The sequence below is a fragment of the Acinetobacter sp. IK31 genome, assembly GCF_035615195.1.
Taxonomy (GTDB): Bacteria; Pseudomonadota; Gammaproteobacteria; order Pseudomonadales; family Moraxellaceae; genus Acinetobacter; species Acinetobacter calcoaceticus_C.
Window position 1 is genome coordinate 345,870 of sequence record NZ_JANBOB010000030.1, and the last position, 114,984, is coordinate 460,853.

89 protein-coding genes, 4 tRNA genes and 2 pseudogenes (1 of these 95 cut by a window edge) are annotated in these 114,984 nt (G+C 38.2%); 37 read left to right on the forward strand and 58 right to left on the reverse strand.

What is annotated here, in order from left to right; translation table 11 throughout:
- The 4 genes from MSG66_RS15120 to cxpE all read right to left on the reverse strand — a co-directional run.
- A protein-coding gene (locus MSG66_RS15120) for a CSLREA domain-containing protein (RefSeq protein WP_324654501.1) crosses the window boundary here: on the reverse strand, positions 1 to 1,636 show its 5' portion. The gene continues 794 nt to the left of window position 1, outside the view; only the first 1,636 of its 2,430 coding nucleotides appear in the window; its start codon is at positions 1,634 to 1,636; the stop codon falls past the left edge of the window.
- A gap of 17 nt (positions 1,637 to 1,653) precedes the next feature.
- Positions 1,654 to 3,513, reverse strand: coding sequence for a rhombotarget A (gene rbtA, locus MSG66_RS15125; protein ID WP_324654502.1), 1,860 nt, complete (start codon positions 3,511 to 3,513; stop codon positions 1,654 to 1,656).
- Positions 3,514 to 3,843: 330 nt separating this feature from the next.
- Positions 3,844 to 4,542, reverse strand: coding sequence for a DnaA regulatory inactivator Hda (gene hda / locus MSG66_RS15130; protein WP_042898540.1), 699 nt, complete (start codon positions 4,540 to 4,542; stop codon positions 3,844 to 3,846).
- Between the two features lie 20 nt (positions 4,543 to 4,562).
- Positions 4,563 to 5,756, reverse strand: a complete 1,194-nt coding sequence (gene cxpE / locus MSG66_RS15135; RefSeq protein WP_324654503.1) for a chloramphenicol efflux transporter CxpE — start codon at positions 5,754 to 5,756, stop codon at positions 4,563 to 4,565.
- A 135-nt stretch (positions 5,757 to 5,891) separates the two neighbouring features.
- Between cxpE and purM the strand changes: the two genes are divergently transcribed.
- Together purM and purN are read left to right on the forward strand one after the other, a co-directional pair.
- Positions 5,892 to 6,962: a phosphoribosylformylglycinamidine cyclo-ligase gene (gene purM / locus MSG66_RS15140; RefSeq protein WP_133972203.1), complete on the forward strand. Its 1,071-nt coding sequence runs from the start codon at positions 5,892 to 5,894 to the stop codon at positions 6,960 to 6,962.
- Positions 6,959 to 7,588 (forward strand): phosphoribosylglycinamide formyltransferase, encoded by a 630-nt coding sequence (gene purN, locus MSG66_RS15145; RefSeq protein ID WP_324654504.1) that lies wholly within the window; start codon positions 6,959 to 6,961, stop codon positions 7,586 to 7,588. Before purM ends, purN begins: the two co-directional genes overlap by 4 nt.
- 66 nt (positions 7,589 to 7,654) lie before the next feature.
- Here purN and MSG66_RS15150 read toward each other — a convergent pair whose 3' ends face one another.
- Both MSG66_RS15150 and sppA read right to left on the reverse strand, forming a co-directional pair.
- Positions 7,655 to 8,464, reverse strand: coding sequence for an alpha/beta hydrolase (locus MSG66_RS15150; RefSeq protein ID WP_324654505.1), 810 nt, complete (start codon positions 8,462 to 8,464; stop codon positions 7,655 to 7,657).
- A 21-nt stretch (positions 8,465 to 8,485) separates the two neighbouring features.
- Entirely contained in the window at positions 8,486 to 9,502 is a 1,017-nt protein-coding gene (sppA, locus tag MSG66_RS15155; protein ID WP_133972200.1) for a signal peptide peptidase SppA, read from the reverse strand.
- 132 nt (positions 9,503 to 9,634) lie between these two features.
- Between sppA and MSG66_RS15160 the strand changes: the two genes are divergently transcribed.
- Positions 9,635 to 10,618: a lysophospholipid acyltransferase family protein gene (locus tag MSG66_RS15160; protein WP_128814565.1), complete on the forward strand. Its 984-nt coding sequence runs from the start codon at positions 9,635 to 9,637 to the stop codon at positions 10,616 to 10,618.
- Here the strand turns inward: MSG66_RS15160 and MSG66_RS15165 are convergent.
- From MSG66_RS15165 to MSG66_RS15175, 3 genes are all read right to left on the reverse strand, one after another.
- Positions 10,571 to 13,003: a DNA internalization-related competence protein ComEC/Rec2 gene (locus MSG66_RS15165; protein WP_324654506.1), complete on the reverse strand. Its 2,433-nt coding sequence runs from the start codon at positions 13,001 to 13,003 to the stop codon at positions 10,571 to 10,573. The genes MSG66_RS15160 and MSG66_RS15165 overlap by 48 nt on opposite strands.
- Positions 13,004 to 13,086: 83 nt before the next feature.
- A complete protein-coding gene (locus MSG66_RS15170) occupies positions 13,087 to 13,773 on the reverse strand; it encodes an ABC transporter ATP-binding protein (protein ID WP_004643715.1) in 687 nt (228 codons plus the stop codon).
- Positions 13,766 to 15,001, reverse strand: coding sequence for a lipoprotein-releasing ABC transporter permease subunit (locus MSG66_RS15175; RefSeq protein WP_045429455.1), 1,236 nt, complete (start codon positions 14,999 to 15,001; stop codon positions 13,766 to 13,768). Before MSG66_RS15175 ends, MSG66_RS15170 begins: the two co-directional genes overlap by 8 nt.
- Before the next feature lie 147 nt (positions 15,002 to 15,148).
- Here MSG66_RS15175 and MSG66_RS15180 point away from each other — a divergent pair.
- Positions 15,149 to 15,229: pseudogene (locus tag MSG66_RS15180) on the forward strand (PilZ domain-containing protein); the annotation flags it as partial.
- Between the two features lie 29 nt (positions 15,230 to 15,258).
- Here the strand turns inward: MSG66_RS15180 and MSG66_RS15185 are convergent.
- On the reverse strand, positions 15,259 to 16,167 hold the full coding sequence (locus tag MSG66_RS15185; RefSeq protein ID WP_042898533.1) for a DMT family transporter: 909 nt from the start codon (positions 16,165 to 16,167) through the stop codon (positions 15,259 to 15,261).
- 7 nt (positions 16,168 to 16,174) lie between these two features.
- The gene (locus MSG66_RS15190; RefSeq protein WP_128814564.1) at positions 16,175 to 16,663 is read right to left on the reverse strand and encodes a YaiI/YqxD family protein; all 489 of its coding nucleotides are present in this window, start codon (positions 16,661 to 16,663) and stop codon (positions 16,175 to 16,177) included.
- 245 nt (positions 16,664 to 16,908) lie between these two features.
- Here MSG66_RS15190 and MSG66_RS15195 point away from each other — a divergent pair, with 245 nt between their 5' ends.
- Positions 16,909 to 17,850, forward strand: a complete 942-nt coding sequence (locus tag MSG66_RS15195; RefSeq protein WP_324654507.1) for a hypothetical protein — start codon at positions 16,909 to 16,911, stop codon at positions 17,848 to 17,850.
- Between the two features lie 239 nt (positions 17,851 to 18,089).
- On the opposite strand, the gene serC is transcribed toward MSG66_RS15195, so the two are convergent.
- A complete protein-coding gene (gene serC / locus MSG66_RS15200) occupies positions 18,090 to 19,169 on the reverse strand; it encodes a 3-phosphoserine/phosphohydroxythreonine transaminase (protein ID WP_324654508.1) in 1,080 nt (359 codons plus the stop codon).
- Positions 19,170 to 19,555: 386 nt separating this feature from the next.
- Here serC and MSG66_RS15205 point away from each other — a divergent pair, with 386 nt between their 5' ends.
- Genes MSG66_RS15205 through MSG66_RS15220 form a run of 4 tightly spaced genes read left to right on the forward strand, consistent with a single transcriptional unit; the run spans position 19,556 to position 24,405 of the window.
- Positions 19,556 to 21,043 (forward strand): TolC family protein, encoded by a 1,488-nt coding sequence (locus MSG66_RS15205; protein ID WP_324654509.1) that lies wholly within the window; start codon positions 19,556 to 19,558, stop codon positions 21,041 to 21,043.
- 12 nt (positions 21,044 to 21,055) lie between these two features.
- Complete coding sequence (locus MSG66_RS15210; protein ID WP_202743058.1) at positions 21,056 to 22,177, forward strand: HlyD family secretion protein; 1,122 nt, start codon at positions 21,056 to 21,058, stop codon at positions 22,175 to 22,177.
- A 3-nt stretch (positions 22,178 to 22,180) separates the two neighbouring features.
- The gene (locus MSG66_RS15215; protein ID WP_324654510.1) at positions 22,181 to 23,311 is read left to right on the forward strand and encodes an ABC transporter permease; all 1,131 of its coding nucleotides are present in this window, start codon (positions 22,181 to 22,183) and stop codon (positions 23,309 to 23,311) included.
- The gene (locus MSG66_RS15220) at positions 23,308 to 24,405 is read left to right on the forward strand and encodes an ABC transporter permease (RefSeq protein ID WP_324654511.1); all 1,098 of its coding nucleotides are present in this window, start codon (positions 23,308 to 23,310) and stop codon (positions 24,403 to 24,405) included. The genes MSG66_RS15215 and MSG66_RS15220 overlap by 4 nt, the downstream gene beginning before the upstream one ends.
- Before the next feature lie 44 nt (positions 24,406 to 24,449).
- Here MSG66_RS15220 and gyrA read toward each other — a convergent pair whose 3' ends face one another.
- The 4 genes from gyrA to xerA form a co-directional block, all read right to left on the reverse strand.
- The gene (gyrA, locus tag MSG66_RS15225; protein ID WP_262472551.1) at positions 24,450 to 27,167 is read right to left on the reverse strand and encodes a DNA gyrase subunit A; all 2,718 of its coding nucleotides are present in this window, start codon (positions 27,165 to 27,167) and stop codon (positions 24,450 to 24,452) included.
- A 366-nt stretch (positions 27,168 to 27,533) separates the two neighbouring features.
- The gene (locus tag MSG66_RS15230) at positions 27,534 to 28,466 is read right to left on the reverse strand and encodes an electron transfer flavoprotein subunit alpha/FixB family protein (protein WP_016137313.1); all 933 of its coding nucleotides are present in this window, start codon (positions 28,464 to 28,466) and stop codon (positions 27,534 to 27,536) included.
- Between the two features lie 17 nt (positions 28,467 to 28,483).
- Positions 28,484 to 29,233, reverse strand: a complete 750-nt coding sequence (locus MSG66_RS15235) for an electron transfer flavoprotein subunit beta/FixA family protein (protein WP_003650176.1) — start codon at positions 29,231 to 29,233, stop codon at positions 28,484 to 28,486.
- 461 nt (positions 29,234 to 29,694) lie between these two features.
- Entirely contained in the window at positions 29,695 to 30,585 is an 891-nt protein-coding gene (gene xerA / locus MSG66_RS15240; protein ID WP_133976193.1) for a site-specific tyrosine recombinase/integron integrase, read from the reverse strand.
- 172 nt (positions 30,586 to 30,757) lie between these two features.
- On the opposite strand from xerA, the gene MSG66_RS15245 reads away from it, so the two are divergent.
- Positions 30,758 to 31,381, forward strand: a complete 624-nt coding sequence (locus tag MSG66_RS15245) for a LysE family translocator (protein WP_324654512.1) — start codon at positions 30,758 to 30,760, stop codon at positions 31,379 to 31,381.
- Positions 31,382 to 31,429: 48 nt separating this feature from the next.
- On the opposite strand, the gene MSG66_RS15250 is transcribed toward MSG66_RS15245, so the two are convergent.
- From MSG66_RS15250 to MSG66_RS15275, 6 genes are all read right to left on the reverse strand, one after another.
- Positions 31,430 to 32,035: an alpha/beta hydrolase gene (locus MSG66_RS15250; protein ID WP_324654513.1), complete on the reverse strand. Its 606-nt coding sequence runs from the start codon at positions 32,033 to 32,035 to the stop codon at positions 31,430 to 31,432.
- A 102-nt stretch (positions 32,036 to 32,137) separates the two neighbouring features.
- On the reverse strand, positions 32,138 to 32,983 hold the full coding sequence (gene dapF, locus MSG66_RS15255) for a diaminopimelate epimerase (protein WP_042898521.1): 846 nt from the start codon (positions 32,981 to 32,983) through the stop codon (positions 32,138 to 32,140).
- A 5-nt stretch (positions 32,984 to 32,988) separates the two neighbouring features.
- Positions 32,989 to 34,239, reverse strand: coding sequence for a diaminopimelate decarboxylase (lysA, locus tag MSG66_RS15260; RefSeq protein WP_324654514.1), 1,251 nt, complete (start codon positions 34,237 to 34,239; stop codon positions 32,989 to 32,991).
- 22 nt (positions 34,240 to 34,261) lie between these two features.
- Positions 34,262 to 34,486, reverse strand: coding sequence for an LPS translocon maturation chaperone LptM (gene lptM, locus MSG66_RS15265; protein ID WP_262472542.1), 225 nt, complete (start codon positions 34,484 to 34,486; stop codon positions 34,262 to 34,264).
- Positions 34,487 to 34,625: 139 nt separating this feature from the next.
- Positions 34,626 to 36,032 carry an amino acid permease gene (locus MSG66_RS15270; protein ID WP_133972171.1) on the reverse strand — a complete coding sequence of 469 codons (1,407 nt, stop codon included), beginning with the start codon at positions 36,030 to 36,032 and terminating at the stop codon, positions 34,626 to 34,628.
- Between the two features lie 316 nt (positions 36,033 to 36,348).
- Entirely contained in the window at positions 36,349 to 37,842 is a 1,494-nt protein-coding gene (locus tag MSG66_RS15275; protein ID WP_005045747.1) for an alanine/glycine:cation symporter family protein, read from the reverse strand.
- Positions 37,843 to 38,185: 343 nt separating this feature from the next.
- Here MSG66_RS15275 and radA point away from each other — a divergent pair, with 343 nt between their 5' ends.
- Both radA and MSG66_RS15285 read left to right on the forward strand, forming a co-directional pair.
- Positions 38,186 to 39,574 carry a DNA repair protein RadA gene (gene radA / locus MSG66_RS15280; RefSeq protein ID WP_003650164.1) on the forward strand — a complete coding sequence of 463 codons (1,389 nt, stop codon included), beginning with the start codon at positions 38,186 to 38,188 and terminating at the stop codon, positions 39,572 to 39,574.
- A gap of 81 nt (positions 39,575 to 39,655) precedes the next feature.
- Positions 39,656 to 40,627, forward strand: coding sequence for a Tim44 domain-containing protein (locus MSG66_RS15285; RefSeq protein ID WP_202743068.1), 972 nt, complete (start codon positions 39,656 to 39,658; stop codon positions 40,625 to 40,627).
- A gap of 58 nt (positions 40,628 to 40,685) precedes the next feature.
- Here the strand turns inward: MSG66_RS15285 and epmA are convergent, their stop codons facing one another.
- The 5 genes from epmA to MSG66_RS15310 all read right to left on the reverse strand — a co-directional run bounded on the left by epmA (position 40,686) and on the right by MSG66_RS15310 (position 46,649).
- Positions 40,686 to 41,660 carry an EF-P lysine aminoacylase EpmA gene (gene epmA, locus MSG66_RS15290; RefSeq protein ID WP_324654515.1) on the reverse strand — a complete coding sequence of 325 codons (975 nt, stop codon included), beginning with the start codon at positions 41,658 to 41,660 and terminating at the stop codon, positions 40,686 to 40,688.
- The gene (locus tag MSG66_RS15295) at positions 41,657 to 42,724 is read right to left on the reverse strand and encodes a 4-phosphoerythronate dehydrogenase (protein ID WP_324654516.1); all 1,068 of its coding nucleotides are present in this window, start codon (positions 42,722 to 42,724) and stop codon (positions 41,657 to 41,659) included. Before MSG66_RS15295 ends, epmA begins: the two co-directional genes overlap by 4 nt.
- 105 nt (positions 42,725 to 42,829) lie before the next feature.
- Positions 42,830 to 43,222 (reverse strand): YkvA family protein, encoded by a 393-nt coding sequence (locus MSG66_RS15300; protein WP_042898514.1) that lies wholly within the window; start codon positions 43,220 to 43,222, stop codon positions 42,830 to 42,832.
- Positions 43,223 to 43,365: 143 nt separating this feature from the next.
- Complete coding sequence (gene fdhD / locus MSG66_RS15305; RefSeq protein ID WP_324654517.1) at positions 43,366 to 44,157, reverse strand: formate dehydrogenase accessory sulfurtransferase FdhD; 792 nt, start codon at positions 44,155 to 44,157, stop codon at positions 43,366 to 43,368.
- An 83-nt stretch (positions 44,158 to 44,240) separates the two neighbouring features.
- Positions 44,241 to 46,649, reverse strand: a complete 2,409-nt coding sequence (locus tag MSG66_RS15310; protein ID WP_324654518.1) for an FdhF/YdeP family oxidoreductase — start codon at positions 46,647 to 46,649, stop codon at positions 44,241 to 44,243.
- A gap of 399 nt (positions 46,650 to 47,048) precedes the next feature.
- Between MSG66_RS15310 and MSG66_RS15315 the strand changes: the two genes are divergently transcribed.
- Positions 47,049 to 48,191, forward strand: a complete 1,143-nt coding sequence (locus tag MSG66_RS15315; protein ID WP_324654519.1) for a glycerate kinase — start codon at positions 47,049 to 47,051, stop codon at positions 48,189 to 48,191.
- 51 nt (positions 48,192 to 48,242) lie between these two features.
- On the forward strand, positions 48,243 to 48,848 hold the full coding sequence (locus MSG66_RS15320; RefSeq protein ID WP_133972155.1) for a nitroreductase family protein: 606 nt from the start codon (positions 48,243 to 48,245) through the stop codon (positions 48,846 to 48,848).
- Between the two features lie 182 nt (positions 48,849 to 49,030).
- Here MSG66_RS15320 and MSG66_RS15325 read toward each other — a convergent pair whose 3' ends face one another.
- Complete coding sequence (locus MSG66_RS15325) at positions 49,031 to 49,480, reverse strand: hypothetical protein (protein WP_324654520.1); 450 nt, start codon at positions 49,478 to 49,480, stop codon at positions 49,031 to 49,033.
- A gap of 355 nt (positions 49,481 to 49,835) precedes the next feature.
- Positions 49,836 to 50,399 (reverse strand): helix-turn-helix domain-containing protein, encoded by a 564-nt coding sequence (locus tag MSG66_RS15330; protein WP_324654522.1) that lies wholly within the window; start codon positions 50,397 to 50,399, stop codon positions 49,836 to 49,838.
- A gap of 56 nt (positions 50,400 to 50,455) precedes the next feature.
- Here MSG66_RS15330 and MSG66_RS15335 point away from each other — a divergent pair, with 56 nt between their 5' ends.
- The 3 genes from MSG66_RS15335 (at position 50,456) to MSG66_RS15345 (ending at position 52,000) form a co-directional block, all read left to right on the forward strand.
- Positions 50,456 to 50,698: a hypothetical protein gene (locus MSG66_RS15335; RefSeq protein WP_324654523.1), complete on the forward strand. Its 243-nt coding sequence runs from the start codon at positions 50,456 to 50,458 to the stop codon at positions 50,696 to 50,698.
- A 398-nt stretch (positions 50,699 to 51,096) separates the two neighbouring features.
- The gene (locus MSG66_RS15340) at positions 51,097 to 51,417 is read left to right on the forward strand and encodes a hypothetical protein (protein ID WP_324654524.1); all 321 of its coding nucleotides are present in this window, start codon (positions 51,097 to 51,099) and stop codon (positions 51,415 to 51,417) included.
- Positions 51,418 to 51,514: 97 nt separating this feature from the next.
- Positions 51,515 to 52,000, forward strand: coding sequence for a hypothetical protein (locus MSG66_RS15345; protein ID WP_324654525.1), 486 nt, complete (start codon positions 51,515 to 51,517; stop codon positions 51,998 to 52,000).
- A gap of 214 nt (positions 52,001 to 52,214) precedes the next feature.
- On the opposite strand, the gene MSG66_RS15350 is transcribed toward MSG66_RS15345, so the two are convergent.
- The 4 genes from MSG66_RS15350 to greB all read right to left on the reverse strand — a co-directional run bounded on the left by MSG66_RS15350 (position 52,215) and on the right by greB (position 54,841).
- Positions 52,215 to 52,640, reverse strand: coding sequence for a GNAT family N-acetyltransferase (locus tag MSG66_RS15350; RefSeq protein WP_324654526.1), 426 nt, complete (start codon positions 52,638 to 52,640; stop codon positions 52,215 to 52,217).
- 200 nt (positions 52,641 to 52,840) lie between these two features.
- Positions 52,841 to 53,719 (reverse strand): MetQ/NlpA family ABC transporter substrate-binding protein, encoded by an 879-nt coding sequence (locus MSG66_RS15355; protein ID WP_133972133.1) that lies wholly within the window; start codon positions 53,717 to 53,719, stop codon positions 52,841 to 52,843.
- A gap of 448 nt (positions 53,720 to 54,167) precedes the next feature.
- Positions 54,168 to 54,257: transfer RNA gene (locus MSG66_RS15360), tRNA-Ser, on the reverse strand.
- An 89-nt stretch (positions 54,258 to 54,346) separates the two neighbouring features.
- The gene (gene greB / locus MSG66_RS15365; protein WP_133972131.1) at positions 54,347 to 54,841 is read right to left on the reverse strand and encodes a transcription elongation factor GreB; all 495 of its coding nucleotides are present in this window, start codon (positions 54,839 to 54,841) and stop codon (positions 54,347 to 54,349) included.
- A gap of 372 nt (positions 54,842 to 55,213) precedes the next feature.
- On the opposite strand from greB, the gene MSG66_RS15370 reads away from it, so the two are divergent.
- Positions 55,214 to 56,326 (forward strand): transglycosylase SLT domain-containing protein, encoded by a 1,113-nt coding sequence (locus MSG66_RS15370; RefSeq protein ID WP_324654527.1) that lies wholly within the window; start codon positions 55,214 to 55,216, stop codon positions 56,324 to 56,326.
- Positions 56,327 to 56,417: 91 nt separating this feature from the next.
- On the opposite strand, the gene MSG66_RS15375 is transcribed toward MSG66_RS15370, so the two are convergent.
- Complete coding sequence (locus MSG66_RS15375) at positions 56,418 to 56,801, reverse strand: SCP2 sterol-binding domain-containing protein (RefSeq protein ID WP_002118641.1); 384 nt, start codon at positions 56,799 to 56,801, stop codon at positions 56,418 to 56,420.
- A 204-nt stretch (positions 56,802 to 57,005) separates the two neighbouring features.
- On the reverse strand, positions 57,006 to 57,911 hold the full coding sequence (gene ttcA / locus MSG66_RS15380) for a tRNA 2-thiocytidine(32) synthetase TtcA (RefSeq protein WP_003650120.1): 906 nt from the start codon (positions 57,909 to 57,911) through the stop codon (positions 57,006 to 57,008).
- A 504-nt stretch (positions 57,912 to 58,415) separates the two neighbouring features.
- On the opposite strand from ttcA, the gene MSG66_RS15385 reads away from it, so the two are divergent.
- Complete coding sequence (locus MSG66_RS15385) at positions 58,416 to 59,276, forward strand: lytic transglycosylase domain-containing protein (RefSeq protein WP_324654528.1); 861 nt, start codon at positions 58,416 to 58,418, stop codon at positions 59,274 to 59,276.
- 247 nt (positions 59,277 to 59,523) lie between these two features.
- Entirely contained in the window at positions 59,524 to 60,429 is a 906-nt protein-coding gene (gene htpX, locus MSG66_RS15390; RefSeq protein ID WP_133972127.1) for a protease HtpX, read from the forward strand.
- A 48-nt stretch (positions 60,430 to 60,477) separates the two neighbouring features.
- Here the strand turns inward: htpX and MSG66_RS15395 are convergent, their stop codons facing one another.
- Together MSG66_RS15395 and MSG66_RS15400 are read right to left on the reverse strand one after the other, a co-directional pair.
- Positions 60,478 to 61,056 carry a DUF4112 domain-containing protein gene (locus MSG66_RS15395; RefSeq protein ID WP_324654529.1) on the reverse strand — a complete coding sequence of 193 codons (579 nt, stop codon included), beginning with the start codon at positions 61,054 to 61,056 and terminating at the stop codon, positions 60,478 to 60,480.
- A 72-nt stretch (positions 61,057 to 61,128) separates the two neighbouring features.
- Positions 61,129 to 64,224 carry a multidrug efflux RND transporter permease subunit gene (locus MSG66_RS15400; protein ID WP_324654530.1) on the reverse strand — a complete coding sequence of 1,032 codons (3,096 nt, stop codon included), beginning with the start codon at positions 64,222 to 64,224 and terminating at the stop codon, positions 61,129 to 61,131.
- 263 nt (positions 64,225 to 64,487) lie between these two features.
- On the opposite strand from MSG66_RS15400, the gene MSG66_RS15405 reads away from it, so the two are divergent.
- Positions 64,488 to 65,630, forward strand: a complete 1,143-nt coding sequence (locus MSG66_RS15405; RefSeq protein WP_324654531.1) for a glycerophosphodiester phosphodiesterase — start codon at positions 64,488 to 64,490, stop codon at positions 65,628 to 65,630.
- A gap of 44 nt (positions 65,631 to 65,674) precedes the next feature.
- Here MSG66_RS15405 and MSG66_RS15410 read toward each other — a convergent pair whose 3' ends face one another.
- Positions 65,675 to 66,637: an MBL fold metallo-hydrolase gene (locus MSG66_RS15410; RefSeq protein ID WP_324654532.1), complete on the reverse strand. Its 963-nt coding sequence runs from the start codon at positions 66,635 to 66,637 to the stop codon at positions 65,675 to 65,677.
- A 106-nt stretch (positions 66,638 to 66,743) separates the two neighbouring features.
- On the opposite strand from MSG66_RS15410, the gene MSG66_RS15415 reads away from it, so the two are divergent.
- Positions 66,744 to 67,118 (forward strand): diacylglycerol kinase, encoded by a 375-nt coding sequence (locus MSG66_RS15415; RefSeq protein ID WP_202743090.1) that lies wholly within the window; start codon positions 66,744 to 66,746, stop codon positions 67,116 to 67,118.
- Between the two features lie 175 nt (positions 67,119 to 67,293).
- Here MSG66_RS15415 and groL read toward each other — a convergent pair whose 3' ends face one another.
- The 5 genes from groL to MSG66_RS15440 form a co-directional block, all read right to left on the reverse strand.
- Complete coding sequence (groL, locus tag MSG66_RS15420; RefSeq protein WP_042898487.1) at positions 67,294 to 68,928, reverse strand: chaperonin GroEL; 1,635 nt, start codon at positions 68,926 to 68,928, stop codon at positions 67,294 to 67,296.
- A 58-nt stretch (positions 68,929 to 68,986) separates the two neighbouring features.
- On the reverse strand, positions 68,987 to 69,277 hold the full coding sequence (locus MSG66_RS15425; protein ID WP_002120604.1) for a co-chaperone GroES: 291 nt from the start codon (positions 69,275 to 69,277) through the stop codon (positions 68,987 to 68,989).
- Between the two features lie 240 nt (positions 69,278 to 69,517).
- The gene (gene blp1, locus MSG66_RS15430) at positions 69,518 to 79,057 is read right to left on the reverse strand and encodes a biofilm-associated Ig-like repeat protein Blp1 (protein ID WP_324654533.1); all 9,540 of its coding nucleotides are present in this window, start codon (positions 79,055 to 79,057) and stop codon (positions 69,518 to 69,520) included.
- Positions 79,058 to 79,361: 304 nt separating this feature from the next.
- Complete coding sequence (locus tag MSG66_RS15435) at positions 79,362 to 80,120, reverse strand: metallophosphoesterase family protein (protein ID WP_324654534.1); 759 nt, start codon at positions 80,118 to 80,120, stop codon at positions 79,362 to 79,364.
- A complete protein-coding gene (locus MSG66_RS15440) occupies positions 80,101 to 81,039 on the reverse strand; it encodes a diacylglycerol/lipid kinase family protein (RefSeq protein ID WP_202743092.1) in 939 nt (312 codons plus the stop codon). The genes MSG66_RS15435 and MSG66_RS15440 overlap by 20 nt, the downstream gene beginning before the upstream one ends.
- 392 nt (positions 81,040 to 81,431) lie before the next feature.
- Between MSG66_RS15440 and MSG66_RS15445 the strand changes: the two genes are divergently transcribed.
- Positions 81,432 to 83,264, forward strand: coding sequence for a phosphoenolpyruvate carboxykinase (GTP) (locus MSG66_RS15445; protein WP_042898484.1), 1,833 nt, complete (start codon positions 81,432 to 81,434; stop codon positions 83,262 to 83,264).
- Positions 83,265 to 83,305: 41 nt separating this feature from the next.
- Here MSG66_RS15445 and glpD read toward each other — a convergent pair whose 3' ends face one another.
- Complete coding sequence (gene glpD / locus MSG66_RS15450; RefSeq protein WP_262472508.1) at positions 83,306 to 84,823, reverse strand: glycerol-3-phosphate dehydrogenase; 1,518 nt, start codon at positions 84,821 to 84,823, stop codon at positions 83,306 to 83,308.
- 150 nt (positions 84,824 to 84,973) lie between these two features.
- A complete protein-coding gene (gene glpK / locus MSG66_RS15455; RefSeq protein WP_133972105.1) occupies positions 84,974 to 86,482 on the reverse strand; it encodes a glycerol kinase GlpK in 1,509 nt (502 codons plus the stop codon).
- A 375-nt stretch (positions 86,483 to 86,857) separates the two neighbouring features.
- Here glpK and MSG66_RS15460 point away from each other — a divergent pair, with 375 nt between their 5' ends.
- Positions 86,858 to 88,189: an MFS transporter gene (locus tag MSG66_RS15460; protein WP_324654535.1), complete on the forward strand. Its 1,332-nt coding sequence runs from the start codon at positions 86,858 to 86,860 to the stop codon at positions 88,187 to 88,189.
- 117 nt (positions 88,190 to 88,306) lie between these two features.
- Entirely contained in the window at positions 88,307 to 88,729 is a 423-nt protein-coding gene (locus MSG66_RS15465) for a hypothetical protein (protein WP_042898480.1), read from the forward strand.
- Positions 88,730 to 88,750: 21 nt separating this feature from the next.
- Here MSG66_RS15465 and MSG66_RS15470 read toward each other — a convergent pair whose 3' ends face one another.
- Together MSG66_RS15470 and folD are read right to left on the reverse strand one after the other, a co-directional pair.
- Complete coding sequence (locus tag MSG66_RS15470) at positions 88,751 to 89,419, reverse strand: class I SAM-dependent methyltransferase (RefSeq protein WP_324654550.1); 669 nt, start codon at positions 89,417 to 89,419, stop codon at positions 88,751 to 88,753.
- A 269-nt stretch (positions 89,420 to 89,688) separates the two neighbouring features.
- The gene (folD, locus tag MSG66_RS15475) at positions 89,689 to 90,537 is read right to left on the reverse strand and encodes a bifunctional methylenetetrahydrofolate dehydrogenase/methenyltetrahydrofolate cyclohydrolase FolD (RefSeq protein ID WP_133972101.1); all 849 of its coding nucleotides are present in this window, start codon (positions 90,535 to 90,537) and stop codon (positions 89,689 to 89,691) included.
- Positions 90,538 to 90,689: 152 nt separating this feature from the next.
- Between folD and MSG66_RS15480 the strand changes: the two genes are divergently transcribed.
- Both MSG66_RS15480 and MSG66_RS15485 read left to right on the forward strand, forming a co-directional pair.
- Positions 90,690 to 90,763: transfer RNA gene (locus tag MSG66_RS15480), tRNA-Cys, on the forward strand.
- 11 nt (positions 90,764 to 90,774) lie between these two features.
- Positions 90,775 to 90,860: transfer RNA gene (locus tag MSG66_RS15485), tRNA-Leu, on the forward strand.
- Positions 90,861 to 90,959: 99 nt separating this feature from the next.
- On the opposite strand, the gene MSG66_RS15490 is transcribed toward MSG66_RS15485, so the two are convergent.
- Complete coding sequence (locus tag MSG66_RS15490; RefSeq protein ID WP_324654536.1) at positions 90,960 to 92,723, reverse strand: alkaline phosphatase D family protein; 1,764 nt, start codon at positions 92,721 to 92,723, stop codon at positions 90,960 to 90,962.
- Between the two features lie 195 nt (positions 92,724 to 92,918).
- Here MSG66_RS15490 and MSG66_RS15495 point away from each other — a divergent pair.
- Both MSG66_RS15495 and MSG66_RS15500 read left to right on the forward strand, forming a co-directional pair.
- A tRNA-Leu gene (locus MSG66_RS15495) sits at positions 92,919 to 93,004 on the forward strand.
- A 67-nt stretch (positions 93,005 to 93,071) separates the two neighbouring features.
- Positions 93,072 to 93,422 (forward strand): hypothetical protein, encoded by a 351-nt coding sequence (locus tag MSG66_RS15500; RefSeq protein WP_420714263.1) that lies wholly within the window; start codon positions 93,072 to 93,074, stop codon positions 93,420 to 93,422.
- Here the strand turns inward: MSG66_RS15500 and MSG66_RS15505 are convergent, their stop codons facing one another.
- From MSG66_RS15505 to rlmE, 4 genes are all read right to left on the reverse strand, one after another.
- Positions 93,423 to 93,737: a DUF5713 family protein gene (locus tag MSG66_RS15505; protein ID WP_003650079.1), complete on the reverse strand. Its 315-nt coding sequence runs from the start codon at positions 93,735 to 93,737 to the stop codon at positions 93,423 to 93,425.
- A gap of 132 nt (positions 93,738 to 93,869) precedes the next feature.
- Positions 93,870 to 94,721: a dihydropteroate synthase gene (gene folP, locus MSG66_RS15510; RefSeq protein ID WP_324654537.1), complete on the reverse strand. Its 852-nt coding sequence runs from the start codon at positions 94,719 to 94,721 to the stop codon at positions 93,870 to 93,872.
- A gap of 134 nt (positions 94,722 to 94,855) precedes the next feature.
- On the reverse strand, positions 94,856 to 96,751 hold the full coding sequence (gene ftsH / locus MSG66_RS15515; RefSeq protein WP_197731016.1) for an ATP-dependent zinc metalloprotease FtsH: 1,896 nt from the start codon (positions 96,749 to 96,751) through the stop codon (positions 94,856 to 94,858).
- Positions 96,752 to 96,884: 133 nt separating this feature from the next.
- Positions 96,885 to 97,535 (reverse strand): 23S rRNA (uridine(2552)-2'-O)-methyltransferase RlmE, encoded by a 651-nt coding sequence (gene rlmE / locus MSG66_RS15520; protein WP_042898476.1) that lies wholly within the window; start codon positions 97,533 to 97,535, stop codon positions 96,885 to 96,887.
- 199 nt (positions 97,536 to 97,734) lie between these two features.
- Between rlmE and yhbY the strand changes: the two genes are divergently transcribed.
- Together yhbY and MSG66_RS15530 are read left to right on the forward strand one after the other, a co-directional pair.
- On the forward strand, positions 97,735 to 98,058 hold the full coding sequence (yhbY, locus tag MSG66_RS15525) for a ribosome assembly RNA-binding protein YhbY (protein ID WP_003650075.1): 324 nt from the start codon (positions 97,735 to 97,737) through the stop codon (positions 98,056 to 98,058).
- A gap of 16 nt (positions 98,059 to 98,074) precedes the next feature.
- A complete protein-coding gene (locus MSG66_RS15530) occupies positions 98,075 to 98,611 on the forward strand; it encodes a DOMON-like domain-containing protein (protein ID WP_042898475.1) in 537 nt (178 codons plus the stop codon).
- Positions 98,612 to 98,670: 59 nt separating this feature from the next.
- Here MSG66_RS15530 and MSG66_RS15535 read toward each other — a convergent pair whose 3' ends face one another.
- On the reverse strand, positions 98,671 to 99,258 hold the full coding sequence (locus MSG66_RS15535; protein ID WP_133972093.1) for a hypothetical protein: 588 nt from the start codon (positions 99,256 to 99,258) through the stop codon (positions 98,671 to 98,673).
- Positions 99,259 to 99,287: 29 nt separating this feature from the next.
- A pseudogene (locus tag MSG66_RS15540) lies at positions 99,288 to 99,445 on the reverse strand (hypothetical protein).
- Positions 99,446 to 99,568: 123 nt separating this feature from the next.
- Here MSG66_RS15540 and carA point away from each other — a divergent pair.
- The 5 genes from carA to MSG66_RS15565 all read left to right on the forward strand — a co-directional run bounded on the left by carA (position 99,569) and on the right by MSG66_RS15565 (position 105,783).
- Positions 99,569 to 100,708, forward strand: coding sequence for a glutamine-hydrolyzing carbamoyl-phosphate synthase small subunit (gene carA, locus MSG66_RS15545; protein WP_324654538.1), 1,140 nt, complete (start codon positions 99,569 to 99,571; stop codon positions 100,706 to 100,708).
- A gap of 14 nt (positions 100,709 to 100,722) precedes the next feature.
- Entirely contained in the window at positions 100,723 to 103,953 is a 3,231-nt protein-coding gene (gene carB, locus MSG66_RS15550) for a carbamoyl-phosphate synthase large subunit (protein ID WP_133972089.1), read from the forward strand.
- A gap of 87 nt (positions 103,954 to 104,040) precedes the next feature.
- Entirely contained in the window at positions 104,041 to 104,517 is a 477-nt protein-coding gene (gene greA / locus MSG66_RS15555; protein WP_003650066.1) for a transcription elongation factor GreA, read from the forward strand.
- A 74-nt stretch (positions 104,518 to 104,591) separates the two neighbouring features.
- Positions 104,592 to 105,224 (forward strand): CatB-related O-acetyltransferase, encoded by a 633-nt coding sequence (locus tag MSG66_RS15560; RefSeq protein ID WP_324654539.1) that lies wholly within the window; start codon positions 104,592 to 104,594, stop codon positions 105,222 to 105,224.
- Positions 105,225 to 105,345: 121 nt separating this feature from the next.
- Positions 105,346 to 105,783: a universal stress protein gene (locus MSG66_RS15565; protein WP_324654540.1), complete on the forward strand. Its 438-nt coding sequence runs from the start codon at positions 105,346 to 105,348 to the stop codon at positions 105,781 to 105,783.
- A gap of 71 nt (positions 105,784 to 105,854) precedes the next feature.
- On the opposite strand, the gene MSG66_RS15570 is transcribed toward MSG66_RS15565, so the two are convergent.
- A complete protein-coding gene (locus tag MSG66_RS15570; RefSeq protein WP_324654552.1) occupies positions 105,855 to 106,184 on the reverse strand; it encodes an MGMT family protein in 330 nt (109 codons plus the stop codon).
- Between the two features lie 81 nt (positions 106,185 to 106,265).
- Between MSG66_RS15570 and MSG66_RS15575 the strand changes: the two genes are divergently transcribed.
- Positions 106,266 to 106,985 (forward strand): metalloprotease, encoded by a 720-nt coding sequence (locus tag MSG66_RS15575; RefSeq protein ID WP_324654541.1) that lies wholly within the window; start codon positions 106,266 to 106,268, stop codon positions 106,983 to 106,985.
- Between the two features lie 6 nt (positions 106,986 to 106,991).
- Here the strand turns inward: MSG66_RS15575 and MSG66_RS15580 are convergent, their stop codons facing one another.
- The 3 genes from MSG66_RS15580 to MSG66_RS15590 form a co-directional block, all read right to left on the reverse strand.
- Positions 106,992 to 108,722, reverse strand: coding sequence for a CapA family protein (locus tag MSG66_RS15580; protein ID WP_324654542.1), 1,731 nt, complete (start codon positions 108,720 to 108,722; stop codon positions 106,992 to 106,994).
- On the reverse strand, positions 108,719 to 110,374 hold the full coding sequence (locus tag MSG66_RS15585) for a poly alpha-glucosyltransferase (protein ID WP_324654543.1): 1,656 nt from the start codon (positions 110,372 to 110,374) through the stop codon (positions 108,719 to 108,721). The genes MSG66_RS15580 and MSG66_RS15585 overlap by 4 nt, the downstream gene beginning before the upstream one ends.
- Positions 110,375 to 110,517: 143 nt before the next feature.
- Positions 110,518 to 114,984 (reverse strand): BapA/Bap/LapF family large adhesin (locus MSG66_RS15590; protein WP_324654544.1); only part of this gene is annotated, 4,467 nt, incomplete at its 5' end.

Below are 114,984 nucleotides of genomic sequence, written 5' to 3' on the forward strand. Positions count from 1 at the left end.
CGGCCGGTAAAGGTAAATCATAGTTCTTTAAATCAAGATAAATCGCACGATATTTAAGATTGGCTTTGGTTGTATCAATCAGGTTTTTAAACTCAGCTAAACGTACTTTATAATAAGTAATAAAATTAGAGGGTGTTTTAGGATCTTTAATATATTTATCAAATAAATCAAAATTTTGTTGATAAGTATCCATTAAGGTCGTTAATGAAATATTGCTGACGTCCTTTAAGTCGCCTGAAGTTAATTTCATTAACTCAACAGCCCCAATATCACAACTATTACGGTTCTCTGACTGATAATAAGAGGCTCCATCTGCTAAACGGTTTAAACCACGCTGGTCAGTTGTAGCACAGCCTCCTTTTCCATCTTTATCAGTATCAATTAAATCTTTGTCAGAAGAAATATCTCTTGGATAATAAATAGGTAAAAAACCTGTAGAAGCCGTTGCATCCTGTAGGCTCAATAGAGTATTAAATGATTGTGTACTGATATTAATATTCGTATGACCATCAGGCAGAGATTCTTTTGGTACATCACATTTTGCTATCGTAGACGTCCAATCAAGGGCATTGAAGCTCAGTGTTAAACCTACACTCTTCTGCTCTGCTGCCGCGCCTAACAAATATTTACAAGCATAACTTCCAGTGTTATAAGCCAGTACGTTAAAACTAAGTTTTTTTGTGCCCAGTTTGTCGTAGAGGAAAGTACTGTTCGCATTGTTTTCAACAATTGTATTATTTAAAAGTACTAGACTACTGCTTGAACTTAAAATACTTGATGTATTGGCTGGATTATTGGTATCGCCAGTAAACTTAATAACACTGCCGTTAGTACTATTCGCTATATTTTTCGCAATAGTATTAATCGACAATGTCGCAGTAGGTTTACCGCAAAACTCAAATGTACTTGTTGAAGCTGTATTACCATTATTTACAATACTATTTGATGTAAGGGTAATGGTACGTGGCGCATAGACGGTGTCACTAAAACACCCCATTGATAACACACTGCCTTGTGTTGCGCTATTACCTTTCAGTAATGAATGATTTACTGACAAAGTAATATTAGGTGAAGCTAAATAAATTGCTCCACCACTTGTTGCTCGTGATAATAAAATCTGGCTATTTTGTAAAGCAATATCAGCACCGGCATAAATCGCCCCACCCTGACCAGTTGTAACTCCATTTGTAAGAATGACATTATTTAAGCTTAGGGGTTGCTTATAGGAAGTTGTATTAAAAATACGTGATTTACCTTGGGCATCAATATACGTTTGTAATTCAAGCTGTGCGGGATAATCATTAGTTAAAACACTTTTCTTCTGCCAATCTACGGGGTCAGCACCAAAAATAGCAATATTGGCATTAGGAACTAGCTCCTTGCTTAAATTATAGATTCCTGCTTTAAGCTGAATAGATTTCTGTGTAGTCTCACGTGTATCAATAACTGTACAACCACCATAAGACTTACGCAATTCAGCAGTCTTTATCGCTTCACGCAATGAACAGGCATTGGTATTATCACCATCTTCATCGACAAAAGTTGTAACATCAATTCTTCCATTTGTAGTATCTGCAAATAATGGCATTGCAGCAATTACAGCTAATGCTAAAAAAGCTTTTTTATAATTTTTCATAGCCTTATCATCCTTGATTATGACTTTAAACGTCGCAAAGCAATTAAGCCAAATAAACCTAAAATTAAGCCACCACTGACACTCCCCCCGCCACCCGTGCTTACAGTTTTATCTTCAATACCTGATGGTGGATCTTGTACGATTTGAACTGGAACCGTTAGATAAACATCTGCTGCATTATTAAAACGTGTTGTAGTTGTGACGATTAAAAGGTTAAATACATCGGCTCCATGCCAGTTATCATTTGGAAAATAAGTTAAGTTTCCTTGTGTATCAATCGACAAAGTTCCCTTAGATGACGTGCTTGTCTGAATCACTTTCATACAACCTGATTGCCATGCTTTACCATCTGTTCTTTTTCCAAACATTTTTTCGCATGTTTGTGGAGAAACTAATTCACCATCACCCACAACGTCAGCAATATTAAACTTGGCAATTTCTCCATATTTAATATCTTGACCATGCGTATTAATATCATCTCGGTTAATTGTTAATTCAATTGAGCCTAAATCGCATAGCTCATCATAAGCACTTCTATTTTTTCCACGTTGATCTTGTTTTTCACAACTTGCTAAACCGACTGAAGTTCCATCACTATATAAACGGCCTTTGTTAATTAATAATGATTGTGAAAAGCTCGTATATTTATCGAGAATTCTGGGTTTAAAGAAACCTAAGAAACTATTACTTGGTGTTGAATAAGGACAAAGCAATCCATCTGCAGGTGGTACATCACATGTTCCTTCATCTGCATTCCCTGCTATTAGTTTTTCATTGGCTGGATAAATAATATTAGGAAGTGTTGCTGAAGCATTACGGTTACATTCCGTAGTCACCAAATTGCTCTGTACAATCGTCTTATCTGTTGCAGATGTCTGACAGTTGGTTGTATTGCCCACTAGAATACTATTAGAAACGGAAGCTTTTCCTTGTGGAGCATCAAAAAATAGCCCACCCGTGTTTTTAATCATTGTAATGTTATTGATCACCATTCCATCTCGGACATTGGCAATAAAACTACCTTTATTATGAAAAATCGTACTATTACTTAAACCGATAGCACGAGAGGTTAAATAGCCGCCGGTACTTTCATCTGCAAATTTAGTTTGTGCGTGGAACAATGCGCCATCTGCAGCAGTCACTTCATTATCACGCACGACAGAGCGACCAATATAGTAAAGTGGCATGTCACTATATAAAACGCCGCCCTGACTCGCTTTATTATTCTGCATCAGGCTATTAGTAATCATTACCGAGCCTGCTGTTTTTGTAGTATTAGATAAAATTCCCGCGTTATAAATTGCCCCGCCACGAGTAGCATACCCATCTATTAAACGTGAATTTTGAATGACCAATTGTTCATGGTTATAAATTAATCCACCATCACCATCAGGTACTGCACTTTTTGATCCGGCACCTTTTAAATTGACATCAATAAATGAAACTGTAAAAGAGGCTTTTTCAACACTACCATCATCTACACGGAATAGTTGGTCCGTACCTATCATTTTAATAGTAGCATTATGAGAATTAGGCGCTCCTTCCTCAACCAGAGTAGAATCATTTTTTGCTGTACTAGTAGCTAAAGGAACAGTAATTGTTATACTTTTATTCAAAGTATATTCTTTATCACGCTGCAAAATAATATTTGAAGAAGCCTCTTTATTTCCGCATCCATGATAACCAGTTGCATATTTTTCAACATCAGCAGCATTGGAAGATGCTCGATAATTAAGAAATTGTACAGCCTCACGCAATGTACAGAGCGTATCATCTTTATCTTCATCAATTAAGCTTGTGACTTGAATATCGGCAGAATAAGCGTGTCCAGCGACAGCCAATAAAGCAAAAGCAATGCTCCGTTTGAGCATACCCATCTCCTTACATCTTTTTTTCATTTTTCTTTGTCAAAATTGCAAAATTTCCGCTTTTGCAACCGCATCCTTTGTGCGTACTTTGTCACAGGAACTAGAATTTCTCAAGACATTTTGGTCGGTCTGTAGAGTCATTTTAAAGCTACATTACAAAAAGCCTGTTAGATTTAAAAAACTTTTTTAAATGCAAAAAATTAACTATTTTAAAATCAACAGAAGGCTTGAAGTATAGAAAGATAACTACTTCATAATTCGTTTTTATATTTTGATTCAGAAAAATTAAATGGCTAATGCAAAGTTCAGACAAAGCCATAAGCTCAAATGAAAGAATATCTATTGTTGATATTCATCAATCAAAGCGTAAATTTGTCTTAAAGTTGCATTCGAAAGTTTTGTTTTTTCACCTTTAAGTAATTTTTCTAATTGGGCAACTGACTGTAATAAAAGAGAAGGTTGATGAGGACCATGTAACAATAAATAGTCAACAATTTGCTGATCAAAATGGATACCACGTCTAGACATTACAGAGGTAACCAAGGCGTAGCGGTCCGCATATAAACTTCCACTCGGCACTTTAACGCTGACAGCTTGGGTAAGTCGTGACTGTAAGTCTGGTAATTCCAACTTTAATTCGATAGGCGCTACACGCGAAGAAAATACCAACTGCCCTTCGTGATTATTCATTAAATGAAAGACAGCTTTTTGCCAATGCGGCACACCACTAATTGATTCAATATCATCCAAAGCCACAAGGTCATAATGCTCTAACGAAGTAATTGCTTCGATAGGAGCATCAAGAAGTTCAAGCAAAGAAACTTTAATTGCAGATTTGCCTATTTCTAAATAAGAGTCACAAATTGCGGAAAGTAAGTGACTCTTACCTGTCCCTGCACCACCGTAGATATAAAACCTACTGACCAGACCAGCATGTAGTTGACGCACAGCATCGACTACATTCCCCCAACTTGGTCCCGAAAAATCACTGATTCGGGCATCAAGTTGAGGTTCTATATCCAGTTGGAGTTGACGCATATATTGAATTAACCTTGAAATTATTTCTGGTCAGATGGTTTCAGTTTATCTGTATCTTGCTGTGTTTTAACCTCAAGATCAAGCTTAGTGCTTTCGGTTTCTACATGAATTTGCTTAATGTCACCTTGTTGTATGACTAACGTAGACGGTGGAGCATAAAATGAGCTTCGTTCATAGTTATCTCTTAAGTGTTTCAATAGCACCACAATCACAGCAGCAACAGGCAATGCAATTAACATTCCCAAGAAACCTGCAAGTTGTGCACCTGCCAATACGGCAAAGACAACTGCTACAGGAGATAGACCAATTTTATCGCCCAATAAGAATGGCTGTAGAATATAGCCTTCTATCGCTTGGCCAATCATAAAAACTACGCCAACAAGTAATAAGTGCATCCAGTCCAATCCGAACTGGAACAAACTTGCAATTACGGCGGCAATAATACCTACTGCAAATCCTAAATAAGGAATAATACTGGCAAGGCCAGCCACCATACCAATAATAAGACCAACTTCCAAACCAATGAGCTGCAAACCAACTGCATATACTATGCCTAGCAATAGCATGACGAGAAACTGACCTTTAACAAATGCCCCTAAAACGCTATGGCATTCGCCAACGATCTGTAAAGTATTTGCTTCATATCGACGTGGAATGAGACGACGTAAGTTTTGTAGCATACGGTCCCAGTCTAGTAAAAAATAAAAAGCAATAATTGGAATTAAGACAACTGTTCCACCAATTTGAATAAAATTCAAACCAGACTGAGCCAATTTTAATAACACTGATTGAATACTATCGGCACTATAATTGGTTTGAACATATTCCATCACAGCTTTAGACATCTGCTCTGTGTCAATTTCCATTTGCTGAACATTAAATGTCGAAGAAACCCATGGTAATAGTTCTGCATTAATCCAATGTATACCAGCTGGAATGCTATCTCGGGCGTAAACTAATTGTTTCCAGATAAGGGGAACCAAATACCACAATGCAATGGTTAGTGTTACACCGATTCCTATAAACACTACGCTAATTGCTAACCAGCGAGGCAATTTGATTTTTACCAGAACATCAACAAGTGGACTGAATAAATAAGCCAGGAAAAAAGCGCCGATAAAAGGAATGACTACAGGCTTGAGTAAGTACAATACCCATACCAGCAATACAATACCTGCGAGTAAAAAAATACGGCGCAGTATACGATCTTGCATAAAATCTAGCCTTTTTTGATTTAATCGTTATAAATGAAAAAATATTTTTATTAAAGATAGCATTTTCGAGCATAAATAACATAAGAGTTTCGTATATTCAGGTTATAATCTGCCGCCAATGCGGAGACTTCATTTATGAGCAACTCAACTTCTACCCCAAATACCGGTTTAAGCTATAAAGATGCGGGTGTCGACATTGAAGCGGGCGACGCACTGGTCGATCGTATCAAGTCAGTCGCTAAACGTACAAGTCGTCCTGAAGTAATGGGCGGTCTTGGTGGCTTTGGTGCACTATGCAAAATTCCTAAAGGTTATGAAGAGCCTGTTTTAGTTTCTGGAACCGATGGTGTAGGAACTAAATTACGTTTGGCACTTAATCTTAATCGTCATGACACAATTGGCCAAGATCTTGTGGCTATGTGTGTAAATGATCTTTTGGTTTGTGGTGCAGAACCATTATTCTTCCTTGATTATTATGCAACTGGTCACTTAAATGTTGACGTTGCTGCAAATGTTGTTACTGGTATTGGTAAAGGTTGTGAGCTTGCAGGTTGTGCACTTGTAGGTGGTGAAACCGCAGAAATGCCAGGCATGTATGAAGGCGAAGATTACGATCTTGCTGGTTTTGCTGTTGGTGTTGTTGAGCAAAGTAAAATTATTGATGGCTCTAAAGTAAAGTCTGGTGATGTGCTTATTGGTGTTGCATCAAGTGGTGCTCACTCAAATGGTTATTCATTATTACGTAAAATTTTAGACGTTAAAAACGTTGATTTAACTCAAATAATTGATGGTCGCTCTCTTGCTGATGTTGCGATGGAACCAACACGTATTTATGTAAAACCAGTTCTTGAGCTATGCAAACAAGTTGATGTACATGCTATGGCACACATCACTGGTGGCGGCTTACCAGGTAACTTACCTCGTGTATTACCAAATGGTGCACAAGCAGTCATTGATGAAGCTTCTTGGGAATGGTCTGAGTTATTCCAACTTCTACAACGCGAAGGCAATGTAGAACGCTTTGAAATGTACCGTACGTTTAACTGTGGCGTAGGTATGGTCATTGCTGTTGATGCCAATGATGCAGAAAAAGCAATTGAAGTGCTTAATGCTCAAGGTGAAAAAGCTTGGAAAATTGGACACATCCAAGAAAATGCTGAATCAGTGGAAGGTGCAGACGAAAAAATTCGTGTGATCTTTGCATGATAAAAATTGCTGTTCTAGTCTCTGGGAACGGCAGTAATTTACAAGCCTTGATAGATGCAAATCTATCAGGGCAAATTGTAGGTGTACTGTCTAATAAAGCAGATGCTTATGCCCTAGAGCGTGCTCAAAAAGCTAATATTGCTACCGCTATTATCTCCCATAAAGACTTTCCAACTCGTGAAGTGTTTGATGAAGCAATGCATCAACAACTCTTGGCTTGGCAAGTGGATGTGGTTATTTTAGCCGGCTTCATGCGCATTTTAACTCCCACCTTTGTCAACAAATGGCAAGGGAAAATGCTGAACATACATCCCTCACTTCTTCCAGCTTACAAAGGCGTGAACACTCATCAACGTGTTTTAAACACAGGTGATCGTTTACATGGTTGTACCGTACACTTTGTCACTGCTGAACTAGATTCTGGTCAATCAATTGCTCAATCCGCTATTTCAGTTAAAGAACATGATACTGCTGGTTCATTAGCAAATCGAGTACATACCCTTGAACACTTTATCTACCCACAAGTAGCAGAGTGGTTATGTAACGGTCAACTTACATGGAAAAATGGTCAAGCTTATTTCCGTGATCAAGTTCTTGAACACCCTATTCGTTTTGCAAATTGGTAAAATTTTTACTTAAAAGCAAAAATAAAAAAGGACATGCTGACATGTCCTTTTTTATAAGTTTAAAAATTAACTTTGCTGTTGATGAATCAATTTCTTTATAGAGTTCACAGTATCAATAGGATGTTCTAGAGGGAACATATGCCCTCCTTTAACGACAGTAAACGGAATTCTCATTTTTCGCTTTGCCATTTGAGGAAAGCCTCTTTTTAAGAAAGTACTATCTTTCCCCACGACCAAATGCACAGGCATCTTAGGTTTTGGCATTGGTAGCCACCACCAAGAAGGATTTTTACGGAAAATTGCAACTTCATCTTCACGAGAAATAGTTAAAGTGACACCACCACGGATTGAGTCTTCTTTTAAAGCATAGTCAATGTAAGCTTGAAAACAATCTTCATCAAAATCTTTATAGAAACCTTTAGGACGCAATAATTCGGCAGCCTGCTCTCTAGAGTCCCAATGTTCACGACGACGTGCAGATAAGCCCGCTGGTGTCATTGCATCAACCAATTTAGGACGAAATAATTTTGCCATATGAAAAGCAAATGAATATCGCCCTAAAATAAGAGGTGGGTCTAACATAATCACTTGAGAAAACAGTTCAGGACGCTGAAAAGATGCCATCAACGTTAAAACTGAACCAAGAGAATGTCCAAGTCCAATGACTTTACGTCCTTTCGCCTGCCGCACAATACTATCAATCACCTGATCAACCAAAGAAGGCCAATGGTTAGTCACAGGATAGCGTTTATCTGGACCAATCAGGGGAACATAAATAATGTCATATTCCTCTTTCAACTGGTCAAACAGTTTTTGATACACTTTTGAGGGTACGCCATTCGCATGAGCAAAGTGTATAACTGGTTTCATTGACATACCGCTATCCTAAAACAGATTTTATTGTAATTTTGCGCTTTGACTAGTCTGCACTTCTTGAGCAATAGATTCACTTACCCCTTGCCCTATTTGTGCACCCATACGACCTAAAATTGATTGTAATGGGTTACGCTCAATCGTGTAGTCAACTTTATTATCAAGATTTAGTTCACGCATCAAGCTCGTAACGTTACCTGAACGGTCAGCAATACCTAACTGGATTGCTTGTTCACCAGTCCAGAATAAACCAGAAAAAATAGCTGGATCATTCGATTTCAAACGCTTTCCACGCCCTTCTTTAACTGCACTGATAAAGTGAGTATGAACATTATCAAGAACAGACTGAATATGTTGCTTTTGAACAGGATCAATCGGTTTTGTCATACTTAAAATGTCTTTATTAGCTCCAGAGGTTAACGTCCGGTCTTCAATACCAAGCTTCTGAGCCAAACCACTAATACCATAATTAGGCATGATGACCCCAATTGAGCCCACTAAACTCGATGGATTAACAATAATCTCATCTGCAGCAGAAGCAATATAGTATGCACCCGATGCACCCATATCACCAATAACGGCGTAAACCTTCTTATCAGGATGCTGTTTTTTCAAATAACGAATTTCCTGCCAGATTTCATCAGACTGAACAGGAGAACCGCCAGGTGAGTTAATATTAAGTGCAACAGCTTTACTATTTGATGCCTCAAAAGCACGCTTAAGCGCTTTATTGGTATCTTCACTATTTACAGCTTGATTGCTTGAAGCATCAATAGTTCCAATAATATCTACCACTGCCAGATGAGCGCTGCTACTACTTACAGCAGAGCCTTCTTTGCTGGTTGAGCAGCCTTTACCCATGAGTACAATAATGAATAACAAATAAATAAAAGTTAATGTTTTGAAAAAGATACCCCAACGGCGGCTACGACGCTGTTCCTCGACAGAGGCAAGCACAGCCTTCTCGAGAATTTGCCATTCTTGTCCATTCTGTTTAGGAGTTATAGGTTCATTTTGTGGTTTTGGCGGCCAATCGGACATAAAATTCCAATCCAAATTAATCTAAAATGATGTCATTATATACGTTGATTTGATAAAAACTGTCTAAATAATATGATTTCATTTATAATAATTTTATCTTTTTTTAATTATTGCTTCCTTTTTCCGCGATAGATGACCAAATTAGATATAAAAAGCATGAACTATTTCCTACTTAAAACTTTTAGCCGTCAGCCAATTAAATTTGGACGTTTTCTTGCTCGTATGTTGGCAGGGTTAATCAATACTTTAAAAATTACTAAAACATCAAAAAGTATAGAACTAAACCTACAAATCGCCCTTCCACATTTAACGCCACAGCAGCGAATAGAGATTACGCAACAAGCTATTCGTAATGAAATCACCTCATACTTTGAATTTTTAAGTATTTGGGGTTCATCAAATAGTAAGAATATCGAGAGAATTCATCATGTTGAAGGTGAACATTACTATCACGAAGCGCTTGCAGCAAAAAAAGGGCTTGTTATGATCATCCCACATTTTGGCACATGGGAAATCATGAATGCCTGGTGTTCACAGTTCACTTCAATGACAATTTTATACAAGCCTGTAAAAAATGAAGATGCGGACCGTTTTGTTCGAGATGCCCGTAGTCGTGAACAAGCCAACTTGGTTCCTACTGATGAAAGTGGTGTAAGACAAATTTTTAAAGCTTTAAAACAAGGTCAAACCACCGCAATTTTACCTGACCATACGCCCAACGTAGGCGGCGATATGATCAATTATTTTGGTGTTCCACTTGCTTCAAGTAATTTAAGTGCCAAGCTCATCCAAAAAACTAAAGCAAAAGCCTTATTTCTTTATGCAATTCGTAACGAAAATGACGGCTTTACGATGCACATTGAACCTATGGATGAGAAAATCTACCAAGGTAGTGCGGATGATGGAACTTATGTCATTCATCAGGCTATCGAACAACTCATTCAGCGTTACCCAGAGCATTATCACTGGAGCTATAAACGTTTTAAAGCAAATCCTGCTTTAGATAATATTTACAATATTGATCCAAATGAAGCACTTCAAATTGTAGATAGACTTAAAGCCGAAGCCTCACAAAGTCCTGTGAAGCCATGTACGCTCGAAACGTCGAGTGTATAAAACCATTTGATGATTGCGAGATACAAAGCTTAATGTTCCTTGTTCAACTGTGCTTTTAAACGGGATATTAAGTTTTTGTATTCTTGCTAAGACTTCTTTGCTTGGATGACCATATCGGTTATTAAACCCAGCAGAAGCAACAACCAGCTTGGGATTTAAAGTTGCTAAAAAGTCATAGGCAGAACTATGTTTACTACCATGATGACCTAATACCAAAACATCTACTTTTAAATCAGGATATTCTTTTATCAATTGATATTCTGCTTCCCATCCAGCATCCCCCATAATTAAATAATTTTGATAACCCTTTACTTGTTTTAAATGAATATAAACGACACAAGAGTATTGATTTTGATTTGAAGAAACTAAATTTAAATCATTTTCTTTAGGCCAAAGTATCTCAATATCTAACTGGGGGTATTGCCATTTTTGCCCTTGATGACAATAAGTAAATGGTTCTTTAACCTGCTCTTTCCACAACTCATTCGATATAACTTGTTTAATCGGAAAAGCCTGACTGATGGCAGGAAATGCACCACTATGATCTTGGTCAAGATGAGATAACACCACATGATCTAATTGTTTAATACCTTTCTGACGTAAATATGGAATCACTACATTTTGACCAATACTAAAAGCTTTCTCATCATAAGAACCACCCGTATCAATTAACCATGTCTGCTCTGGATGTTGTAAAAAAATAGATTGGCCCTGGCCTACGTCTATAATATTTAATTGGATTTGCTGGGATGACTTATTTGGAATGATTAATGGTAAACAACATATGAGACCCCAAGATTTCGGTAAAACACCACGTGGTAAGAATAAGATAATAATGACACAGCTAAGACACACTAAAGCAAGTGGTGTCAGGCTAAAACCTTGCAACGGTAGAGATAACTTTTCTAAAAGACTAAAACATGTCAGCACTATACTGAGCAAAATATCATTAATCTGAAAGAGTGCATTTCCAATTGAATTAAAAATAAGCCACACACAAGCAGCAAAAATATTCAAAGGAACAATTATTCCTCCTAGCAAAGGAACTGCAATAATATTTGTGAGAGGTGCAACCCATGAAATTTGTTGAAAGAAAATCAGCATTAGGGGACATAGGGCGATAAATATTTTGCCCTGAGATTCAATGAGGGTTTTGCTTAAAAGAATTATTCTAGATAGCAGACTCACTGAAGCAAGATTTGGAGTCTGTACTATGGTTTGATAAATGCGTAATAAAATAAAGCAAGAACCATAAGAGAGCCAAAAACCTGCCGATAAAACACTAAATGGATCAAAAAGTAAAAGTAGACTTGCGCTGTAAACTAAGAGCGAAAATGGTTTAACAGGCAGTTTGACTAACAATAAAAAGGCAAATAAAAATACTGAAATTAAAGTTCTTAAGGCTGGAATTTCAAAGCCTACGAAAGCTGTATAAATCAAAACCCCAAAACATAAGGGAATCATTGCCAATATTTGCTTGGGTTGCCACAAATAAATCTGCGGATAATAACGTCGTACTAATTGATGTACTCCCCAAGACAACATGATTGCAAAGATAAGGACATGAGGCCCTGAAATGGCCAACAAATGAGAGATTCCTAACTGCTTAAATTGATTTTTAATATCCTCATTTAAAAGGCTTTCATCTCCTGTTAGAAGTGCTAATAGCAGTCCTTTGTTCTGTAAGGGAGATTTTTTTAGCATCAATCTAAATTTTAGGCGCAATTTTTCTATATTTAATTGTTGCCTAGTAAAAAACTTTTGTTGCTGTTGTAAATGTTTTTGATAACCCAATCGATAAATTTCATCAGAGCTTAAAGGTTCAATATGCTGGACACTGAAACCTGACATTATATTTCGTTGAATGAACCATTGCTCCTGATCAAAAGCACCTGATACTGCGTAACTATGAGCTGGTCTGGTTTTACCCGAAATTCGATAGTAATGGCCTAATTGTAATTTTGGTCCTTCTATCAATGCGTTCTCATTTTCATTTTTTAAATATAATAACCAATTCACCACATGGGGTGATCGCCCTAGAACTTGAGCGAGTTGCTGTGTCTTATTATCTTTTTCCTCGCTTATTCGGTCTATATACACAACAATGTCTAAAGACTCAGGTTGCATCTCCCGTAGTTGTAATCTTTCATTTAAGGCGTGCTGAGCATATTGATGACCTATAATAAAGAGACTTCCCCCACAAACTAAATAGTAAACTGCTTTTAATATAGGTCGATTTACAACGATGTGCTGCTTAAAAACATAAAAAATAAAGCTGATAAAGAGGAGAACTTTACCAACCCAACCATATTGCGTTATTAGAGGAAAATCTATTCCCATAAATGCAATACCTCCAACCCACCCCACTAAAATAAGTTTTAACATTTAAAGTCATATCGTTATCTTTTTAGGGGCAAAATTAAAGCCCAACTGAGTGGGCTTTAACAATGTGATTTAATGACAATTTTTTAAGAACCGCTCACCCAAAGACCGTCTTCCATATGCAAAATTGAATCTGCTGCCTGAGCTAACTGTTCATCATGAGTCACAATGAGCATTGCCATATTTAATTCTTTCTTAAGATCGGTCAATAATTCAAAAATGCCTAAAGCTGTTTTACGATCTAGGTTTCCGGTAGGTTCATCAGCCAAAACAACCGCAGGTTGAGTGACCAAAGCACGAGCTAAAGCAACACGTTGGCGCTCACCGCCTGAAAGCTCACCTGGCTGATGGTCCATACGATGAGATAATCCCACTCGGTCTAGTAAATATTCAGCTTGTGCTTTTACCGATTTGTATTGGCTATCTGGGCGAAGCATAAGAGGCATTGCCACATTTTCAAGCGCAGTAAACTCAGGTAACAAATGGTGAAATTGATAAACAAAACCGAGGTACTTGTTACGTTGAAAACCACGCTCGGCTTCACCTAAATTATCAAAACGCTGACCATTTAAAAATACTTGTCCTTGCGTTGGTTGCTCTAGACCGCCTAGTGCATGAAGCAAAGTACTTTTACCTGAACCACTCGCACCAACAATCGAAACAAACTGCCCTGCTTCAACTTGTAAAGAAAGACCTTTAATGACTTCAACCTTAGATTTACCATCATCAAAATGTTTATAGATATCTTTTGCTTCTAAAACAATTTTACTCATAACGCAGTGCCTCGGCAGGTTGAACTTTGGCCGCACGAAGTGCCGGATAGATAGTTGCCAAGAAGCTTAGAAGTAAAGATACAATCACAATAATCGTCACATCTTGCCATCTTAAATAAGAAGGAAGGTAATGCACAAAGTAAGCATCAAATAGATTTAGGCCCAACACATTGTTAAACCATGAAATGATATCACTAATGGTTAAAGCCAAAATTACACCTAAAACCGTACCCGCAACTGTACCAATCACACCAATCACGGTGCCTTGCACCATAAATATTTTAGTAATCATCGATGGTGACGCACCTAATGTACGTAAAATGGCGATATCAGATTTTTTATCAGTCACGACCATGACCAATGACGAAACGATATTAAATGCTGCAACCACAATGATAAGTACAAGTAACAAACCAACTAGTGTTTTTTCCATTTGAATGGCATTAAACAGATTGCCATGCGTATAGGTCCAGTTCGTTGCATAAAAATTGCTTGGCAAACTTTTTACCAAGTCATCTGCAACTTGTGGCGCGGCAAAAATATCATCTAGTTTTAAACGGACACCTTGAGCACCATCTGGTAAGCGTAATAGTGTTGATGCATCATAGAGAGCGATATATCCCACCATAGAGTCGACTTCAGCACCTACACTAAAAATACCAACCACTTTAAAGCGCTTGAAACGAGGCACTACACCCGCTGGAGATGGCGTTGCTTCAGGTAAAACCAATGTCACACTGTCATTAAGACGCAAGCCTAATGAATCGGCCATATCTTTACCAAGAACAATACCAAACTCACCTTTTTTAAGTGAATCTAAGCTACCAGCAACAATATGATTTTGAATAATAGACACATTCTTTTCATATTTTGGGTCAATACCCGTCACCATAATACCAGCGACTTGCCCTTGCGCGGTTAACATACCTTGCAATTGGGTAAAAGGTGCAACCCCAGTTACATGTGGATGATGTTCAACTCGCTTTACCAGTTCAGGCCAATCCGTGAGGATTTGTGTAGATGAAACTGTCGCTTGCGGAACCATTCCTAAAACACGGTTTTTTAATTCGCGATCGAAACCGTTCATCACAGAAAGTACCGTAATCAGCACAGCGACACCTAGTGTCAAACCGATCATCGAAACCAATGCAATAAAAGAAATAAAATGATTACTGCGTCTTGCGCGAGTATATCTCAACCCTATATACAGTGAGATTGGTTTAAACATACCTTCTAAATCCAAGGTGATTGATGGAAAATAGCTGATGCTCATGTCAATCGCATCCACATCTACTATTTACCATATCGTTAGATGCTGTATTAAGGTTTAAAAATCAGTAAGTTCTGATCTTTCCTTAACAATCCTAATATTATATTGCTGCGCTATTTTCTACTACTTAAGTTGGGAGATCAATTTGATCATGCATTTCGCTACGAATTAGAACAATTTAATGAATAAGCTCAACAAATTACCCAAATCTTCTCCTATTTAGGCTTAATATGTCGGACAAAATTTCGATTTGCTTGAATGTCTTTATAAAAGTATAAAAATAGTCCAAACAGGATAATTAAAGCCCCCACAAAAACCATAATCGAAAGTTGTTCGTGGTTTAAAGCCGCTCCAATCATCATGGCTAACATTGGGGTAATTACCGTTGTTAAAGATAAAGTCGTTGCCTGAATATTCTGTATAAGTTTGAAATAACAGAACATAGCGACTAATGAAGCCATCAGTACTGTATAAATTAAAGCAAATAAAGATTTAGCTTCTGGTAAATGTGTCGGTGCATATTGCCAAATAAATGGAATAAGACAACTTGCTAAAATTGAAGAAACTAAAATAGAGCCCGTTGCCTGAGCCATAGGCTGAATTTGTGCATTCACTTTCTTTACCCAAAAAATTGAAAAAGAATAAACAAACACACTCATTAGCATGAGAACAATGCCGAACGGATGTACATGCTGATTTGATCCATTCAAGCAAATAATCGCTAAACCACATACTGCAATCGCCATACCTAGCCATTGCAACTTATAAAGTTGCTGCCCAAATGCAAAACGACCAATCAGCCCAGCCATAATGGGTGCTAAACCGAACATAAGCGCAATCATGCCTGAACTTAAATATTGGGTAGCAGCATAGGTAAAAATTTGAGAACCAATTAAGCTAAAAGAACCGGCAACGTAACTATGAACAGCTTGTCGATGCGTTGGAAAAGGTGTTCTTAAAATCAGTAATATGGCTACGGCCAAAGGTAATGCAATAAAAAAGCGTAACAACAATGCCCACATAAGATGTAGATCGGACACGCTCCAAACGATTGCCAATGGAGTTGTTGCCCAGATAAACACTAACAAGGCATAGGTTAAAGCCAAATTGGTTTGCGATGGCATGCGATGCTCACTTAGCTGTTTTACGTTTTTGCTTTAAAATTGTTTGATCTAATGCACTCGAAAATTCACGTTTATCCCGCTCGGAAATAGGCGGCGGCCCACCAGTCTGTACACCTGCACCACGAAGCGTATCCATGAAATCACGGAGATGTAACCGCGCTTTAACATTCGCAGTTGTATAGACCTCACCTCGGGGGTGAATAGCAACGCCACCCTTTTCAATGACTTGAGCTGCTAGTGGAATATCTTGCGTAATGACAATGTCATTTTCAATCATACGATCAACTATTTCTTTATCGGCCTGATCTGCACCACTTAAAACCTGTATGGACTTGATGCGGACTGAGGGCGTAATCCCAACATTTTGATTAGCAACAAAGATGACTTCTAAATGATAACGATCTGATGCGCGCAAAATCACTTCACGTAATATTCTTGGTAAGGCGTCTGCATCTACCCATAGCTTAAATGGCAGCAAGTTATTCTCTATTTCCACTAAAAATATAAGTCTAACAGATGCTTTTCTAAGGTGAATAGTAATAAGTATTAAACTTATTTTTAATTTGCTGTTTACGTTTTTACGAGCTCGATCTACCTTTTATTTTATAAATAGAAGGAATATCTGTCTTTAAATGTTTAAATATGTGCTTTTACAAGAGAATTTACATAGGGTGACTTGAAAAATAGCAAACACCCTCGATTTAATATAACAAGTAATGTGAACCCAACAGCATCGTGCTTATGAAAAATCAAAACAGTCCAGAAATTATTAAAGTAAATGACCAAAATTTTGGTAGTCATGGCGAACATTGGAATCTATTGACGTCCCATCCTGAAACAGATGTACCAAAATGGTTAGGACTAGCACTTGATGCGCCTGTAATGCCAATGGGCTTATGTGAACATGAAGAAGACATGGATCAATCTTTTTGGTTGATTCAAGGCCCACAAGACCAAAAAGTTACAATCAACCAGATTATTGCGGTTGAAAATCAGAAACCTAGAGCACTTAAAACAGCCTTTCCAAGTTTTGAAAGTCCATATCAATATAATGCGAAAATTGAACGTATCATTACTTGTGACTCTGCGACGCAAGCAGTTTTAAGTTTAAGACTAAATAAAAATACAACTGTTTATGCATTTGATAATTTATTTAGCGTTAATTATTGTCAATATGACAAAACCCAAGACTATCAAGTCCAATTTAATGCATGGGCTTATGAATTAGAATCTGTTCCAGCCGGTGAAAAAATTGTTGTTGATGACCCAGCTTCAATTAAACATCACCGTGCATTAAATGCAATTTTAACTGAACATAATGGTATTGCTCCTGAAAATTTACAGGAGCTCATTAATGAATGGCAACCAAAAACTCCAGAAGATCAAGAACCTGTAACCGTTGATTTTTCAAAAATGGTTGCTTATTTATATGGTGAAAATCTTGGTCAAGAAGATGAAGCATGGTTCCAAGGCAATATCGTTGGCAAAACTTCTATGACATTTATGGAGGCAGAATATACCCTTTATGATGTTACTTTGGTTTTAGAAGATGATCTTCCTGCCATATTAGTGCGTATAGCAACCAAAAATGATTTGTATAAAAACTTTAATATTGGCGAATATATTCGCGGTAATATCTGGATTCAGGCGACTATTTGTGCTAAAAAGGGTGAAACTAATTGAATTTCACTAATATTTTAATAATTAGGTTATTGAATGAAGATTATACCCGAACAAACGACCAGCCTCATTCAATCTAGTAGCCTGCGCATAAAGGTCGATACTGGTGCGTTTTGCTTTTTTGTATTGGGTATGTTTTTAGCAGCTATATTCATGCACCAATTTGGTTTAGTTCCTTTTTAGTTTATAAAATTTATTCAAAAATAAAGCCCTCATTTGAGGGCTTTATTTATTTGATTTACTTAACCATTACGCTTTGCAAAATCATCCATAAAGTTGATTAAAGCCTGTACGCCTTCTAAAGGCACCGCATTATAAATACTTGCACGCATACCACCGACAGAGCGATGTCCAGCTAAGTTTAATAAATGGTTTGCTTCCGCTTCTTTTAAGAATTGTTTTTCTAAAGCTTCATCTGCCAAAGTAAACGGTACATTCATAATTGAACGGTTTGGAATTGCAATCGGGTTATTGTAGAAATCGCTTGAGTCGATATAACCATATATTGACTGAGCTTTTGCAAGGTTAACTTTATGGATAGCATCTACCCCACCCTGCTCTAGTAACCACTCAAATACCAGACCAGACAAGTACCAAGCGTAAGTCGATGGTGTATTCACCATAGAACCATTTTTCGCTTGGTCACCATATTTTAAGATGCTTGGAATTTCTGGTTTAGCTTGATCAAGTAAGTCATCACGAATAATGACAATTGTTAAACCAGCAGGACCAATATTTTTTTGTGCGCCAGCATAGATCAAACCAAATTTGGTCACATCTAATGGAGCAGATAAAATACTTGATGAATAGTCACAAACGAGTGGAGCTTTTACATCAGGAATTCCTGCGAACTGTAAGCCACCAATCGTTTCATTATCTGCATAATGTACATAGGCTGCGTCGTCAGACAAATTCCATTCGCTTTGTTCAGAAATTGCGAACTTGCCATCTATTTTAATACCAGCTTCTACAACATTAATATCACCATAACGTTTTGCTTCTTTTAACGCTTTTTCAGACCAGATGCCCGTATCAATATAATCAGCTTTAGTGTTTTTACCTAAAAGGTTTAAAGGAATCGCAGAAAATTGTAATGACGCTCCGCCTTGTAAAAACAGTACTTTATAGTTTTCTGGAATATTCATTAACTTGCGTAAATCTGCTTCAGCTTTTTCAGCCATAGCAACATAGTCAGCACTACGATGACTCATTTCCATGATGGATAGACCTTTACCATGCCAATCCAACATTTCTTGTTGAGCTTTTTCTAAAACGGCAGTAGGTAATGCAGCAGGACCAGCACAGAAATTGTACGCGCGCATGATTTTTCCCTTGTATAAAGTCAAACACAATAAAAATGGCATTTAACCACAGATTGCTTAAGCTTGCAGCAGCTTCTCAAGTAAATATTTCAATGCTGGGCTACATTTAGGTTTATTTTTTCAATTATTGTTTTATATATTTCTTTGCTCTGACTTGCAATTTTATCGATTTAAAACATTTTTTATTCAATCAAGATCAGCTTGACTTGTGATTATGATTTCACATACTTTGGTAGAGATTACAAATATAGACTTCGTCATATTCAATAATTAAAAGGAGGTTAAAATTATAAGGTTTTTATACAAATGTATAATAAACAAGATGATAATTGAATTTAATAACAAGAAATTTAAACTATAAGGGATGCCAGAAATTGTTATTTAAAATGCCAGTACATCGATACAGACAGTCTATTTTTCCCTTTTCATTTAAACCAAAAAATCTTGCTTTGGCTTTAGGATTTTTTTGCACAAATCATTTATATGCTCAAAGCTTAAGCTATGCTGAAGCAGAGCAGCAAGCTTTGAAAAGTTCATATAGTACTCAAGCCAATCAAGCATTACAGCAAGCATCTCAATTAGAAGCTGAAGCAGTGAAAGGACTCGGATTACCTCGAGTTGATTTAAATGTTAGAGCATATGCCTTTCATAGCGAAACAGACGTACCCCTCGCCTCTTTTAAACAAAAGCTTGAGAATGATTTAAGTCAGGGATTCAACGATAAACTTTCGCAGTGGAACAATGTCATTCCATCGGATGTGCTGGGGCAAGTTCAAGAAGGCGCAAATCAAACTATCCATGATGGTATAAATCGATTTCCCGATTATGCGAATCTGACTATAGAAGATCAGGTCGTGCGTCCTTCTATTTCGGTCGTTATGCCACTCTATACAGGTGGTTTAACCAGCAGTGCAAAAAAAATAGCCAACATTCAAGCGCAGCGTTCGGAACTTTCAAGTCAGCAACAACAAGATATACAGCGGTTTGAAGTGGTACAAAGTTATTTTAATGTTCAATTACAGCAGCAACTGGTAGCAAGTAGTTTATTCAACTTTAATGCCATGCAAAAACATTACAGCAATGCACTAAAACTCGAACAACAAGGGTTTATTAGTAAAGGGCAACGCATGCAGTTTGAAGTAGCTCGTAATAATGCGGAACGTACTCTACAAAGTACTCAAGCCAACTTAAATGCCAGTCGATTTAGTCTTAATAATCTTTTACATCAACAAAATAATATAGATTTAAGTACTCCGTTATTTGTAAATAACACACCAAGCCAAACTCTAGAATCACTTTTAACCAGTTATTCGAAAAAATCCAGCCTTGTACAAAAAATGCAGATGGATACTCAACTGGCCAATGTAAACATTCAAGCTCAACAAGCTGCAAAGAAACCAAGCCTTTTTGCCTTTGGTGAATATGCTCTTGATGAAAATGAAAACTGGATTGTCGGTGTAATGGCAAAATACAACCTATTTTCAGGCGTTGATAAAAATAAGAATATCCATGCTGCCGAACTCAAACGTTATGCTTCTGAACTTATGACTGAACGCACAAAACAAGAAATTGAGGCACTTCTGAATAAGTCATATAACGAGCTCAACTCTGCTCAGCAAAGTCATCAGCTTTTACAAAGAAATCTAAATGCCGCTCAAGAAAACTTGCGTATTCAAGAATTGTCTTTCCGTGAAGGAATGGGTACAGCAACTCAAGTGATTGATGCACAAAATGCATTAAGTGCTTTAAAAACTGAAATGGCTTTAAATGCCTATAAATATGTCATGTCACTCGCGACTCTATTGCAAAGTCACGGTTCAATTGACCAGTTCAAAGCTTACGTTAATCAACCCCATACCGACTATATCCGTTAATAGGAGCATACAATGAATCAAGAATCATCTCATTCAGAACAAGATTCTCTTGCTGCGGATACGGTAGAAACGAATCAATCTCAAGAAAATGATCAAGCGAGTGATGAGCCAGAATCAAACATAAATAAAGGTGACTCTCAACCACCTAAAAACTCCAAGCTTAAACTGATTATTGGTCTGATCATTATTGCGCTATTAGGGTTAATTATTTTTGGTTTGTGGAAAAGTTATCAGCCGAAACCTATTGAACTACAAGGTCGTGTTGAAGCCGAAACTATTCATGTGAGTACAAAAGTTCCGAGTCGTATCGAAGAAATTTATGTGCAAGAAGGCCAGAAAATTTCAAAAGGTCAGCCCCTTGTTCGTTTAGTTAGCCCAGAAATAGAAGCTAAAAAGCAACAAGCCTTGGCAACCTTACAATCAGCTTTAGCATTTCAATCTACGGTAGACCGCGGTTCTCAACAGGAAAATATCGATACTCTTTATGCCAACTGGCAAAGTACGAAAGCACAAGCAAACCTTGCAAAAACCACTTATCAACGTGGTGAAAATTTATATAAACAAGGTGTAATTTCGCGTCAAAGACGAGATGAAATGCTAGCGGCACAAACTTCTGCCCAAGAATTAAGTGAAGCCTCTTATCAACAATATGCACGTGCAAAACGTGGTAGTACAAGTCAGCAAAAATCTACAGCAGATGCACAGGTTGAAATTGCAAAAGCAGCTGTAGGTGAAGCAAAAGCGCTAGAGGAAGAGACACGTTTACTTTCCCCTATTTCCGGCACAGTTTCAAAAACTTATGGTAAGCCTTCTGAGTTAGTGGCTATGGGTGTGCCTGTTGTCAGCATTTTAGAAGATGATGATTTATGGGTGAGTTTAAACGTGGGTGAAAATCAATATGCCTCTGTTTATAAAAATAAAACCCTTGAAGGATTCATTCCAGCACTTAATCAGAATGTAAATTTTAAAATTAAAAATATTGATGCTGAAGGTGAATTTGCCACCATTAAAACTACTCGCCAAACTGGAGGCTATGATATTCGTAGCTTTAAACTTCATCTTGTACCTGAAAAACCAGTGCAAGATTTAAAAGTGGGTATGAGTGTTCTATTTAAAATTAAAGAAGAAAAATAACGCATGTTTGCCAGTATATTACGTGAACTAAACTATCTAAAAAGCAATAAATGGGATTTGTGTATGGTGACACTCATCCCTGCTTTTATCATTTTTTTGTTTAGCAGCATGTTTTACGCAGGTAAAGCTGAACATTTACCGATTGCGATTATTGATCAGGACCAAAGTGAACTCAGCCGCAATATTGAAAAGTATCTTTCGTTAAATCATACGGTAGATATTAAAACGATTACGGCAAGCTCAACTGAAGCTGAACAATTACTTAACGAAACTAAAATCTGGGGTTATGTTCTCATTCCAGACGGTGCTGAAAAGCGCTTTGTGAAAGCGCAGGATGCACAAATCAGCATTGCTTTTAACCAGTCTTTTTTTAGCGTGGGGAATACGATTTCCTCCGCAATGCTGGTGAGTACACTTAATGCTTTAGCAGACTATGCTGGTCAAAGTTATCTTGCAAATAGTATTCCCTATTTAGATGTACCTACGGCGCATGTAAAAGTATCAACGCTTTACAACCCGAGCATGAGCTATGAGTTTTATTTAGAGCCATTTATGGTTCCTGCCGTATTGCATCTGTTGCTATGCTGCTGTGTTGCTTTTGCAATTGGACAAGAACTTAAACGTGGCACACTCACTCAATGGGTAAATCGAGAAAATTTTATTCAAGGCTTATTGGCTAAAAATTTGCTCTATAGCCTTATTTTTTGTGTATGGACCTGGTTATGGATGTTTTGGCTAGTTGAAATCCGTGGCTGGTTCGTAGCGGGTTCCTTAAGTTTATTGCTGGTTGCACAGTTCTTACTTTATTTTGCCTATGCTTTGATTAGCAGCACAGTTATTCTCGCGACCAAAAATTTAAGTAAAACTTTTGGGTTTATTGCCGTCTATGGTGGCTCATCTTTAAGTTTTGCAGGCGTTACTTTGCCTTTAAATAATGCACCGATTTTCACTAAATTTTGGTCACTCATTATTCCCTATACACCTTATGCCAAGCTGCAAACCGAACAATGGGTGATTGGTAGTCCACTTTTCATTTCAATGATTCCTTTTTTAATACTTCTGGGTTACTGCCTTATTTACTTCTTTTTAAGCTCTCTGCTGCTTAAAAAATTAATTCGGGGAGCAACTCCATGAAAGAGTTTTTAAAGGCTTATGGGCAAACATTTAAAGATATTGTTAGTAATAGCTCGGTTTTCACAACTCTGATTTTATCGGTCATTCTTTATAGCTTTTTTTATCCTACCGCCTATAAAGCTGAGCGTGCAGAATCAATTCCAATTGTGATTGTTGATGAAGAACAAAGCCTATTAACCTCTCAATTAATCGGCCAAAGTGCAAATAGCCCGCATGTTCATATTGTTACCGTTACAAGCAATTTTTTACAAGCGGAACAAATGGTTCGTGAACAAAAAGCCGATGGTATTTTGCTTTTACCAAGCAACTTAACGCAGAGCTTACGCCGAGGAGAAACAGGTGGAATTGGCTTATATCTAAGCACAACAAATTTTTTAAAAACTAAAGAAATTGGTTTAGGTCTAGCAACATCGCTTGAAGCGACCTTAAAAGAATATATTGAAAAATTTGGACAACGTACGCATTTCCAACCAGCGCTTTCTATTCATCAAGTGCCTCTATTTAACCCGCTTTCAGGCTATGGAAGCTATATCTTTCCAGCTGTTGCAGGTTTAATTATCCATCAAACTATTGTGTTAGGTTTAGCGATGCTAATTGCAAGCTACCGTGAACAGCACCAAAAAATTACAAGTGCTCGCTTTGCTGGAATTTTTGCAAGTATATTTACGATTGGCTGCTTAGGATGTTTTTATCTTTTTGGCTTTACCTTGTGGTTCAATGATTATCCACACGGTGGAAACTTCACAGGTTTACTAGTCGCCGTTCCTATTTTTATTAGTTGTGTGATTGGATTAGGCATGTTGATTGGTTCACTTTTAGATATGCCAGAACGTGCCGGACATATTATTGTGTTTAGCTCTGTACCTTTATTCTTGTTAACTGGGGCTGCATGGCCACATCAAGCAATGCCTGAATGGTTACAATGGTTTGCGTGGTGTTTACCGTCTACACATGCGGTACAAATGTTTGTACAACTTAATCAGATGGGTGTTCCGTTAGCCACGGTTGTACCAAAATTGATTTTTCTTGCGACAGCTGGATTAATATTAATGTGCTTAGCTTATTATCGACTTGTTAAAAAATCTTCTTCATAAAATAAAAAAGGAAGCTTACGCTTCCTTTTTTATTTAAGTTCTACTTATTCTTCTGACGCATCGTCATTCGTAGAAACTGCTTCTTCACCATCTAATTCTGAAGTATCAACTTCTCCTTCGAGAAACTCTTCTTCATCTTCAACGGCTGCAATTGATACAACACCAACTAAAGTTTCTTTTTCACTTAAACGAATCAGACGAACACCCTGTGCATTACGCCCAGTCATTGCAATTTCTACTGCACGAGTACGAACCAAAGTACCGCCATCAGAAATAAGCAGTAGTTCTTTAGTTTCATCAATAGAAACAGCACCTACAAGCTCACCGTTACGTTCACTGGTCTTAATTGCAATAACGCCTTTACCACCACGTTTTTTAGTAGGGAAGTCATTTACAGGCGTACGCTTACCATAACCATTCGCACTTGCACACAGAACCTCACCTGTTTCAGGCACGACTACAAGTGAAACGATACGACTAACTACATTTAAATCTGTTGAATCTTCATTATCATCTGATGCATCATTTTCAACGACGTCTGCATCTTCTTCAGTTAACATGCTACTTGCAATGCTAACGCGCATACCACGAACGCCTTTAGCTGTACGCCCCATTGCACGTACATCAGTTTCTGCAAAACGGATTGCTTTACCTTCATTTGAGAACAACATGATTTGCTGATTACCATCAGTAATCGCAACACCAATCAAGGTATCCTCTTCATTGAGTTCAATCGCACGTAAACCATTTGAACGGATATTAGCAAACTGTTCCAAATCAACACGTTTTACAGTACCCGAAGCTGTCGCCATAAATACGTAATGGTTTTCAAGGAACTGTGTTAGCGGCAAGATCGCTGTTACTGTTTCATTCGCATCTAAAGGCAACAAGTTCACAATTGGGCGGCCTTTTGCACCACGTGATGCTTGAGGCACTTCAAACACTCTAAGACGGTATACTTTACCTACGTTAGTAAAGCACAGCACAGTCGCATGGTTTGAAGCTACAATGAGATGTTGAATAAAGTCATCATCTTTCATTGAGGTTGCAGACTTACCACGTCCACCACGGCGCTGAGCCTGATAGTCTGAAAGCGGTTGAGTTTTTGCATAACCTGTTTGTGAAACTGTTAGTACAACTTGTTCTTCCGGAATTAAATCTTCACGGCTGAAATCAATACGAGATTCGATAATGTCAGTACGACGTGCATCGCCATATTGTTGTAAAACTTGCGCTAACTCTTCACGAATTACAGCCATCAATAAATTGAAATCATTAAGAATTGCCGTAAGTTCTGCAATTTGACCTAAAATTTCAGTGTATTCTGCATGTAATTTGTCTTGTTCAAGACCCGTTAAGCGATGCAAACGCAATTCTAGAATTGCACCCACTTGCGTTGGAGATAGGCGGTAAATCGTTTCAGATAAGCCAAATGGACGATCTGGGTTTTCCCCTTCAATTTCATCTGGACGTACAGAAATTGCACCAGCTTTTTCTAGTAAAGAAACAACGCCACCACCGGCCCACTCACCAGCAAGTAAACGCTCACGCGCTTCAGCCGGGTTAGCAGAAGTTTTAATGGTTTCGATAATTTCATCAATATTGGCTAAGGCAACAGTCAAGCCTTCCAAGATATGACCACGTTCACGTGCTTTACGCAATTCGAACATGGTACGGCGTGTCACTACTTCTTGGCGGTGACGGATAAATGCCGCAATAATATCTTTCAGATTCATCAATTTTGGCTGGCCATTGTCCAAGCAAACCATATTGATGCTGAATGAGTTTTCAAGCTGCGTATTTAAGAACAGGTTATTGACAACGATCTCAGCATTTTCACCACGCTTTAAATCAATCGCAATACGCATACCGTCTTTGTCAGACTCATCACGAAGTTCTGAAATACCTTCAAGTTTTTTCTCTTTAACCAACTCGGCAATACGTTCAATCACTCTTGCTTTATTGACTTGATATGGAATTTCGGTAAAGACGATCGTTGTACGTCCCGTCTTTTCATCTTCTTCGAAATGGTACTTACCACGAATATGTAGTCGGCCTTTACCTGTACGGTAAGCATCAACAATACCTGATTTACCGTAAATAATACCGCCTGTAGGAAAATCAGGACCAGTAATATATTCCATCAATCCTTCAATCGAGATATTTGGATTGTCTGCATAGGCTAAACATGCATTCACAACTTCTGTCATGTTGTGTGGTGCCATGTTGGTTGCCATACCAACAGCAATACCAGCAGCACCATTAATTAACAAGTTTGGAACACGTGTCGGAACCACCTGAGGAATACGCTCAGATCCGTCGTAGTTATCTTCCCAGTCAACAGTGTCTTTTTCTAGATCTGCAAGAAGTTCGTGCGCCAGTCTCGTCATACGGACTTCGGTATAACGCATTGCAGCTGCGCTATCACCATCAATCGAACCGAAGTTACCCTGACCATCTACCAATAAATAACGTAAGCTAAAGTCTTGAGCCATACGTACAATGGTTTCATAAACAGCTGAGTCACCATGAGGGTGATATTTACCGATTACGTCCCCAACAACACGTGCAGATTTCTTGTAGGCTTTGTTATAGTCATTGCCCAATTCGTGCATGGCAAATAGCACACGACGGTGAACAGGTTTTAGACCGTCTCTCACATCCGGCAATGCACGAGATACGATTACACTCATTGCGTAATCTAAATATGAATGCTTGAGTTCATCCTCAATGGCAATCGGTCGGATTTCCGATACGCTCATGCATACTCCTTCTTACAGATAGAAATTTCCATCTGCTTATATGTCTTGATCTTGCAAAAAATTTAGTTCCGAAAACTGAACTAAAGTCGAAAAAAATATAGCTGTATAGTATAGCACAAAAGCGCTTTGGAATGTACTGAATCTACAGGGTCAATCTGGTGATATTTGTATAATTTAATTGCATATTATTCTTATCATATCGCTGTAATGAGCATAGGTTCACCTTATTAAAACTATGTGATTTTTATTCTATAAAAATCAAACCTAAAATGAGATAACAAATCCAATTTAGTCCTCAACATCCATCTCTACAATAAAAAAACCCTTAGTAAAAACTAAGGGTTTTTTGACTTTAACCAGTAAGGATTAAAGTTTAGATACCAACTCAGGTACCACAGTGTTCAAATCACCAACTAACCAGTAGTCAGCAACACTGTTGATTGGCGCTTCTTCGTCTTTGTTGATTGCAACAATAACTTTAGAATCTTTCATACCAGCTAAATGCTGGATCGCACCAGAAATACCTACAGCAACATAAAGGTCAGGTGCAACGATCTTACCAGTTTGTCCAACCTGGAAGTCGTTAGGTACAAAGCCTGCATCAACTGCCGCACGTGAAGCACCTTGTGCTGCACCAAGCTTGTCAGCTAATGGGTCAAGTACTTTATGGTAGTTCTCACCAGAACCTACACCACGACCACCAGAAACAACAATGCGAGCAGCAGTCAATTCAGGACGGTCAAGTTTCACGATTTCTTCAGATACAAAATTAGAAATACCTGCATCTTTCGCTTCACTTACTGCTTCAACCGCAGCAGAACCACCTTCAGCAGCTACTGGATCAAATGCTGTACCACGAACTGTACCAACAATGATTGCTTCGTCAGATTGAACAGTCGCAATCGCGTTACCAGCGTAGATCGGACGTTTGAATGTATTCGCAGATTCAACAGAAATAATGTCTGTGATCATGCTTACATCAAGAAGAGCAGCAACACGTGGAAGAATGTTCTTACCAGTTGTTGTAGAAGCAGCTAATACGTATTTGTAACCTTTAGCCAAATCAGCAACTAAAGCAGCTACGTTTTCAGCTAACTGGTTTGCATAAGCTGCGTTGTCAGCAAGTAAAACCTTGCTTACACCAGCAACTTTAGCAGCAGCATCAGCAACTGCCTGAGCACCAGAACCAGCAACTAATACAGTAATATCACCACCGATTTTTTGTGCTGCAGCAACAACGTTTAAAGTAGCACCGTTAAGTACTTGGTTGTTGTGGTCAGCGATAACTAAAATACTCATGATTTTATCCTTCCGTATTAGATCACTTTCGCTTCATTTTTCAATTTTTCAACAAGCTCATCTACAGACTTCACTTGTACGCCAGCTTTACGTTCTGCTGGAGCTTCAACTTTAACAGTTTTAAGCTTAGTACCAGCTGTAACGCCATAATCAGCAGGAGATTTAGTATCAAGTGGCTTCTTACGAGCTTTCATGATGTTAGGCAATGCTGCATAACGTGGCTCATTCAAACGCAAATCAGTTGTAATGATTGCTGGAAGTGCCAGTTCAACAGTTTGTAAACCACCGTCAACTTCACGAGTTACTTGTACTTTGCCGCCATCAACTTTCACTTCAGAAGCGAATGTACCTTGGCCCGCACCTAATAATGCGCCAAGCATTTGACCTACTTGGTTAGAGTCATCATCAATTGCTTGTTTACCAAGAAGGATAAGTTCTGGTTTTTCAGCATCAACAACACCTTTTAAAATTTTAGCAACTTCTAAAGCGCCAATTTCATCAGTGGTTTCAACCAAAATACCGCGGTCTGCACCCAAAGCCATTGCAGAACGGATTTGTTCTTGAGCTTCTTTAGGACCAACAGAAACAACAACGATTTCTGATACTGTTCCTTTTTCTTTTAAGCGAACCGCTTCTTCTACTGCGATTTCACAAAATGGGTTAATTGACATTTTAACGTTAGTAAGGTCAACCCCACTATTGTCCGGCTTAACACGAACTTTGACGTTGGCATCAACCACGCGTTTTACAGCAACAAGAGCCTTCATGTAATCCTCGGCTGTTCTAGCAAAAGTAAATGTTGAGAAAAGTATATTAACTCTTCAATTAAAATTTTTTAGGTACCCTATCTTGCAATGTGTTTGGCATTTCGGTCAAGTCACAATTTCCGCTACTGCTATAAAAAAGATGAAATGCCCAGTTCATAAAAAAAATATTATGCCTTATTAGGTGCTATTTCATTCTTTTTACACTCTATTTTATGTATTGATTTTTATTATCTTTTTATCTTATTTAGCTTATTAGTCAGAAACATAAGATCGCCTTTAAATAATCGAGATTAGATGTTTTTGACTCAGGGGTACCGACAAAATATCCAAAGATCAAAATGGTCAATTTGACTATTTTCCCTATTTTTCTTAAACAAATTTCTAATAAAATACAAATGATGTCTACATTCGTATAAGACTTGCCATTTTAGTCAACTTTATTATTAAGATAGTTTTTAAATCTATTCATTCTTTTGCGCTCTTGGATGAGCTCGATCATAGACTTGCGCCAAATGATCAAAATCAATATGTGTATAAATTTGTGTGGTGGACAAATTACTATGACCTAACATTTCTTGTACTGATCGCAAATCACCACTACTTGATAACATATGACTAGCAAAACAATGTCTTAATAAATGAGGATGTAAATCTACATTCACGCCGGCCCTTTGCGCTTGCAGCTTTACACGTTTTTCAATTTGTCGCGGAGTTAACACGCCACCTCTTTGAGAAATAAAAACAAAAGCATTTTGATCAAAATGGCCTTTCCATATTTTGTAAATTTTTAGCCAATTCAATAGGCTTTCTTTCGCCTTTTTCCCGAACGGTACAATACGGGTTTTATTTCCTTTACCCGTAATACGTACCAGTTGCCTATTAAAATCTATATCTTTAATTGTTAATCCCTGCAACTCTGCCAGACGCAAACCACTTGAGTAAAGTAACTCCAACATGGCTTTATCACGTAACCACAGTTGCTGATCAATCGGTTTTTCAGGCATAGGTTGATCTAAAATTTGATTAACTGTTTCTATGTCGATCATACCGGGCAAAGGTCTAGGCTGACGTTTTAGCTTAAAATCATCAGTCGGGTTAATTTCTAAATATTTTCCTTGTTCAGCCCATTTCATGAACTGGCGAATTGAGGTGAGATGGCGCTGCATACTGCTTGAACTTAACTGGTCCCGCTCAACACGCTGGGCCAAATATTCACGTAAATCTGAAGCTTCGACATTTCTTAAATCAATTTGTTTGAGATCACAGAACTCAAGAAAGCTTTTAACATCTCTTTCATAAGCAGTAATCGTGTGCTCAGACTGGTTCTGAATTTTTCTTTCTTTTAACCACATTGAGAGCAGTTGTAATGCAAAATCCAAATTGCTCTCCATTTATTTGCTCATTTTATTTTTTCAGTGTACCAAAAAGTAGTTGATCAGGAAAATTGAGATCGTACAGCATAACAACTAACTACCTTATATATGTATTACACTTTACCTCAAGTATTTGTCGGAACCTTGCTGCATGACTACCTTACTCCTTCCTTACTTAATTGCGATTACACTACTTACCCTTACACCTGGTCTGGATACAACGTTAATTATTCGTACCGCCACACTCGAAGGTAAATCTAGAGCATTCCAAGCGGCAGTAGGTATTAGTCTTGGCTGTATTGCTTGGGGAATTGTGGTTGCTTGTGGTCTGGGGGCTTTGCTCATGGCTTCTGATTTAGCTTTTAATATATTGAAATGGATGGGAGCTGCTTATTTAGCTTGGCTGGGTTTGAATATGATTTTAAAACCACGTACTCAACTTGCAGAAATACAAAATAATAATTCAAACACTTCACCTTCACAGAATTGGTTTATTAAAGGTTTCTTGGGTAACTTACTTAATCCGAAAGTCGGCATTTTTTATATTTCATTTCTTCCCCAATTTATTCCACCGCAAGCATCGGCTGTCACTTGGATTATGGGGCTTGTGATGATTCATGTGGTGATTGGAACCTTATGGTCAATTTTATTAATTTTAGCCATGCAGCCACTTTCACGTTATCTTAAACAACCCAAATTTGTGAAATATATGGACCGAATTACGGGCAGTATTTTTGTGTTATTTGCTTTGAAATTGGCTTTGAGTAAAAGATAAATCTAAAAAGCGTGCTGATATAAAGCACGCTAAATAATAGTTAAAAATTTACATTAATTTTTTTAAGTAGTTTTCTATTTGGACTGCAACTTCATCGGCATGTTTTTCTGCTAATTGATGGTCCCCACCTTTAACAACATATAACGTCGAATTTTCAAACTTTCGATTTAAATATTGCCCCACTTCAACTGGACTCACTGGATCTTGGTCGCCCCAAATTAGTAAAGTTTCGACGCTTATATCTGACAAAAATTCTTCGTAGTTAATATTGGTAGTAACAAACCAATCTGGATATTTTAAAAAGGCTTGGCGATATGCTTCACGCCAATCTTGAATATTAAATGCAGAGAGATCGATTCCACCGGAAGTTACAATCAAGACCAGTCCTTTAACCAGTTGAGGTTTTTGCAACGCTGCGGCAACAGCAAAAATTCCTCCCATAGATTGAGCAATAATTACAGACTCATCATTAATTTGATTAAGAACATAGTTTGTTAAATCTTTAAAATTTTTAACCTCTACAGATTCTGGTGTATATCCAAAGCCCGGATAACCAATAATTTTTGTATGGTAATGCTGAGGTAGTTTTTCAATTAATGGATGCCAAAATGTAGTACTTCCTGAGGCACCGGGTAAGAAAATTAAATTATTCATATTTCTTATAAAGTAGTTAAATCAAATATTATTGTACATATAAAAGAAAGCCTCTTTTATCAGTTTAGCTGATGAAAAGAGGCTTCTATTTAGGTAACGCTATTAGCCTTGGAAATAACGTAAATCCAAACGCCCATCATACACATGGGTTGTTGGACCAGTCATCCAGACCACATCGCCTTCTTGCCATTCAATTTGTAACTTACCGCCAGCAAGCTCAACTTCCACTGAGTTGGCAAGTAAACCACGGCGCATACCACTTATCGCAGCAGCGCAAGCACCTGTACCGCATGCAAGTGTTTCACCTACACCACGTTCAAATACACGAAGGCGCACATGGTTTTCATCAATTACTTGCATAAATCCTGCGTTAACACGTTCAGGAAAACGTTTATGTGATTCAACTTGTGGACCAATACCCGCGACATCTGCTGTGAGCACATCAGGCACAATCGTTACGGCGTGAGGATTGCCCATATTGACCACATCAATACTAATATTTTGGTCGTTGGCTAACTCAAGTGTATATAAAGCTTCTGGCTGTTCAGCAACAAATGGAATTTCGTTCGGCAAGAATTTTGGGTAACCCATATTCACGCGTACCCAACCATTTTGCCCAAGCTCTGGCTTCACAATACCGGCTTTGGTTTGAACAGTAATATTGGTTTTGCTCGTTAAATGACGTTCATGTACAAAACGAGCAAAACAACGGACACCGTTACCACACTGTTCAACTTCAGAACCATCAGCATTAAAAATACGATATTTAAAATCTGCTTCTGGTAAATCTGGTGGTTCAACAATTAGAAGTTGGTCAAAACCAATACCAAAATGACGGTCAGCTAAGCGTTGAATTGTTTCTGTATCTAAATAAGCACGTTGGCTGATCAGATCAACCACCATAAAGTCATTGCCTAAGCCATGCATTTTAGTAAATTCTAATAACATCTCATTTACTCCTCTGGCAATAAACGTTCTTTTTCCCAAAGGGATTCAACTGTTTCACGTTCACGAATCAAATGAGCTTTATCACCTGACACCATCACTTCAGCAGCACGTCCACGTGTGTTGTAATTTGAACTCATTACAAAACCATAAGCGCCTGCACCGAGTACAGCTAACAAGTCATTTTCTTTTAAAGCCAATGAACGGTCTTTACCGATGAAATCACCTGTCTCACAGATTGCACCCACCAAATCCCAAGTTTTTTCTTCAGTATCTGAACTTGGCGCCACAGGCTGGATATCCATCCATGCTTCATATAATGCAGGACGAATTAAATCGTTCATTGCAGCATCAATAATGGCAAAATTACGATGACTCGTTGGTTTAAGCAAATCAACTTTTGTTAAAAGCACACCTGCATTTGCACTAATGCTACGGCCCGGCTCCATATAAACTTTGAGACCTAATTTTTCTAAAGCAGGTTTCATTGAATTGGCATATTCTTCAACACTTGGTGGTGTTTCATCTTTATAACAAACACCTAACCCGCCACCAATATCAATATGTTTAAGATTGATGCCAAGTTTTTTCAATTCATCGATCATCAACATGACACGGTCTAAAGCATCAACAAATGGCTTAGTCTCAGTTAATTGCGAACCGATGTGGCAGTCAATCCCAATAATTTCAAGGTTTGGTAAAGACGCTGCATATTGATAGGTTTCATAAACGGTATCACTTGGAATACCAAATTTATTTTCTTTAAGACCTGTTGAAATATAAGGATGTGTTTTTGCATCTACATCAGGATTTACACGTAAAGAAATCGGAGCTTTCTTACCCAAACGAGCCGCAACTTTTTGAAGACGATCTAGTTCGGCATAAGACTCTACATTAAAGCAAGCAATACCCACATTTAATGAAGTTTCAATATCAACTTCTGTTTTACCTAAACCCGAAAAGACAACTTTAGATGCATCTCCGCCAGCTTTGAGAACACGAGCAAGCTCACCACCAGACACAATATCAAAACCCGCACCGAGTTTTGCAAGCACATTCAAAACAGCTAAATTTGAGTTAGATTTCACCGCAAAACAGATTTGATGATCAATAAAGTTAAAGGCACGGTCCATATCTAAATAATGTTTTTCAAAAGCTGTTTTTGAATAAACATACAACGGTGTGCCAAATTGCTGCGCAAGCTGCTCGAGAGAACATTGCTCTGCATGCAATACTCCATTAATGCGGGTGAAACTCATGAAGGTGTCCTTATTTCAAAGCTTAAGGTGATGTTGTTTGGGTTGGAGCTGATGATGATTCAACTGGTTGTTCAGCTTCATCTTGTTTTTGCACAGCTTGTTTCGATTCGTTATTACGATAGAGCAAGTATTTTGCACGTTTGTCATAATTTGGATCAGAAGGTAATTGCAATACTCCTGACTGACCACAAGCGGTAAGCACAATACTGCTGCTCAATAAACTGATGAGGCAAATGGCACGACGCATCTGAGCACCTGATTTAAACAATTCGGTGCAGTATACCGTGATCAGGCAAACGGCTAAAGAGTAAACTTACCAGGAAAAACAATATCGATAAAAAAACGCCAGCTTTTCAGCCAGCGTTTGATTAGTACCAAGAAAAAACTTATTTTTTATGGCGCGGTTTATAGAAAAAGTAGTAACCAATAATCAGGATCACAAACCAGATCGGGCTAATTTTAAGTGCTCTGGCAGTATCTGCTTCTAAAGACAACACATAAATCATGCCAATGAAAAAAATAATCGTGATCCAGCATGTAAATAAACCACCCGGCAATTTAAATGTTGATTTAGCATGTAACTCAGGACGTGTAGTGTAATAACGGATATAACTCCAGATAATGAGTAACCACACACAAATAAACAAAATAGTTGAGAGTGTCGTCGCAAGCGTAAAGGCTTCAACAGTATTTGGTACAAAATACTGTAATGCTGCACCTAACAATAAACACGCAGCAGAGAAATACAATGCATTTGCTGGGACTGCACGTTTGTTAAGTTTACCAAAAGCTTTTGGTCCCTGATCTTCACGCGATAGACCAAATAACATACGGCTGGTTGAGAATACACCACTGTTCATTGATGACATTACAGATGACAACACGACTAAGTTCATCAAGATTGCCGCTGCAGCAATACCTGCCTGACTAAACAAGTTCACAAATGGACTGATGCTTGGATCAATTCTGTTCCATGGTGTTACTGACATGACGATCAATAGTGCCAACACATAGAAAATAATGATACGGATTGGAATTGAATTAATTGCTTTTGGCAAATTACGTGCTGGGTCTTTAGTTTCAGCAGCCGTTGTTCCAACAAGCTCGACACCAACGAAAGCAAAAATCGCGATCTGGAAGCCTGCTAAGAAACCATTCACACCAGTTGGGAAGAAACCACCGTTAGCCCAAAGATGAGTAAATGAAGCAACTTCACCTGTAGTAGAGGTAAAACCAGTAAAGATCATCCATAAACCCACAGCAATTAAAATGACAATTGCAAGGATCTTAACGAGAGCAAACCAGAACTCTAACTCACCAAATAGACGTACTGTTAACAGGTTTAAACCCATAATAAAGACAATAGCCGCAACACTAATCATTGCTCCTTCGACAGGCGAAAAAGGCAGACCATTATTAAAGAATTGTAAGTAATAGATAATCGCGGAAAGGTCAGCAATACCAATCGTGATCCAACATAACCAGTAAGTCCACCCTACAAAATAACCTGCCCATGGGCCAATTAAATCTGTTGTAAAGTCGATAAATGATTTATAGGCCAAATTTGAAAGGAGTAGTTCACCAAGCGCACGCATGACAAAAAACACCATTAAACCAATAATCAGATAAATAAATAAGATAGATGGACCAGCAAGGCTAATGGTTTTACCTGATCCCATAAATAATCCGGTACCAATTGCACCGCCGATCGCAATCAGCTGTAAATGCCGATTGGAAAGGCTACGATGGAGTTCACCTTGTTCATGAGGTTCACTCAAATTTTGATTCGACATCTTATGAATACACTCCAGTAATTTTTTTAGTCCGTTAGCCAAAATCAAATCAAAAAGTTGATATCGCACCATTTGCAGGTATCTTTTAAATGTATATTTTTTGACAACTTTTCAGCTAACCAATTTTTGTCTGTATTGCCGATGATTTCAAGCTACATACAATTATGGCCGATAATACGCACAAGCTCATTTCAAAACAACGCACTTTTAAGTCAACTTTTGTCTGACAAGTTCATTCTTTCATACAAATAAAAAAGGTAGTCCTAAGACTACCCTTCCAGAATTTAATAACTAAATAAACTAAATTTCTGAAATTCTATTTTTGTTTATTTTTCAATTTTTCTTCCCAGAATGTCGCATTTTTTATTCCTAATTTAATAGGATCAAATGTATATTCTGTTACTCCAGCTTTTTGCTGTGCCTCATAATCCTTCAATGCTTTAATAGTAGGTTTCCATATAAAATAAGTCACAATAATACCAACGATGTTGATCCATGCCATTAAACCTACACCAATGTCACCAATACCCCATATATAACCAGTTGCACTAAGCACACCATAAGATACCGATAAAATAATAAAGCACTTAACCACAAATAATAGTGATGGAGATTTTGTAATATAGCTTAGATAAGTAATGTTAGTTTCCGCGATGTAGTAGTAAGCAACAATTGTTGTGAAAGCAAAAAAGAAAACAGCCAAAGCCACAAAAATTTGGCCAAAATTACCAAACATTGTACTAACAGCCATTTGGGTGAATGCAGGAGAACCAATTTCAACTGTAGCTCCAACATTTTGCACAATAAATTGACCTGCTTCTAAGGTCCCTTGTACATTATACATCCCTGTGATTAAAATCATGAATGCTGTAGCAGAACAAACAAATAAAGTATCCACATAAATTGAAAATGCTTGAACAAATCCTTGTTGAGCCGGATGCTGAACTTCAGCCGCAGCCGCTGCGTGAGGACCTGTTCCTTGACCTGCTTCATTTGAATAAACACCACGTTTTACTCCCCAGCCAATCGCCGCACCAAGACCCGCCATAGGAGAAAAAGCATCTTCAAAAATTAATTTAATTACTCCAGGGAGTTCATGGATATTGGCAATTACAATAATGACAGCCATTAAAATATATCCAGCAGCCATGAATGGCACCACGAACTCAGCAAAACGTGCGATCCGCTTGATTCCTCCAAAAATAATGATGGCAAGTAAACTTACAATTACAGCAAGTGCAACAAGTTTAAATAATCCAATATCTCCAAAAATAATTGTGCCTTCACCTGTAATCTGAGTAAAAGCTTTACCTACAGCATTTGCTTGGATACCTGGTAAAAACAAACCACAAGAAATAATCGCAGCAATAGCAAACACGATTCCTAACCAGCGTTGTCCTAACCCCCTATCAAAATAAAAAGCTGGACCACCACGGTATTGCCCTTGATATTCAACCTTATAGATTTGGCCTAATGTCGATTCAACATATGCTGTACTTGCTCCTAGAAATGCTACTAGCCACATCCAAAAGACAGCACCAGGACCACCAAAACCAATTGCTGCCGCGACACCTGCAATGTTACCAACACCTACACGTCCTGATAGTGAAACTGCAAGCGCCTGAAAAGATGAAATCCCCTGTTCTGAAGAAGTTCCTTTTATTAATAACCTTACCATTTCTTTCATTTGGCGTACTTGAACGAATCTAGTCAAAATAGAAAAAAATAAACCAGCGCCTAAGCACAAGTAAATCAGTCCTTTACTCCAGATTATGCTATTTACCCAATCAACAATTTCTGCTGCACTCATAGATATCAACCTTTTGTATTTTTAAAATACAATACTCATATTATTTTGTTCGTTTTTTACTTCAGCAATATCCATGCCATCTCTATAATAAACAGGTAGATATATACGTTAGTAAAAACACCTTCCTTGGGGATAGATTAGATTTTTTATATCCACTGAAAACAAACTCTATCTGACTTGTAAAAATCCTATATCGTGTTATTTTTGATGTCTTTCCCTTTTAGTTCCTAAAAAGCTCCGCTTTTCTAATTCCTAATCTTTTACATGAAAAATTTAGGAAAAAGAGCTAAGGACTCTCTATAGAACTATATTTATATAATATCGAGCAAAATTTCAATTTTTTATGAGTAAAGTCAAAACTATTTACCGTTGCGAGCAATGTGGTGCCGATCATCTTAAATGGGCAGGTCAATGTTCAGAGTGTGGTGAATGGAATTGCCTGACCGAAGTCAGACTTGAACCAACCACTGCGCACCGAGCACGCCCCAAAACTGGGGGCTATGCAGGCCAAGCCGCCAATATTACAACACTCAATAAAGTCTCAGTTTCCCATGAAACCCGCTTACAGACAGGTATTAGCGAATTTGACCGTGTACTTGGCGGAGGTTTAGTTACCGGTTCAGTCGTACTGATTGGTGGTGATCCTGGTATTGGTAAATCGACCATTCTGTTACAAACAGCAACCCATATGGCAAGCGCGAAAAGCTCCGCACTTTATATTACGGGTGAAGAATCGTTATCTCAGGTTGCTCTTCGTGCTCAACGTCTTGATTTACCTACTGACAAGTTAAAGGCCATGGCCGAAACCTGCGTAGAACGAATTTGTGAGGTTCTAGAACAAGAAAAGCCTGCTGTGGCTATTTTAGATTCTATTCAGACACTTTACACCGAAACCCTTCAATCGGCGCCAGGTGGTGTTTCTCAAATTCGTGAATCTGCTGCATTACTTACACGTTATGCAAAAAATAGTGGTACGGCACTATTTCTTGTTGGTCATGTCACTAAAGAAGGTGCTCTTGCAGGCCCTCGTGTTTTAGAACACATGGTGGATTGTGTACTTTACTTTGAAGGTCAATCCGACTCACGCTATCGAATGATTCGTGCAGTTAAAAACCGTTTTGGTGCAGTCAATGAACTGGGTGTATTCGCGATGACAGATAAAGGGTTACGTGAAGTTGCTAACCCTTCTGCTATTTTTTTGAGTCGTTATGATGAAGCGATTCCGGGTTCAATCGTCATGATTAGCCGTGAAGGTACTCGCCCTCTTTTAGTCGAAGTACAAGCATTGGTTGACGATGCACAAGGCCAACCACGTCGTGTCGCATTAGGTCTTGAACAAAACCGTTTAAACATGCTTCTTGCTGTCATGCACCGTCACGGAGGCGTCCAGACAACAGGACAAGACGTCTATGTAAATATTGTAGGTGGCTTAAAAATTACTGAAACAGGTTCAGATTTAGCAGTTTTATTAGCATGTGCTTCAAGTTTACGTACTAAGGCTTTACCACAGCAGCTTGCGGTTTTTGGCGAAGTTGGTCTTTCTGGTGAAATTCGCCCAGTTCCTAATGGCCAAGAGCGTTTAAAAGAAGCGGCTAAACATGGTTTTAAATATGTCATTTTACCAAGAGGCAATGCGCCGCAAAAAGCAATTCCAGGGGTTCAGGTCATTGCCGTTGCCCGTTTGCATGAAGCCTTGACCGAAGCTATGCAATTGAGTGATGAATTGACATAAAAAATATACTTTTATAGTTGAAATTTAGGGTAAATGCCTGCATAAATACTATTGTAAATTAATTTTAAACAGGAATTTCCTATGGAAGTACACCAGCGTGGCTTGATTAGCGGTATTTTAATGGCTGCTTTAGCAATTTCTCCTCTTGCTGAAGCTAAACGTGCGGGTGGTGGTAAAAGCCACGGTATGGCACGCTCTACTACGTCAAGCCAGTCATATCAACAACCTCGTCAAGTGACTCCAGCTCAACAACCAGCCACTGCACCTCAAAGATCAGGTCCAGGTGTTGGCTCAATGGTTGCAGCTGGTGTAGCTGGTGCTGCCGTAGGTGCTGTTGCAGCAAATGCTTTAGCTGATGACAAACCGACATCAACTGAACAGCAAGCCACTCAGGCTGAAGCTCAACAAGAGAAAAAAGGTGGTATCCCGAGCTGGATTTGGGTGTTACTTGCAGCTGCTTTAGCTTTCTTTGTATTCCGTAAATTGGGATCAAAAAAAAAACTAACGGCTAATAACCCATACGCACCAAACAATGGCGGTCAAAATCCATTTGGCCGTTCTGCTGCACCACAAGCGACACCACGTAATGCTGGAGATAATACAAATATCTTTGGACAGTCTGTGACTGGTGGTGCTGCAACCCAAGCTCCTTTTGGCGGTGTAACGACCAGTAATGGCAATCAACTTCCAGACGGTAGTGAACCAGCTTCTTTCTTGCGTATTGCACGTCAACGTTTTAACCACATCCAATCGATGAATACTGCAAGTAACATTGAAGAAATTCGCCGTTACTTAACGCCAGAACTTTATACTTCTATGTATAACGACATCATGGAAAACCAAGATCAAGATGTTGCCGAGTTTAGTAACCTCAATGCGATGGTTGTCGATAGTGCGACTGAAAATGGTCAATACGTAGTAAGCGTACGTTTCACTGGTACAGTGAGTGAAGATCTAAACAGCTTGCCACAGCCATTTGCTGAAATCTGGCACTTTGTTAAACCTGCTGGCTCTCAGCAAGACTGGGTTGTTGCAGGTATTCAACAAGCTTAAGCTGAATAAGCTCTAAATAAAAAAGCCACAATATTGTGGCTTTTTTATTTGTTAGTTTTTAAGCAATGTCTGCTGGAAATGTAATCACTTTTTCAATTTGAAGCTGGTCCATTGCAACCATTAATAGACGATCTACGCCTAAAGCAATTCCTGAGCATTCTGGCATATGAGGTAAAGCAGCTAATAGGTGTTCATCTAAAGGCATAATATGCAGACCCTGCTTAGCTCGCTCGGCATTATCTGCTTCAAAGCGTGAACGTAAAACTTCTGCATCAAGCAATTCGTCATAGGCATTTGCCAGCTCTAAACCTTCAATATAGACCTCAAAACGAGCAGCAACATCTTCCCCATCTTCATCGAGTTTTACCTTCGCTAAAGATGCCATTTCTGGTGGAAAGTCATTTAAAAAGACAGGTGCATCAAACCCTAAACTTGGTTCAACAAAATGTGAAAATAACAAATCGATATAAGCTAAACGGTCGTCACCTAAATCAAGGTTTAATCCAACACGGTTTGCAGTTTCTTTGAGTTGCTTCAAAGTTGCTTGTAATGGGTTAATGTCTAAACGGTCCTGAAAGGCATGTTTATAACTTAGAATAAACGGACGAACTTCACCATAACGATGCTGCAAACAGCTTTGCAATAAATCGGCGGTTTCATGCATTAAAGCTTTTAGATCAAAACTCGGGCGGTACCATTCAAGCATCGTAAATTCACTATTGTGTTTACGCCCGTGTTCATCATCTCGAAAAACCTTACAAATCTGGTAAATCGGCCCACTACCACTTGCCAATAATCGCTTCATGGCAAACTCAGGTGAAGTCTGTAAATATTGAGTTTGCAATTTCCCATTGATATGACGCAAAGCCTGAACAGAAGCTAAATGCACATCGGTGACACCTGCTTGTGAAACAATCGGTGTTTCAACTTCCATGACGCCACGTTCTGCAAAAAACTGGCGGATTTGGGTGTAGAGCTTGGCACGAGCTTTTAAGGCATCAATTGAACAAGTAGGTTGATAACTTAAACTCATGCCTGCGGCCCTCCATGTGCTGCCCACTCGCGACGCAGCGGATAGTTCTTACGTAATAAATCAAATGCTTTTTGCTCAACCTTGCCGTCTTTAATACAAGCACGAATATTGACGTCATCTTGAGCAATATCATAAATTTGAGTTAATTTTTGCTTTAACACAGCCTTTAAATCATTACCTGAAAAATAATCTTCGCACGCAGGCAATTGTGTTTCGAAACGCTTATTTATATCGAAACCAAACTTTTGGCAAAACGCTTCATAAATCATTTGCGTACCGCGGGCTTTGCCTTCGAGGCTGTAACCAGCAATATGCGGTGTCGCTAAAGCCAACATGTCTATAAGCTCTTCTGAGATGACTGGCTCATGTTCAAACACATCGAGCACAACTTTTCGTTTTGTACGTTGAATATCTTCGATTAAAGCCGCTTCTTTAACGACTGGGCCACGCGCACTATTAATTAAAATCGTGTTCGGTTGAAGTGCTGCAAATGCTTGCTCATCAAAAAGATGATAAGTCGCATGCTCACCATTTTTAGTTAAAGGCACATGAATTGAAATTGCATTCGCTTGTCGCAAGAGCATTTCTAAGCTTACATTCTCAATCGAATCTAACTGTACATATGGGTCAAAGCCAATCACACGCCAGCCAAGCAACTGAGCCATATATGCCAAACGTTTACCGACGTTTCCAAGCCCAACAATGCCTAGGGTAAATTTTTCTTTTTGTTCTAGGAGGTTGGCATCTAAATGCAGTAAAGCAGTAATGACATATTCAGCAACTGCCTGCGCGTTACAACCTGCTGCATTGGCCCACGTAATTCCTTGTTTTTCTAAAGCTGAAATATCTAAATGGTCGGTACCAATTGTGGCACTACCTACATATTTTATTGAAGTGTCTCGAATTAAACTCTCGTTAACTGCTGTTACCGAACGAACCAATAAAGCCTCTGCATCTTTTACATCTGCATGAGTTAAAGTACGCCCTGCATGGTGTTGAATATCGCCAAACTCTGAAAAAAAGTAATCGGTAAATGCCAAGTTTTCATCTGCGACGATTTTCATTGTCTGCAACTCATAGCTTATAAAAACGTTATTATCCTTTGAGTTGTAGCAAAGTACAATGTTAATGCCTTGAAATTAGTATTCTCTATTTTTAACGTTTATGAGTTATAAATCACCGCCAAAATAGAAATAAGCCATCACAGCCAAAGTTATCCAAACTAGAATAATCAACACAGCGACCAAATAATTTTGAGGGCGGCGTTCTTGTTGTTCAAGCCAGTCTTCAGCTTGTTGTTCTGCCTCTAAAATGACATGTTTAGGCGTAAAGCGAACAGCCAACCAAATGAGTATTGGTAAAATTAAAGCCTCATCAAGTAATCCCAAAACAGGAATAAAATCTGGAATTAAATCAATGGGACTAAAAGCATAGGCAACCGCTACAACAGCAATAATTTTTGGTAGCCACGGCATTTGCGGGTGCTTCGATGCAAACCACAACATAATAATTTGTTTTTTTAGATGTTTTGCCCAATCTTTTAGAGACTGCAACCAAGACATTGGGACACACTCCGACCTACCGAAGTCTGATAATAAAGTATAAAACTCCCGCCTAGCTTAAAATTAGAAAAAATAGAAATGTAAATTTCTATCTTTTTGATCATTTTTTTAATGAGAGTTTATTTAATGGTTCTTTTAAGGCTTCATAATTCGGTATATAAAACAAAGCCATCCCCACGACAAAAACTAGCCAAAGTTAGACCCGATATTTTTGCTAACCGAATGGCCATGCTGGTTGGAGCGGAAATTGATGCTAGTAAACCGATATTCAACTGAGCGCATTTACGAATTAATTCATAGCTTGCACGGCTCGTCATGACAACAAAACCAGAACTTGTATCATAGTTTTCTTGGGCTAAATAACCGAGCAATTTGTCTAAAGCATTGTGGCGTCCCACATCTTCAAATAATGCGATGATTTGACCTTCAACGACCCAAGCTGCGGCATGTGCCCCTCCCGTTAAAGCGGTAATTTCTTGCCGATTCTTTAAGTGAGAAATAGCCATCGGAATTTGCTCAAGCCATGCTTTAGAAAATCGAGTTGTAATTTTAGGAACATCGAGATGAAACTGCTCTAAACTTTCAATTCCACATAAACCGCAACCAGTACGTCCCACCATCATTCTTCTATGTTCTTTTAAAGTCGCAAACGCCCTAGATGAAATCGTCATTTCAACTTCAATGCCTAATTCACGTTGATGTACCTCAATGGCGTAGAGTTCTTTTAAACTCGTTAAAATCCCTTCAGACAGACTAAATCCTTTTGCAAATAAGCTCACATCGGTAGGCGTTGCCATCATCACAGCGTGAGAAATACCGTTATATACCAAAGCAATCGGGTGTTCTTGAACAATATTGTCTAATGCAATTTCAGATTCAGTTTTTTTGAAGCGCTGTACTTCTAAGGTTTCAACCCCATATAAATGCGGTGTCAAAATAACATCCTTATTTTTAGTTCATGGCGCTTGGAATTAGCGCCATTCGGATATGAGTTTTAATATTAAATAGACTGTTGCACTTAAAGACTGCTCACCTTTCTGTCAGCATCTTCGGGGTCAACTGCCGTTGCCAGATTAAAATGCTCAGGCGCATTGCCTGCGTGCAAAATGACAGGAACACTTTTTGATGCAGGAATCTTGGCATATTGATCATGGCTACTTAATGCCACCAGAGGATTAGTTTCCGGATAATAAGCGGCTAAACTGCCCCGTGGAATGTTGTACGGTACAATACGGAAACTATGCACGATACGTTTAACACCATCTGAGAAAACACTTTCAATATCGACCCACTGGTTCGCTTCAAAACCAGCTTCATCAATATCGGCTTGGTTCATAAACAACACACGGCGCTGCCCAAACACCCCTCGGTAACGGTCATCAAGACCATATAAAGTTGTGTTGTACTGATCATGGGAACGGGTTGTCATTAAGGTATAAACCTTACTATCCGTATAGGCCGCGGCATATTGATTTTCTTTATCGCTATAGACTTCATTCAGTGGTGTAATCATAAATTGGGCTTTACCACTTTTTGTATTCCAGACGTGTTGATTGGCTGGATGTTCTAAGTGGAAACCGCCTGGTTCATAGACCCGTAAATTAAAGTCATGAAACTCATCAAACACATCGGCGATTGAGTCACGAATACGGTCATAACTTTCAATGTACCATTTCCATTTAACCTGACTGTCCGGCAACACGGCTTCTGCCATTCTTGCCACAATATCTGGTTCCGATAAAATATTTTCAGAAATTGGAGTATTACGTCCTGCCGACAAGTGAACATTACTCATCGAATCTTCAACAGTAATCGCCTGTGGACCATGAAGTTGCTCATCAATTTCCGTCCGCCCTAAACACGGCAAAATCAACGCATCTTGACCACAAATCAAGTGACTACGATTTAACTTAGTGGCTACATGTACCGTTAAATTACATTTTTTAAGCGCTTCTTGGGTATACGGCGTATCTGGGGTTGCAACCGCGAAATTGCCCCCTAAACCAATAAAGACTTTGACCTCACCCTCATACATCGCTTTAATCGTTTCAACCACGCCAAAACCATTTTTTCTTGGTGATTTAATCCCAAACACACGGTCAATGTTGTCGAGTAATTTAGGATTAGGTAACTCATTAATGCCCATGGTTCGGTCACCTTGCACATTACTATGGCCTCGAACTGGACATAATCCCGCACCTGGTCGGCCAATTTGACCTCGCGCCAATAACAAGTTCGCTAACATATGAACATTGGCAGTTCCGTGGCGGTGTTGGGTAATCCCCATTCCCCAACAGAAAATCGAACGCTCTGACTCTAAAAACAGTTTAGATAGTTTTTCCAGATGTTCGGCAGATAGCCCTGAGTGTTTATAGATATCTTGCCATTCAGTCCTTTCAACCTCAGCAATCATTTCATCAAAACCAATAGTATTCACAGCAATAAAGTTTCGATCAAAAACGCTTGGTTTTCCTGAAGCAATGGCTTTTTTATCCCACTCATTTAAGTGCTTTAAAATGCCTAACATCAAGGCATAGTCACCACCAATTTTAGGCTGGAAATAATAACGGCTAATAGGTGTACTACCATTGGTCATCATTTCAAGTGGTGCTTGTGGGTCTTGGAAACGCTCAAGCCCTCTCTCTTTAATTGGGTTAATCGCAATAATATTTCCGCCACGTTTAGAGACTTCTCGTAAAGTTCCTAACATACGTGGATGATTGGTTCCTGGGTTGTGTCCAAAACTAAAAATAGCATCGGCTAAATCAAAATCATCCAGCGTTACCGTGCCTTTGCCTAAACCAATTGAGTCAAGCAAACCGACACTTGTGGTTTCATGACACATGTTCGAACAGTCTGGAAAGTTATTTGTTCCAAAACTACGTACAAACAATTGATATAAAAACGCAGCTTCATTGCTGGCGCGACCCGACGTATAAAATGCAGCTTGGTCCGGATGGTCTAACGCATGCAGATGTTTAGCAATGAGTTGAAATGCCTCATCCCATGAAATAGGTACATATTTATCAGTTGCGGCATCGTAGCGGACTGGGTCAGTTAAGCGACCTAAATCTTCAAGAAAAAAATCACTTTGTTCTGATAACCAACTTAATGTGTGGTTTGCAAAATATTCAGGAGTCACTGTTTTACTGGTCGCTTCAAATGCAACCGCTTTTGCGCCGTTTTCACAGAAATTAAAGGCATGAGCATTTTTCTTTTCGGGCCATGCACAGCCCGGACAATCAAAACCTGTTGGTTGGTTAATGTTGAGTAAAGTAATAGAACCTTTTTTTAAAATATCTTGTCGTTTTAAATTTCGAGCAACGCTGAGTAACGCACCCCATCCCCCAGCAGGATGCGTGTAGGGTTCAATTCGCGCAAAGCCATTATTTTCTTGTATATGCTTTTGTTCTTCTGAATTATCCACTTGTTCATCCTCTTCGTTATACTTTCGAGATCAGCTCATTCCATTTGGTCGCATTTTCATTATGGTAAAATTAGTTAACTCATCTCTTAATTAATAACATGGGTTTGCTTTTTATCTTATCCATGACTTTGCAAAAGCAGACTCATCTCTTGTTATAATATGTGCCATATCCGTTACAATTACAATTATTCTAAGCCCATCCATAATTTTTAAAAATTCAATAAATAACAAAAAGTTAAAATCTATAAGATTTAATTTTTACAGATAAAAACATAATTACTTTTATATTTTTAACGGCCCCTAATTACATTCCACACTGAAATTTACAAGACTTTAGCTAGGCTTTTATTGCTTTAAGCAGTATAAATTATTTGAAAAGAAATCAAATTTAGAGAACTTATGAAGGTCGTAATTGCCCCTGACTCTTTTAAAGACAGCCTATCTGCGTTGTATGTAGCTCAGGCAATTGCCAAAGGATGGAATGAGGTTTTCCCTGAAGCCGAAACGATTTTATGTCCTATGGCAGATGGTGGTGAAGGCACAATTGAAGCAATATTAGAAGTCTGCGATGGCCAGTGGCGTGAAAAAACAGTAACAGGCCCGTTGGGTCAACTTGTTCAGGCAAAATGGGGTTGGTTAGAAAAACAAAAAATAGCCATAATTGAAATGGCTCAAGCGAGTGGTATCCAGCTAGTTCCACCGTCAGAACGTGATGCATGCCAAAGCACAACATTTGGAACGGGCCAGCTCATTAGGGAAGCTTTAGACGTAGGTGCAAAAGAAATTATTTTAACTGTGGGCGGTAGTGCAACCAATGATGGTGGTACTGGTTTATTAACTGCACTAGGTGCATCGCTATTAGACTCGAACCAACACCTTTTACCCGATGGTAGTCTCGCTTTACAAACATTGTCAAAAATTGATTTAACTCATTTCGACCAGCGTATTCACCAGACACGTTTTTTATTGGCTGCCGATGTCACAAATCCACTTTGTGGTCCAAATGGTGCATCACATATTTTTGGTCCACAAAAAGGTGCTACCCCTGCTCAAGTACAACTACTTGACCAAGCCCTTGCCCATTTTGCGGATGTCTCGGCACAATTGCTCGGTTTCGATAAAAGAGATGAAGCTGGTTCTGGTGCGGCTGGGGGGTTAGGTTTTGCTGCTAAAAGTTTTTTAAATGCAGAGTTTAAAGCTGGGGTCGAAGTTGTAGCTGAACTCAATCAGCTTGCCAATAAAGTCTCTAATGCAGATTGGGTCATTACGGGTGAAGGCAAATTTGACCGACAGACTTTAAATGGCAAAACAGTTTTTGGTGTGAGTCGAGTCGCGAAAATGAAAAATATACCTGTTATTGTGATTGCAGGCACTTTAGGCGAAGGCTACCAAGCGCTTTATCAACACGGCGTTACGGCTGCTTTTTCACTGACAAACGGTCCAATCACATTAGAACAAGCTTGCGAACATGCATCAGAACTCATTTTCGAGAGAACCATCGATATTGCTAGATTAATTAAGTTTAATCAGAACCACCGCTAAACATTACTTCGTTATTTTTAAAACGGTTAAACCAACAAATAGGAATGTCTTATGAACGTTATTGATGCTATTCAGCAACGCCGCGCAATTAAACGCTTCGACCCATCATTTCAACTCTCTGAAGAAAATAAGCAACAGTTATTACAAGAAGTTTTAGCAAATGCACCAAGTGCATTTAATTTGCAGCACTGGCGCCCTGTTGTGATTGAAGACGCTGAACTCAGACAAAAAATTCGTACCATTGCGTGGGACCAGCCACAAGTTACCGAAGCTTCTTTACTGATTGTGTTATGCGCGAAAGTAAGCTCGTGGGAAGCCGATGCTAAACGTGTTTGGGATGGGGCTTCTCCTGAAGTACAAAATATTATGGTAGGCGCAATTGATCAATATTACCGCGACCGCCCACAAACCCAACGTGACGAAGTGATGCGTAGTGCGGGTATTTTTGCTCAGACCTTAATGCTTCTTGCTCAAGAGCATGGTTTAGACAGTTGCCCAATGGATGGTTTTGACTTTGATGCGATGGCGAAGTTAATTAACTTACCTGAAGACCACGTGGTGTGTTTAATGATTGCCGTTGGTAAATCAGCATCTCAACCGTACCCACGTGTGGGTAAACTTCCTTTTGATGATGTAATTATTCAAAATACATTCTAAATTATTAGTCAGATTTCAGGCTTCCATAAGCTTCTTATTCTATTATGAATAGCTGGAAGCCTTTAATTTGAGATTCACTATAAATCTAATTTTGAATCTTATTTAAAGTGAAATATTCAAAATGCTCCATCAACTATGAAAGTGTGGTGCTACCTCTATCTATTTCATACTTTAGGATTTTTTTAATTCTTTCCCAAAACTTTCTTAAATTCCGGTGAATCAAAATAGTTCGTAATCATTTTTCCAAGATCGACCTTATGCGCTTTAACTTCTTCGCTCCCCATGTCTTGTAAAACCGTATGTGGCTTATGCTTTTTCAAAGGAGGGAATTTCCGTTGACCGCCTGTTGTTATTCTTTCAATAAAGCTTGCCAACCACATAATATATTCGCACTTATTCTTATAAGAAGGCATTAAACTGATATCCAGCTTAACCATACATTCACTTAAAGGCTTGCTGATACACTCTTCAAAGTTAATAAAATTATACTTAAGTTTATAAGGTGTTCCTTTTAGCTCTTGTCGGATAATACTTACTAAACTATTCAACTGCTCAATAATATTGTCAGAGAACAATTTTGAATCTTCAAATTTTTTATAAACCTTCTCCGCAATAATTAAAAATTGTGACATTGTTCTCTCTCCTGCTTATTCTGACTTTATCCGTTAGTCAGATTTCTAAGAAAGTATGATGGATATAACGTTGCTATATGTAAGAGTGATTGAACAAAAAGTAACCTATGTAATAACTATGAAACTATCTGCCCAAACAATCCACAGAAATAATTCATAACCCAACTTCAGTCACATTATTTAAGCCGTGATTTTTTATAATTGGTAATAATATAAAAATTAAAAAACCAACCAACTCTCAATATTTAGTGAATCTTCCTGCATTGCAGGGAGCTTAGCAATTCAGCTCGACATCAAAAATTGGTTTTAAAAAAATAGCTTATTTATATTTCATCTTTTATTATCCTCACACTTTTCACCTAACTCCCTCCCAAGAAATTAGAAAATAATCTAGTAATTTTTCTCTTTCCCCTGCCTTATTTGGATCTAAAAGTTGAACCATTGCCCCATCAATCACAAACAAAAACATGTGTGCATCTTGTTTTGAAGCATTTGAATTGGCTGTTAAAAGTAAATTATAGATTTCATTAATGAACCATTTTCGATATTCAACCACCACCTGATACGCCTTGGGATGTGTTTTTGAAATTTCAAAAATAGCTTTAAAAGGCAAATGATAAAGTCCGTCTAAATCCGCATGTAAAAAGTAAATTTTGCGAAGCTTTTCAAGCAGAGTTAAGTCTTTTTGAACGTAAATAATTGAAAGCATCTCATGTTTAAGTCCATCTTTTTGAAAGGTTAAGCTCATTTCAATGAGCCTTTCTTTTGAGTGAAAGTAATTATAAAAAGTCGCTTTGGGAGTTTTCGAAGATTCAATAATTCGGTCCACCCCGACTTTGTGAAAACCATATTGATTAAAAAGAAATCTGGAGGTATGAAGTACGCTTAAAGCACGAAATGGAAGATCTGAATGTGGCATAGTTTTACCGTTATAAATTAAATTTTTGTTGTATATAAATGAGATAAAAAAAGCCTGTGCCCTTTCTGGGAGAAAAAAAGGCACAGCAAAGTCATAAAGACTGTGCTTGGCACATCTCAAGTTTTATTGTTGATGCAATTTTTTTGAGCCGTAATGACTTAAAGCCTGAGAACCCTAAAGATCATCAAGCTGCTAAATATAATTTACGTTGTGTCGTTATAGCTTTTGGCAAAGAGTGCCAAGAAATTAAGAATGTGCAAAGCCAACTCCTTTTTATTTGGAGTTCTGCCAGACATTAAAATTATGGTGGCAGAACGAAAGGGGTTAGCAGACTGGCCGAAAAAACCCAGCACACCCGAAGGTGTCCCCCTCCGTTCCGCCATAGAGGGGGCACGAGGGTATACACACTAAAAGAATACTCTTTTAATGCTTTTCGGAACGGTCTGCTAAAACCGACTGGCAATGTAGGCCAGCAGGCAAAGGATAGTGCCCTGTCCTATTGCAGTCAAGCACACAAAATGACATTTGTTTTAAAATAGATCATTAAAAAGTAAGGATAAATAATGAGTGAGTTATTGTTAAAGTGGGGTTTATAAAGGGGAGATAATTGGCTTGGAAGGCCATTTAGGATAAGCAGAATTTTTAAATAAGGTGTATCTTATTAATTTTAGAATACCCTTAAAATATAGGTTATTGAATGTATCAAGAATATAAAAAACTTTTAAAAATTAGAAACTACTTTGTTGTTTTTACACTTTTTGGAATACCTTTTTTCTTATTTTGTATCTTTCAGCTTTTAACTTACTTTAATGTAAATATTTCAGTGATTACACTTATTTTAATTATAGTAGCTTTATTACTCATGCTTTTTAGTAACTTGTTTTTCTTGTCCAAAGATACTTGCCCTTGGTGTAAAGAGAGTTTTTTTACAGAAAGTTTCGGAATGGATGGAATAAGTCTTTTATTTAGAAAAAATTGCAAGACTTGCGGAATGCCAAAAAAATCAAAACATTCTTAATATTAAAATCTTATTTCATATAAAATGAAGAAGTATACTAATGATAGGTTACTCATATAAGATATATTATATGAGACTAAAAGGTGAATAAAATTAAATGAATGATGTAGAAAAATTTCAGTTCAAATTAGAATTACTACTAAATTTAAAATCTGCCAAAGATATTCAAAAATGGGCTATAAATAGACTAGATAAAAACCCAGCAGATCTATTCGCTTTAGACATTTGCTTTTTCTCTAAAGATGAGGAAGTCTTAGATTATTGTAATAATATTAGTATTGCTGAAACTAACATAGAACCTACTCTTAAGAAAAAAATTCTTTATGAAATATTAAAAAAATATACAGAGATAACACCCTCTATCGGATATTCAATAGAATTAATTTCTAATTTATTTGCAATATTAATAAAGATATCTAGATTTGCTGAAGATGACGATCTATACGATTTCATAAATTATTATGATGATGAGTTATATCTGGCTTTAGAAGGTATATCTAAATTAGAACCAGAAGAGATATGGCCTACCTTCTTAAATGATCTTAAAAATTGGCTTTCAGTACAATTTGAGCATATTTCATAGAATGACTACTCTTAGAAATTAGTCTCACTTAAGGAAGCTGGGTCGTATTTTTCTAATAATTTTCCAATTCATACTCTAAATCATTTAGTACCTGTTCTATCTCTGGAGTTATGCCATTGTTTAACGGAGTATAAATCAAAACAGCCTATTGATTATAGGCTGTTTTAAGCTAGAGAAATTTCTTATAAGCTGTATTATATTAATTTTAGAAAAACTAAATTTTTAAATGCAAAATAGGATACGGTTTACTCTGACCATCTAATTCAGATCGTCCTATTACTTTAAATCCTAGTTTTTTATAAAATCCAACTGCTTGAAAGTTTTGTTCATTCACATCTACTTTTTCTATTTTTAACTCTGTGAATGCAAAATTAGTTAAAACTCGTCCTACCCCTTTCCCCCTAAACTCAGGATCAATAAACAACATTTCTATGTTGTCACTACTTGTTCCAATAAAACCTACTATTTGTCCATCTCGAACGTATTTATGAAGTAATACATGATGAAAATATTCATTAAGAATTAAAGGTCTTAAGTTATTAATTTCCTCTTCAGGTAAGAAATCATGAGTAGCTCTTACTGATCTATCCCAAATATCAATAAGAATAGGAAAATCAATTTCAGAAGCTTTTTGTAGCATGGAATATCCTAAAAATATTAAGCATATAATATATGGTAAAACAATTTCATTTAATATAATGAGCCTTATATGAATAATAAAAATAAAATCATTTATAATTTCACGTATAGGTTAATTTAAATACACCCTTCTAAATAAAAAAGCTAAGTCCCGATTACCGAGACTTAGCTTTGGAAGATAATTTTAAATTAAAAAATCACTTATTTGATGTCTGTAAACTCAGAAACAGGTTTGTTAACTTCAACTTTTGTACCCGCAAATTTTTCGCTCACAAACTTTTGTACTTTAGGCAAGTGGTAAAGTTCACCTAATTTCGTATAGATCGGGTCATTTTTATTCGCTTCAGCCACACCCAATAAGTTAACATAAAGCTTTGTAGACTGGTCAACAGGCTCACGGAAGATAGAATCTTTCAGTACGTTTAAGCCACCTTCAAGTGCCAATGTATTACCCAATACAATTGCATCTACATCGTTTTTAACACGAACTGCTGTTGTCATTTGAATTGGTTTTAATTTCAAATTTTTAGGGTTTTCAGCAATGTCATTGGTCGTCCCTTTTATAGGGTCAAAGTCTGGTTTGAGTTTAATCAGTTTAGCAGACTGTAATAATGTTAATGCGCGAGCTTCGTTAGCAGTATCGTTTGGAATCGCGATTGTAGCGCCTTGTGGGAACTCATCAACAGTTTTAACTGTATTTGCATAAAGACCCATTGGTTCCAAGTAAGTTGTTGCAACAGCAGCAACTTTAGCAGTGTTTGAAGCGTTATAAGCTGCCAAATAGTTAAATGACTGGAACGCATTTACGTCTTGTTCACCACTTGCTACAGATGTATTTAACACAACATAGTCAGTCAGGTTGGTCACTTCGAGTTTAATGCCCGCTTGAGCAGTTTCAGGAAGCGTTGCAACGTATTTCCATACGTCAGTATCTGAACCTGTTGAAACAAGTTTAATGGTGCGTACTGACTCAGTTTTGTCTTTAGCTGGTGCTGTATTTTCAGTTTGTGCAGGTTGTTTATTACATGCAGTCAGTGTGAGTACAGATGCGCTGAACAAGACACTAAATAATTTTTTCATAGATACATCCTAAAATAGGAAACGCCTACTCTACAAAAGAGTGAGACATTCCCAACCATTGGGTCGAAATGCAATATTTGGCTGGAAATAACTCCAGATATATAAGGGTTTAGAAGCCTGAATTCAGCCTAATTTCTTCCTTGATCTTGCTCGCTGAACAATAGAATTATGTTTTGAATCAGTTTCTAAATATGGGATCATCATATATCAATAAGTGAATATTCTACAAATAACTTGTTCGATTCTGATATATAGACATGTGCTTGGTAAGGCACTGAAAATAAAAAATATATTATATAAATACAACAATTTTGATTAAAATATATACTTATTTGATTTATATGAAATTTTCAGGAGTTGTTAGCAAAATTTAAGCTAACTATTACTGTAATTTATGTCCTATACATAAAAAAAAGCCCTCGTCATTAACAAGGGCTTTTTAAGAATTTGGCGGAAGCGGTGAGATTCGAACTCACGGAGGACTCACACCCTCGTCGGTTTTCAAGACCGGTGCATTAAACCGCTCTGCCACGCTTCCAACGAGCGCTATAATATAAACAAAAACACAAGTTGGCAAATCTTTTATTTAACTTTCAATTCAAACGCTCAAAATAAATACAAATTGATTTATTTTTCTGGGTTTTCATTCTTTTCATAGCGAATTGTATTGATATACCAAAGCTTTTTTCCAGATGGCGTATGCACTTCAATCTCATCATCTACTTCTTTGCCGAGCAGTGCGCGGGCCATAGGTGATTCAATCGAAATATGCTGCGGGTGATGGTCATAAATTTCATCGATCCCTACAATACGTAAAGTTTTCTGCTCACCTTCTTCATTTTCAATTTCTACCCAAGCGCCGAAATACACCTTACCGTCTTGTTCTGGTGCGTAATCAATGATTTTTAATTCTTCTAAACGTTTTCCTAAATAGCGTACTCGTCGATCAATTTTTCTAAGTAACTGCTTGTTGTACTGATAATCTGCATTTTCGCTGCGATCACCTAAGCTTGCAGCCCAATTCACTTTCTTTGTGATTTCCGGTCGTTCTTCATGCCAAAGTTGTTTTAATTCAGCAACTAATTTGTCATGCCCTGACCGAGTAATTAAGTTAGATTTCATGATTAAAAACCACTGTTCAACAACATATCGCTTACAAGATGTAGCATTTTATACCCTATTTTCTCATATCAGAAGTGTATAAATTTTCTTCCTTAAGAAATTCATGTGCTTATGATGTTATATCGAATATTTAATTGTACGAAATTTGACAATACTTTTTTTCAATATTATGATGCGCGCAGATTAAATGTTGAGCATTTTTTAACCTTTCAGAAAACTATGTAGATTTCCTACACAGTTTGTTTTTTTCATTTCATGTCATTTTGAATGACGTCATGACTGCCCACCCCTTATTGAATTTATCAACTTTTAAAAGTTATGGCAGCTTATTGTCTGACTTTTTGGGCATAAATTATCTGTAGCGGAGACAACATGCACAGTAATTCAAGTTCAGAGTCGAGGCTTTGCCTTAACTCTTTATTTTCCTCTCTCCCGTTAAAAGCACTTGCACTCAGTACTATGCTTTTTCCATTTCATAGTATCAATGCAGGAAAAACCCTACAGTATAATACTGTAGTAAATACAAACACTCTAACTGTTGTTGCTGTAGAAAGCCCGACAACTGTTTTCAAAGAAGATCAGTTTTTACATGGTTTTGGTTATGACTTAGCTCGTAACTATGCGCAAACCCTTAATGTAAAGCTGGACTTTAAAATCGTGGCAGACAATGCCACTGCACTTAGATGGGTTCAGCAAGGTAAAGCAAACTTTGCAATGACTACCGCAGGTTTAAGTACCATCGAGAACAAAGGTTTAATGTCCTTTTCTGCGAGTTGTGGTGATACAGTCAATTTGCAAAAGAATGGTTTAAATACTGAGTTAAGCTGGGTGTTTAAACAAGCTGATGACCCCCTCACCCAGACTGCCAGTGGCTTTGTATGCCAAAGTAAGCAAAATGGTGTGACGCAGCAACTCGCTTCTTTTTATAATCGTAATGTGGTGAAACCAGAAGCTTGGTCGACCATTCAACGTGATTTAACGACGCGTTTACCGATTTATAAAGCGAGCTTTAAACAAAGTGCAGCTAAATATGATCTCGACTGGCATTTACTTGCCGCAATTGGTTATCAAGAATCATATTTAAAGCCAGAATCTGTTTCTCCCACAGGTGTTCGTGGCTTAATGATGCTCACCAATAGCACTGCTCGAGCAATGGGTGTGAGCAATCGTAGTGATCCAGCTCAAAGCATTCAAGGTGGAGCAAAGTATTACGACCAGATGCTAAGTGAATATGATGATATTCCTTTCCCTGATCGGAATTGGTATGCGCTTGTGGCCTATAATATGGGACCGGGTGCGGTGAACCAGATTCAGAAACGCTTGCAGGCTCAAGGGAAAGACCCAAATCAGTGGGTTAATCTCTACAATTATTTGCAAAGTAATAAAACGCGAAATGGTCGATACAAGCAAGCAGTTCAATATGTCACTCGTATTCGTGCTTATCTTGAACATATCAAAACCGCGCAAACACGAATCAATATCTAATTTTTATTGTTTAAAAGTTGATAAATTCATTGTTTGTATAAATAAAAAGCTTACCTCTATGGGTAAGCTTTTTATATGAATTCTTTTAAATTTAAGCTGTATGCTCTAATACTTTCTTGAACAAATCTTTTTGTTCTTGGCTTGGCTTAGCTGTTTGTAAAGCCATTAATTGAGACATATCGCCTTGAACTTTAATTTTACCAGTCATGAATGCCTGCATAGCAGCAGCCATATCAAACTCTAAGAATACTTTACGTAAAGTTTCAGCATCCATATTTAAAGTTGTTTTGGCATTTGAAGACAAACCTTTTTGGATTTTACCCCCATCTAAAGCTAATTCGGTATTTCCAGAAGCATCTGTAACTACTAAATTAATTGCCAAATTCGCAAGAGCGGGTGGCAAATTAAGATCTCCTGCTTCAGCAGTTAATTTTTCGACAGTAGCAAACCAATCTTCAGTTAAAAATGCAGGCATGATTCTTCCTCAAATTTATTTGTTCAATTTCTCTAGTTGCCTATCCAGACAACATCATGTGAAGCAATTCTGCTTGAGCGTTGTTATAGCATGTAATTTAAATTTAGGGCTATGACTTTTTGTACGGAACATTCATTTTTTAGTATTTTGATACATTAAAGGCACTTGTTTATAAAGTGCCTTTAATTGACTTATCAAATAGTTTTACTCAGCAGCAAAACTTAAGTTCACGACATCTAAACGGTTTTTAAGCTCTTCTGGATCTTTAAAATCCAGCTCGCGCTGAGAATCTAGAGCTTCGAAATCAAACAGTTCACGGTCTGCTAACTGAGACGGAGATACGTTTTGTAACGCACCGAAAATGCTGTGTAAGCGTTTCGGATATTGTTTATCCCAGTCACGTAGCATTTCATTAAGCATGGCACGTTGTAAGTTTTCCTGCGAGCCACAAAGATTACATGGAATGATTGGGAACTGACGTAACTCGGCATATTTGATGATGTCTTTTTCTTCAACATATGCCAATGGACGAATCAGAATATTCTTCTTATCTGATGATAAAAGCTTTGGAGGCATCGCCTTTAAACTACCACCATGAAAAAGATTTAAGAAGAATGTTGCAAGAATGTCATCACGGTGATGCCCTAAAGCAACTTTAGTCGCACCGATTTCTTGAGCAAAGCCATATAAAGAACCACGGCGTAAACGTGAACACACTGCACAGTAGGTTTTACCTTCCGGTGTTAAACGCTTAGTAATGGTATAGGTGTCTTTTTCAAGAATGTAATATGGAATGTTATTCTCTTCCATATAACGTGGTAAAACATCTTCAGGAAAGCCCGGTTGCTTTTGGTCAAGGTTAACAGCGACCACATCAAAATTGATTGGGGCAATACGTTTAAACTGCAACATGATATCGAGCAAGGTATAACTGTCTTTACCACCAGAAACACACACCATGACCTTATCGCCCTCTTCAAGCATATTGAAGTCACGAATAGCATGCCCAACTTGACGGCGAAGCTTCTTGAGCAAACGGTAATAGGCCGAGCTTGTTGGAAGTTCAGGCTTAAAATTAAATCCCTGATTAGACTCAACTGGCGCGTACATAGACGAGGTATACCCATAAATAAAAATACCGCGCAATTTTATATGATTCGGACGAGAATCGCATCAAAAGAATAGTTTCAATTCTTGAAGCCGTCACATTGCTCCGGCATGATGCAAAAGTCTTGCTATTTTTTGACTGAAGCGTTCAAAATTTGTGCAAAGTGCTTACTTTTTGGACTTTTCCACAGTTTTCCACAAAACCTGTGGATAAAATTGTGGATTTCTTCGTACTTGACAAACTGTTGAGGCCTTCTGTTAAGGGTTTTATTTAAATTGATCATTTTTTAACCAATGTTTTTTAACCTTTAATATCAACATGTTATTCAAGTCAATAGAATCATTTTAAAAATAATTTTTAATTTTTTTTGATGAGCATTCGAACAAAACAGCTTGATTTTTTGAAAGAGTCGAAATAAAAAAAATTACACAAAAGTTCTTTCTGTAATATTTTTTGATAAACTCTTCGGCAAGTTTTGAATACCTTAAAATTGTGAATAACATAAAATGAAAAAATCGGTTCAATTTCTTTTTTCTTGTTTACTGGGGACGACCACTTTTTCGGTCGGCATAACGTCGACTTCAGCAGGCCAAATGTATATTTACCAAGATAAGAATGGTAGTACATTGCTGACTAACCGAAAAAGTTATGATCAATCACTTAAAAAAGTAAAAGTGACTTACTACCCTGACAGTAATATCCATAGTTATACGAACTGGGGAGCATCAGAAGCCTCTGTTCTGCCTAGCTACAATAAAAATAAAAATGCTTTTGATCATATTATTAAACAAGCTGCTCTACAGCATGGTGTATCCGAAGGCTTAATTAAGGCCGTCATGCATACTGAGTCAGGATTTAATGTAAATGCCCGCTCTCCAGTAGGGGCGCAAGGTCTTATGCAACTCATGCCTGCGACTGCACGTCGATTTAACGTGACCAATGCCTTTGATGCTCAGCAAAATATTTTTGCAGGTGCAAAATATTTAAGCTGGTTACTCAAGCGTTTTCGTGGCAATACACAAATGGCACTTGCTGCTTATAATGCAGGTGAAGGTAATGTTGATAAATACGGCGGTATTCCACCTTTTCGTGAAACACAAGATTATGTGCGCCGTGTAACGAGTCGATATCAAAACTTATATTCATCTGGTTCAGGTTTTTCATCTTTTTCTAATACTTCAGCGCAAGTCTCTTCTCAATCTTCTAATTTAGCTGAAAATACAACAGCTCAAATAGCAGCACCAGCACCTAAATATTCCTCTTCTCGTCAAATTGTGACTTTATCTAATGGAACATTTACCGATGCGCCTACAGGTACTTATGTCACGAACAATGCCACTGCAATTGCACATATTCGAATAGAATAAGAACATTTATTGACGGTTGTATTCCGTCAGGTTTCTGGGCTTTAAATTGTAATGATCTATTACCTGATCTTTACCATTTAGGCTAATTTAGCCAATAATTCCTTAAATTTAGGTACATTCTATTACGTGAAAGAATGTATCAATTCCTTATTTTTTTCTTGAATTTTTCCCCTAAGCCCCGCATATTAGCTGCATGATTTAGAATTTGTAAATCAGATAACATTTTATTTATAAGAGGGTTTTCTCAATGATGCGGATTGGTTTGTTTTTGCTTACCAACCTCGCGGTACTGGTTGTAGCTGGCATTATTTTGTCACTCTTCGGTGTCGGTAGTTACCATGGCGCGGGTGGCTTGAATCTAGGCAACCTTTTAGTGATCTGTTTTGTATTTGGTATGGTGGGATCTTTAATCTCGTTATTCATGTCAAAATGGATGGCTAAGAAAACGACCGGTACAGAACTGATCGACCCGAATGCTCCCCGTAACCAAGCTGAAAGCTGGTTATTGCAAACAGTCGCTGAACTTTCTCAACGTTCTGGTATTAATATGCCAGAGGTTGGTATTTTTCCATCATATCAATCCAATGCCTTTGCAACAGGCTGGAATAAGAATGATGCCTTAGTTGCCGTTTCATCCGGTCTACTTGAACGTATGAATAAAGATGAGCTACGTGCTGTGCTTGCGCATGAGATTGGTCACGTTGCGAATGGTGATATGGTTACCCTAGCACTCATCCAAGGTGTCGTGAACGCCTTTGTTATGTTCTTTGCTCGTGTAGTCGGTGATTTTATCGACCGTAATGTTTTTGGTCGTCAAGATGGTGAAGCACCGGGTATGGGTTACTTCGTTATTACCATAGTATTAGATATCGTCTTTGGTATTCTCGCTTCTGCGATTGTGATGTGGTTCTCTCGTTATCGTGAATACCGTGCTGATGAAGCAGGTGCGCGTTTAGCAGGTAAACAAGCAATGATTTCTGCATTATTACGTCTACAAGCTGAGACAGAAATGCCAGATCAAATGCCAAAAGAAATGAAAGCTTTCGCGATTGCGGAAGGTAAAGAACAAGGTTTCAGCTTAGCTGCTTTGTTCCAGACCCACCCAACAATTGAACAACGTGTGGCAGCTTTACATCAATTAGATTGCCCATAAAACGTTTAACGTGAAGTAATAAAGCCTCCAGTTGGAGGCTTTATTTTTTTATGACGTGGTTTGATAAAAGCTCCAGAGATAACTTGCTCCCCACCAAATAGCCAAGCCAATTAAAAGCAGTACAAAGGCACCTAATAAATCGGGGATATGTAACCATAACCAACTAACTACGGGATTACGCCAAAAGGCTGAATGCTGCTGCTTCTTTTCGAGCTTTTCATGTAAATATGGATGAACAACATGAATATCGCTCTGGATCGCATATTCTTCACGTATATGGGCGTGCACTACATCTAATGCTTTTCTACTAGGACGTATAAAAATATCAAAAATAGTGCCTGCAACCGGAACAAAACCCACTACAGCATCTACAACAGCCAGCTTAATCACTGGAGTTAACTTGTGTTGTGGCACACCAATCTGTTTAGCTTTATAAATGGCATAGCATGTAAGGGCAAAACCAGCGATATCACCCGCAACAGGAATGGTACTTAATGCCGCATCTGCACCAATACCCTGCTTTGTAAAAGGAATACGCACTGCGCTGTCCATCATGGTGGCGAACTTGGCAAGGTCTCGTTCTAGCGCAATGACCTGCTGCTCTGTTAATTTTTTTTCTTGAGGCATCTAAATCAAATATATGAAGAGAAGTTGAACTTAATATACTTGATTTAATGCCTGTTTTTAAATTGTTTGCTGTTAACTCGAAGTTTTCGATCGAAACAATGAACGCAATAATACATACATCACTGGAATAAAGAATAAAACCAGCACAGTACCAAACATAACGCCACCTAAAATACTAATACCGATTTCTTGGCGACTCACAGCCCCTGCACCTTGTGCAAAGACCAAAGGAAGTACTCCGGCACCAAAAGCCAAGGATGTCATTAAAATCGGTCTTAGGCGCAAGCTAGCGCCTTCTAAAGCCGCTTCAATTGCATTCTTGCCCTTTTCTTGAGCCAATGCGGCAAACTCAACAATTAAAATTGCGTTTTTACACGACAAGCCAATCGTGGTTAACAGCGCGATCTGGAAATAAACATCATTTGGCAGGCCGAAAATATAAGAGAAAATAACGCTTCCCCCTACCCCAAGCGGAATAGAGGTCATCACAGCAGCGGGAATGCTCAAGCTTTCATATAGAGCTGCTAAACATAAGAAAATAAAGCCTGCTGAAATTAAATATAACCAGACTGCCTGATTTGTCGACTTCTGTTCTTCAAAAGATAAACCTGTCCACGCTAAACCCACATCCTTTTGCTGATTTACAAGTTGCTCAACATCTTTCATGGCCTGACCAGAACTGCTGTCACTCGCAACATCAGCCTGTAGTTGTAGAGCACTATAACCCATATAGCGTTTTACAATTTCAGGAGCCCCACCCCAACTAAAGTTAGCGAAGGAACTAAAAGGCACCATTTCATTTAGGTTATTACGTACGGACCAATTATATAAATCTTCAGGTTTCGATCTGAATTCAGCATCACCTTGGATCATGACACGCTTGATACGACCACGGTCAATAAAGTCATTCACGTAAGTTCCACCCCACGCACTCGACAGGGTGTTATTAATCGCAGGTAGCTCTAACCCATTTGCTAATGCCTGTTTCTGGTCAATTTTGATATTTAGGTTGGCTTTACTGTTGGTTGATTGCTTATCAAAGTTTTCAAAACTTGAGTAGTTTTTACTTTGAGTTTGCAACTGACGGAAGGTGCTATCTAGAAAATCTTGCCCCTGCCCATTTAAATCTTGAATCCATAAATCCAAACCATCAGTTTGACCTAGACCATTGACTGAAGCAGGTAAAGTCACATTGATTTGAGCATTATTAAAACGGCTAAAATATTTCATCGCACGCTTTTGTATAGCGTCTGCCGAATCCTCTTTTCCTGTACGCACATCCCACGGTTTTAAAGCAATAAATCCTTGGGCCAAGTTCTGCCCTGTACCTGAATAATTTCGGCCATAACGGATTAAAACCAAGTCGACATTTTTATCTTCTTGAGTCAGGAAATATTGACGAACTTGTTCTCCAATTTTCTGACTTTGAGAAATTGGGGCACTATCAACGAGTTTAATTTGAACGCTTAAAATGCCCTGATCTTCTTTAGGAATAAACCCACTTTTTAAACCACTATAAAACAGCATAAAAACAGCAATCAGAGCCACAAAAATCACAACAACCGATTTACTGTAACGAATACTTGTTTGTACGATCTTGATATATTGATTTTTAAGTTGATCAATTTTTTGGTTAAACCAAACTGCCCAACGCATAGGCTTAGGGTTAGGCTTTAAAATTAAGGCGCATAAAGCTGGTGTGAGGACTAATGCAACGACAAGCGATAACGCCATAGCGGCAACTAAGGTAATAGAAAACTGACGGTAAATCACCCCAATTGAACCGCCTAAAAAAGACATTGGAATAAAAACCGCAGTTAAAACCAATGTAATCCCTATTAAGGCTCCACTAATTTCACCCATAGACTCAATGGCTGCTTCTTTCGGTGTTAAATGCTGTTCATGCATGAGCCGCTCAACGTTTTCTACCACCACAATTGCATCATCGACTAACAAGCCAATGGCGAGCACCAGTGCAAATAACGTTAAGGTGTTAATACTAAAACCGAGCACATATAAGACAGCAAAAGTCCCTAAAATAACCACAGGAACAGTAATACTCGGAATGAGTGTAGCGCGCCAGCTTTGTAAAAATAGGAACATCACCAAAATAACAAGAATAATCGCTTCAACAAGCGTTTTTACGACTTCCTTAATTGACTCTTGAACAAACGGCGTATTATCCCGCGGATAAACAATTTTATAACCCGCAGGCAATTTGTTTGTAAGCTCATCTAAAGTCTGATGAATAAGCTTAGAAGTTTGAATCGCATTCGCACCTGAAGACAGCGAAATACCTAAACCTGCGGCGGGATAACCATTAATGGTGTTAAAAGACTGATAGTTTTCTGCACCCAACTCAACTCTAGCAATATCTTTTAAATAGACATAGCTCGCTGCTTGATTTGATTTCACGACAATATTTTTAAACTCTTCGACTGTTTTTAGTCGAAAGCCTGCTGTAACTTTAGTATTTAAATATTGCCCATCGATAACGGGTAAATCACCAAGTGCACCCGCGGCAACTTGAGTATTTTGAGCTGTAATCGCACTAGCCACGTCACTTGGCATTAAATTATATTGTTTTAATTTATCGGGATTTAGCCAGACTCGCATTGCATATTGTGAACCAAAGACATCGGACTCACCTACCCCTTCAATACGATTTAAGTTATCTACCACGTGCGTCGTTAAATAGTCCGATAACTCAATATTCCCCGTTTTACCTGTCGAGTCATATAGACCTACTACCATAAAAGTATCGCCCAGAGACTTACTTACCGTCACTCCTTGGCGCTGTACTTCATCTGGTAAACGTCTGATTACACCACTAATGCTATTTTGTACTTGCACCTGTGCTGTATCTGGGTTGGTTCCATTATCAAAACTAATCGTAATTCGGCTACGGCCTGACGAGTCACTGGTCGAACTGAAATAAAGTAAGTGATCAATCCCTTGTATTTGTTGCTCTAAAATCTGAGTAACACTTTGCTCAACCGTTTGCGCATCTGCCCCACTATAACTTGCCGACACTGTAATTTTAGGAGGAGCAATATCGGGATAGCGTTCAACGGGTAAATTCAGCACCGAGAAAATACCAAATGCCATAACAATAATTGCGAGTACACTGGCAAAAATAGGTCGCTGAATAAAAAATTTAGATAGCATGGCTGCTCAGAATTAAGTCGTCAATTAACAGGTGGCAACACCGAATTCGGCATCTTGATCATCAACGAGCGATATATAAAAGACAAGTAGAATTAACACAATAAATGCAATTAAGACAAAAACAAAGCCAGAATGGACATTTCCTACAAACCCATAAAAAAGGTTTTAACAAGTGTCACTGAAAATTCATGAATTCTTCATGATCACGTCAAACTCAACGAGCAGACTAAAGCCGTTTCAACTAAAACAATATGAGTAGAATTATGTTTAAAAAAGCAATTTTATGCTTAAGTTTAATTAGCTTAGTTGGTTGTAATGACGATGATAAAACTGAAAACACACCAACTACGCCAGAATATCAACTTCCTAAAATTTTAGTAGTAGGACACCGTGGCGCTAGCGCTTTACGTCCAGAACACACATTAGCTTCATATCAAAAAGCCATTGATGATGGTGCAGATTTTATTGAACCAGATCTAGTATCCACAAAAGATGGTGTATTGGTTACTCGCCATGAAAATGAGATTGGCGGCACAACCAATGTAAGTACCTTAAGCCAGTTTGCAGACCGTAAAATAACAAAAAATATTGATGGTAAAGACTTAACAGGCTGGTTTACGGAAGACTTCACTTTAAGTGAATTACAGCAACTTAAAGCGCGTGAACGTATTCCAGAATTCCGACCAGCAAACACAGCTTATAATGACCTTTACCCTGTCCCGACTCTAGAACAAGTTATTGAGCTGGCTGAAGCGAATTATAAAAAAACTGGAAAAATCATTGGTTTATATATTGAAACTAAACATCCGACTTACTTTAAAAATCATAATCTGGCGATGGAAGATAGTCTGCTTAAAACCTTAGCCAAATATAAATATACACGTGATATTGCACCTGTCTATTTACAGTCTTTTGAAGTGAGTAATTTAAAATATTTAAAAGATCAACTCGACCTTCATAAAACGATTAAACATGCACAAATCATTCAACTTTATGACGCTAAGACGTCACAACCAGCCGACTTCGTTGAATCTGGTGAAACTAAAACTTATGCTGATTTAGCCACAGCACAAGGTTTAAAAGATGTTGCTAAATATGCAAACGGCGTAGGACCAAGTAAAGGTTATATTTTGAACTTTAATAGCAAGGGCTCAGTTCAAACCACCTCATTTATTTCTGATGCCCATACTGTTGGCTTAAAAGTACATCCTTATACATTTCGTCCAGAAAATAATTTCTTACCAGCGCCTTTAAAATGCAGTCAAGATAAACCAGCTGAGCGCTGCCCAACTGGTGCTTTAAAAGAATTTGAAGCCTATTTCAAAGCAGGTGTTGATGGCGTCTTTACAGATGACCCAGCGCTTGGCCGTGAAGCCGTTATTAATTATGAAAAAGCAGCAAAATAATCAAAGTTTTTAATAAAAAACAGGGCAATAAATGCCCTGTTTTTTTATTTCTCTACGACATTATCGAAATAAAGTGGCATCCACTGATATTGCTCGGCATTTACTTTATAAACATGACCAATGCCTGGGAATGGTAAATGAGGCGCTGCAACCCATTGCTGCTTATTTGAAATTTCAGCAAACATTTTTAAACGTGTATTAATCGCCTGCTCAGAGTTCACATCAAAATCTACCCCAGTTTTTGGAGCATCAAATTGCAAAGAATGTGAGTGGACAATATCTCCAACAAAAATGATTTGCTGATCATTACTCTTTAAGCGGAAGCTGTGATGACCGGGTGTATGTCCACGTGTATCGATCACTTCAAAGTCTTGAATGACATCACCATCTTTAAATGTCTTAAATGCTTTTTTTGCTTGATATGGGGCAAGAGCAGTCTTTACATTTTTCACAGTACCTAAGTAGCTTTCTTTTTTATCTGCTGGTACTGTTTTTTCAGAAGCTGGATTTAACCAATAATCAGCCTCGCGTTCATGTGCATAAACGGTTGCATTTGGAAATACAGCTTTTCCATTTTGAGTAATACCGCATACATGATCTGGGTGTAAATGCGTGAGTAATACTGTTTTTACATTCGCCAGTTGATAACCAGCTAATTCAATATTTTTTGCAATCGAACCAAGTTGGGGACCAAAGCAGCTTGCTGCGCCACTGTCTACAAGCGTTAAGCTTTTGCCATCATCTACTAAAAATGCATTGACCGAAGTTTGAATCCCCTTTTCATTCACAGCAGCATATTTAGTTAATATTTTAGTTTTCTGAGTCTGATTTAAGTTTTTAAATAAGTTAGGATTCAGATAAATCGTGCCATCAAGCAAAGAGGTTACACGATATTTGCCAAATTGATGGTGATAATAACCCGGTACTTGTTGGGTAGGAGCTTGCTCGGCATAAGTTGCATGCATGCTACAAAATGCAAGACCCAAAGCTACACATAATTTTTTCATCTCTTCTTCTCTATTCAGTTATAAAGTCAAAATCTTTAAAAAAGATTTAATAATTTTTTAAGACCCAAATTGTATAATGCATGAAAAGTGTCAGAAATATAAGTAAATGAATAGCTATTCTCCTTATAAGGGCAAAACTGGTCTTAAGCGTATATTAAATGCAATGGGCTACTCTATTTCCGGATTTAAAGCAGCATATAAAAATGAGGCAGCTTTCCGTCAAATTGTTTTGATTAATCTTATTTTAATTCCAATCAGTTTTTTTGTTGATGTAACTCGCAGTGAACATGTCTTACTCATTATTGTATGTTTATTTGCAATGATCGTTGAACTGTTCAATTCAGCTATTGAAGCAGTGGTTGATCGAGTTTCTCTTGAAAAACATCAGCTTTCTAAAAATGCCAAAGATATGGGAAGTGCGGCTCAATTTGTTGCACTTTCTATCACTGCCATTACATGGCTGTTCATTTTATTAGGATAAAAAAAACCATGCTTATAAGAAAATAAGCATGGCTGTAACAAAGAGGAACTTCTAGCTGCTGTTCCTGTTTTTTTAATATAAGCAATTGAACTTAACGATTTCTTAAAATCACGTAAAAAATAAAAAAATCCCTGCTTAAGCAGGGATTTTTTTTAGTTCAAGCGTTGATGCGTTATCACATCATCCCGCCCATACCACCCATACCGCCCATATCTGGAACAGCTGCTTTATCTTCTGGAATATCAGTAATCATACATTCTGTAGTTAACATTAAACCAGCTACAGAAGCAGCGTGTTCAAGTGCAGAACGAGTTACTTTAGCAGGGTCAAGAATACCCATTTCTAACATATCGCCATATTCGCCAGTTGCAGCGTTATAACCGAAGTTACCTTCACCAGCTTTAACTGCATTGATAACTACAGATGGCTCATCACCAGCATTTGAAACGATTTGACGAAGTGGAGCTTCGATCGCACGGCGTAAAATATTGATACCCGCTGTTTGATCTTCGTTAATGCCTTTTAAGCCGTCTAAAGCATTTACCGCACGTACTAGCGCAACACCACCACCAGCAACCACACCTTCTTCAACTGCTGCGCGAGTTGCATGAAGTGCATCGTCTACACGGTCTTTCTTCTCTTTCATTTCAACTTCAGTTGCCGCACCGATTTTAATTACAGCAACACCGCCTGCTAATTTAGCAACACGTTCTTGTAATTTTTCACGGTCATATTCTGAAGAAGATTCTTCAATTTGAGCACGGATTTGTTGAACACGCTCAGCAATAGCAGCTGCATCGCCAGAACCATCAACAATCACAGTGTTTTCTTTAGAAACAGTGATCTTGTGTGCAGTACCTAAATCTTGAAGAGTCGCTTGTTCTAAAGACATACCAACTTCTTCAGAAATAACAGTTGCGCCAGTCAAGATCGCGATGTCTTGAAGCATTGCTTTACGACGATCACCAAAACCAGGAGCTTTAACAGCACATACTTTGATAATACCGCGCATGTTGTTTACAACAAGTGTAGCAAGCGCTTCGCCTTCAACATCTTCAGCGATGATAAGAAGTGGTTTACCAGTTTTGGCAACAGCTTCTAAAACAGAAATCAATTCACGAATGTTACCGATTTTTTTGTCAACAAGAAGAATGAACGGGTTTTCAAGCTCAGCCGTTAAAGTATCTTGCTTATTTGCAAAGTACGGAGAGATATAACCACGGTCAAACTGCATACCTTCTACAACGTCTAATGCGTCTTCAAAGCCAGAACCTTCTTCTACAGTGATTACGCCTTCTTTACCTACTTTTTCCATCGCTTGAGCGATAAGTTTACCAACGGTAGTATCAGAGTTAGCAGAGATAGAACCAACTTGTTCGATCGCTTTAAAATCATCAGCAGGTTTTGAATTTAAACGAATATTTTCAACCACAGTTCTTACTGCGATATCAATACCACGTTTTAAATCCATTGGGTTCATACCTGCAGTTACAGATTTGATCCCTTCATTTAAAATTGCTTGAGCAAGTACAGTTGCAGTTGTTGTACCGTCACCAGCGATGTCGTTAGTTTTGCTTGAAACTTCACGAACAAGTTGAGCACCCATGTTTTCAAACTTGTCTTTTAATGAAATTTCTTTAGCAACAGTTACACCGTCTTTAGTGATGTGGGGAGCGCCGAAAGAACGGTCAATAACAACGTTACGACCTTTAGGGCCTAAAGTCACTTTAACAGCATCTGCAAGTACGTTTACGCCTGCAATCATTTTTGAGCGAGCTGAATCACCAAATTTTACGTCTTTAGCTGACATATTAAACTCCGAATCTTTTTAAATACTGAATCTGATAATGAATTGAGTTATGGATTAATTAGCCTTCCAAAACAGCTAAAATGTCTGACTCTTTCATGATTAAGAGTTCTTCACCACTTACTTTCACTGTTGTACCTGCATAAGTACCAAATAATACTTTGTCACCAACTTTAACATCTAAAGCACGTACGCCATTCTCAGTGATTTGACCATTACCTACTGCAATGACTTCACCTTGCGATGGTTTCTCAGCAGCAGAACCTGGAAGTAAAATACCACCAGCAGTTTTGGTTTCTTCTTCTACGCGACGAATTACAACGCGATCATGTAATGGACGAATGTTGCTCATAATTAACTCCACCAGACTTAGTCTTTTTGATTAATTGCTATTGCCTTAATCCAGAGCAATAACAAAATATTTAGATGTCACTTTTGTGGGGATGAAAAAAAACGCTTCAAGGGGAAAATGAAAAAAAACTTATCTTTTTTGGTCATTTTTTAACAGGTTGTGAAGAGTTTTTATTAAATTTAAAGCACAAAATAAAAGGGACTATTTTCATAGCCCCTTTTATTAATAAAAATAACAATATTAAACAACAAGTTGTTGGTTATTTAACAATTCATCCAATGTTGTATTTACATGATTCAAAGTAATCAATGAAATACTACTAAACATTGTACCTTCACCATCTCGGTCAAGACTAATAGTTGTGTTTCCAGCGTCTTGTTCTACGCTAATAAATTTCGCCAATGTGCTCACATCTTTAGAATAGTCAATTAATAGTTCACTTAAATCGATTTTGTCTGCTTGAGTATCAGTTCTTACATCACCTAAAGTAAAGTCTAATACCGTATCATGTCCATTCCCGCCAGTCGCATCTTGGCTGTTTAGCAATTGGAACAAAATGGTATCAGCACCATCATTAGTCATATAGGTATCGTTACCTTCACGCCCATTCAAAACGTTATTACCAGAGTTACCTGTTAAAAGATTATCTAAAGTATTGCCTGTTGCATTTAGATGAGCAGAACCAACCAACTCCAAGTCTTCTACATAACGCCCGCTTTCTAGACCTGTCGACCAATCAGAATATCCAACCAGACTATAACTCACAGAGCTAATTATTTTATCATGTCCTCCTAAATCTAGATCTCGATAGCCAGATTCAACCAGTTGACTCTGCCAATAACCGCTTTCTACGAAAACATCTTGATAGTGGCTAGTATCTACCCAAACATCTTCATAACGACTCAGATCAACATAAACGTCTTCATAATGACTAGTATCAACCCAGCCTTCTTCTGAACGTATATAGGTCAATTCATAACCTTCTTGCCATTGCCCATCCGCAAAATCATAATATTGTTGTTCATATCGACTATAATCGCTATCTGCTGTGCCATTATCAATATAAGTCATACCATTCTGATTTTGATAAACATTTTGTACAGTTGAATAACCACTTGTGACCAATTGGGAATCATAATAACCATCAACAAACCATATCTGTTCGTAATGACCTTCAGTGACCCATTCTGGATATGTATAGCTATCATCAATCCAGACATCTTTATATGTTGAATACGGCTCAACAATATATTCTTGAACAAAATCACTTATATGATCAACTATATAAATATTATCTGTAGCATCACCTATAAACTGATCAACCGTGATCTTAGGTAAATCATTAATCGCTTTGCTGATAGTTTCACTACGATTTCCTGCACGATCAATAACAGTAATATCAAATGATGTCGCATTCTCATACATATAAGTAGAGAAAGTGCCATCTGCCATGACCGTAGTATTTGTTACAAAAGGTTCTTGATCAGCAAAATGATATGTAACTTCAAGAGTAGCCTTACTTTCTGCATGTCCCGCGAGCTCTCCCCATCCATTTATGGCAAGTTGTGTGGCTACATTCGGTGCTGTTGTATCATTTATAGCAACAACCGTTGTACCTACACTCTCATTTTGATTGGCATCAACTACTTTTACCGTCAATGTTTCACCATGCCAATATTGTGACCATAATTGCACCGAGAAAGTACCACTACTTCCTACAATAGTCAGGCCAACTTGATTATTATTAGCATCAAAAATATTAACAGTTGAATATGCTTCAGCTTGTCCTGAAAGTATATTTCCATTTTCTAATACAAGCTGTGTTGCTGCATTTGGTGCGACGATGTCTATGGGTGCGGTAATTTCGGTGTAAGCGCTTTGATAGCCGTTTAGTTCCACAACAATGCGTAAAGTCTGTCCATTCACCTGAGGTGAGTATAAATGAATATTAAAGTGCCCTGTTTCATCTACAAAACCACCACCAATATCATTGCTATACACATCAAAAATATGCACCTCACTATTTAGTGAAGCAGTTCCCTCAATAAAGAAACCATTTTCAGATACCACAATATGATTTGCTGATGGAGGTGCATTAGCATCTGCATTAAAAGTAATATTAAATGGCGTACTTATATTTTTGGCTAAATCAATTGCCGTGATAAATAGTTGCTCTCCACGTAATATAGGTGGATAAATATTAGCATTGAAATATCCTAATTCATCCGATTGAGATTCTGCTCGTAAATCCCCATCCGCATCCATTACCTGAATGATTACTTTTGAATCAGTGTGTCCAGTAATTCCATAACCATTATTGTTAATCACCACCTCATCAATCACTGGAACAATATTGTCTAAAGGCGCAATAATTTCAGTGATTGGGCTATATTGATTTATATTCTGATCAAAAACTCGAACTTGTAATGTCTGTCCTTGTAGATAGTAGTCATTTAACTGAATAGCAAAACTACCATCTTCATTCACGACACTGTTCCACACCTCATTAATGCTCTGAGCATCAGTAGATGTAACCACAATCGTCATTCCGGCTGTTGCCTTACCTGTCAAAATATGGCCATCTACATCCAGTTTTAGCTCTATTGCAGCAATTGGTGAATTCGAAAATACAGGTACTAACTGATGAGCAACTTCACTGCGGTTACCAGCAATATCTTTGACAAAAATACTTAAATTTTGTGTTTGATATTGACTCAGATTGATCCATTGATTAAACGTTCCATCATACCCACCATTAGTTGTTGCGATAATTGCACCATATTGATCAATAATTTCAACAGTTACATTTGGCTCAACCTCGCCAAAAAGTAATCCGTCTGACGTTAACGTAATATTTACAGCAGCTGGCGGTGCGACATCATCAGTTAAAGCATTTTGCTTAACTTCGATACTTCGGTTACTCGCTCGATCTATTACAATAAAAGTGAGTTCTTCACCATGTAAATAAACTTGATTAAAATAACCTGACACATTACCAATACCATCTACATAACCATAACCTACAACCTCACCCGCAGCATTTTTGACTTCAATCCGAGTATTTACTTCTGCTTGTGCCGTAAAGTTTTGGCCGTTTTCATTCAAGACAATATTTTCAATCAGATTTGGTGCAATATCATCAATCAAAGTATTTTGCTTGACCTCTATACTGCGATTACCAGCGAGATCTACGACGACAAAAGAAAGCTCCTCTCCATGTAAATAGACTTGATTAAAATAACCTGAAACATTACCAGTAATGTCTACATAACCAGAACCTATCACTTCACCCGCAGCATTTTTAACTTCGATTCTATTATCTGCTTGCGCTTGCGCTGTAAAGTTTTGACCGTTTTCATTCAAGACAATATTTTCAATCGGATTCGGTGCAACATCATCAGTCAAAGCATTTTGCTTAAATTCAATACTTTGATTACCTGCTCTATCTATAACGATAAAAGTGAGTTCCTCACCTTTTAAATAAACTTGGCTGAAGTGACCTGTCACATTACCAGTACTATCGACATCACCATAACCGACAAACTCACCCGCAGCATTTTTGGCACTAATAAAACTATTTGCCTCTGCTTGTGCCGTAAAGCTTTGACCATCTATGCCAAATATAATATTTTCAATCGGATTCGGTCCAATAGTATCCATCAAAGCATTTAACTTAAATTCAACACTACGGTTATCCATTCGATCTATGACAACAAAAGTAAGTTCTTCTCCATGTAAATAAATTTGATTGAAAGAGCCAGAGACGTTACCAGCATTATCTGTAACTCCCCAACCTCTCTGATTACCCAATGAGTCAAAAACTTCAATCTGACTATTTGCTTCTGCTTTTGCCGTAAAGCTTTGACCGTCCGCATCAAATATAATATTTGTAATTGCGGTTGGCGCAATATCATCAAGTGGAGCCTTAACTGAAACAGCTTCACTCACATTTCCAGCTCGATCTTTAACCGTGACTGTAAATTCTTCACCATGTAAATTGTAAGTACCGAAAGAAAAAGTGAATGTACCATCAGCGTTTACGCTATGGCTCCACGTATTCACCTGTTGGCCATTTTGGTCAAAAATCTGGATGAAGGTATTTGGCTCAGCTACACCAGAAAGAGATGAACCATCTTCATTAAAGACCAGATCACTTGCAGCTACAGGAGCAATATCATCAAGCGGTGCTTTTACAGTAACCCCACCACTCAAATTACCCGCCCGATCTACTACAACTACTTTAAATTCTTCTCCATGCAAGTAGTTACTGTCTAAAGAGATGTTAAATGTTCCATCCCAATTAACATTATTATTCCACTGATTTACCAATTGACCATTCTGATCAAATATTTGAATCGTAGCATTTGGCTCAGCCATACCAGTTAGATATGAGCCATCTTCACTAAATACTAAATTAGTCGCATTTTCTGGTGCAGTATTATCAAGAAAGGCTGTTTGTTTTACTTCAACACTGCGATTACCAGCTTGATCAATCACAACAAAAGTAAGTTCCTCACCTTTTAAGTAAATTTGATTCAAGTATCCTGAGACATTACCAGCACTATCTACATAACCTGAACCTACAACCTCACCCGCAGCATTTTTAACTTCAACTTGGCTATTTGCTTCTGCTTGCGCTGTAAAGTTTTGACCATTTTCATTGAAAATGATGTTTTCAATCACATTCGGAGCAATGTCATCATTTAAAGCATTTTGTTTAACCTCTGCACTGCGGTTACCAGCTCGGTCAATTACAACAAAAGTAATTTCTTCTCCATGTAAATGAACCTGATATAAGTAGCCTGAAACATTACCCATGCTATCGGTTGAACCATACCCTATGACTTCACCAGCAGCATTTTTGATTTCAATCTGAGTGTTTGCTTCTGCCTGAGCTGTAAAGTTGTGTCCATTGATATCAAATACAATATTTTCAATCGAATTTGGTACAACATCATCAGTTAAAGCATTTTGCTTAACCTCAGTACTGCGATTACCCGCTCGGTCAATTACAATAAAAGTGAGTTCCTCACCTTTTAAATAAATCTGATTCAAATAACCTGAGACATTACCAGCACCATCTACATAACCTGAACCTAAGACCTCACCAGCAGCATTTCTAACTTCAACTTGAGTATTTGCTTCTGCTTGCGCCGTAAAGTTTTGACCGTTTGAGTCAAGTACAATATTTTCAATCGGATTTGGTGCAATATCATCAATCAAAGCATTCTGTTTAACTTCTGTACTACGGTTACCCGCTCGATCTACAACGATGAAAGTTAATTCTTCTCCATGTAAATAGACCTGATACAAGTGACCAAAAACATTGCCTGTACTATCTGCTGATCCATAACCTATAATGTCGCCATTGGTATTTTTAATTTCAATTTGGCTATTTGCTTCGGCCAAAGCTGTAAAGTTCTGACCATTGATATCAAATACAATATTTTCAATCGGATTTGGCGCAATATCATCATTCAAAGCATTCTGCTTGACCTCTGCACTGCGGTTACCCGCTCGATCTATCACGATAAAAGTAAGTTCCTCGCCGTGTAAGTAAACTTGCGGGAAATAACCAAATACATTACCTGAGCTATCCGCATAGCCAGAAGCAATCTTATTTCCAGCCTGATCTAATACATCAATAGAGCTTCCAGCTTCTGCGTGAGCTGTAAAGCTTTGGCCATCTTCGTTGAAGATGATATTTTCAATCGGATTTGGTGCAATGGTATCAATTAAAGCATTTTGCTTAAATTCGACACTGCGGTTACCTACTCGATCTATGACAACAAAAGTAAGTTCCTCACCATGTAAATAGGTTTGATTGAAAAAACCAGAGGCATTACCAACACTATCCGTAGAGCCCCAACCTGTCTGATTACCCAATGAGTCAAAAACTTCGATCTGACTATTTGCTTCTGCTTGTGCTGTAAAGTTTTGACCGTTTGCATCAAGTAAAATATTTTTAATCGGATTCGGCGCAATATCATCAAGTGGGGCTTTTATTGAAACAGCTTCACTCACATTTCCAGCTTGGTCTTTAACGGTGACCGTGAATGCCTCTCCATGTAAATTGTTGCTACCTAAGAAAATAGTAAATGTACCGTCCGAATTTATGCTGTTATTCCATATATTCACGAGCTGACCATTTTGATCAAAAACCTGAATCGTAGTATTCAGTTCTGCTAGACCTGTCAAATATGAACCGTCTTCTGAGAAAACTAAATTGCTGGCTGCTGTAGGAGCAACCGTATCAGCGGTAATTACAGTATCAGTGCTTACTTGCCCACGAGCATCTGTAATTGATAAGAACAACTGCTCACCGTCAACAAGAGAACGGTCAAGTTGGAGACTGAAATAAATCGATCCATTCCAGCCATTATCTTCACCGACTTTAATTTCAGCTACGACTTCACCTTGGGCATCTTTAACAATGAGAGTACTATTATTTTCAGCTTGCCCACTTATCACTCCGTCTGAAGTAAAGCTATCTACATATGGGGCAAAAGCATAGTTAGGCGCCTGTATCTGAGCAGCTAAACTTACATTTCCATTTACATCTGTAGCCGTGACATAAACTGTCTCAGCATTGGTTAAAAACATACCTAATTCTATTGAGAAACTTCCACTCTCGTCGGTCCAGTTATTCCAAAACCATTTATTAAGAATGTTTCCTTGTCCATCTTTAACCAAAATTTCAGAGAAAGGTTCTGCATGACCATAAACTAGATCACCAACATCATTGAAATTTAAATCTGTTGGAACAGGTGGAGGAGTCAGATCTACAATAATATTCTGCTCGGGGCTCATCAAACCTTTATTATCAACAATTTGAACGGAAATCTGCTCTCCATCAATTAAAGGACGGTTTACACTCAAGCTAAAATGACTAAAGTCACTCCCACTATTGTCATCACCTAATGTAACTTTTCCTAATTCATTACCCTCAGCATCACGCACAATTACCGTACTATTATCTTCAGCAACCCCAGAAATTAAACCTTCTTGTGTAATACGTTCAACATGTGGAATATAAGCAAAGTTTGGAACCTCGATTAGAGCTTCACTAATATTCTGATTTTTATCTACTACTTGTACGGTAACCGATTCGCCTTCTTTTAAAAATTGGAATACAGATAAGCTTGCAAAACCTTGCTCATCTGTAACACCGTTAGCGATTAGATTTCCTGTTCCGGAAAATACAAGAATAAAGCTGTTAGGTTCATTAACATGTACTGATAAAGTTTCACCACTTACATCAAATTGTGGAGTTTCTAAAAATACTGCTGGGGTATAGTCTGCTGTAATATATTGCGGATGGCCTGAAATATTATCTTTATCTGTAGAGATAATAATATGAGTCCCTTCCTCTAAAGGCTGATCGAGAGACAAAGTAAATGGTCTTACTTCACCTAATGCCATTACACTAAATGGAGTAATACCAGAGTTATCAAATGCAATCGAATTAAACTCTTGTAGAATATTTCCATCTTGATCTTTTACAATAAAGTGACTGCCTTCAGTCGCATAGCCGATGATTACACCTTCTGGACTAATTCGTAGAATACTAAGAGCTGGAACTTCAGTAACTAGACCAATTGATGAGTGTTCACTGCTGTATCCATTATAAGTAGCGACGGCATAAACTTCTTGATTTGAACTAATTGAAAGGTCTTGTAGAGTAAATTTACCCTCATCATTAGTTATTGTACTTGCAAGCCAATCACCATTTTTATTGTAGATATCAATCTTGCTTCCTTTATAAGCACTACCTGAAATGATAGCTCCATCTAGATTGTTGAAAGTTAGAGAATCTAGTATTGGCGAATTCGGAGTATGATCTACACTATAACTATGTACCTGTTGAATAATCGCTGTATTGCCAGCTTGGTCAGTAAGACTAATATCAACTGATATATTAGTTTCCAACTGTTCTGACCACAGAAGATCTGCTGGAATTTCGGCAACCCATTCTTGGGTTACTTCATCAAAATAAAAGTTATAAAGAACATCATTTAAGGTAGTATTTACCGTAGTTAGCGCGCTGTTTAAATCTGTTGGTAGATTATCGATTTCCAGTTTTATCGAAATAATCTGATCTTTTTCAACTAGACTTATCTTATTATCTACAGTAATTGGTTTAACAGTTACTGTACTTTCTTGAATATTTAAAGAATTATCTACCATCACTTTTTGCACAGCAGTTTCTGATGTATTGCCTGCAAGATCTGTCACCACAGCTTTGTATTGGTAAACACCATCAGCTAAATCTTTTTGATCTGCCGTGGTAATTTGCCAAGTTTTTCCATCATCTTTAGAAATTTCATAATGATCTAGTAAAGCTGCTTGTTCGCCGATAACAACCGGTTGGGCCAACTTCAAAGTAAAACTATTATCTTGTGTAATCTGGTCAGTTGCCGAAATACCTGTATCAGCCAAATCAGAGAAAGTCAGTTCACCTGCTTGAGGTGCTGCTGTATCAATAACGACTTTTTGCACAGCGGTTTCTGACGTGTTGCCTGCAAGATCCGTCACCACAGCTTTATATTGGTAAACACCATCAGCTAAATCTTTTTGATCTGCCGTGGTAGTTTGCCAAGTTTTTCCGTCATCTTTAGAAATTTCATAATGATCTAGTAAAGCTGCTTGTTCTCCGATCACAATCGGTTGGGACAACTTCAAAGTAAAACTATTATCTTGTGTAATCTGGTCAGTTGCCGAAACACCTGTATCGCTCAAATCAGATAAAGTTAGTTCACCTGCTTGAGGTGCTGTTGTATCTACAACCACCTTTTGTACAGCAGTTTCGGATGTATTACCTGCAACATCTGTGACTACAGCTTTATATTGATAAGTACCATCAGCTAAATCTTTTTGAGCTACTGTTGTTTCCTGCCAAGTCTTTCCTTCATCTTTCGATAACCAGTAAGTGATTTGGCTATTTATTTCTTGTCCATTAATCTTTAAATCAAAAGTTTTATCTTGTGTAATTTGATCCGTTGTTGAAACGCCTGTATCGCTCAAATCAGATAAAGCCAGTTCACCTGCTTTTGGCGCAGCTGTATCCACCACTACTTTTTGTATAGCGGTTTCAGATGCATTTCCAGCTCGATCTGTCACTACAGCTTTATAAAGATAACTTCCGTCAGCTAAATCCTTTTGAGTTACTGTTGTTTCCTGCCAAGTCTTTCCTTCGTCAGTAGAAACTAAATACGTTACTCTACTACCACTTTCTTGTCCCTCAATCTTTAAATTGAAGTTTTTATCTTGAGTGATCTGGTCCGTTGTTGAGGCACCTGAGTCCAAAAGATTTTTGAGAATCAAATTACCTGACTCAGGAGGGGTCGTATCTTTAGGATCTTTCCGCGACAATAAAGCAATTGTTCCTGCACCCGCTAAAGCACTGACCACCCCAGACCAGATAGGTACAGAAGATGAAGCATCTATAAATTTTGGTGCATCTTTTAATTCTAGATAATTAACTGTAGTTTGCCCTGTGGCATCTTCACCCAAATTGGCAGTCCAATAACTCTGCCCTTCATTTAAAAGAATTTGTGGGTTTTCGCTGATAAAAAAGTTTTCTAAAACAATTTCAGTTCCATCTTTTAGATGAATAATTGCTTTATTTCCCTCTCTTGTTATTGAGGAAATTTTGTCTGGACTTATATCTAATTTTGCGATTGTTTGGGGATCTATTACAATATTTTTTGTCTGGCCTATATGAATATCAACTGTATTATTTTTTGAAGCGTTATTTGCCATTAATGATACTTGTACCATTTTTCCACCATGAAATTTTAAATAATTATTAAGTTTTTCTAAAATATTAAGTAAAATAGAACTCATTTTTATAAAATATTATTAAATTCCATAAAATACTAAACCCTTTATTATAGCTGCTTAAAAATCGCGGCTTTTTATATAGTTAAAAATTTTTATGTATCCATTAATATTATTTTAAAATGATAAAACATTTAGAATGTTTTTCTATTCCCCATATATAGAATTTAAAGCTTAGGAATTGTAATGGATAAAATTTTATCAATCTACTCTTAAATTAAGTGTCTTATATAATTTTTATAAATTAAATTAATTGAAAAATCTTTAAATCATAATTAAACCAATAATGATCAACTTTCCCTTCATTTGAAATGACATTAAAACTATTCGGAACATGATAATGCAAACGGCTAGATGTCGCTGTTCCTGCATGAATATCATAAATAGGATGATCTATTTCGAGATGATAAATCTGTGTTAAATCATATACAGCCGTTTTATGCAGATGCCCATGTAACATCCCAAATAGCCCTGTTGTACTCCATTTTTCTAAAGCCATTTTCCCTAATACGGGGCAATCTTTAATACCGTGCTCGTCATCAGGTGGATTATAAAAAGGCTGATGAAAAACAACTAACTTAAATTTATGAGCTGGTCCTTGTTCTAGCCGTTCATATGTATTCTGAATTTGCTCAATCGAAATATGACCACGAGTATGATAACGGCGGCGTATACTATTTACGCCAACAATATAAAAATGCTCAGTTTCTAATGTAGGCTCAAGCTGACCAAAAAAATACTGATATCGGGTAAACGGAGAAAAAAACCGGTTCCAGACATGATACAAAGGAATATCGTGATTCCCCGGTACAATAAGATAAGGAATATTAAGGCTATCTAAAAACTGTCGGCATTTAAAGAATTGTTCATATCGAGCACGTTGAGTAATATCACCGCTCACCACAATAACTTCAGGCTGTTGCTGAATACAGAAACTTTTTATTGCATCTAAACACTCTTCTTTTTCTGTCCCAAAGTGTAAATCAGACAGATGTAATAACATTTGGCACCATAATATTTAAAGCATTCTTCTCTACAGTGAAATTTAAAGGTGTTTTCATCTCTATTATTTCACCATCCAATGCAACTGTGAGTTTAGATTTTTTTGCACAATCTACAACAACATGATCTGCACAAAAGCTATATACATCTTGTGCATCTTCAACTTTGCCCTGAATCCATTGCCATAACATGTGTAATAAACTAAGCCTATCACTTTTTGTAATGACCACTCCAGCAACTCTCCCCTGTGCAGCACAATCAGCAATTCTTAATTTCATATCACATAGTTGCAATTGATTATTACCAAAGAAAATTAGTGGTGTTTTAACTGGATATTTATTTCCATCAACTGTGACGGAGAGTTTCATGGATTTATTTTCTCTTAATAAAACATCCAAAGCAGATGTGTATGCATGTAAGGGTAATCTTCCTAAATATTGATTATAAAGCTCGCGTTTTTTTATAAATAATGGATAAAGACCTAAGCTCGCATTATTCAAATAAATATGATCATTAATTGCTGCCACATGTACTGATCTAGGTGTACCTGTAGCGATAACTTCAGCCGCTTCTAACACATCTAAAGGAATATCTAAAACTTTAGCGACATAGTTAAAAGTCCCTAAAGGTAAAATTCCCATCGGGATATTAGTATGTCTGAGTTTTGATGCAACTGCATTTAACGTCCCATCCCCACCAGCTGCAACAACAACGCCTAAATTTGCACTTTGACTATGCCGATGGATGACTTTATTCATCAAATCATCAAAGGTGACTTCCTCTGCTAATTCAAAAACTTGTATTTCAAAACCAAATTCGGTAAGTACAGTCATTAATTGTTCATACATATCTTCATGTTTTGAAGCATGAAAACCCGATTTCTGGTTATAGATGATAGAGAGAGGTTTTAAAGTCCGCATTTTTATTATCTTAGAGAGGATTTACCCTATATTTTGTATAGAAAATCGCCTAATAAAAGTCTCTTTATGTAAATTTCGAATGATGATCATTTGTTTAATCAATAATAATTCTCAAGAAAAATTTAAACATCAAGTCATTGATTTTAAAATAAATAAATAATATAAATAACACACATACAACATAAAAATGTAAAGAATAAAATACCCTAAAAAACAATAAACCATTGATTTTAATAAAGAAAAATTAAAAACTAAAATATCTATTTCTTATTCTTTAGTCTTATTTTTTTTATGATTTTATGCTTTAATACAGCCACTTTTTTATTTGATCTTTCATTGTACCTCAATGAATGACTTGTACATTGTTGTACATATTTTGAATAGGCCTCACCATGACCACAGTGAACGCACCAGAATTCGTTCGTCATCCTAAGCTTATCGCATGGGTTGAAGAAATTGCAAACTTAACCAAACCAGCAAAAATCGAATGGTGTGACGGAAGCGAAGAAGAGTATCAACGTCTAATCGACTTGATGATCGCTAACGGCACCATGCAGAAATTAAACCAAGAAAAACATCCTGGTTCTTATCTTGCAAATTCTGATCCATCTGATGTTGCACGTGTTGAAGATCGTACCTACATTTGCTCTCAAAAGAAAGAAGATGCTGGCGCGACAAACAACTGGGAAGAACCAGCTGTTATGCGTGAAAAGTTAAATGGTTTGTTTGAAGGGTCAATGGAAGGTCGTACAATGTACGTTGTGCCTTTCTCTATGGGTCCACTTGGAAGCCATATTGCTCATATCGGCATTGAGTTAACTGACTCTCCTTACGTTGCTGTTAGCATGCGCAAAATGGCACGTATGGGTAAAGCAGTTTACGACGTGTTAGGTACAGACGGCGAATTTATTCCTTGTATTCATACCGTAGGTGCTCCACTCACTGAAGGGCAAAAAGACGTTGCATGGCCTTGTAACCCTGAAAAATACATCGTTCATTACCCAGAAACTCGTGAAATCTGGTCTTACGGTTCTGGTTATGGCGGTAACGCATTACTTGGTAAAAAATGTTTAGCACTTCGTATCGCTTCTGTTATGGGACGCGAACAAGGTTGGTTAGCTGAACATATGCTTATTCTTGGTGTAACTAATCCACAAGGTGAAAAACACTATATCGCTGCAGCATTCCCATCTGCATGTGGTAAAACAAACTTTGCAATGCTAATTCCACCAGCAGGCTATGAAGGCTGGAAAATTGAGACTGTAGGTGACGATATTGCTTGGATCAAACCAGGTGAAGATGGTCGTCTATACGCAATCAATCCAGAAGCTGGTTTCTTTGGTGTTGCTCCTGGTACAAATACCAAAACTAACCCTAACTGTATGGCAACTCTTCACAAAGATGTTATCTATACAAACGTTGCGGTAACTAATGATGGTCAAGTATGGTGGGAAGGTCTTTCTAAAGAAGTTCCAACTAACTTAACTAACTGGAAAGGTCAACCTCACGTAAATGGTGAAAAAGCTGCTCATCCAAATGCACGCTTCACTGTTGCTGCTGGTCAATGCCCTTCTATTGATGCTGACTGGGAAAATCCAGCAGGCGTTCCGATTTCTGCATTTATCTTCGGTGGTCGCCGTGCAGATACGGTTCCTTTAGTATCTGAAGCTTTTGATTGGGTTGATGGCGTTTATAAAGCTGCAACTATGGGTTCAGAAACCACTGCTGCTGCTGTTGGTCAACAAGGTATCGTTCGTCGTGACCCATTCGCGATGCTTCCATTTGCTGGCTACAACATGGCTGACTACTTCGATCACTGGTTAAGCCTTGGTGAAGAAGTAAGTACAAAAGCTGAAGCTGCTGGTAATAAATTACCAAAAATCTTCAACGTAAACTGGTTCCGTCGTGATGCTGAAGGCAACTTCGTATGGCCTGGTTTCGGTCAAAACATGCGTGTTCTTGAGTGGATCATTGACCGTTGTGAAGGTCGTGCAAACGCTGTTGAAACACCAATTGGTCTTGTTCCAACTTACGATGACTTGAACTGGGAAGGTACTGATTTCTCTAAAGAAGAATTTGACCTTATCACAGCTCAAAATAAAGATCAGTGGGTTACTGAAATTGAAAGCCACACTGAATTATTCAATAAACTTGGTGAACGCTTACCAAAAGCATTAAAAGAACGTCAAACAGCTTTACTTGAAGCTGTAAAAACTGGCTTCTAATTGCTAAATATAAAAAAGGTCGCCATGTGCGGCCTTTTTTATTATGCGGCATCATCTTTTTGTCGACGTCCAGCCAAATAGCTTTCCAAATTTTTTACTTGTTTTTCATCAAATGCCAAACCTAGCTTAGTTCTACGCCACAATATATCTTCTGCCGTATTTGCCCATTCATTTTCACATAAATACTGAACTTCAGATTCAAATAAACCATGACCAAAATCTTGTCCTAACTGCTCAAGAGTTTTTTGCTCATGCAAAATATTCCAAACTCTAGAGCCATACGCATTTGCCCAGCGCGTAGCAAGCTGCTCAGTTACCCCTTCCACTTGGTTTTGAATCCTTATAACTAAATCTTCAAGTGTGGTCCAATTCTCTGCACCAGGTAATACTTCATTTGCAGTCCACTCCTCTCCCATTTCTATGAAAAATGGGCTAAGTTGTTCCAGAGCTGATTCCGCTAATTTCCGGTAGGTCGTAATCTTTCCACCAAATACGGACAGCAAGGGAGTGGTTTTATCTTCCACTTGCAACGCCACAGTATAGTCACGAGTCACTGCCGAAGGGTTATCTGACTCATCATCACATAACGCTCGGACTCCCGAGAACTGACTTACAATATCTGCACGGGTGAGCTGCTTTTTAAAATGAGAATTTGTCACAGTTAAAAGGTAATCAATTTCTACTTCCGTAATCTCTACCTTTTGTGGATCATCCAAATATTCCTGATCTGTCGTACCTATTAATGTGTATTGTTCTAAATAAGGAATGGCAAACACGATACGTCGATCTTCGTTTTGCATAATAAAAGCTTTATGGCAATCATACAGTTTAGGCACAACAATATGACTTCCTTGTATAAGCCGAACTTGATATGGTGATTTTAACTGTAGGTTTTCGCTAACAATTTCTTCGACCCAAGGGCCTGCTGCATTCACTAAGGCTTTTGCACGTATTTGGTAAAATTCAGCCCCATTTTGTAATTCCAGATACCACAATTCTTGTTGTCTATAAGCCTTAACACATCGTGTCCGTGTTACAACTTTGGCGCCACTCTCTGTGGCTTGCAGTGCATTTAGCATGACAAGACGTGCATCATCCACAGTACAGTCAGAATATTCAAAACCACGGGTTATAGCTGGTTTTAAGGGGCTATCTTCTTTGAAATAAATGAGATTTGACCCTAATAATTTTTCTCTTTTCCCTAAATGATCATAAAAAAACAAGCCTGCTCTAATTAACCACGCAGGACGTAAATGTGGTCGATGAGGCATAATAAAACGCATTGGTTTAATAATATGAGGCGCTTTAGCCAACAAGACTTCACGCTCTGCTAAAGCTTCTCTAACCAACCTGAATTCTTTATGTTCTAAATAGCGTAAACCACCATGAATTAATTTGCTGCTCGCAGATGAAGTGTGACTAGCTAAATCGTCTTTTTCACATAAAAATACGGATAATCCGCGGCCTGCTGCATCATTAGCAATACCGACGCCATTAATACCGCCACCAATCACAGCAATATCATATATTTTTGAATAATCATTAGCTTGTACTGTCATTTCTCATTTTCTTTTTATTGTTTATGTTATTAAAAATTAAAACATCAAATTGATGAAACAACAATCAAAAAAGCAGAATAATCAATTTTAAATACCTACTAGGTTAGCTCTTTATTGATTACTCTGCTCTTTAATTAATTCAAGAAGACATCAATCCTCTGCCCAATTTTGACTACGCTGAACTGCCTTCAACCACCCCTTATACATGACTTCAGTTTCTTCAAGGCTCATACGTGGTTCGAAAACTTTCTCTATCGCAGACTTATTCCTTAATTCATTCAAATCTAGCCAGAAACCTGTTGCCAATCCAGCAAGAAACGCAGCCCCTAAAGCCGTTGTTTCTTTCATGGTTGGTCTTTCAACTGGCGTTGCTAAAATATCAGCCTGAAATTGCATTAAGAAGTTATTCGCAGTTACGCCACCATCAACTCTTAATGTACGTAATTCTTCTTCTGCATCTTGCTGCATCGCATCAAGTACATCTCTTGTCTGGTAAGCAATTGACTCTAAAGTTGCACGAATAATATGTTCTATACTCGCTCCACGTGTGAGACCAAAAATCGCCCCACGGGCGGTCGGGTCCCAATATGGCGCACCCAATCCTGTAAAGGCAGGTACAACATATACGCCATTACTGTCCTTTACACGTGTTGCGTAAAGCTCCGAGTCTTTAGCATTCTTAATCACTTTCAGCTCATCACGAAGCCACTGAACACAAGAACCACCATTAAATACGGCGCCCTCTAAAGCATAGTTCACTTCACCGTTTGCACCACACGCAATTGTGGTCAGTAATCCATGCTCTGATCTGACAGCTTTTTTCCCCGTATTCATTAACAGGAAGCAGCCTGTACCATAAGTGTTTTTTGCTTGTCCCGGTTCTACACACATTTGCCCAAAAAGAGCAGCTTGTTGATCACCGGCAATACCTGCAATTGGAATTCCGACTTCCTGACCACTAATTGTATGGGTATAACCATAAACTTCTGAAGAGCTACGGACCTCAGGCAAGATTGCTTTAGGAATATCTAAAGCTTGTAAAAGTGATTCATCCCACTCTAGCTTTTCAATATCAAATAACATAGTGCGTGATGCATTGGTAAAGTCAGTTACATGTGCGGCGCCATTGGTCAGTTTCCAGATTAGCCATGTGTCAACCGTACCAAATAGTAGCTCTCCCCGTTCGGCACGTTCACGACTTCCCTCTACATGGTCCAAAATCCATTTGATTTTGGTAGCAGAAAAATACGGGTCAATCACTAAACCTGTGACTTTACGAACATGGTCTTGCCAACCTGCCTTTTGTAATTGATTGCATATTTCTGTAGTTTGGCGGCTTTGCCAGACAATGGCATTGTAAATAGGTTTTCCTGTTTTTTTATCCCATATGATGGTGGTTTCTCGCTGATTTGTAATACCTATTGCAGCAACTTGCTCACTTTTAATTCCAGCCTGTGCCAATGCTTCTACCCACACTGCACTTTGTGTTGCCCAGATCTCCATGGGGTCATGTTCCACCCAACCTGGTTGAGGATAAATCTGGGTAAATTCTTTTTGAGCAATACTTACAACATTTGCATCGTGATCTAAAACTATTGCTCTCGAGCTAGTCGTTCCCTGATCAAAAGCAACAATATATTTTTTCGGGCAGTTTGACATCTGAATGTCCCTTTCTATATTTACACATATACATCTAGTTCATGTCACCAAAGGAACCATGCCTAACTGTATTCTTTAAAATTTTCTTTGGAATATATCATTGATTTTAACGAATATATGTATTTTACGTTAATCCACTTCTTTTCGTTGCCGATTTTTTTATTAAACTTAAAGTTCACTCAAGATATGGGCAAAATTTTGCTGCTAAAAATAATTGATTGTTTAATTGGAAATCACATGAATATTCAACATATTTCTTTGCTTAAATAATAAACATTGTTTTACAGACATAAAAAAAATAAAGTGGAATACTCCTCTAGATAACTATGTAAAACGGAATAATTTTTTCTCTTTAATATTCAACCCAAGCGAAACATGGAGCGACCCATGGTTGATCAACCTTCTACCGCAACAACTCCACAAAGTCATTTAGATACAAAAACCCGCGTAAAATCAATTTTAGGTGGGTCTGCCGGTAACCTCGTCGAATGGTATGACTGGTATGTATATGCTGCATTTACGCTCTATTTTGCTCATGCCTTTTTCCCAAAAGGTAGCCAAACTGCACAACTACTTCAAGCTGCCGCCATTTTTGCTGTAGGTTTTTTAATGCGCCCAATCGGTGCATGGATTATGGGGATTTATTCAGACCGTAAAGGCCGTAAATCCGGACTTACACTTTCTGTCACGTTAATGTGTGTAGGTTCACTTCTTATTGCTGTAACACCAAGTTATGAAAGTATTGGTGTATTTGCCCCGCTTTTATTAGTCGTCGCTCGTTTAATTCAAGGTTTAAGCGTAGGTGGTGAATATGGCGCGAGTGCCACTTATTTAAGTGAAATGGCTGAAAAAAATCGGCGTGGTTTTTTCTCAAGCTTCCAATATGTAACCTTAATTGCAGGACAACTGACGGCTTTATGTGTTCTTTTAATCTTACAAATGGTATTAACCGAACAACAGTTGCATGATTGGGGATGGCGCATTCCATTCTTTATTGGCGCTTTACTTGCAATTGTTGTGTTCCGTATTCGTCGTGGCTTATTAGAAACACAATCTTTTAAAAATGCTCAAGCTGAAACAAACCAACCAAAATCAGGTATGTTTGCCTTATTCAAGCATTATCCTAAAGAAGCTTTTACAGTATTGTTCTTAACAGCCGGTGGTACTTTAGCTTTTTATACTTACACTACTTATCTACAAAAATATTTAGTAAATACATCAGGTTTTACCAAACCGGAAGCAACCCAAATCACCACTCTAGCGCTGTTCATTTTTATGTGTTTACAACCAGTAGCCGGCGCTTTATCAGACCGAATCGGGCGTAAACCACTTATGATTGCCTTTGGTGTGACTGGGGTTTTATTCACATATATTTTATTTAATGCTCTTGCCACCACACATAACTATTGGACTGCTTTCTGGTTATGCTTGGCAGGCCTAGTCATGGTAACAGGTTATACTTCAATTAATGCCGTGGTTAAAGCTGAGCTCTTTCCTGCGCATATTCGGGCTTTAGGGGTAGCTTTACCCTACGCGATTGCCAATACCTTGTTTGGCGGCACAGCAGAGTTCTTTGCTTTAAGTTTTAAAGAAGCTGGACATGAATCTTGGTACTTTATTTATGTCAGTATTATGATCTTCATTTCACTTATTATTTATATTTTTATGAAAGATACCAAGCATCATTCAAAAATTAAAGAACATTAATATTTTAGCAATAAGAGCTAATATCGCCAGTCGATGTTAGCTTAAATCGTGCGATTAAGCCCCAACAATCGTTGTGTTTTATGAGATACTAGAGATAAGAATATAAGGATGATACTGATGAATAGAAGTATTTTATGTTTGGCATTAAGCAGCATGTTTATTTTAAGTGCTTGTCAGACCACCCCTCGACAATATAATGGCTCAACTGGCTATCAAATTGAAAACCAAACAAAAACTTCGGCAACTTTAGCTTATACATTGGCTAGCCGCACTAATCAGCAGTTAGATGAACGTAAATTACAACGTGCTTGTCAAAATGTATTAGGTGCTCAAAAAGTTTATAAATTATCAGTTCTAAGCATTAATGAGATTTCAAACCCTGCTCAACAAGAACATTATGGTGTTCAATTGGGGGAAACTCGTGCCTCATTTGGTTTATCTAATACGCCAAGTTTAAATAATGGCGAAGATTATGCGACTCGCCAAGCGCTTGAAGCACGCCCAAGTACGCTAAAAGTCGTTCGTTATACCTGCTCATAATATAAATAAGACGCTGTTCTTTTACAGCGTCTTATAAAAACTTACATTTCTAAATTCTTTAGCTTCATCAAGGTCTGGCCATGTTGATGCACTTCTTTCATCAATCTTTTGATATTTAGGATGGCTAAAGTTTTTAACACGGCTATCTGCGACCCAGACCTCTGGCGCAAATTTCAAGAATTCATCTAAAAAGAAACGATTACATTGGTCATATAACACATCAGCAGCCAATAAAATATCAACTTGCTCTGCTTTATATAAATCGTCCAGATATTCCAGCTCAACATCATTTAACAAAGCATTTTCACGGCAGGCTGCAAGACTAACTTGATCAATATCACAACAAATTACTCTTTTAGCACCAGCCATTTTTGCTGCAATTGCAACCACACCTGAGCCTGCACCAAAATCTAGTACGACTTTATCTTTGACATGATGTGGCTCTGCAAGTAACCACTGCACCATTGCTAAACCAGATGCCCAACAAAAAATCCAGTACGGCGTGTCATTCCAGATTCGGCGAATCACCTCATCATCTAAGCGATCAGTTGGAAAAACTGGTGGAATCAACCATAAAGAAATAAGCGTTTCAGGCAACTGCTGTGCCATTAACTCACAATGAGGGATCACTTCATGCAAGGCTTGAAGTAAATGTTCAGGGGCTTTGGTCAATTGAAAAGTGCAGCTCATCAGAGTTCTTTTAATTCGTTTATATAACAAGCATAACAGAGTCATTCCATTATGATTTAAATTTTTAGAATAACCTTCTGTTAGACCTGAGAAGCCCTGCTTCGCAAGGCTTTCGGGAAAAGTAGGTCTAACCATTGTCATCTGCAAAACTCGACAAATACTATCTACACTCGATAGCATCGCAAAAACATTAAATTTTAATGTAATCCTGCCTCAAACAATTGCGGATGACGGTTACGCGTATCAATAACTACCTAGCGTTAATTAAATTAACCTAAAGCTTTTTCAGCAGCTTCTACAGTTTGACGAATCAAAGTTGTAATTGTCATTGGACCTACACCACCTGGTACTGGTGTATAAGCAGAAGCAATTTCTTCAATACCTTGTAGTTGGATGTCGCCTACACCACCGCCATCACGAGGATGGAAACCAGCATCGACAACCACTGCACCTGATTTAATCCAATCTTTTTGAATAAGTTCCGCCTTACCCACAGCACCAACAATAATATCAGCTTGTTTCACAAGCTCAGGTAGATTCTGAGTACGTGAATGGCAAATCGTTACCGTTGCATTAGCTTGCAAAAGCATCATTGCCATTGGTTTACCTAAAATTGCTGAACGACCAACCACAACTGCGTGTTTGCCAGCAATTTCAATATTGTTTTCTTTTAAAATGGTCATAATGCCTGCTGGAGTCGCTGAACCATATGCAGCTTCACCCATTGCCATACGCCCAAAGCCGAGGCAAGTTACGCCATCTACATCTTTAGCTAACGAAATCGCATCAAAACATGCGCGTTCATCAATCTGTTCAGGTACTGGATGCTGTAAAAGGATACCGTGTACATCTGGATTGGCATTAAGCTTTTCAATTTCTGCTAATAATTGTTCTGTTGTTGTTTCTTGTGATAATTCAATTTTCAAAGAGTCCATGCCTACTCGACGGCAAGCATTTCCTTTCATGCGCACATAAGTTGCAGATGCGCCATCATCCCCAACCAAAATAGTCGCTAAAATCGGGGTACGACCTGTTTTAGCTTTTAAAGCTTCAACACGTACCGACAAATTTTCTTCAATTTGCTTTGCTAATGCACGACCGTCTAAAACCAATGCCACAGCACATCTCCAAGGTAGACATGAATTCAATGTGCCAATAATACATGATTATTTGGACAATTTTATTCTAGATGTTGCTTTTATGTTCATCTTCTCTAAAAACAGTATTGTTTTTTCTGTAAAGGTTGCTAATATGTGCATCACCAAATGTAGGCGGGGTGGCAGAGTGGTCATGCAGCGGACTGCAACTCCGTGGACGCCGGTTCGATTCCGACCTCCGCCTCCAAATTTGGTAAAGCCCGGGTGGTGAAATAGGTAGACACAGGGGATTTAAAATCCCCCGCCCACAAAGCGTGCCGGTTCGAGTCCGGCCCCGGGCACCATTTTCTAATACTGAAAGTGGTGCAATAAAAAATCCAGCGTAAGCTGGTTTTTTTATGTCTATAAAAAAGGGTACTTATTAGCACCCCTCTCCCGTCTATTTAAGCAGTTTTTTGCTTATCTTTTTCAGGCGTCAAATTCATATCTAACACCAATTGATATTGCCTACTTGTATCTAATTTATATTCTGCATTTTTAATTGAATCTACAAATATCCAGTCCGACTGCACCCGCTTATCATCTAGTGTAACCACCAAATAGCCACGCTGGTTTAAATTACAATAAGCTAACTCATCAATAAGCGTAGTAAAAGCAAATTCAAATTGTTGTAATTGAGCCATTGGAATACTTAAATATTTTTCTAGCCCTGGCGAAGAAACGGAACTCGTTGCTAGTTCAACACCTACATATTGACCTTTTTGACTATACAAATAAGATGCCCAAGCATTATGAGTATCGCCTGCCAGAACAATAACTTTCTTATTCAAACTAGCTAAGTTTTCATATACGGTTTCACGTTCAGCATAATAACCATCCCAAGCATCAAGATTATATGGCACTACTGTTGTGACTCGTGTCTTTTCCTGAACAGTTAAAGTTGGATCGCCCTGTTCCAATCGTAATTTCAAGGTGACTAGCTCTGTAATTTGAGCATTCATTTTAGCCAAGATTTCAGCCGAAGCTCCACCCGAAGTAATTTGTCCTAAAGACAACAATAACTCGGCAGGAATCCACATTTTACTCATTAGAACTTGCTGACCAATCACATTCCATGTTGCTGTAGATTGCTTCAATCTATCAACCAACCAATCCCTTTGTGTATAACCCATTAAAGTACGCTTTGGATCCGTTAAGTCAGCCTGAAACTTTTGAGCATCCAAACCAACAGCTGTCATATAATCAGCATATTCAAGCTGTTTATCACGCGCAATAATACGTGTATCCAACATCGTCAACTCAACCAGTGAGCCAAAATTAAACTGTCGATAAATATTTAAATGATCTGTGCTAGAAACTGGGCGAATAGGCATCCATTCAAAATAAGCTTGTAGAGCAGCTAATTTACGATCAGAAAAAGACCCTTCATCACTTTCATGATTTTCGGCCCCATCACGCCAAGTATCATTTGCTAACTCATGATCATCCCAAATTACAATAAAAGGATGACGCTGGTGAGCTACCTGCAAATCTTTGTCCTGACGATAAAGTGCATAACGTTTGCGATAATCCTCTAGTTTTATAATTTCTTTATTATTATCTGTTGGTAAGGTTCGACCAAGTTTTTCTGCATCTTCCGCCGCATAACCATCTGCCCCATACTCATAAATATAATCACCTAAATGAATAATGACATCAACATTCTGCTTTGCCATTTCACGGTAAACATAAAAGTAACCAGCGGGATAATTCGAACAAGAACATACGGCAAAACTAACTTTATTGGTGCTTATTGGTAGTGTTTTAGTTTGACCGACAGATGAAATTTTATTACCAAAACGGAAACGATAATAATAAATGGTATTCGCCTGTAGTCCTGCTGCATCCACCTTCACCGTGAAGTCGTCAGTCTTGGTCGTTTCAACCATCCCCGTCTTTAAATTCTGCTTAAACTGGTTATCAGTGGCAATTTCCCATATAACTTTAAGGCGCGCACTAAGATCTACTGGTGTTAATCGCGTCCATAAAATCACTTTATCCTGCAAAGGGTCGCCGCTCGCAACTCCATGTAAAAAATCTGCTTGTGCCTCTGTACTTTCATCGTCTGAGCCATCATTACAACCCGTAAAAGCTACAGGCAAAGACAATGCCCCAAAACCGAATAGACTTTTTTGAATTAATTCTCGGCGTGAAATTTTCTCTGACATACAACTACCTAAGTTTTAAGCAATGAGTGCCTTAAACTTAAGTAGATAAGATGAACAACTGATCTCAATTTGATGAAGAAATTATGACTTAAGTAGATCTTATTTTTAAATACATGTACGAACTGATTGAAAATAAAGCAAACTATCTGATTTTCTCTTGCCAATCTCTGTCTTGTCATCTATTATTGCGCACATGCCCGGGTGGTGAAATAGGTAGACACAGGGGATTTAAAATCCCCCGCCCACAAAGCGTGCCGGTTCGAGTCCGGCCCCGGGCACCATTTTCAAATATTGAATTTGGTGTTACAAAGAATCCAGCGTAAGCTGGTTTTTTTATGCCTAATTAAAATGAATTTTATGATAAGAATATTATTACTTCTGTGTAGCATCCTTTCTATATCCAAGGTTTACGCTACAGATCTTTTTTCTGGCACTATTTCTTTCAAAGATGACAACTGGTACTTTTCACGCTGTTCTATTACCAAAGATGATTACTTAATTAAAGCACCTGAGCAGATCATAGATAAATTCAAAGCATTACAACAAGAACGAGAACCCTATTGGATCAGTTTATTAGCAGATGCCGATTATCAAGAGAATGGTGTTTTAGTGTTAAAAATTAAAGAAATAAACGAAATTCATTCAAAGGCATCTTGTCATTTATTAGATGCATTTGAAAATATTGAGAATCGAGAGTAATCACCACTCTCGATTCACAACCAGCTCTTCCATCTCAAGATCTAAATATCCTGCACCCTGCGCCACCATCATCATTGCCTCAGCAATATAGTCAGCAGCACTATCATCTAGTGAAGAATCCAGATCTTCGAACTGTGGTTTCATTTCATTAATTTCAATAACAGTTTGATGAGCATATCGATAGATATCCTGATCAGCTAAAGCAGACTTTTGAACTTTTTTGGCAAATTGTTCAATTAACTGCTTGAGTTCAGCGACTAAAATATCTGGATAATACTCATCATCAAACATTGGGAGAAGTAAGTCTTCGAACATACAAAAGTTTACACAGCAGCAGAAACCTGCCGCTTATAACATATTTTCAAAATAATAACGACAATTTTCCCTGACTCAATCATCCAATCTATGAAATTAATTAATCATGATTTGTTTATAAAAGCTTATTTTTCAAGCTTTTTCCATCGCTTTCCAAACGAGAATTGCATCATGCATGGCTTTTACATCATGTGCACGAACAATGGATGCTCCTTGCTGAATACTAAGCAAATGCCCCGTAGCGCTTCCTACTGCACGCTGATCTGCTGCTGCACCCTGTAAAGCTTCACCAATAAAACGTTTACGAGAAAGACCCGATAAAATTGGATAACCCATATCATTAAGCTTCCAAAACTCTTTTAATAGTTTTAAATTCTGCTGAGCATTTTTTGCAAAACCAAATCCCGGATCAATAATAATATTATGCTTTTTTACACCCGCAGTTAAAGCCTCATTAATGCGCTGCTGAAGCTCTTGCATCACATCCAATGTAACATCCGTATACTGATCTAGCTGATTCATTGTGGTGGGCTCACCACGCATATGCATGATCACCACAGGTATATCTAACTCTGCTGCGGTTTTTAATGCATCTGGTCGAGTAAGCGCACGTACATCATTCCAAATATGCGCACCCGCTTCTTTCGCTGCACGGATAACATCTGGCTGACTTGTATCAATCGAAAGAACCACATCATATTTAGACAAAGCTTCAACTACAGGAACAACTCGTCGTACCTCTTCTTCTACACTTACTTCTGATGCACCTGGTCGAGTAGATTCCCCGCCAACATCTATAATTGTGGCGCCTTGTTCAATCATATTTAATGCATACGCCACAGCTTGATCTAACTTATTATGCTTTCCACCATCACTAAAAGAGTCTGGAGTGACATTTAAAATACCCATAATGTGAGGGTGTGATAAATCCAACTGAAGCTGTCCACATTGTAAAATTTGCTTAGGTAAAGGCATTAACTGCATGACAAGCTCCAATTTAATATTCGGCAACATTTTAACAAGTCTCTGCTCGATATACTGCTGATTTCTTTTCGGCTTTGCCTGAAATACACGTATAAAAAAAAGAGCCACATGACTGTGACTCTTTTTTAAATTATTTAGTTCATTGCTGGCAATGGTGGTGGTGTAGATGGACCATCTTTTGGTGGTTCAAATGCAGCCACTGGATTTTCCGCAACATAGACCTTAGGTGGTTGTGGTTCACGACCTTCCATAATGTCACGAATTTGATCACGATCAATAGTTTCCCATTCCATCAAAGCTTTTACCATTGCATGTGCAATATCTTTATTACCTTCCAAGATATTACGCGCAACTTTATATTGCTCATCAAGAATACGGCGCACTTCTTCGTCAACCAACTGTTGAGTTGCCTCAGAAATCGTACGACTACCTACATTTCCAAAGAAACCACTCTGGTTTTCATCTTCGTAAACCATTACGCCCATTTTGTCAGACATACCGTACTTAGTAACCATTGCACGCGCCATTTTAGTAGCTCGCTCAAAGTCATTTGAGGCACCGGTAGATTGCTGTTGGATAAACACTTCTTCAGCAATACGACCACCAAACAAAATCGCAATTTCGTTTAGCATCTTGTCTTTATAATGGCTAATCTGGTCTTGTTCAGGTAACTGCCAAGTAACACCCAAAGCCCAACCACGTGGCATGATCGTTACTTTATGAACAGGATCTGTACCAGGCAAAATCTCTGCCACAATTGCATGACCAGCTTCATGATAAGCAGTAGCACGACGCTCTTCTTCACGTAGAACCATCGACTTACGCTCTGGACCCATGTAGATTTTGTCTTTTGCATCTTCAAAGTCATGCATGTCAACAGTATTCTTATTACGACGTGCAGCAAATAATGCAGCTTCGTTAACAAGGTTTGCCAACTGCGCACCAGAGAAACCTGGTGTACCACGCGCTAAGACTTGCATATCTACACCCGTGACTGAAGGTAACTTTTTCAAATGTACATTCAGAATTTGCTCACGACCACGAATATCAGGTAAACCAACCATGACTTGACGGTCAAAACGACCCGGACGCAATAATGCTTTATCAAGCACATCAGCACGGTTAGTTGCAGCAATAACAATTACGCCTTCATTACCTTCAAAACCGTCCATCTCTACAAGCATTTGGTTTAAGGTTTGTTCACGCTCATCATGACCACCACCTGTACCTGAACCACGGTGACGACCCACTGCATCAATCTCATCAATAAAGATGATACATGGCGCGTGACGCTTCGCTTGCTCAAACATATCACGGACACGGGACGCACCCACACCCACGAACATTTCTACAAAGTCAGAACCTGAAATGCTGAAGAAAGGAACCTTGGCTTCACCAGCAATTGCTTTAGCTAATAACGTTTTACCAGTACCCGGAGGGCCAACCATAAGTACGCCACGAGGAATAGTAGCGCCCAAACGTTTGAATTTTGCAGGGTCTTTTAAGAAATCTACAATTTCAACAACTTCTTGTTTTGCTTCATCACAGCCGGCGACGTCAGAAAAATTGAGTTTAATCTGGTCTTCAGAAAGCATTTTTGCCTTTGATTTACCAAAACTCATCGGTCCATTCTTTCCGCCTGCACCACCACCCATGTTACGCATAAAGAACATGAATAACAAAATGATTAACAGTACAGGGAAACTAGCAATGAGAAGTTGCATCAAAATGCCTTGACGTTGCGGAGCTGTTCCCTCTACAACAACATTTTGTTTATTTAAGCTTGGCATAAGCTCAGTGTCTTCAACTTGCGGACGAACAGTTTCAAACTGTGATCCGTTAGTTTTTTCACCATTAATATTTAAACCGTCAATTGTGACTTGCTTAATTTGACCACTATTCACCGCTGCAACAAAATCTGAATATTTCATCGCAGTAGGCTTATTGCGGTCACTGATATTACTGAAAATTAAAATCAGAACACCAAGTATTATTAGCCACAATACGGCATTCTTGAAGTAATCGCTCAAAGCTTTATTCCCATATCGATCTAATTTGATCATGCCCAATCTTGGCCGATCGTCATAAAAGCAGCAACTGTATTGCTTGCGGATAACCTAAAAGTACAAAATGCACAATTTTTAGGAGCTTGGCAAGTAAACTTTATCGCAATGCTTTCTTACGCCCTTGTCCAATCAAAAAAACCTCTTTAGACCGCGCCCGAGAAGCTGCTGGTTTTGCTGTCTTTAACACATCAAAACTATCAACTACTTGTTTACGAAACTCATCGAATCCTGTGCCCTGGAACACTTTAACAACAAACTGTCCATGAGGAGCCAGAACCTTTTGAGCAAAATCTAAAGCCAGTTCACATAAGTAAATCTGTCTAGGTTGATCAACGGCCCTATTACCTGATGTATTGGGGGCCATATCAGAAATTACAATGTCTACTTGTCGCCCATTTAAAATATTTAACAATTTTTCAAATACATCTTCTTCTCTAAAATCGCCTTGTAAAAAAGTGACATCAGGCAAAGCATCCATGGGTAAAATATCGGAAGCAATCACTAAACCTTTGCTACCAACGAGTTTCCCAGCGATTTGAGACCAACTACCAGGAGCTGCACCTAAATCCACTACAGTCATGCCTGGCTTGATCAACTTATATTTTTCTTGAATTTCAAGAAGTTTATAGGCTGCTCGAGCACGATATCCTTCCTTTTGTGCTTTTTTTACAAAAGGATCGTCTAGATGTTCCCTCATCCATACACGACTACTTTTCGACAATTTCTGGTTTGTAATGCGTGTTGCCATAACTCACTAAATATCAAAAAAACTTCTGATCGTTCATTGTACGTGAAAATTACTCTCATTACAGTACGGATGTAGCGTAATATCACTAAGTTTTACAGTTTTTTTCCAATAATGTTGATCGATTATTTATACAGTTTTTCGTACATCTGGATTTAAGTTTTTTGCTATACTAAGCCGTTTTTAAAATCAGGTATTTTTAATGGCCGCTTTATCTATCCATGAACGTAAACGTTTACGTCAAATTGGTCATGTGCTTAATCCGGTTGTCATGATTGGTGGACAAGGCTTAACAGACGCAGTAATCGAAGAAACACTTCGTGCTTTAAATGACCACGAGCTTATTAAAGTTAAGATTGCTGGTGAAGACCGTGAAGCGCGTACTGCAACAATTGATGCAATTGTAGAAGCAACAGGTGCTCAAGCTGTACAAAAAATTGGTAAAATTGTTTTGCTTTACAAAAAGGCAGCTAAACAAAACCAACATTTGTCTAATCTTGTTCGTCACGCTCACCTAGCAAACTAATTTAATTTGACAAACTATGGCAAGTTACGAACTTTCAGCTTTTGATCGTTTTTATGCTGTTTCCGTTGTTGGCGCAATTGAACAGCAAGCATCCTCTACTTTAAATATCGGTTTTTGGATTCGTGATCCAAATCAACTTATTGTCTGGCCTCAAGAAGTCTCGGCTCATCCACGTCAAGATTTTTTGTGGGAAGAAACTTGTTTCGAAATTTTTGTTGGCGTGCATGATGAAGATTATTATCGGGAAATTAATCTCTCCCCTTCTCAAGCATGGCAGTCATATCAGTTTGAAGAATATCGCTATCCAGAAAGTATACCTCCCCTTGCTGCTTACGATATTGAACTGAATCATCTCAAGCGCACTCACTATGGCTTAAATGTTAGTCTCGATTTAGGGCAATTTATGCAACAGCATCGCTTGAAATGGTCAAACCTTTATTTAGGTTTAACTACAGTTTTAAAGACTAAAGAAGGTATGCAGTACTATGCAATGCAGCATAGTGGAAAAAGTGCAGATTTCCATAATAAACGTGACTGGTTACATCAGTTCTAAAAATAAAAAAGCGAGAAATTAATTCTCGCTTTTTTATAGCTGGATCAAAGCAGAGATCATTAATTGTCTCGTGCTTTATTCCAAGCTTCGACTGCATTATTTTTAGTACGTTTAATACTTTCACTTAAAGAATCTTTATGTTTCAAAGAGATCTGGCTAATATCACCCTTAAGCTCTTTGCTCACTTTCGTTAAATCTTCAATAAGTGCATTAATTTCTGCTTTCAAAGCATTTTTAAGGTCAGATAACCCTTCTTGTGAAGTGCTAAACTGAGCTTTAATTACATCAAGACGTTGTAAAATATCTTGCTTAATCTGAACAAGTTGATTTTGAATATTCTTATTTAATTCTTGAGTTTCAGCTTCAATTTTCTCTTGAGTCTCGCTTAAAACTTCTTTGACGTGTTCTTGAGTTTCAGTAATTGCTTCTTTTACCTGAGCTTTTGCTTCTGTAGCAACTTCTTTAACTTGCTCAGTTTTTTCAGCAACAGTTTCTTTTACCTGTGCAGTTTTAGCGGTTACTGTTTTTTTAGCCTTAGTTGTAGTAGCAGCTATGGTTTCTTTCACTTCATTAACCTCAGCTTTTACCGACTCAACTACTGCTTGAGTTTTTTCACTCACATCTTTTGAAACTTCATTATTGCTCATACTATTTCCTCATATTGTTTATTTTTTAACTAGCAATACAATAAATCCAGTTCCAAGAATTCCTCATGCAAATTGTTAGACAATTTATCAAAAGTACCTATTTCAGATAAGCGGATATTTTTTTGTAAAAAGCAAGCGATGAATTATATTTTTTAGCAGAAAAGAAATAGACTTTAGAGGGTTCCATGCGTATAATGCGCTGTTAAGTTACAAGCGGGCAGACCGATAGGGAGGGCATGTTTTATCAAAGCATTGCCGATCTTTTTTGGGTCTACTCGCTTTTTTACAGCCGAAATTCAGGAGCTTTGGTTTGAGCATCCCCGCCATTTTAGCCCTCGCAGATGGAACGATCTTTAAAGGAACGTCAATCGGCGCATCGGGAAGTACGACTGGAGAAGTCGTTTTTAACACAGCCATGACAGGCTATCAAGAAATTTTGACTGACCCAAGTTATGCACAACAAATTGTGACATTAACTTACCCTCATATTGGTAACACTGGTTGCAACGCGGAAGACGTTGAATCTGGTCGTATCCATAAAGTATGGGCGAATGGTTTAATTATTCGTGACCTTCCACTACTACACAGTAATTTCCGTGCTGAGCAGTCGTTGAGTGAATATTTGCAAGCGCATAATGTTGTTGCTATTGCAGATATCGATACTCGTAAACTGACTCGTATTTTACGTCAGACTGGCGCTCAAAACGGATGTATCCTTGCTGGCGAAAATATTACGGAAGAAGAGGCAATTGCAAAAGCACGTGCTTTTGGTGGCTTAAATGGTTTAGACCTTGCAAAAGAATGTTGTGATCCAACAGGTTTTGAATGGTCTGAAGGTTCATGGACCTTAGGCCAAGGCTTCTCTCAACCTGAATTAAAATACCATGTAGTTGCATACGATTACGGTGTCAAAACCAACATCTTGCGTATGCTTGCAGATCGCGGTTGCAAACTAACCGTTGTTCCTGCAGAAACTCCGGCTGAAAAAGTATTGGCACTTAATCCGGATGGCGTATTCCTCTCAAATGGTCCTGGCGATCCAGCTGCTTGTGATTACGCGATCGAAGCTGTAAAAACTATTGTTGAAACCACAACATTACCTGTATTTGGGATCTGCTTAGGTCACCAAATTCTGGCACTCGCTTCTGGTGCAAAAACTGTAAAAATGAACCATGGTCACCACGGCGCTAACCATCCTGTACAAGATCTTGAAGATGGTAAAGTGATGATTACTTCACAGAACCATGGTTTTGCTGTAGATGCAGAAACTTTACCGGCTAACTTAAAAGCAACGCATAAATCATTGTTCGATGGCACCTTACAAGGTATCCACCGTACAGATAAACCAGCTTTCAGCTTCCAAGGTCACCCTGAAGCAAGCCCTGGTCCACATGATTGTGCACCTTTGTTCGATCATTTCATCGAACTTATCGAAGCATCTAAACAGTAATTACGGAGCGAATAATGCCTAAACGTACGGATATTAAAAGCATCTTAATTATTGGTGCTGGCCCGATTGTGATTGGACAGGCATGTGAGTTTGACTACTCAGGTGCTCAAGCGTGTAAAGCACTTCGTGAAGAAGGCTATCGTGTTATTTTGGTTAACTCTAATCCAGCAACCATCATGACAGACCCTTCAATGGCTGATGCAACTTATATTGAGCCGATTACTTGGCAAACAGTTGCACAGATTATTGAAAAAGAACGTCCAGATGCAGTATTACCAACTATGGGTGGTCAAACTGCATTGAACTGTGCCCTCGCACTTGATGAGCATGGCGTTCTTGCTAAATATAATGTTGAATTAATTGGTGCAAGCAAAGAAGCGATTGAGAAAGCCGAAGATCGTAAACTCTTCGATATCGCTATGCGTAAAATTGGCTTGGAATGTCCAAAAGCTGCCATTGCTGAAACAATGGAAGAAGCTTTAACAATCCAGTCACGCTTTGGTTTTCCAGTAATTATCCGTCCATCATTTACAATGGGTGGTTCGGGCGGTGGTATTGCATATAACCGCGAAGAATTCCTTGAAATTTGTGAACGTGGTTTTGACCTCTCTCCTACTCACCAGTTATTGATTGATGAATCTTTAATTGGCTGGAAAGAATACGAAATGGAAGTTGTTCGTGACAAAAACGACAACTGTATTATCGTATGTGCTATCGAAAACTTCGATCCAATGGGCGTTCACACTGGTGACTCAATTACCGTTGCTCCTGCTCAGACATTAACAGATAAAGAATATCAATTGATGCGTAATGCTTCGGTTGCAGTTCTTCGTGAAATTGGTGTTGAAACAGGTGGATCTAACGTTCAGTTCGGTATTAACCCGAAAGATGGACGTATGGTTGTCATTGAGATGAACCCTCGTGTATCTCGTTCATCTGCTCTTGCTTCTAAAGCAACAGGTTTCCCAATCGCAAAAATCGCAGCAAAACTTGCTGTTGGCTACACCCTTGATGAATTGAAAAATGACATCACTGGTGGCGTGACTCCTGCAAGCTTTGAACCATCGATTGACTATGTTGTAACGAAGATTCCTCGTTTTAACTTCGAGAAATTCCCACAAGCAGAACCTGTATTAACCACTCAGATGAAGTCTGTTGGTGAAGTAATGGCAATTGGCCGTAACTTCCAGGAATCTGTACAAAAAGCATTACGTGGTCTTGAAGTTGGTGTAAGCGGTTTTGATGAAAAAATCGAAGCTGGTGCAACAAATGCAAGAGAAACCATTTTAAAAGAGCTTAAAGTTCCAGGCCCTGAGCGTATCTGGTATGTAGCAGATGCTTTCCGTCATGGCTTCTCTTTAGATGAAGTGTTTGAAGCAACCAAAATTGATCGTTGGTTCCTCATTCAAATTCAAGACATTGTTAAAACTGAAGCTGAAGTAAAAACTTTAGGTTTTGGTGACTTAAACGCTGACAATATCCGTGCTTTCAAACGCAAAGGTTTATCTGACCTGCGTATTGCTGACCTCATGGGTATTTCACAAAAGCAATTCCGTAAACAACGTTGGAATTTGGGTGTTTATCCAGTTTACAAACGTGTTGATACATGTGCTGCCGAGTTTGAATCTGGTACTGCATACATGTATTCAACTTACGATGAAGAATGTGAAGCAAATCCATCAAATCGTGACAAGATCATGGTCATTGGTGGTGGTCCAAACCGTATTGGTCAAGGTATCGAATTTGACTACTGCTGTGTACACGCGGCGCTTGCTATGCGTGAAGATGGTTATGAAACAATCATGGTTAACTGTAACCCTGAAACTGTTTCTACTGACTATGACACATCGGACCGTTTGTACTTCGAACCTGTAACACTTGAAGATGTGCTTGAAATTGTACGTACAGAGAAGCCAAAAGGTGTGATCGTACAGTACGGTGGTCAAACGCCTCTTAAATTGGCACGTGCTTTAGAAGAAGCAGGTACACCAATTATTGGTACATCACCAGATGCAATTGACCGCGCAGAAGACCGTGAACGTTTCCAGCAAATGATTCAGCGTTTACAGCTTCGTCAACCAAACAACAGCATTGTAAAATCTGCTGAAGAAGGTATTTCTGAAGCTGCAAAAGTAGGTTATCCGTTAGTTGTTCGCCCATCTTATGTATTAGGTGGTCGTGCAATGGAAATCGTTTATAACGAAGAAGAACTTAAGCGTTACCTTCGTGAAGCAGTTCAAGCGTCGAATGAAGCCCCTGTTCTTCTTGACCGTTTCCTAGATGATGCAACTGAAGTTGATGTTGACTGTGTATCTGACGGTAAAGACGTTGTGATCGGCGGTATCATGCAGCACATCGAACAAGCAGGTATTCACTCAGGTGACTCTGCATGTTCGATTCCTCCTTATTCTTTATCAAAAGAAATTCAGGATGAAATGCGTCGTCAAACTGTTGCGATGGCAAAAGAACTTGGTGTGGTTGGTTTGATGAACGTTCAGTTCGCGGTTAAAGGCGATGATGTTTACATTCTTGAAGTTAACCCACGTGCTTCACGTACAGTTCCATTCGTATCGAAATGTATTGGTGATTCTTTAGCTAAAGTTGCTGCACGTTGTATGGCGGGTCAATCACTTGAATCTCAAGGATTTACTAAAGAAATCATTCCAAAACACTTTGCTGTGAAAGAAGCTGTTTTCCCATTCGCTAAATTCCAAGGCGTAGATCCAATGCTTGGACCTGAGATGAAATCTACAGGTGAAGTGATGGGTGTGGGTAAAACATTTGGTGAAGCATTCTATAAAGCTGTTTTAGGCTCAAATGAACGCTTACCTGGTTTACCAACCGAAGGCGAAGTAAAAAATGCTTTCTTATCTGTACGTGAATCTGACAAGAAATACATTGTAGATATTGCTAAGAAATTAGTTGCGTATGGCTTCAAGCTTATTGCAACAGGTGGTACATACCAAGTACTTAAAGAAGCAGGTTTAGAATGTGAATCTGTGAATAAAGTAACTGAAGGTCGTCCACATATTGTTGACCGCTTGAAAAATGGTGAAATACACCTTATTGTCAATACAACTGAAGGTAAACAAGCTCAATATGATTCTGCCATGATTCGTCGTGCTGCCCTACAAGGCAAAGTGTATTACACAACGACTATCAATGGTGCTGAAGCTGTTTGCCAAGCCTTTGCTGTGAAATTGCCAATGGATGTATACCGCTTGCAAGATTTAACTGTAGGTTAATTTATTACCGATAAGTCCCGCCACCTTATCGGTGGCGGGATTTTTTCATTTTTTTTACTGTGTTTTCTCAACTTAAGAGGGACCAAAATGCAACGTTATCCAATGACCCCTGAAGGTAAAATTGCCTTAGAGAAAGAATTACAACATTTAAAATCTGTTGAACGTCCACGTATTATTCAGGCGATTGCTGAAGCACGTGAACATGGCGATTTAAAAGAAAATGCAGAATATCATGCTGCTCGTGAACAGCAGGGTTTCTGTGAAGGACGCATCCAAGATATCGAAGGGAAATTGGGTGCAGTTCAAGAAATTGATGTCAAAACACTTGAGCAAAATGGTCGTGTTGTATTTGGTGTGACTGTCACCATTGAAAACTTAGATACCGAAGAACGTAAGACTTATAAAATTGTAGGCGATGACGAGGCAGATTTTAAAATTAATAAAATCTCTGTGAACTCACCAATCGCACGTGGTCTTTTGAGTAAGAGTGAAGGCGATGAAGTAAAAATCGTGACTCCTCAAGGCGAAGTCGAATATGAAATCGTAAGTGTAGAATATCTCTAAGATAATACACAACTAGCCCCTCTTTATGAGGGGTTTTTATTCAATACCATTGATATATTTTTGGGAAATCACAAATGGATACTTCATTAATTAACACCCCGGTTCGTCATTGGTGTGAATTTGAGTTTATCCATAAAACGGTTAAAAACCCGAATATTCATATTAAAGGCAATTATTCCTATTATTCAGCCTATTGGGACCAAGGTTTTGAGCGTTGTGTGGTACGTTATTTACATGACAAAGCCTCAACACCTGATAAACCAATTGATCAACTTCATATTGGTAATTTCGTTTGCTTTGGCGCTGAATGTGTAATCATGATGGGCGGTAACCAACTTCATCGACCAGACTGGATTTCGTCTTTCCCTTTTGATACGCGTAGCTTCTTAGCGGCTGGTAATACAATTATTGCTGATGGTTGCTGGATTGGCAGTCGCGCAATGATTATGCAAGGTGTCAAACTTGGTGAAGGTGCAGTGGTTGCAACTGGAGCTGTAGTAACTAAAGATGTTCCGCCCTATGCAATTGTAGGTGGCGTGCCTGCGAAAATTATTAAATATCGCTTTCCTCAAGAACAAATCGATAAACTGCTTGCTTTAAAACTTTACAATTTAGATGAGAAGCAAATTCTGAAAATACGTGAATATTTACAAACTGATGATATAGATGCTTTATCTAGCCATATAGAAAATTTGCGGACTTTATAAAAATAGAGCTATAAAATTGAATGTTATAAAACACAAATGATTACGTGCTTGAATTTAAATCATCAAAAAATAAGTATAAAGTATTGAATAAATAAGCATCATTAGAATAAGGAAAACACTCATGTTATATCAACATATTCTTGTACCAATTGACGGTTCTGAAACTTCAATGATCGCCATGAAAGAGGCGATCAAACTGGGAAAAGCGCTAAATAGCAAAATTACCGTAGTGCAAGTTATGGCTCTTGACCCATATATTGCCGATGCCTACGTAAAAACTGGGCAAACTAACGAATTAATTGAACGCACAAGAACTTATTTACTCGACATTTTAGAACAAGCAAAACAAAAATTTGCTAATGAAGGCATTACTGTCGAAGCCAAACTACTTGAAGGTTTTGTCGTACATGAAGAAATTATTCAGGCTGCTCAAGACTTAAAGGCAGATCTGATTGTTATGGGTTCACATGGTCGTACTGGTGTCCGAAAACTGGTGCTGGGTAGCGTTGCACAAAAAGTCTTAGGCGAAAGTCATATTCCTGTTTTGATTGTTCGATAATTTCCATATTGCCTATCTTGTTGATCTTAATAATTTAGGCATTATTTTTAATCAACAACCTTTAAGTCAATTTAAGGCTGCCAAGCAAATTGCTTTAAATTGACTTTACTATTTAATAAGTAAACTCCTTCAGCTTCTAGCTTTAATTGTTGAACATTTTCACCCTTTTCATTAAATTTGCTTAGGCTAATTTTGCCTTGAGAATTAATAACCCGATACCAAGGGACTTGATGATCTGCTTCAAGATGCTTAAGGACATAGCCGACTAATCTGACATGTTTAGGTAAACCTGCCATACGAGCGACTTGCCCATAAGTTGCAACTTTTCCGTAAGGAATCAAAGCAATGACTTCTAAAATCTGCCGATGTAGTTCATACTGAGTTGTCAAAATGGACTCCATAAAAATTGACATTCTTCATATCATATAAAAAAATTTGACTAAAATTAAATGTATTCCAAGGTAGGTTTGAGGGAGATCTGCATGAAAAAAGCCATACTGGTAGTCACTGGAACTTTACTATGTATTTCTTGTACTACTCGCCCCCCTATTCTTCCTTCAGGGGAAATACCTAAGGTAGCTACAGATGGCCGTCCTATCGTTCCAGTCACTTTCGTTTTTACCACCGATTCTCCAGAAGCTACAAAGTTTGATAATTACCAACAAATGCGGAAAGAAATTAGAATATTAAATAAATATTATGTAGATGATAAAAATAATAAGATTTTTAAGTTCAAATTAAACCGTTATATCCCATATGAACAGTTCATTCAGTTACGATGTGACCTTAAGCAGCAGATTAATCAGCCCTATCCTATTTCCCTCGAAACAATTCCTGCAAGTGTAAATACCTGCTTTCCTAAACGGACTGCCAGCAAGGAAGTCATCGTTTTCATTTATGATGCCTATTCGACCAAATGGAAATTTGCAGATGTAACGAGTAGAGCTTTTCGCAACAATGGTGAACCCTTTGTTTTGTTAGACTGGAACCGCCTAAATTATAATATTCAGGCTGGTAGCGTACATGAAATGGGACATGTGTTTGGACTAAAACATGTTTGTGCGCCGAATGCTACAAAACGTACGCCAACAAATATTATGGCAAGTGCTGAATGTAAACGTGGTAGCGGTGGGCTTAGGAATTTAGGTTTTACACCTGTGCAACTTCAAACAATTTTATCGAATTATCAAAGTTATCCTTAAAATATTTTAAAAACCAAGCTCTACATAAAAACCTAATTTATCTTGAGCCAAACTATAATTTTCATGGGCAAGTAATGAAGTCATATAACTGCTGGCCTTTGAAAAATCTTCCTCATTGACTGGATATGGCTGCCAAAATGTTTTCAAATTATTGGTATAGATCGGATATAAACTAAGGCGATCTTTTGACAAATCTAGCCGTGCTATACATCCATATGGTAGAGCATTGTGCTCTGCATACTCACCGTTACTATTAAAAACTGCATTGCCAATACCAAATACTACAGGCTTTTGATGAATGAATTGAACGGGCTGAACAGTGTGAGCACCATGACCAATCACAAGGTCAGCCCCAGCTTGGGTCAAAATATTGGCGAGTTTACTTTGTTCTTTTGTAATCGGCTTAAAATCCATGCCCCAATGACAAATAACGATGACTTTATGGTGAGAATTAGCCAACTTATAACGGCTTATTTGTTCAAGCAAAACTCCATTTAGACAAGCCACCCCACTCTTATCGCCTAAGGCATAAAAATCATAATCTAGATACGCTGTATCTCTGTGCCAATAGCCATTAAAAATAGCATAATGCTTGTTATTAAACGTAATTTCAAAGTAACTATGGGCATCTTTTTGGTTCAATCCTGCGCCAATATAAGAAATTTTGGCCTGATCAAATTGTTGTAATGTATAAGCTAATCCGCGATCCCCATAATCTTTTAGATGATTATTGGCCAGCACAACATGATTAAGGTGAATATTCTTAAACTCTGCTAATGTTTTTTCAGCTTCAGCTTTAAGAATAAATGGCTTTTTACGCACTAATGGTGATTGATCTTCTAAAGAAAATACTGCTTCAAAGTTAGCAATATTTAAGTCACTTTCACATAAAAAGGCTTTTATTTTTTCGAATGAATGGCTGTATCCATATTGTTGTAGAGCATCTCTTTGGCCCTTAGATTTACGTTTTTCTGTATAGAACTCCCCAAAGTAAGTATCTCCCAAAATGTTGATCATGCCACTTTGAATAGAGCAAACTTTAGCTTTTACGTTCTGCTCTTGAAAGCAGTGGTAGTAAGGAACCAAATGTTCAATTCGATGAATATCATCTAAAAATGAAAAGAAACCGATGGTCTGGTTTTCTTCAAAGAACGTCAGATAAATTGTTCTAAATGAATTAGAAAGATATAAGACCGTTACGACTGACTGAGCCATTAATGGCGTCTGGGGAAGATAAGGCTTTCCTTTAAAAATAAGCTCTTTAGTAAAGAAAACTTTTCTGATTTCAGCTGGATAGGTATAAATATTTTTGACTAATAAAAACAAATGTTTTAGCTGATTTTGGATACCTTCATTTTTTATGGTTAAGTTATAGATAGCAGCTCTTTCAGACAAAATTAAAGTTGCTTGTCCAGTTGTACCAAAAAGCATATTACTTAAAGCATTTTTTACATCTGCTGCTTGGGTAAAAATTAAGAACTGTAATAGCTCAGTAAAGGTGTAATGTTCAGAGGGTTTTAAGCCCAGAGTTTGCTGACCTATGTGCTCAAGTATTTGGTCAGGCACAACATACACATCTTGAGCCTGTATATTTTTTTGCTGAAATTGCTCTAATGCATAGTCGATAAGTAATAGCGTTGAAATATCATCATCAAATTCGAATTGCCATAAAGTTTCATCAAAACTTGTAGTATCGACATGTGCTAATAATTTGATCTCAACGGGTTGATACTTCATGGCTCATCACCCTTGTAATCTTTAACGTAGGCGATGTAACCCGACAAGTTATGTTCTTGGTCATCAATCCGCACTCGAAAACGGTCATGTCGAATATAAAATGTATGTAAAATTTTATCTGGCCGCGCCATATACATAGCCATTTCTGGATAGAAAAATCCTGTGGTTTGAAAATCAGCTCTAAACTCAATTAGCTTTTGAAGCTCAGGCATATAAGCTTGCTCAAAAAGCGCTGTACGCCCCTGCTCTTTTAAACGGCTCACCATTTTATAAGCAGCCATTAACATCTCTAACAAAGTTGCATATGTCGTTTTTCGATTTCGAATAAAAATAAAATGTTTTAAATAATTATTTAAACCAAAAATAAAATATTTATCTTCAGGACATATTTTAGTGAGTTCATTGGTACAGTAACTTAACCAATGATCATGATATTTCTCATATCTATTTTTAATAAAATATTCAAACATTAACTTAACCGTTTCTAATAATCTAGAATCTTGGTTAATTTGGTATAAACGTAATAAAGCTAAAGCAGCTTCACCGTCATAATAAATAATCCTGAATTTTTCTTTTAAATCATAATCTGGATAATTTAATACATGATTCGTTGATCCATTTGAATCTACTAGCGTTAAAATACCTTTTGCGAGTTTCTCTGCATATTTTTGATAATCAGTTTTTTGGGTAATTTCTTGATATTTTGTTAGCATTAAAATAGCTGCCGCATTAGCACCCAGTTTAATTTCCAACTCCCCTTCTTTTCCATCAATCATAAAAGCGGTTGATGAATCTTTTTCTTTATAAAAGTTGGTCAGTGCATAGTGAATCGCGGCATGAATTTTAGGCCAATATTCAGGCTTATTTTGCACCTCAAATGTTTCTAGTAAGGCATACGCCGAGGTACAATGACGTACCGTATTGTAGTTACGAATGTCCCGATCATAGGCAGAAAAATAGCCATAAATAAATTTGCCATTTTCTTGAATCTGGTCATGTAGAAATGCAGAGTTTTGCTCAATTAACTGCTTAAAATGCTGTTTCTTATTGTTTGAAATTCCTCTAATACCATTTACATCATAGCGACTCGCTAAATTAATGAATTGACCATTTTCATAAAATGCTCCGTAGGTATCAAAAGTCCAAATGTCTTGCAACTCTTGTAGTTTAATCTGCGGTTTTGTAGCGTTATATTTTTGCTTAACTGCATAATTCAGATTGGTTTCATCAAAGAAGTTCGGCTTGTCGTAGCTCAAGCCTCGAATAATTGCTTTTCCATAGATCTCTTGTTCAAGAAAAGCCACCGAACAGTGTTCATCAAAGCCAATGCCTTTACGGTAATGGTTGTTGTGAAATTGATGGTGGACCTGTTGTTCTACTTCTTTCCACACCTGTTGCATTAAATTATATGTGATATCGATTTTTATATAATCAGCGAGTGGTGCCTGTGCAAATTGGTCATTAATAAAATCTAATAATTGTTTTTTAGCCTGCTCTAAATTGGTTTTCTCACTGTGCCATACGCTACATCTTTGGTCTTTGGGGCCATAAGATAAAAATAAAATAATATCCTGTTTAAGACTCGGAACGTGCTGAACAACTTGTTCTAACCAAAGGTTAAGTTGTCTTTGGAAATTTAAAAATGCCGTCACTCGAATTCAGTCCCTAATTGTTTGTTGTTCTATAAAGCGCTAATCAAGCATCATATCATGCCCCTTCTAAAAGCAAAGTTAACGTATTGTTTAAACATAAAAAAAGAGCCCGAAGGCCCTTTTTCTATAAGTCGATTGTCAGATTAGAAAATGATTTGACCATTGTTGATCAAGTCATTCAATGTGACTGGGCCTGTGAGGTTAGTCAATTGAAGCAATGGTGTTTCAGTATAAGTACCTTCTAATACTAGTCCACCATCACGGTCTACGCTGATTGTGGCAGTTTGCGTACCAGCATCGTAGCTTACTGACACATATTGACCGATTGTTAAGTTAGATTGAGAACCAATTAACAAGTTACTCAAGTCAATCTTATCAGCCTGATCATCAGTTGTAGTATCCCCTACATGGAAGTCACTCCATATATCTACACCACCACCTGTTGTGTTACCACCAGTTGCGTTAGTGACACTCGCAGCTGTTAATGTGTTGTAGATCAAGGTATCCGAGCCGTTACCAAGAGCAAATGTGTCATTTGCCGCAGTGCTTACTGCAAGGCTATTCAACTCTTGACTCAAGTTAATTGTCAATGAAGAAGGATATTCAGTACCATCAATCACCGAAACTAATTTGTAATCAATCACATCAACTGTCGCATTAGCAGCACTGTCTAATGGTTTGTAGAAGTAAGAACCATCATTGTATAGATACAATGTGCCTTCACCAGTATTCACTCCTTGACCAGCAGCTAGCTCATATGTGCCAGTTGTTGAGTTCATTACATAGAGTTGAGTACCTTCTACGACATCATTAGTAAGTACGTTGCCAGTAATCCAGTCTGTTTGTCCATCTGGTGTGTATTGGTCTAGATGTGTAGTTGTTGTATTCACTACAGAATCTAGAGTTACAGCACCTAGAGAAATCAGACTTGATAAGCTAAATACAACTCGATAAGTACCCTCTGTTAAATGAGGTACATCTGCCGAGAATGCCGGAGCACCGAGTACACCTGCCAATGCAGTTGCAGAACCAGAATATGCTGTATTTACCCATGTTCCACCAACCAACTGCTGAATTGTATATCCAGTCGTTGGAAGTGCTGACAAGCTTAACGATGCAGTATAGTTCAACTGTACATGTACATCACTTACTGTATTTGCAGCTACTGTAAACTCACTAGAAGTTACTGTACTGCTCAATACTGGTAATGGTGGGAAGCCAGCAAGGTTACCGATGGTTACGTTACCACTCGCAACATCTACAAGTGGATCTTCCACTGGTGCCATACTGATCGTTGCATCATCTGTATCAGCTGTTACAGCAGGTGTTGGAAGTGTAGCGTCTGCCGAAGGATCCGCTGTGTTCCAGGTTACATCAACATCTGGTGAACCAACTTGAACATGTAATGTCGCGGTATCTGTTCTACCAGTCGCTGGATCTGTCACTGTATAAGTGAAGCTATCCACTTTACCTACATTCGCCATATTTGCAGTTGCCTGATAACTATAAGTACCATCTGCACCAATAGTCAGAGTTCCGTATGCACCAACAATCGTTGCTGGAGTACCTGCTACAACCGCAGACGTATTACCATTTTCAGCTGTAACTGTAGTTACTACTGAAGTAGTCGTAATGTAGTCTGGTACATAGTTTGTACCGTAAACAGCAGAATTATCATCAGCAAGTACGTTACCAATCACAGGATCAACAACCAGTACAGGAGGCTGAGTAATATCACCATGATTTAGTGTGATATCCGCAGTAACACTACCTAGAGCTGTTAGAAGTGTGTTGCTTTCCATGAACAATTCATAAGTACCGGCACTTAAGTTATCAATCTTGAATTGAACTTCAGAACCAAAGATACCTAACAAATCAATCACGCCAGTATCAGAACTATCAGCAACTACAGTACGCGTGCCATCTGGATTTAATCGTGTTAATACCACATGTAAACCATCAACAACCGTTGCAACCGAACCAAAGTTCACTGCAATAATGGCATCAGTAAGGTTACCTGGGTCAACTGTAAATGTGGCAGTACCTTCTTTAGAACCGATAACAATTCCACCTACACCGAGTAACCAGTTATAGCTGATCGCATTATCAAGTACCTCAGTTGTTACTGGGTACACCATGTCTATTTCAGCCGAAGCAACGTTATCCATTGCATCTACTGGAAGCGGACTAGTAATTACAGCTGGTTGAGATGGATCTGCATCGTTCCAAGTCATATCTACACTGTCACTGTCAAGGCGGACATAAAGTGTTGCCTCAGAAGTGTTACCTGTTACTGGATCAAGCAAGGTGTAGGTAAATTGATCTACCTGACCAAGGTTTGCCCCATTTACAGTTGGTGTATATGTATAGTTACCATCTTGATCGATCACCAAGGTACCGTAAGTACCGACAATTGTTGCACCAGTAGCTGGATCAACAGCAACACCGTTAACTTGAGAGATCACAGCACTGCTGCTTGCCGCATCAACTTCACCAGTGAGGCTTGCATCTTTGATGACATTACCAGAGATCGGTTCAACAGAGTAACCAGCCACGATGTATGGATTATAGACATCCATCGTACCAGTTAATGTTCCGCCTAAGCCTATGCCTAGCAAACCTTCATATCCGATAAATGCACGGTACTGACCAGCATCCAATCCTTCAAGCACGGCTGTTGGTGTACCACCGATGAGTGATAGATCGATAAGCGAAGCTTCTGGATTAGTTCCGCCAATCGATACCCATTGCCCTGTTGCTTCATCAAACTTCTGAACAACAATCGCATAATCACTGAGTAAATCGGCAGTGATTATCGCATCGAATGTGAACGTTGCTGTACCTTCACGGTTTGGATCAACAGTAAATTCAATTGCCTCGTTACCAAGCAATTGTAAATCCAGACCAGCCAACGATACGGCTGCAAGATAAGATGCATCTCCAAGAGCTACATCATCTGCAACAAGCAATGGCTCTGGGTTAATTTCTGCCGTTACTACATTGTCTACCGCTTTCACAGAGCTCAATTGAATATTGAGATTTGCTTGAGCAGTATCACCAGTTAGAGGATCAGTTAATGTGTAGACAAACAAATCTGTTTGACCAACTCCAGCGGAATCTAAGTTAGGTGTGTAAGTGTATGTACCGTCTGGATCAATTACCAAAGTACCATACAACCCGTTGATCACTGTATCTACCGCTGTAACAGGCTGACCATTTACCGCTGTAACTACAGTCGTAGGAGTTACGATGTCTATTTCACCACCGGTATTAATATCAGTAATAACATTACCATCGGCAACTTCGGTGTAGTATCCGCCTACTTGTGTCGTATCATAGACATCCATTGTCCCTGTTAAGGTACCAAGTAAACCGATGCCTAGAAGACCGTTGTAAGTCATGAATGCACGGTATTGACCTTCTTCTAGACCCTCAAGAACCACACCAGGAGTTGAGCCTAGTAAAGTAAGATCAAGGATATCAGCTTCACCACCGCCATAGACCGAAGTCCATTCGCCTGTTGCGGTGTCAAATTTCTGAACAACTAGCGAGTAGTCAGATAGTGCATCTACACCAATTAAGGCACTGTAGGTAAAGGTCGCATTGCCTTCTTGACCAGCACCCACTGTAAAATCAATTGCTTCAGAACCAAGCTGTAAATCAAGTCCAGCAAGTGAAACCAAGGCTAGGTAAGTTTCGCTACCTAAAGAGGCATCATCTTGTACAAGCAATGGTTGAGGAGCAAGTACGGCTGTATCAGTGTTATCAAAGGCAACAATAGAACTTGCAAGAGTATAAGTTTGTGTATCTTGAAGAGTACTACTGTTTCCAGCGAGGTCTGTGAAGGTAGCCGTAGCATCAACTGTTAAGTCTGTATCCACTGCAAGGCCACTACCTGCTACGTCAACGGTCCAAGTACCTGCTGCTGTATCTACTGTCGCAACGTATTCAACACCATTTACAGTTACCACAACACCTGTTGTGACCGCATCCGCAGGTATGTTGGTCAACGTACCCGTTAAGGTCACAGTTCCGCCAGCTTCGGTGGCATCTAGGATGTTATCAGCAGTAACTGGGTCAATTGCTAACACTGTTGTAGTGATATCTGGTGGAGTAACATCGAGTGTTACTGTCACGTCTGCATCTGCAACATCTACGTTACCTTGCGCATCTACAGCCTCAGCGTGAATCACAATCTGACCAGTCACAGGATCTGCCGCTGTTGCCGCAAGAGTTGCTGTGATAAAGCCATTTGTAAGGTCAGCTGCAGTCACGGTGTAGTTGGTACCGTTAACATTGACCACTGTGCCATCGATTGCATCTGGTCCCAATGCCACTTGTGCATTGAAGCTGCCATCTGTGCCTAGCTCGTCTGCATTTAAGATACCGTCGCCATTTAAGTCTTCAGGGATCGTGATCGCGCCGATCAGGTCTGCAGGTAAGGTATCAACCGTTACTGTCACGTCTGCATCTGCAACATCGACGTTACCTTGTGGATCAACTGCTTCTGCATGGATCGCGACTGGGCCTTCGCCTGTCACAGCAATCGCTGCGGTGATGAAGCCGTTGGTCAGGTCAGCTGCTGTCACGGTGTAGCTAGTGCCGTTAAC

Excerpts from the sequence above, each read along its gene's own strand:
- MSG66_RS15410 (WP_324654532.1), bottom strand. The coding sequence starts at position 66,637 with ATGAAAAAATTATGTGTAGCTTTGGGTCTTGCATTTTGTAGCATGCAT.
- MSG66_RS15575 (WP_324654541.1), top strand. The coding sequence starts at position 106,266 with ATGAAAAAAGCCATACTGGTAGTCACTGGAACTTTACTATGTATTTCT.
- MSG66_RS15175 (WP_045429455.1), bottom strand. The coding sequence starts at position 15,001 with ATGTTTAAACCAATCTCACTGTATATAGGGTTGAGATATACTCGCGCA.
- MSG66_RS15195 (WP_324654507.1), top strand. The coding sequence starts at position 16,909 with ATGAAAAATCAAAACAGTCCAGAAATTATTAAAGTAAATGACCAAAAT.
- MSG66_RS15565 (WP_324654540.1), top strand. The coding sequence starts at position 105,346 with ATGTTATATCAACATATTCTTGTACCAATTGACGGTTCTGAAACTTCA.
- glpK (WP_133972105.1), bottom strand. The coding sequence starts at position 86,482 with ATGTCAAACTGCCCGAAAAAATATATTGTTGCTTTTGATCAGGGAACG.
- MSG66_RS15415 (WP_202743090.1), top strand. The coding sequence starts at position 66,744 with ATGAATAGCTATTCTCCTTATAAGGGCAAAACTGGTCTTAAGCGTATA.
- MSG66_RS15150 (WP_324654505.1), bottom strand. The coding sequence starts at position 8,464 with ATGTCAATGAAACCAGTTATACACTTTGCTCATGCGAATGGCGTACCC.
- MSG66_RS15250 (WP_324654513.1), bottom strand. The coding sequence starts at position 32,035 with ATGAATAATTTAATTTTCTTACCCGGTGCCTCAGGAAGTACTACATTT.
- MSG66_RS15320 (WP_133972155.1), top strand. The coding sequence starts at position 48,243 with ATGAACGTTATTGATGCTATTCAGCAACGCCGCGCAATTAAACGCTTC.
- hda (WP_042898540.1), bottom strand. The coding sequence starts at position 4,542 with ATGCGTCAACTCCAACTGGATATAGAACCTCAACTTGATGCCCGAATC.
- serC (WP_324654508.1), bottom strand. The coding sequence starts at position 19,169 with ATGCGCGCGTACAATTTCTGTGCTGGTCCTGCTGCATTACCTACTGCC.
- epmA (WP_324654515.1), bottom strand. The coding sequence starts at position 41,660 with ATGAGTTTAAGTTATCAACCTACTTGTTCAATTGATGCCTTAAAAGCT.
- MSG66_RS15245 (WP_324654512.1), top strand. The coding sequence starts at position 30,758 with ATGACTACCTTACTCCTTCCTTACTTAATTGCGATTACACTACTTACC.
- MSG66_RS15445 (WP_042898484.1), top strand. The coding sequence starts at position 81,432 with ATGACCACAGTGAACGCACCAGAATTCGTTCGTCATCCTAAGCTTATC.
- MSG66_RS15165 (WP_324654506.1), bottom strand. The coding sequence starts at position 13,003 with ATGTTAAAACTTATTTTAGTGGGGTGGGTTGGAGGTATTGCATTTATG.
- MSG66_RS15275 (WP_005045747.1), bottom strand. The coding sequence starts at position 37,842 with ATGAGTGCAGCAGAAATTGTTGATTGGGTAAATAGCATAATCTGGAGT.
- gyrA (WP_262472551.1), bottom strand. The coding sequence starts at position 27,167 with ATGAGCGTATCGGAAATCCGACCGATTGCCATTGAGGATGAACTCAAG.
- MSG66_RS15340 (WP_324654524.1), top strand. The coding sequence starts at position 51,097 with ATGTATCAAGAATATAAAAAACTTTTAAAAATTAGAAACTACTTTGTT.
- MSG66_RS15535 (WP_133972093.1), bottom strand. The coding sequence starts at position 99,258 with ATGAGCAATAATGAAGTTTCAAAAGATGTGAGTGAAAAAACTCAAGCA.
- MSG66_RS15400 (WP_324654530.1), bottom strand. The coding sequence starts at position 64,224 with ATGCTATCTAAATTTTTTATTCAGCGACCTATTTTTGCCAGTGTACTC.
- MSG66_RS15350 (WP_324654526.1), bottom strand. The coding sequence starts at position 52,640 with ATGCTACAAAAAGCTTCTGAAATTGATTTTCCTATTCTTATTGATATT.
- MSG66_RS15465 (WP_042898480.1), top strand. The coding sequence starts at position 88,307 with ATGAATAGAAGTATTTTATGTTTGGCATTAAGCAGCATGTTTATTTTA.
- MSG66_RS15505 (WP_003650079.1), bottom strand. The coding sequence starts at position 93,737 with ATGTTCGAAGACTTACTTCTCCCAATGTTTGATGATGAGTATTATCCA.
- MSG66_RS15370 (WP_324654527.1), top strand. The coding sequence starts at position 55,214 with ATGCACAGTAATTCAAGTTCAGAGTCGAGGCTTTGCCTTAACTCTTTA.
- dapF (WP_042898521.1), bottom strand. The coding sequence starts at position 32,983 with ATGTTATTAGAATTTACTAAAATGCATGGCTTAGGCAATGACTTTATG.
- MSG66_RS15460 (WP_324654535.1), top strand. The coding sequence starts at position 86,858 with ATGGAGCGACCCATGGTTGATCAACCTTCTACCGCAACAACTCCACAA.
- MSG66_RS15405 (WP_324654531.1), top strand. The coding sequence starts at position 64,488 with ATGTTTAAAAAAGCAATTTTATGCTTAAGTTTAATTAGCTTAGTTGGT.
- MSG66_RS15220 (WP_324654511.1), top strand. The coding sequence starts at position 23,308 with ATGAAAGAGTTTTTAAAGGCTTATGGGCAAACATTTAAAGATATTGTT.
- folP (WP_324654537.1), bottom strand. The coding sequence starts at position 94,721 with ATGCAGTTAATGCCTTTACCTAAGCAAATTTTACAATGTGGACAGCTT.
- greA (WP_003650066.1), top strand. The coding sequence starts at position 104,041 with ATGCAACGTTATCCAATGACCCCTGAAGGTAAAATTGCCTTAGAGAAA.
- MSG66_RS15560 (WP_324654539.1), top strand. The coding sequence starts at position 104,592 with ATGGATACTTCATTAATTAACACCCCGGTTCGTCATTGGTGTGAATTT.
- MSG66_RS15215 (WP_324654510.1), top strand. The coding sequence starts at position 22,181 with ATGTTTGCCAGTATATTACGTGAACTAAACTATCTAAAAAGCAATAAA.
- MSG66_RS15435 (WP_324654534.1), bottom strand. The coding sequence starts at position 80,120 with ATGTTATTACATCTGTCTGATTTACACTTTGGGACAGAAAAAGAAGAG.
- MSG66_RS15500 (WP_420714263.1), top strand. The coding sequence starts at position 93,072 with ATGAATTTTATGATAAGAATATTATTACTTCTGTGTAGCATCCTTTCT.
- MSG66_RS15210 (WP_202743058.1), top strand. The coding sequence starts at position 21,056 with ATGAATCAAGAATCATCTCATTCAGAACAAGATTCTCTTGCTGCGGAT.
- MSG66_RS15490 (WP_324654536.1), bottom strand. The coding sequence starts at position 92,723 with ATGTCAGAGAAAATTTCACGCCGAGAATTAATTCAAAAAAGTCTATTC.
- MSG66_RS15385 (WP_324654528.1), top strand. The coding sequence starts at position 58,416 with ATGAAAAAATCGGTTCAATTTCTTTTTTCTTGTTTACTGGGGACGACC.
- MSG66_RS15395 (WP_324654529.1), bottom strand. The coding sequence starts at position 61,056 with ATGCCTCAAGAAAAAAAATTAACAGAGCAGCAGGTCATTGCGCTAGAA.
- MSG66_RS15345 (WP_324654525.1), top strand. The coding sequence starts at position 51,515 with ATGAATGATGTAGAAAAATTTCAGTTCAAATTAGAATTACTACTAAAT.
- MSG66_RS15160 (WP_128814565.1), top strand. The coding sequence starts at position 9,635 with ATGACCAAATTAGATATAAAAAGCATGAACTATTTCCTACTTAAAACT.
- xerA (WP_133976193.1), bottom strand. The coding sequence starts at position 30,585 with ATGTGGTTAAAAGAAAGAAAAATTCAGAACCAGTCTGAGCACACGATT.
- lysA (WP_324654514.1), bottom strand. The coding sequence starts at position 34,239 with ATGAGTTTCACCCGCATTAATGGAGTATTGCATGCAGAGCAATGTTCT.
- MSG66_RS15355 (WP_133972133.1), bottom strand. The coding sequence starts at position 53,719 with ATGAAAAAATTATTTAGTGTCTTGTTCAGCGCATCTGTACTCACACTG.
- MSG66_RS15205 (WP_324654509.1), top strand. The coding sequence starts at position 19,556 with ATGCCAGTACATCGATACAGACAGTCTATTTTTCCCTTTTCATTTAAA.
- MSG66_RS15300 (WP_042898514.1), bottom strand. The coding sequence starts at position 43,222 with ATGTCTTGGTTGCAGTCTCTAAAAGATTGGGCAAAACATCTAAAAAAA.
- cxpE (WP_324654503.1), bottom strand. The coding sequence starts at position 5,756 with ATGCAAGATCGTATACTGCGCCGTATTTTTTTACTCGCAGGTATTGTA.
- carB (WP_133972089.1), top strand. The coding sequence starts at position 100,723 with ATGCCTAAACGTACGGATATTAAAAGCATCTTAATTATTGGTGCTGGC.
- lptM (WP_262472542.1), bottom strand. The coding sequence starts at position 34,486 with ATGCGTCGTGCCATTTGCCTCATCAGTTTATTGAGCAGCAGTATTGTG.
- htpX (WP_133972127.1), top strand. The coding sequence starts at position 59,524 with ATGATGCGGATTGGTTTGTTTTTGCTTACCAACCTCGCGGTACTGGTT.
- MSG66_RS15295 (WP_324654516.1), bottom strand. The coding sequence starts at position 42,724 with ATGAAAATCGTCGCAGATGAAAACTTGGCATTTACCGATTACTTTTTT.
- MSG66_RS15375 (WP_002118641.1), bottom strand. The coding sequence starts at position 56,801 with ATGCCTGCATTTTTAACTGAAGATTGGTTTGCTACTGTCGAAAAATTA.
- MSG66_RS15425 (WP_002120604.1), bottom strand. The coding sequence starts at position 69,277 with ATGAGCAACATTCGTCCATTACATGATCGCGTTGTAATTCGTCGCGTA.
- blp1 (WP_324654533.1), bottom strand. The coding sequence starts at position 79,057 with ATGGTACAAGTATCATTAATGGCAAATAACGCTTCAAAAAATAATACA.
- yhbY (WP_003650075.1), top strand. The coding sequence starts at position 97,735 with ATGGCCGCTTTATCTATCCATGAACGTAAACGTTTACGTCAAATTGGT.
- MSG66_RS15440 (WP_202743092.1), bottom strand. The coding sequence starts at position 81,039 with ATGCGGACTTTAAAACCTCTCTCTATCATCTATAACCAGAAATCGGGT.
- MSG66_RS15230 (WP_016137313.1), bottom strand. The coding sequence starts at position 28,466 with ATGAGTATTTTAGTTATCGCTGACCACAACAACCAAGTACTTAACGGT.
- MSG66_RS15315 (WP_324654519.1), top strand. The coding sequence starts at position 47,049 with ATGAAGGTCGTAATTGCCCCTGACTCTTTTAAAGACAGCCTATCTGCG.
- MSG66_RS15285 (WP_202743068.1), top strand. The coding sequence starts at position 39,656 with ATGGAAGTACACCAGCGTGGCTTGATTAGCGGTATTTTAATGGCTGCT.
- rbtA (WP_324654502.1), bottom strand. The coding sequence starts at position 3,513 with ATGGGTATGCTCAAACGGAGCATTGCTTTTGCTTTATTGGCTGTCGCT.
- MSG66_RS15580 (WP_324654542.1), bottom strand. The coding sequence starts at position 108,722 with ATGAAGTATCAACCCGTTGAGATCAAATTATTAGCACATGTCGATACT.
- rlmE (WP_042898476.1), bottom strand. The coding sequence starts at position 97,535 with ATGGCAACACGCATTACAAACCAGAAATTGTCGAAAAGTAGTCGTGTA.
- MSG66_RS15185 (WP_042898533.1), bottom strand. The coding sequence starts at position 16,167 with ATGCCATCGCAAACCAATTTGGCTTTAACCTATGCCTTGTTAGTGTTT.
- MSG66_RS15570 (WP_324654552.1), bottom strand. The coding sequence starts at position 106,184 with ATGGAGTCCATTTTGACAACTCAGTATGAACTACATCGGCAGATTTTA.
- groL (WP_042898487.1), bottom strand. The coding sequence starts at position 68,928 with ATGTCAGCTAAAGACGTAAAATTTGGTGATTCAGCTCGCTCAAAAATG.
- MSG66_RS15325 (WP_324654520.1), bottom strand. The coding sequence starts at position 49,480 with ATGTCACAATTTTTAATTATTGCGGAGAAGGTTTATAAAAAATTTGAA.
- glpD (WP_262472508.1), bottom strand. The coding sequence starts at position 84,823 with ATGACAGTACAAGCTAATGATTATTCAAAAATATATGATATTGCTGTG.
- purM (WP_133972203.1), top strand. The coding sequence starts at position 5,892 with ATGAGCAACTCAACTTCTACCCCAAATACCGGTTTAAGCTATAAAGAT.
- sppA (WP_133972200.1), bottom strand. The coding sequence starts at position 9,502 with ATGTCCGATTGGCCGCCAAAACCACAAAATGAACCTATAACTCCTAAA.
- greB (WP_133972131.1), bottom strand. The coding sequence starts at position 54,841 with ATGAAATCTAACTTAATTACTCGGTCAGGGCATGACAAATTAGTTGCT.
- MSG66_RS15530 (WP_042898475.1), top strand. The coding sequence starts at position 98,075 with ATGGCAAGTTACGAACTTTCAGCTTTTGATCGTTTTTATGCTGTTTCC.
- MSG66_RS15330 (WP_324654522.1), bottom strand. The coding sequence starts at position 50,399 with ATGCCACATTCAGATCTTCCATTTCGTGCTTTAAGCGTACTTCATACC.
- MSG66_RS15470 (WP_324654550.1), bottom strand. The coding sequence starts at position 89,419 with ATGAGCTGCACTTTTCAATTGACCAAAGCCCCTGAACATTTACTTCAA.
- purN (WP_324654504.1), top strand. The coding sequence starts at position 6,959 with ATGATAAAAATTGCTGTTCTAGTCTCTGGGAACGGCAGTAATTTACAA.
- MSG66_RS15170 (WP_004643715.1), bottom strand. The coding sequence starts at position 13,773 with ATGAGTAAAATTGTTTTAGAAGCAAAAGATATCTATAAACATTTTGAT.
- radA (WP_003650164.1), top strand. The coding sequence starts at position 38,186 with ATGAGTAAAGTCAAAACTATTTACCGTTGCGAGCAATGTGGTGCCGAT.
- ttcA (WP_003650120.1), bottom strand. The coding sequence starts at position 57,911 with ATGTACGCGCCAGTTGAGTCTAATCAGGGATTTAATTTTAAGCCTGAA.
- MSG66_RS15270 (WP_133972171.1), bottom strand. The coding sequence starts at position 36,032 with ATGTCGAATCAAAATTTGAGTGAACCTCATGAACAAGGTGAACTCCAT.
- MSG66_RS15235 (WP_003650176.1), bottom strand. The coding sequence starts at position 29,233 with ATGAAGGCTCTTGTTGCTGTAAAACGCGTGGTTGATGCCAACGTCAAA.